The organism is Salinicoccus sp. ID82-1, from assembly GCF_021991715.1.
Lineage (GTDB): Bacteria > Bacillota > Bacilli > Staphylococcales > Salinicoccaceae > Salinicoccus > Salinicoccus cyprini.
The window spans coordinates 921612-1025355 of sequence record NZ_JAGFLY010000001.1; the positions used below are offsets into that span (position 1 = coordinate 921612).

Annotated in this window: 102 protein-coding genes, 34 tRNA genes, 1 rRNA gene and 2 riboswitches (1 of these 139 running past the window's edge); of the genes, 32 read left to right on the forward strand and 105 right to left on the reverse strand. The window is 47.8% G+C overall.

Features of this window, described 5'->3' with window-relative positions:
* On the reverse strand, window positions 1-1199 hold the 5' portion of the coding sequence (gene acsA / locus J4760_RS04775; protein ID WP_237604954.1) for an acetate--CoA ligase. 514 nt of this gene lie to the left of the window's left edge; only the first 1199 of its 1713 coding nucleotides appear in the window; the start codon lies at window positions 1197-1199; its stop codon lies beyond the left edge, outside the window.
* Window positions 1200-1301: 102 nt separating this feature from the next.
* Here acsA and J4760_RS04780 point away from each other — a divergent pair, with 102 nt between their 5' ends.
* From J4760_RS04780 to J4760_RS04790, 3 genes are read left to right on the forward strand one after another with little or no spacing between them, the layout of a single operon-like run.
* Window positions 1302-1934, forward strand: coding sequence for a GNAT family N-acetyltransferase (locus J4760_RS04780; RefSeq protein WP_237604955.1), 633 nt, complete (start codon window positions 1302-1304; stop codon window positions 1932-1934).
* Between the two features lie 10 nt (window positions 1935-1944).
* Window positions 1945-2586 carry a CBS and ACT domain-containing protein gene (locus J4760_RS04785; RefSeq protein WP_237604956.1) on the forward strand — a complete coding sequence of 214 codons (642 nt, stop codon included), beginning with the start codon at window positions 1945-1947 and terminating at the stop codon, window positions 2584-2586.
* Window positions 2583-3734 (forward strand): acetoin utilization protein AcuC, encoded by a 1152-nt coding sequence (locus tag J4760_RS04790; protein WP_237604957.1) that lies wholly within the window; start codon window positions 2583-2585, stop codon window positions 3732-3734. The genes J4760_RS04785 and J4760_RS04790 overlap by 4 nt, the downstream gene beginning before the upstream one ends.
* Window positions 3735-3794: 60 nt before the next feature.
* On the opposite strand, the gene ccpA is transcribed toward J4760_RS04790, so the two are convergent.
* From ccpA to J4760_RS04835, 9 genes are all read right to left on the reverse strand, one after another.
* Window positions 3795-4784: a catabolite control protein A gene (gene ccpA / locus J4760_RS04795; protein WP_237604958.1), complete on the reverse strand. Its 990-nt coding sequence runs from the start codon at window positions 4782-4784 to the stop codon at window positions 3795-3797.
* A gap of 183 nt (window positions 4785-4967) precedes the next feature.
* Window positions 4968-5450: a YtxH domain-containing protein gene (locus J4760_RS04800; RefSeq protein ID WP_145286960.1), complete on the reverse strand. Its 483-nt coding sequence runs from the start codon at window positions 5448-5450 to the stop codon at window positions 4968-4970.
* An 11-nt stretch (window positions 5451-5461) separates the two neighbouring features.
* The gene (locus J4760_RS04805) at window positions 5462-6028 is read right to left on the reverse strand and encodes a DUF948 domain-containing protein (protein WP_237604959.1); all 567 of its coding nucleotides are present in this window, start codon (window positions 6026-6028) and stop codon (window positions 5462-5464) included.
* A gap of 83 nt (window positions 6029-6111) precedes the next feature.
* A complete protein-coding gene (murC, locus tag J4760_RS04810) occupies window positions 6112-7413 on the reverse strand; it encodes a UDP-N-acetylmuramate--L-alanine ligase (protein WP_237604960.1) in 1302 nt (433 codons plus the stop codon).
* A gap of 27 nt (window positions 7414-7440) precedes the next feature.
* Window positions 7441-9156 carry a DNA translocase FtsK gene (locus J4760_RS04815; protein ID WP_145286967.1) on the reverse strand — a complete coding sequence of 572 codons (1716 nt, stop codon included), beginning with the start codon at window positions 9154-9156 and terminating at the stop codon, window positions 7441-7443.
* A gap of 10 nt (window positions 9157-9166) precedes the next feature.
* On the reverse strand, window positions 9167-9757 hold the full coding sequence (gene ytpR, locus J4760_RS04820; protein ID WP_145286969.1) for a YtpR family tRNA-binding protein: 591 nt from the start codon (window positions 9755-9757) through the stop codon (window positions 9167-9169).
* Window positions 9754-10566, reverse strand: a complete 813-nt coding sequence (locus J4760_RS04825) for a DUF1444 family protein (RefSeq protein ID WP_145286972.1) — start codon at window positions 10564-10566, stop codon at window positions 9754-9756. Before J4760_RS04825 ends, ytpR begins: the two co-directional genes overlap by 4 nt.
* A gap of 15 nt (window positions 10567-10581) precedes the next feature.
* Window positions 10582-11577 carry a PTS sugar transporter subunit IIC gene (locus J4760_RS04830; RefSeq protein ID WP_237604961.1) on the reverse strand — a complete coding sequence of 332 codons (996 nt, stop codon included), beginning with the start codon at window positions 11575-11577 and terminating at the stop codon, window positions 10582-10584.
* Window positions 11578-12657 carry a M42 family metallopeptidase gene (locus tag J4760_RS04835; protein WP_145286978.1) on the reverse strand — a complete coding sequence of 360 codons (1080 nt, stop codon included), beginning with the start codon at window positions 12655-12657 and terminating at the stop codon, window positions 11578-11580.
* Window positions 12658-12727: 70 nt separating this feature from the next.
* Between J4760_RS04835 and J4760_RS04840 the strand changes: the two genes are divergently transcribed.
* Window positions 12728-13027 (forward strand): hypothetical protein, encoded by a 300-nt coding sequence (locus J4760_RS04840; RefSeq protein WP_237604962.1) that lies wholly within the window; start codon window positions 12728-12730, stop codon window positions 13025-13027.
* Between the two features lie 101 nt (window positions 13028-13128).
* Here J4760_RS04840 and trmB read toward each other — a convergent pair whose 3' ends face one another.
* The 7 genes from trmB to J4760_RS04875 all read right to left on the reverse strand — a co-directional run bounded on the left by trmB (window position 13129) and on the right by J4760_RS04875 (window position 20401).
* Window positions 13129-13761: a tRNA (guanosine(46)-N7)-methyltransferase TrmB gene (trmB, locus tag J4760_RS04845; RefSeq protein WP_237604963.1), complete on the reverse strand. Its 633-nt coding sequence runs from the start codon at window positions 13759-13761 to the stop codon at window positions 13129-13131.
* Window positions 13762-13803: 42 nt separating this feature from the next.
* Window positions 13804-14595: a phosphotransferase family protein gene (locus J4760_RS04850; RefSeq protein WP_145286987.1), complete on the reverse strand. Its 792-nt coding sequence runs from the start codon at window positions 14593-14595 to the stop codon at window positions 13804-13806.
* 223 nt (window positions 14596-14818) lie between these two features.
* The gene (gene dat / locus J4760_RS04855) at window positions 14819-15667 is read right to left on the reverse strand and encodes a D-amino-acid transaminase (RefSeq protein WP_237604964.1); all 849 of its coding nucleotides are present in this window, start codon (window positions 15665-15667) and stop codon (window positions 14819-14821) included.
* Window positions 15648-17078, reverse strand: coding sequence for a dipeptidase PepV (gene pepV / locus J4760_RS04860; protein ID WP_237604965.1), 1431 nt, complete (start codon window positions 17076-17078; stop codon window positions 15648-15650). Before pepV ends, dat begins: the two co-directional genes overlap by 20 nt.
* A gap of 111 nt (window positions 17079-17189) precedes the next feature.
* Window positions 17190-18008 (reverse strand): hypothetical protein, encoded by an 819-nt coding sequence (locus tag J4760_RS04865; RefSeq protein WP_237604966.1) that lies wholly within the window; start codon window positions 18006-18008, stop codon window positions 17190-17192.
* Window positions 18009-18073: 65 nt separating this feature from the next.
* Window positions 18074-18766, reverse strand: coding sequence for a pseudouridine synthase (locus J4760_RS04870; RefSeq protein ID WP_237604967.1), 693 nt, complete (start codon window positions 18764-18766; stop codon window positions 18074-18076).
* Window positions 18767-20401, reverse strand: coding sequence for a putative polysaccharide biosynthesis protein (locus tag J4760_RS04875; RefSeq protein WP_237604968.1), 1635 nt, complete (start codon window positions 20399-20401; stop codon window positions 18767-18769).
* A gap of 79 nt (window positions 20402-20480) precedes the next feature.
* Between J4760_RS04875 and J4760_RS04880 the strand changes: the two genes are divergently transcribed.
* The gene (locus J4760_RS04880) at window positions 20481-21731 is read left to right on the forward strand and encodes a BaiN/RdsA family NAD(P)/FAD-dependent oxidoreductase (RefSeq protein ID WP_237604969.1); all 1251 of its coding nucleotides are present in this window, start codon (window positions 20481-20483) and stop codon (window positions 21729-21731) included.
* A 31-nt stretch (window positions 21732-21762) separates the two neighbouring features.
* Here J4760_RS04880 and leuS read toward each other — a convergent pair whose 3' ends face one another.
* The 4 genes from leuS to J4760_RS04900 all read right to left on the reverse strand — a co-directional run bounded on the left by leuS (window position 21763) and on the right by J4760_RS04900 (window position 27194).
* Complete coding sequence (leuS, locus tag J4760_RS04885; protein WP_145287008.1) at window positions 21763-24174, reverse strand: leucine--tRNA ligase; 2412 nt, start codon at window positions 24172-24174, stop codon at window positions 21763-21765.
* 257 nt (window positions 24175-24431) lie between these two features.
* Complete coding sequence (locus J4760_RS04890; protein WP_237604970.1) at window positions 24432-24917, reverse strand: methylated-DNA--[protein]-cysteine S-methyltransferase; 486 nt, start codon at window positions 24915-24917, stop codon at window positions 24432-24434.
* Between the two features lie 5 nt (window positions 24918-24922).
* Window positions 24923-26467 (reverse strand): hypothetical protein, encoded by a 1545-nt coding sequence (locus J4760_RS04895; RefSeq protein WP_237604971.1) that lies wholly within the window; start codon window positions 26465-26467, stop codon window positions 24923-24925.
* Window positions 26448-27194: an ABC transporter ATP-binding protein gene (locus tag J4760_RS04900; RefSeq protein ID WP_145287015.1), complete on the reverse strand. Its 747-nt coding sequence runs from the start codon at window positions 27192-27194 to the stop codon at window positions 26448-26450. Before J4760_RS04900 ends, J4760_RS04895 begins: the two co-directional genes overlap by 20 nt.
* Before the next feature lie 165 nt (window positions 27195-27359).
* Here J4760_RS04900 and mnmL point away from each other — a divergent pair, with 165 nt between their 5' ends.
* Together mnmL and mnmM are read left to right on the forward strand one after the other, a co-directional pair.
* Window positions 27360-28313, forward strand: coding sequence for a tRNA modification radical SAM protein MnmL/YtqA (gene mnmL, locus J4760_RS04905; RefSeq protein ID WP_237604972.1), 954 nt, complete (start codon window positions 27360-27362; stop codon window positions 28311-28313).
* A complete protein-coding gene (gene mnmM / locus J4760_RS04910; protein WP_237604973.1) occupies window positions 28306-28863 on the forward strand; it encodes a tRNA 5-(aminomethyl)-2-thiouridylate-methyltransferase MnmM in 558 nt (185 codons plus the stop codon). Before mnmL ends, mnmM begins: the two co-directional genes overlap by 8 nt.
* 22 nt (window positions 28864-28885) lie before the next feature.
* On the opposite strand, the gene J4760_RS04915 is transcribed toward mnmM, so the two are convergent.
* Window positions 28886-29689, reverse strand: a complete 804-nt coding sequence (locus J4760_RS04915; protein ID WP_237604974.1) for an alpha/beta fold hydrolase — start codon at window positions 29687-29689, stop codon at window positions 28886-28888.
* An 81-nt stretch (window positions 29690-29770) separates the two neighbouring features.
* Between J4760_RS04915 and J4760_RS04920 the strand changes: the two genes are divergently transcribed.
* Complete coding sequence (locus tag J4760_RS04920; protein ID WP_237604975.1) at window positions 29771-30271, forward strand: gamma carbonic anhydrase; 501 nt, start codon at window positions 29771-29773, stop codon at window positions 30269-30271.
* Between the two features lie 82 nt (window positions 30272-30353).
* Window positions 30354-31340, forward strand: coding sequence for a proline dehydrogenase family protein (locus J4760_RS04925; RefSeq protein WP_237604976.1), 987 nt, complete (start codon window positions 30354-30356; stop codon window positions 31338-31340).
* A 30-nt stretch (window positions 31341-31370) separates the two neighbouring features.
* Here J4760_RS04925 and J4760_RS04930 read toward each other — a convergent pair whose 3' ends face one another.
* On the reverse strand, window positions 31371-32795 hold the full coding sequence (locus J4760_RS04930) for an FAD/NAD(P)-binding protein (RefSeq protein WP_237604977.1): 1425 nt from the start codon (window positions 32793-32795) through the stop codon (window positions 31371-31373).
* Window positions 32796-32890: 95 nt separating this feature from the next.
* On the opposite strand from J4760_RS04930, the gene J4760_RS04935 reads away from it, so the two are divergent.
* Complete coding sequence (locus J4760_RS04935; protein WP_237604978.1) at window positions 32891-33256, forward strand: fluoride efflux transporter FluC; 366 nt, start codon at window positions 32891-32893, stop codon at window positions 33254-33256.
* Window positions 33253-33618, forward strand: a complete 366-nt coding sequence (locus tag J4760_RS04940; RefSeq protein WP_237604979.1) for a fluoride efflux transporter FluC — start codon at window positions 33253-33255, stop codon at window positions 33616-33618. Before J4760_RS04935 ends, J4760_RS04940 begins: the two co-directional genes overlap by 4 nt.
* A 48-nt stretch (window positions 33619-33666) precedes the next feature.
* Here J4760_RS04940 and J4760_RS04945 read toward each other — a convergent pair whose 3' ends face one another.
* Together J4760_RS04945 and J4760_RS04950 are read right to left on the reverse strand one after the other, a co-directional pair.
* On the reverse strand, window positions 33667-35046 hold the full coding sequence (locus J4760_RS04945) for an NAD-dependent succinate-semialdehyde dehydrogenase (protein WP_237604980.1): 1380 nt from the start codon (window positions 35044-35046) through the stop codon (window positions 33667-33669).
* Between the two features lie 79 nt (window positions 35047-35125).
* The gene (locus tag J4760_RS04950; protein WP_237604981.1) at window positions 35126-36034 is read right to left on the reverse strand and encodes a nuclease-related domain-containing protein; all 909 of its coding nucleotides are present in this window, start codon (window positions 36032-36034) and stop codon (window positions 35126-35128) included.
* Window positions 36035-36350: 316 nt separating this feature from the next.
* Here J4760_RS04950 and J4760_RS04955 point away from each other — a divergent pair, with 316 nt between their 5' ends.
* On the forward strand, window positions 36351-36545 hold the full coding sequence (locus J4760_RS04955; RefSeq protein ID WP_145287047.1) for a hypothetical protein: 195 nt from the start codon (window positions 36351-36353) through the stop codon (window positions 36543-36545).
* A 44-nt stretch (window positions 36546-36589) separates the two neighbouring features.
* Here the strand turns inward: J4760_RS04955 and metK are convergent, their stop codons facing one another.
* Entirely contained in the window at window positions 36590-37783 is a 1194-nt protein-coding gene (metK, locus tag J4760_RS04960) for a methionine adenosyltransferase (protein ID WP_237604982.1), read from the reverse strand.
* A 90-nt stretch (window positions 37784-37873) separates the two neighbouring features.
* Window positions 37874-37979, reverse strand: a riboswitch (SAM riboswitch).
* 150 nt (window positions 37980-38129) lie between these two features.
* Between metK and pckA the strand changes: the two genes are divergently transcribed.
* Window positions 38130-39710, forward strand: a complete 1581-nt coding sequence (gene pckA / locus J4760_RS04965; protein WP_186365472.1) for a phosphoenolpyruvate carboxykinase (ATP) — start codon at window positions 38130-38132, stop codon at window positions 39708-39710.
* A 47-nt stretch (window positions 39711-39757) separates the two neighbouring features.
* On the opposite strand, the gene J4760_RS04970 is transcribed toward pckA, so the two are convergent.
* Window positions 39758-40216: an NUDIX domain-containing protein gene (locus tag J4760_RS04970; RefSeq protein WP_145287056.1), complete on the reverse strand. Its 459-nt coding sequence runs from the start codon at window positions 40214-40216 to the stop codon at window positions 39758-39760.
* Between the two features lie 75 nt (window positions 40217-40291).
* On the opposite strand from J4760_RS04970, the gene yidD reads away from it, so the two are divergent.
* Window positions 40292-40531, forward strand: a complete 240-nt coding sequence (gene yidD, locus J4760_RS04975) for a membrane protein insertion efficiency factor YidD (RefSeq protein ID WP_145287059.1) — start codon at window positions 40292-40294, stop codon at window positions 40529-40531.
* An 8-nt stretch (window positions 40532-40539) separates the two neighbouring features.
* On the opposite strand, the gene menE is transcribed toward yidD, so the two are convergent.
* Genes menE through J4760_RS05000 form a run of 5 tightly spaced genes read right to left on the reverse strand, consistent with a single transcriptional unit; the run spans window position 40540 to window position 46622 of the window.
* A complete protein-coding gene (gene menE / locus J4760_RS04980; RefSeq protein WP_237604983.1) occupies window positions 40540-41937 on the reverse strand; it encodes an o-succinylbenzoate--CoA ligase in 1398 nt (465 codons plus the stop codon).
* A 50-nt stretch (window positions 41938-41987) separates the two neighbouring features.
* On the reverse strand, window positions 41988-42806 hold the full coding sequence (gene menB / locus J4760_RS04985) for a 1,4-dihydroxy-2-naphthoyl-CoA synthase (RefSeq protein ID WP_145287065.1): 819 nt from the start codon (window positions 42804-42806) through the stop codon (window positions 41988-41990).
* A 3-nt stretch (window positions 42807-42809) separates the two neighbouring features.
* The gene (gene menH, locus J4760_RS04990) at window positions 42810-43595 is read right to left on the reverse strand and encodes a 2-succinyl-6-hydroxy-2,4-cyclohexadiene-1-carboxylate synthase (protein WP_237604984.1); all 786 of its coding nucleotides are present in this window, start codon (window positions 43593-43595) and stop codon (window positions 42810-42812) included.
* Window positions 43585-45261, reverse strand: a complete 1677-nt coding sequence (menD, locus tag J4760_RS04995) for a 2-succinyl-5-enolpyruvyl-6-hydroxy-3-cyclohexene-1-carboxylic-acid synthase (protein WP_237604985.1) — start codon at window positions 45259-45261, stop codon at window positions 43585-43587. Before menD ends, menH begins: the two co-directional genes overlap by 11 nt.
* Window positions 45258-46622 (reverse strand): isochorismate synthase, encoded by a 1365-nt coding sequence (locus J4760_RS05000; RefSeq protein ID WP_237604986.1) that lies wholly within the window; start codon window positions 46620-46622, stop codon window positions 45258-45260. Before J4760_RS05000 ends, menD begins: the two co-directional genes overlap by 4 nt.
* A 118-nt stretch (window positions 46623-46740) precedes the next feature.
* Here J4760_RS05000 and J4760_RS05005 point away from each other — a divergent pair, with 118 nt between their 5' ends.
* Entirely contained in the window at window positions 46741-47658 is a 918-nt protein-coding gene (locus J4760_RS05005; protein WP_237604987.1) for a 1,4-dihydroxy-2-naphthoate polyprenyltransferase, read from the forward strand.
* A gap of 30 nt (window positions 47659-47688) precedes the next feature.
* On the opposite strand, the gene J4760_RS05010 is transcribed toward J4760_RS05005, so the two are convergent.
* The gene (locus J4760_RS05010) at window positions 47689-48198 is read right to left on the reverse strand and encodes a hypothetical protein (protein ID WP_237604988.1); all 510 of its coding nucleotides are present in this window, start codon (window positions 48196-48198) and stop codon (window positions 47689-47691) included.
* Between the two features lie 153 nt (window positions 48199-48351).
* On the opposite strand from J4760_RS05010, the gene J4760_RS05015 reads away from it, so the two are divergent.
* From J4760_RS05015 to J4760_RS05025, 3 genes are all read left to right on the forward strand, one after another.
* On the forward strand, window positions 48352-49041 hold the full coding sequence (locus tag J4760_RS05015) for a DUF5067 domain-containing protein (RefSeq protein WP_237604989.1): 690 nt from the start codon (window positions 48352-48354) through the stop codon (window positions 49039-49041).
* Window positions 49042-49119: 78 nt separating this feature from the next.
* Window positions 49120-49899, forward strand: a complete 780-nt coding sequence (locus tag J4760_RS05020; RefSeq protein WP_145287086.1) for a class I SAM-dependent methyltransferase — start codon at window positions 49120-49122, stop codon at window positions 49897-49899.
* Between the two features lie 81 nt (window positions 49900-49980).
* Complete coding sequence (locus J4760_RS05025) at window positions 49981-50307, forward strand: four-helix bundle copper-binding protein (RefSeq protein WP_145287089.1); 327 nt, start codon at window positions 49981-49983, stop codon at window positions 50305-50307.
* 146 nt (window positions 50308-50453) lie between these two features.
* Here J4760_RS05025 and J4760_RS05030 read toward each other — a convergent pair whose 3' ends face one another.
* The 9 genes from J4760_RS05030 to J4760_RS05070 all read right to left on the reverse strand — a co-directional run bounded on the left by J4760_RS05030 (window position 50454) and on the right by J4760_RS05070 (window position 51878).
* A complete protein-coding gene (locus J4760_RS05030; protein ID WP_237604990.1) occupies window positions 50454-50909 on the reverse strand; it encodes a Panacea domain-containing protein in 456 nt (151 codons plus the stop codon).
* A gap of 241 nt (window positions 50910-51150) precedes the next feature.
* Window positions 51151-51238 (reverse strand) — tRNA-Ser (locus tag J4760_RS05035).
* A gap of 40 nt (window positions 51239-51278) precedes the next feature.
* Window positions 51279-51350: transfer RNA gene (locus J4760_RS05040), tRNA-Glu, on the reverse strand.
* A gap of 1 nt (window position 51351) precedes the next feature.
* Window positions 51352-51426, reverse strand: a tRNA-Asn gene (locus tag J4760_RS05045).
* A 10-nt stretch (window positions 51427-51436) separates the two neighbouring features.
* Window positions 51437-51510 (reverse strand) — tRNA-Gly (locus J4760_RS05050).
* 8 nt (window positions 51511-51518) lie between these two features.
* Window positions 51519-51594 (reverse strand) — tRNA-His (locus J4760_RS05055).
* 20 nt (window positions 51595-51614) lie between these two features.
* A tRNA-Phe gene (locus tag J4760_RS05060) sits at window positions 51615-51687 on the reverse strand.
* A gap of 28 nt (window positions 51688-51715) precedes the next feature.
* Window positions 51716-51791 (reverse strand) — tRNA-Asp (locus J4760_RS05065).
* 13 nt (window positions 51792-51804) lie between these two features.
* Window positions 51805-51878: transfer RNA gene (locus tag J4760_RS05070), tRNA-Met, on the reverse strand.
* 179 nt (window positions 51879-52057) lie between these two features.
* Here J4760_RS05070 and J4760_RS05075 point away from each other — a divergent pair.
* Window positions 52058-53599 (forward strand): FAD-dependent oxidoreductase, encoded by a 1542-nt coding sequence (locus J4760_RS05075; protein ID WP_237604991.1) that lies wholly within the window; start codon window positions 52058-52060, stop codon window positions 53597-53599.
* A 151-nt stretch (window positions 53600-53750) separates the two neighbouring features.
* Here J4760_RS05075 and J4760_RS05080 read toward each other — a convergent pair whose 3' ends face one another.
* Window positions 53751-54065 (reverse strand): winged helix-turn-helix transcriptional regulator, encoded by a 315-nt coding sequence (locus tag J4760_RS05080; RefSeq protein ID WP_145287098.1) that lies wholly within the window; start codon window positions 54063-54065, stop codon window positions 53751-53753.
* Between the two features lie 126 nt (window positions 54066-54191).
* Between J4760_RS05080 and J4760_RS05085 the strand changes: the two genes are divergently transcribed.
* The 3 genes from J4760_RS05085 to J4760_RS05095 all read left to right on the forward strand — a co-directional run bounded on the left by J4760_RS05085 (window position 54192) and on the right by J4760_RS05095 (window position 56206).
* Complete coding sequence (locus tag J4760_RS05085) at window positions 54192-55043, forward strand: VOC family protein (protein WP_145287101.1); 852 nt, start codon at window positions 54192-54194, stop codon at window positions 55041-55043.
* A 108-nt stretch (window positions 55044-55151) separates the two neighbouring features.
* Window positions 55152-55634, forward strand: coding sequence for a hypothetical protein (locus J4760_RS05090; protein WP_145287104.1), 483 nt, complete (start codon window positions 55152-55154; stop codon window positions 55632-55634).
* A gap of 305 nt (window positions 55635-55939) precedes the next feature.
* A complete protein-coding gene (locus J4760_RS05095) occupies window positions 55940-56206 on the forward strand; it encodes a hypothetical protein (protein WP_186365473.1) in 267 nt (88 codons plus the stop codon).
* An 80-nt stretch (window positions 56207-56286) separates the two neighbouring features.
* Here the strand turns inward: J4760_RS05095 and J4760_RS05100 are convergent.
* The 3 genes from J4760_RS05100 to J4760_RS05110 form a co-directional block, all read right to left on the reverse strand.
* Window positions 56287-56373, reverse strand: a tRNA-Ser gene (locus J4760_RS05100).
* Between the two features lies 1 nt (window position 56374).
* Window positions 56375-56449, reverse strand: a tRNA-Asn gene (locus J4760_RS05105).
* Window positions 56450-56535: 86 nt separating this feature from the next.
* Window positions 56536-57132, reverse strand: coding sequence for a competence protein ComK (locus J4760_RS05110; RefSeq protein WP_145287109.1), 597 nt, complete (start codon window positions 57130-57132; stop codon window positions 56536-56538).
* Window positions 57133-57339: 207 nt separating this feature from the next.
* Between J4760_RS05110 and J4760_RS05115 the strand changes: the two genes are divergently transcribed.
* The gene (locus J4760_RS05115; RefSeq protein ID WP_237604992.1) at window positions 57340-57555 is read left to right on the forward strand and encodes an IDEAL domain-containing protein; all 216 of its coding nucleotides are present in this window, start codon (window positions 57340-57342) and stop codon (window positions 57553-57555) included.
* 65 nt (window positions 57556-57620) lie between these two features.
* Here J4760_RS05115 and lplA read toward each other — a convergent pair whose 3' ends face one another.
* From lplA to hemE, 4 genes are all read right to left on the reverse strand, one after another.
* Complete coding sequence (gene lplA, locus J4760_RS05120) at window positions 57621-58610, reverse strand: lipoate--protein ligase (RefSeq protein WP_237604993.1); 990 nt, start codon at window positions 58608-58610, stop codon at window positions 57621-57623.
* Between the two features lie 66 nt (window positions 58611-58676).
* The gene (hemY, locus tag J4760_RS05125; protein ID WP_237605047.1) at window positions 58677-60047 is read right to left on the reverse strand and encodes a protoporphyrinogen oxidase; all 1371 of its coding nucleotides are present in this window, start codon (window positions 60045-60047) and stop codon (window positions 58677-58679) included.
* Window positions 60048-60062: 15 nt separating this feature from the next.
* On the reverse strand, window positions 60063-60980 hold the full coding sequence (hemH, locus tag J4760_RS05130) for a ferrochelatase (protein ID WP_145287120.1): 918 nt from the start codon (window positions 60978-60980) through the stop codon (window positions 60063-60065).
* Window positions 60981-60985: 5 nt separating this feature from the next.
* Complete coding sequence (gene hemE, locus J4760_RS05135) at window positions 60986-62011, reverse strand: uroporphyrinogen decarboxylase (RefSeq protein ID WP_237604994.1); 1026 nt, start codon at window positions 62009-62011, stop codon at window positions 60986-60988.
* Between the two features lie 165 nt (window positions 62012-62176).
* Between hemE and J4760_RS05140 the strand changes: the two genes are divergently transcribed.
* A complete protein-coding gene (locus J4760_RS05140) occupies window positions 62177-62701 on the forward strand; it encodes a hypothetical protein (protein WP_145287126.1) in 525 nt (174 codons plus the stop codon).
* Window positions 62702-62713: 12 nt separating this feature from the next.
* Here the strand turns inward: J4760_RS05140 and J4760_RS05145 are convergent, their stop codons facing one another.
* Window positions 62714-63916, reverse strand: a complete 1203-nt coding sequence (locus J4760_RS05145) for an ABC transporter permease (protein WP_237604995.1) — start codon at window positions 63914-63916, stop codon at window positions 62714-62716.
* Window positions 63909-64649, reverse strand: coding sequence for an ABC transporter ATP-binding protein (locus tag J4760_RS05150; RefSeq protein ID WP_237604996.1), 741 nt, complete (start codon window positions 64647-64649; stop codon window positions 63909-63911). Before J4760_RS05150 ends, J4760_RS05145 begins: the two co-directional genes overlap by 8 nt.
* A gap of 85 nt (window positions 64650-64734) precedes the next feature.
* On the opposite strand from J4760_RS05150, the gene J4760_RS05155 reads away from it, so the two are divergent.
* The 3 genes from J4760_RS05155 to J4760_RS05165 all read left to right on the forward strand — a co-directional run bounded on the left by J4760_RS05155 (window position 64735) and on the right by J4760_RS05165 (window position 66741).
* The gene (locus J4760_RS05155; protein WP_237604997.1) at window positions 64735-65163 is read left to right on the forward strand and encodes an HIT family protein; all 429 of its coding nucleotides are present in this window, start codon (window positions 64735-64737) and stop codon (window positions 65161-65163) included.
* Window positions 65164-65211: 48 nt separating this feature from the next.
* Window positions 65212-65568, forward strand: coding sequence for a YtxH domain-containing protein (locus J4760_RS05160; RefSeq protein WP_237604998.1), 357 nt, complete (start codon window positions 65212-65214; stop codon window positions 65566-65568).
* Between the two features lie 93 nt (window positions 65569-65661).
* The gene (locus J4760_RS05165) at window positions 65662-66741 is read left to right on the forward strand and encodes a foldase protein PrsA (protein WP_237604999.1); all 1080 of its coding nucleotides are present in this window, start codon (window positions 65662-65664) and stop codon (window positions 66739-66741) included.
* Between the two features lie 40 nt (window positions 66742-66781).
* Here the strand turns inward: J4760_RS05165 and yhaM are convergent, their stop codons facing one another.
* The 9 genes from yhaM to J4760_RS05210 all read right to left on the reverse strand — a co-directional run bounded on the left by yhaM (window position 66782) and on the right by J4760_RS05210 (window position 77315).
* Complete coding sequence (gene yhaM / locus J4760_RS05170; protein WP_145287143.1) at window positions 66782-67723, reverse strand: 3'-5' exoribonuclease YhaM; 942 nt, start codon at window positions 67721-67723, stop codon at window positions 66782-66784.
* Between the two features lie 10 nt (window positions 67724-67733).
* Window positions 67734-70661 (reverse strand): ATP-binding protein, encoded by a 2928-nt coding sequence (locus tag J4760_RS05175; RefSeq protein WP_237605000.1) that lies wholly within the window; start codon window positions 70659-70661, stop codon window positions 67734-67736.
* Window positions 70662-70668: 7 nt separating this feature from the next.
* Entirely contained in the window at window positions 70669-71853 is a 1185-nt protein-coding gene (locus J4760_RS05180) for a metallophosphoesterase family protein (RefSeq protein ID WP_237605001.1), read from the reverse strand.
* 90 nt (window positions 71854-71943) lie between these two features.
* Window positions 71944-72300, reverse strand: coding sequence for a YlbF/YmcA family competence regulator (locus J4760_RS05185; protein ID WP_145287152.1), 357 nt, complete (start codon window positions 72298-72300; stop codon window positions 71944-71946).
* A gap of 54 nt (window positions 72301-72354) precedes the next feature.
* Entirely contained in the window at window positions 72355-73485 is a 1131-nt protein-coding gene (locus tag J4760_RS05190) for a DUF445 domain-containing protein (RefSeq protein WP_237605002.1), read from the reverse strand.
* A 75-nt stretch (window positions 73486-73560) separates the two neighbouring features.
* Entirely contained in the window at window positions 73561-74016 is a 456-nt protein-coding gene (xdrA, locus tag J4760_RS05195; protein ID WP_145287158.1) for an XRE family transcriptional regulator XdrA, read from the reverse strand.
* Window positions 74017-74176: 160 nt separating this feature from the next.
* Complete coding sequence (locus J4760_RS05200; protein ID WP_145287161.1) at window positions 74177-75466, reverse strand: dicarboxylate/amino acid:cation symporter; 1290 nt, start codon at window positions 75464-75466, stop codon at window positions 74177-74179.
* 105 nt (window positions 75467-75571) lie between these two features.
* Complete coding sequence (locus J4760_RS05205) at window positions 75572-76204, reverse strand: response regulator (protein ID WP_145287164.1); 633 nt, start codon at window positions 76202-76204, stop codon at window positions 75572-75574.
* 4 nt (window positions 76205-76208) lie between these two features.
* A complete protein-coding gene (locus J4760_RS05210) occupies window positions 76209-77315 on the reverse strand; it encodes a GAF domain-containing sensor histidine kinase (protein WP_145287166.1) in 1107 nt (368 codons plus the stop codon).
* Between the two features lie 145 nt (window positions 77316-77460).
* Here J4760_RS05210 and J4760_RS05215 point away from each other — a divergent pair, with 145 nt between their 5' ends.
* Genes J4760_RS05215 through J4760_RS05225 form a run of 3 tightly spaced genes read left to right on the forward strand, consistent with a single transcriptional unit; the run spans window position 77461 to window position 79185 of the window.
* Entirely contained in the window at window positions 77461-77847 is a 387-nt protein-coding gene (locus J4760_RS05215; RefSeq protein ID WP_255695298.1) for a disulfide oxidoreductase, read from the forward strand.
* A gap of 15 nt (window positions 77848-77862) precedes the next feature.
* A complete protein-coding gene (locus J4760_RS05220) occupies window positions 77863-78357 on the forward strand; it encodes a thioredoxin family protein (RefSeq protein ID WP_145287169.1) in 495 nt (164 codons plus the stop codon).
* Window positions 78358-79185 carry an RluA family pseudouridine synthase gene (locus tag J4760_RS05225; RefSeq protein ID WP_145287172.1) on the forward strand — a complete coding sequence of 276 codons (828 nt, stop codon included), beginning with the start codon at window positions 78358-78360 and terminating at the stop codon, window positions 79183-79185.
* A 22-nt stretch (window positions 79186-79207) separates the two neighbouring features.
* Here J4760_RS05225 and J4760_RS05230 read toward each other — a convergent pair whose 3' ends face one another.
* From J4760_RS05230 to J4760_RS05305, 16 genes are all read right to left on the reverse strand, one after another.
* Window positions 79208-79804 (reverse strand): anthranilate synthase component II, encoded by a 597-nt coding sequence (locus J4760_RS05230; protein WP_145287175.1) that lies wholly within the window; start codon window positions 79802-79804, stop codon window positions 79208-79210.
* A gap of 10 nt (window positions 79805-79814) precedes the next feature.
* Window positions 79815-81317: an anthranilate synthase component I gene (gene trpE, locus J4760_RS05235; RefSeq protein WP_237605004.1), complete on the reverse strand. Its 1503-nt coding sequence runs from the start codon at window positions 81315-81317 to the stop codon at window positions 79815-79817.
* A 115-nt stretch (window positions 81318-81432) separates the two neighbouring features.
* Window positions 81433-83553, reverse strand: coding sequence for an RNA degradosome polyphosphate kinase (locus J4760_RS05240; protein ID WP_145287181.1), 2121 nt, complete (start codon window positions 83551-83553; stop codon window positions 81433-81435).
* Between the two features lie 35 nt (window positions 83554-83588).
* Window positions 83589-85115, reverse strand: a complete 1527-nt coding sequence (gene ppx, locus J4760_RS05245) for an exopolyphosphatase (RefSeq protein ID WP_237605005.1) — start codon at window positions 85113-85115, stop codon at window positions 83589-83591.
* 10 nt (window positions 85116-85125) lie between these two features.
* Window positions 85126-86514 (reverse strand): class II fumarate hydratase, encoded by a 1389-nt coding sequence (gene fumC / locus J4760_RS05250; RefSeq protein WP_237605006.1) that lies wholly within the window; start codon window positions 86512-86514, stop codon window positions 85126-85128.
* Window positions 86515-86592: 78 nt separating this feature from the next.
* On the reverse strand, window positions 86593-86781 hold the full coding sequence (locus J4760_RS05255) for an SAS053 family DNA gyrase inhibitor (protein WP_237605007.1): 189 nt from the start codon (window positions 86779-86781) through the stop codon (window positions 86593-86595).
* 10 nt (window positions 86782-86791) lie between these two features.
* The gene (locus tag J4760_RS05260; protein WP_237605008.1) at window positions 86792-87385 is read right to left on the reverse strand and encodes a sugar phosphate isomerase family; all 594 of its coding nucleotides are present in this window, start codon (window positions 87383-87385) and stop codon (window positions 86792-86794) included.
* A 300-nt stretch (window positions 87386-87685) separates the two neighbouring features.
* Window positions 87686-88423, reverse strand: coding sequence for an oxygen-insensitive NADPH nitroreductase (gene nfsA / locus J4760_RS05265; RefSeq protein ID WP_237605009.1), 738 nt, complete (start codon window positions 88421-88423; stop codon window positions 87686-87688).
* 10 nt (window positions 88424-88433) lie between these two features.
* Window positions 88434-88904, reverse strand: coding sequence for a tRNA (uridine(34)/cytosine(34)/5-carboxymethylaminomethyluridine(34)-2'-O)-methyltransferase TrmL (trmL, locus tag J4760_RS05270; protein ID WP_145287198.1), 471 nt, complete (start codon window positions 88902-88904; stop codon window positions 88434-88436).
* 9 nt (window positions 88905-88913) lie between these two features.
* Window positions 88914-90044, reverse strand: a complete 1131-nt coding sequence (gene queG, locus J4760_RS05275) for a tRNA epoxyqueuosine(34) reductase QueG (protein ID WP_145287201.1) — start codon at window positions 90042-90044, stop codon at window positions 88914-88916.
* A 123-nt stretch (window positions 90045-90167) separates the two neighbouring features.
* On the reverse strand, window positions 90168-91460 hold the full coding sequence (locus tag J4760_RS05280; protein WP_237605010.1) for a D-serine ammonia-lyase: 1293 nt from the start codon (window positions 91458-91460) through the stop codon (window positions 90168-90170).
* A 19-nt stretch (window positions 91461-91479) separates the two neighbouring features.
* Window positions 91480-92130, reverse strand: a complete 651-nt coding sequence (locus J4760_RS05285) for an HD domain-containing protein (protein ID WP_237605011.1) — start codon at window positions 92128-92130, stop codon at window positions 91480-91482.
* 103 nt (window positions 92131-92233) lie between these two features.
* Window positions 92234-93439 carry a putative glycoside hydrolase gene (locus J4760_RS05290; protein ID WP_237605012.1) on the reverse strand — a complete coding sequence of 402 codons (1206 nt, stop codon included), beginning with the start codon at window positions 93437-93439 and terminating at the stop codon, window positions 92234-92236.
* Complete coding sequence (locus J4760_RS05295) at window positions 93436-94308, reverse strand: polysaccharide deacetylase family protein (RefSeq protein WP_237605013.1); 873 nt, start codon at window positions 94306-94308, stop codon at window positions 93436-93438. The genes J4760_RS05290 and J4760_RS05295 overlap by 4 nt, the downstream gene beginning before the upstream one ends.
* A gap of 20 nt (window positions 94309-94328) precedes the next feature.
* Window positions 94329-94967, reverse strand: a complete 639-nt coding sequence (locus J4760_RS05300) for a YkyA family protein (protein ID WP_237605014.1) — start codon at window positions 94965-94967, stop codon at window positions 94329-94331.
* Window positions 94968-95138: 171 nt separating this feature from the next.
* Window positions 95139-95669: a YceI family protein gene (locus J4760_RS05305; protein ID WP_237605015.1), complete on the reverse strand. Its 531-nt coding sequence runs from the start codon at window positions 95667-95669 to the stop codon at window positions 95139-95141.
* 177 nt (window positions 95670-95846) lie between these two features.
* A riboswitch (SAM riboswitch) is annotated at window positions 95847-95944 on the forward strand.
* 81 nt (window positions 95945-96025) lie between these two features.
* On the opposite strand from J4760_RS05305, the gene J4760_RS05310 reads away from it, so the two are divergent.
* Window positions 96026-97132 carry a 5-methyltetrahydropteroyltriglutamate--homocysteine S-methyltransferase gene (locus J4760_RS05310; RefSeq protein ID WP_145287216.1) on the forward strand — a complete coding sequence of 369 codons (1107 nt, stop codon included), beginning with the start codon at window positions 96026-96028 and terminating at the stop codon, window positions 97130-97132.
* Between the two features lie 32 nt (window positions 97133-97164).
* Here the strand turns inward: J4760_RS05310 and J4760_RS05315 are convergent, their stop codons facing one another.
* Window positions 97165-98877 carry a S9 family peptidase gene (locus J4760_RS05315; protein ID WP_237605016.1) on the reverse strand — a complete coding sequence of 571 codons (1713 nt, stop codon included), beginning with the start codon at window positions 98875-98877 and terminating at the stop codon, window positions 97165-97167.
* Between the two features lie 112 nt (window positions 98878-98989).
* Between J4760_RS05315 and J4760_RS05320 the strand changes: the two genes are divergently transcribed.
* Window positions 98990-99139: a sporulation protein Cse60 gene (locus J4760_RS05320; protein WP_237605017.1), complete on the forward strand. Its 150-nt coding sequence runs from the start codon at window positions 98990-98992 to the stop codon at window positions 99137-99139.
* A gap of 43 nt (window positions 99140-99182) precedes the next feature.
* Here the strand turns inward: J4760_RS05320 and J4760_RS05325 are convergent, their stop codons facing one another.
* From J4760_RS05325 to rrf, 27 genes are all read right to left on the reverse strand, one after another.
* Window positions 99183-99842, reverse strand: coding sequence for a DUF6320 domain-containing protein (locus tag J4760_RS05325; protein WP_145287221.1), 660 nt, complete (start codon window positions 99840-99842; stop codon window positions 99183-99185).
* Complete coding sequence (locus tag J4760_RS05330; RefSeq protein ID WP_237605018.1) at window positions 99829-100971, reverse strand: alcohol acetyltransferase; 1143 nt, start codon at window positions 100969-100971, stop codon at window positions 99829-99831. The genes J4760_RS05325 and J4760_RS05330 overlap by 14 nt, the downstream gene beginning before the upstream one ends.
* Window positions 100972-101376: 405 nt before the next feature.
* Window positions 101377-101461: transfer RNA gene (locus tag J4760_RS05335), tRNA-Leu, on the reverse strand.
* A gap of 18 nt (window positions 101462-101479) precedes the next feature.
* Window positions 101480-101554 (reverse strand) — tRNA-Arg (locus J4760_RS05340).
* Window positions 101555-101565: 11 nt separating this feature from the next.
* Window positions 101566-101639: transfer RNA gene (locus tag J4760_RS05345), tRNA-Cys, on the reverse strand.
* A 6-nt stretch (window positions 101640-101645) separates the two neighbouring features.
* A tRNA-Gln gene (locus J4760_RS05350) sits at window positions 101646-101717 on the reverse strand.
* 4 nt (window positions 101718-101721) lie between these two features.
* Window positions 101722-101797 (reverse strand) — tRNA-His (locus tag J4760_RS05355).
* A gap of 5 nt (window positions 101798-101802) precedes the next feature.
* Window positions 101803-101876: transfer RNA gene (locus tag J4760_RS05360), tRNA-Trp, on the reverse strand.
* A 5-nt stretch (window positions 101877-101881) separates the two neighbouring features.
* Window positions 101882-101962 (reverse strand) — tRNA-Tyr (locus tag J4760_RS05365).
* Between the two features lie 17 nt (window positions 101963-101979).
* A tRNA-Thr gene (locus J4760_RS05370) sits at window positions 101980-102055 on the reverse strand.
* An 8-nt stretch (window positions 102056-102063) separates the two neighbouring features.
* Window positions 102064-102139: transfer RNA gene (locus J4760_RS05375), tRNA-Phe, on the reverse strand.
* Window positions 102140-102153: 14 nt separating this feature from the next.
* Window positions 102154-102229, reverse strand: a tRNA-Asp gene (locus J4760_RS05380).
* 22 nt (window positions 102230-102251) lie between these two features.
* Window positions 102252-102325 (reverse strand) — tRNA-Met (locus tag J4760_RS05385).
* Window positions 102326-102337: 12 nt separating this feature from the next.
* A tRNA-Ser gene (locus J4760_RS05390) sits at window positions 102338-102430 on the reverse strand.
* Window positions 102431-102451: 21 nt separating this feature from the next.
* Window positions 102452-102528: transfer RNA gene (locus J4760_RS05395), tRNA-Ile, on the reverse strand.
* Between the two features lie 5 nt (window positions 102529-102533).
* Window positions 102534-102607 (reverse strand) — tRNA-Met (locus tag J4760_RS05400).
* Window positions 102608-102629: 22 nt separating this feature from the next.
* A tRNA-Ala gene (locus J4760_RS05405) sits at window positions 102630-102705 on the reverse strand.
* A gap of 24 nt (window positions 102706-102729) precedes the next feature.
* Window positions 102730-102811: transfer RNA gene (locus J4760_RS05410), tRNA-Leu, on the reverse strand.
* A 14-nt stretch (window positions 102812-102825) separates the two neighbouring features.
* Window positions 102826-102899, reverse strand: a tRNA-Pro gene (locus J4760_RS05415).
* A 12-nt stretch (window positions 102900-102911) separates the two neighbouring features.
* A tRNA-Arg gene (locus J4760_RS05420) sits at window positions 102912-102985 on the reverse strand.
* Window positions 102986-103004: 19 nt separating this feature from the next.
* A tRNA-Leu gene (locus J4760_RS05425) sits at window positions 103005-103093 on the reverse strand.
* A 7-nt stretch (window positions 103094-103100) separates the two neighbouring features.
* Window positions 103101-103175 (reverse strand) — tRNA-Gly (locus J4760_RS05430).
* A 3-nt stretch (window positions 103176-103178) separates the two neighbouring features.
* Window positions 103179-103263 (reverse strand) — tRNA-Leu (locus J4760_RS05435).
* A gap of 5 nt (window positions 103264-103268) precedes the next feature.
* Window positions 103269-103341 (reverse strand) — tRNA-Lys (locus tag J4760_RS05440).
* A gap of 20 nt (window positions 103342-103361) precedes the next feature.
* Window positions 103362-103437, reverse strand: a tRNA-Thr gene (locus J4760_RS05445).
* Window positions 103438-103444: 7 nt separating this feature from the next.
* Window positions 103445-103520 (reverse strand) — tRNA-Val (locus tag J4760_RS05450).
* 25 nt (window positions 103521-103545) lie between these two features.
* A 5S ribosomal RNA gene (gene rrf, locus J4760_RS05455) occupies window positions 103546-103660 on the reverse strand.
* Between the last annotated feature and the right edge of the window lie 84 nt (window positions 103661-103744).

Genomic DNA, 103744 nt, shown 5'->3' on the forward strand with positions numbered 1-103744 from the left:
CGGTTTGCCGGAAGTTCATTGCCTTCATCGTCGATGATGGCCGCTTCCACACCCGGCAGGGGTTTGCCCATGGAACCGCCCTTGATGTCCATGGAAGGCAGGTTGACGATCATATGTGCACCCGTTTCCGTCATCCACCACGTATCATGTATTCTCAGGTTGAACACCTTCATGCCCCATTTGACGACTTCCGGGTTCAGCGGTTCACCGACAGAAAGGACATGGCGTAGGGAGGACAGATCAAATTCATTTACAATCTCATCCCCTGCTCCCATGAGCATGCGGAAGGCAGTCGGTGCACTGTACCAGATCGTGACGTCAAGATCCTGGATGGCACCATACCATGCTTCAGGAGAGAAACGGCCGCCGACAACAACATTGGTTGCGCCATTGAGCCAAGGAGCAAAGATGCCATATGATGTGCCCGTCACCCAGCCCGGATCGGCTGTACACCAGTAGACATCATCCTCCTTCAGATCGAGAACATATTTCCCTGAGATGTAATGCTGTACCATGGCATGCTGGACATGCAGAACGCCTTTCGGCTGGCCAGTCGATCCACTCGTATAGTGCAGTATGAGACCATCCTCCTTATCCAGCCATTCAACCTCGAATTCATCGGAAGCGCTCTCATAACTTTTGTTGAAATCGATAAGATCCGCTTCGACACCGTCTCCGACAACAACAACCTTTTCAAGACTTGGCAGGTCGTCCACAGGAATTCTCGGCAGCAGTTCCGGTGTCGTGATGATGACTTTCGCATCACTGTTCTCGAGACGGTCCCTGACAGCCTTCTCCATGAACGCTTCGAAAAGCGGCCCGACAATTGCACCAATTTTCAACGCACCGAGCAGTGAGAAATAAAGTTCGGGACTTCTTGCCATGAATATGAATACGCGGTCCCCTTTGACAACTCCGGCTTCATCTTTCAGAACGTTGGCTGCTTTATTCGATGCCTTCTTCAGTTCTTCGAATGTATAAGACCTTTTCTGATCGCCATTCTTATAATGTAGGGCAATCTTGTCTCCCTTTCCATTTTCAGCATGCCTGTCTATGCATTCATACGCCATGTTGTATTTTCCCGTTTCATACCAGGAAAACTGCTTCTCGACTTCGCTCCAGTCATGGTGCTTCACCGCCTCATCATAATCCTTCAGATTAGGATTCTGATCCGTTGCTTCATAGAGTTCTACCTTCATAATCATAACTCCCCTTTTGTGTTTTCTCTTTTACATCTATTATTATATAATAGAATAGAGCAATTTTTCAAAATAATTGAAATAAATTCGGGAGGTCTTTTTTTGCATCATACAAAGACTTATTACAAAGAGGAGTACGAGACGGATAATCATACTTTTATCGTCGAAGGTCCTTTGACAGCCGACGCGCTTTCCGCCTTTACATTCGATGAAGGTCTGGATGCTTTTCGTCCGCCAAAAGAGCAGTTCGAAGCAATCATGGAAATTGCCGATCTAAAGGAAGGGCGGATACTCATTGTGCGTTCGGAATCCCATATCATCGGATACGTAACTTTCCTGCACCCCGATCCCATGGAACGCTGGTCCGACGGCAACCTGCCCTACATCATGGAGCTCGGTGCTGTCGAGATCAGTCTGGACTACCGCAGTTTCGGTCTTGGCAAGCGGCTGCTCAGGCTGGCAGTGCAGGATGACTATATGGAGAACTACATCATCATAACGACCGAATACTACTGGCATTGGGATCTGAAGAACAGTGGACTCGATGTGTATGAGTACAAGGAGCTGATGATCAGACTGATGGCGAGTGCAGGCTTTGAAGTCTTTCAGACGAACGACCCCGAAATCACCGGGCACCCTGCAAACACACTGATGGCACGCGTCGGCAAGAATATCGAAGAAGAACAGATGATGACTTTTGATAAGCTCAGATTCAAAAACCGCTTTTTTATCTAGGAGGAGTAGCATGCTAGTTGAAAGAATAATGACCTCACCGGCTAAGACACTTACCGAAGAACATACGATCGAAGACGCGCTGAACTTGATGAGCGCAAATGCCTTCCGCCATATACCAATCGTGGACAAGGACGCACGGCTGGTCGGAATCATTTCAGACAGGGATATCAAACTGACTCTGCCCTCTGTACTTTCCGATGAAGACCCGGACTTTACACTGAACGTGCCCATCTCAAGAATTATGCGCAAGCGCGTCACCTACTGCCATCCGATGGATTTCGTAGAAGAGATTGCACTGGATTTCTACCACTATTCCATCGGAGCGATACCTGTCCTCAGGGATGACAGGGTGATCGGCATCGTCACCCAGAAGGATATGCTGAACACCTATATTGAACTCACCGGCATGACCGAACCGGGCTCCATCATAGAAATCGATATCGAAGACCGGACAGGTGTCATCTATGATATCGGCAAAGTATTCAAGGAGCTGAATATCAGAATAATAAGCATTTCCGTCTACAGGAACAAGGGGAAGAAAGGATACAAGACCATCCTGCTCAGGGTTCAGGCCATGAATCCACGAAAAGCCATCGACCTACTCAAAGATAGAGGGTTCACAGTACTTGAACCCTCCCAGATGGGTCAATGACAGATCCCGTCTACATCTATGATGAAGCTCTGCTCAAGTACCGGTTCAATTCCACTCATCCTTTCAATCAGATGCGTCTGAAGATGACCACCGATCTATTGATGGCGTCGGGTCATCTGAAACAATCTGATATTGTCAAACCAAGAGAAGCGACGGATGAGGAGCTCGAACTCGTCCATAAGAAGGATTATATTGAAGCGGTAAAACTTGCAGGGAAAGGTGAACTTCCGGAGGACAAGCTTGAGAACTATGGTCTTGATACCGAGGATACACCGAGCTTCAAGGACATGCATGATAAGAGCCGGATGCTTGTCGGTGCCACACTTACCGCTGTAGAAGCGGTGATGGAAGGAAGGTGCGATAAGGCGCTCAATCTTTCCGGCGGTCTGCACCACGGCTTCAGTGGACGCGCCGGCGGCTTCTGCATCTACAATGATACGGCAGTCGCCATAGAATATCTTAGAACAAAGTATAATAAGCGCGTGCTCTATATTGATACGGATGCCCACCACGGGGATGGTGTACAGTGGATTTTCTATCATACGAACGAAGTGATGACCTACTCCATCCATGAAACGGGCCGCTATCTATTCCCAGGCACCGGCAGTCTGACAGAGCGCGGAACCGAGGAAGGCTTCGGCTATGCCGTCAATCTGCCGATTGATGCATTTACAGAAGATGATTCTTTCCTATCGATTTTCAAGGAGACGCTGGAAGCGGCAATTATAAAATTCAAGCCGGACGTCATCTTCAGCCAGAATGGCGTCGATGCCCATTTTCGCGACCCGATGACCCACCTCTCGCTGACTTCACGCACTTTCGAGGAGATTCCACGCTTCGTCAATGAGATGGCAGACAAGTATACCGATGGGAAGTGGATTGCTGTTGGCGGTGGCGGCTATAATATCTGGCAGGTCGTTCCCCGCATGTGGGCCCAGGTCTGGTTAGCTATGAACAGTCAGAAAGCGCCTCGAGGCAGGTTGCCCGAATCGTATATGGCGCAGTATCAGAAGAAATGTCCTGTCGACTTCCCCATTAATTGGGAAGATGCACTTGATGACTACATGGATATACCAAGACGCGACGAAATAAACGAAAAGAACCGCAGCATGATGTCGCGTGCCATGCTCCATCTCGAGCAGCAGTAGCAGAAATTTAGAAAAGCACCCTGATCATGATCAGGGTGCTTTTCCATGTGGAGAAATGTGCTATTTTGTCGTGCCACGATATTCGATTCTGTAAGGAAGGATGACATTGGCCTCTTCCACAGTCTCTTCGTTCATATACTTTGTCAGCAGCCTCATGCCGACTGCACCGATATCATATAGCGGCAGTGCGATGCTTGAGAGCTGCGGGCGTACCATGTTGACAAGGCGTGTGTTGCTGCAGCTCAATACTTGAAGCTGATCAGGAATTGAAATATCATGATCCATCGCCTTATGCAGGACACCAATGGCAGCATCGTCACTCATCGTAATGACAACATCCGCTTCGAGTTCCCGTATGGTTTCGTAGAGTTCTGCTCCGGACTGGTAGTCCGCTCCGGTGGAGAGGATGTATTTTTCATCGAATGATCTGTCGTGCTCACTATAGGCAGCCTTGAGGCCATCTACTATATGGCGTTCCAACTGCTCGGAATACGACCCTTTGACGAATGCAATCTGCTCGGCACCATCATCCAGAAACTTCGAAGCCGCCTCTTTGATCGCCTCATTATAGTCGATATTGACTGAAGGCATATTTTCATCCTTTTCACTTGTGCCGCATATGACGACAGGCAGATGGGACTTTTTGATGTCATTGAGTGTTTCCTCATTCAAGGCACCACCGAGGAATACGATGCCGTCGACCTGCTTGCTGATCAGACCGAGGAAAGCGTCCCTTTCCTTATCGGGGTCGTTATCTGTATTCGTAATGATGATCTGATAGTTGTACATCTCGGCAATATCATCAAGACCTCTTGCCAATGAAGAGTAATACAGGTTGGAGATATCCGGGATGATGACACCGACAGTCGTCGTCTTCTTGCTTGCCAGACCACGTGCTACGGCATTTGGACGATAGTCCAGCCTTTCTATTACATCTTTAACCTTTTTTCTCGTTTCGGGCTTGACGTTGGGATTCCCGTTAAGCACTCTTGAGACGGTTGCCATGGAAACTTTGGCCTCTCTGGCAACATCATATATAGTAACCGTCATATTGCACCTCCGCACGCTTCTGAAAACGCTTTTTGTAATATAATAACATGAACCGTGGAGTTTCGTCATGAAAAAATATTTCCAAGCATAAAATTATTTCTAATCTGATAGCTCTGATGGCACATATCGATCAAAAAAATAACCACATGACTGAACATGTGGTTATTTTCTGTTGACGAACAACTATGACTTTTTGTCTGCTTCGGAACTTTCAGCAAACCTGGACATGTCTACAGTGTTCGGATTTTCAGTACTCGGTTCATTTACTTCTTCATGAATCGCATCCTTCTGTGCTTTGACTGCGGATTCATCAAGTGATTTCACTCTCTTCTGCTCTTCCTTTTCGCCCTTCTTGGCATTCATTTCATCTTTCTTGTCTTCTGCTTTGCTGCGAAGTTCATCCGTTTTTTCCTGAACTTTCTCCTTGAGACCTTTATCTTCTCCTCCACTATCATTGCCTGAGCTTTTGGAGAATTTCTGGGTCTGATCTGAAATATCGTCTCTTAGCGCATCTCCGGATTTCGGGGCAAGCAGCAGACCGCCAACCGTACCTACAAGTAGGCCGATGATCAGACCGATGGAGAAATCTCTGCCAGTCGTCTGATTGATCTGCTGTTCGTATTCCTCAACGCCGTGAAGATGGCGGTCACGATTATAGGTTTCCATATAAAGACCTCCTATTTGTTTCTTTCGTCGTCAAGTCCAGCGTTCACACGGTTTTCATCCAGATTGTCATTTGTTGTTACAGACTGGTTTACAGCAACCGGAAGGTTCTCCGGATCGCTTTCAGCTGTTGTGGAGTACTTTGTATTGAATGCGCTATTGCGTTTCTGGCGCATCTGCCATTTATCTGCAACTTCCATTGCGACATTCGACCATTGGACAACCTGTGAAATCTTGTCTTCATTCTGTGAAATGTTGTGGGTAATTGAATTCGTCACCCTGTCCACTGAAGCATTCAGGTTGTTCATCGACTTCCCAATACCTTGTACAGCATCCACTACAGAATTCAGTTTCGCAGATTTGCCCTGTACATCTTCTGCCAGACGATTTGTCTTGTGCAGCAGGTCGGTAGACTCTCTCGTAATACCCTGGATCTGTCCTTCTACTCCGTCAAGTGTCTTTGCAACATGATCCAGATTCTTCTTGACCGAGAACAGTACGACTGCAATCGCAATACAAAGAATCAGGAAAGCAAGTGCTGCAACACCTGCGGCAATGTATAAAATAATTTGCCAATCCATCATAACGCCTCCATCTATGTCTTTTTGTTATTCACTCTTTAAATTAACCCAAATGCATCTACAATAAACATGTTTCATGCTTATCAGGATAATAACTCTGTAAATCTCTTTTCATATTTCTGGATATCACCGGCACCCATGAATATGATGACCGCGCCTTCATGCATGTTGAGTCTCGCAATGTCATCACTTTCATCGAGCAGCTCCGCCTCCGGTATGAGATCGACCAGGTCGCGGCTGGACAGTTCTCCTTCGTTCTCCCGGGCAGACCCGAATATATCAACGATATAGGCCTTGTCGGAAGCGGACAGAGCATCCGCGAATTCATTCAGAAACTTTTTCGTTCTTGAAAAAGTGTGCGGCTGGAATACAGTGACGATCTCACGCCCACTGTACTTCTTCCTCGCTGTTTCGAGCGTCGCCCGTATTTCCTTCGGGTGGTGCGCGTAGTCATCCACGATGACCATGCCATTCTTGAATGTCTCGCTGAAGCGCCTTTTGACGCCACCAAACGTCATGAAAGCCCGCTTGATGTTCTCCATGTCAAGCTTCTCAAGATAGCCGACTGTAATGACAGCAAGAGAATTGAGCACATGATGGTCCCCATACATCGGAATCGTGAAAGTATCCAGGAATTCACTTCCGACATGCACATCAAATCGTGTGCCGTTGGAGACCGTTTCAATATTTGAGGCCCGGACGTCAAAATCACCATTGATGCCATAGAAGTATACAGGCACTTTATAGTCAAGTGTCCGTGTGTGTGCATCCCCACCATAGGCGATGACACCCTTTTTCACCTGGTCCGCCATTTCCGAAAAGGCGCTGACGACATCATCCAGGTCCTTGAAGTAGTCCGGATGGTCGAAATCGATATTGGTGATGATGGCATAATCCGGGTGGTAGCTCAGAAAGTGACGCTTGTATTCACATGATTCGAAAGTGAAATATTCGCTGTTTTCGAGGCCGAATCCGGTGCCATCACCGATAAGAAACGTCGTATCGACGTCCCCGTTCATTACATGGCTGAGCAGGCCGGTAGTGGAAGTCTTGCCATGCGCCCCGGTTACGGCAATCGATGTGAACTGGTTCATGAATTGCGAGAGAAATTCATGATAGCGGATGACCGGATACCCTTTCTCCAATGCTGTTCTGATTTCAACATGATTGTCATCGAAGGCGTTTCCTGCAATATAGGTGAAGCCTTCCACGACATTGGCAAGGTCGAAAGGCAGAATCCTGATGCCTTTGTCTCTGAGCTGGTGCTCAGTGAAAACTTCCTTTTCTATGTCGGCTCCCTGCACTTCATGACCGAGGTCATGGAGCACCTGGGCCAGGGCGCTCATACCTGCGCCTTTAATTCCTATAAAATGATATTTTTCCATGCGGTCACCATACTTTCATTAATTCGTTCATCGGGTCATACCTTTCAAATAGGAAAGGACATTCTCCTTTATTTTCTGGTCCAATATACCGGCATTCACTCTGAGCGGCTTGTTGGATGTTGGAATCTGGATCAGCATATCATTGCCCCGGACCAGTTCATTGCTGCCATCCACCACCCGGGATTTCTCATCCTTGAACGAAATACGGGTGTGCATCATCTGCAGCAGCTCGAATCGTATACCGACATCTTTCCTGGAATGGTTCATGATCAGATGCATGCCGAGCGGCTTGCCTTTCTTTAGAAGCTGTACAATGCTGCGGATCGCCTCCGGATTGTTATGCTCGAACAATTCCGACAGATCATCAATGACAATCACTACTACACTCTTTTTGGCATCATTTCTGACACGCTTGTTATAGCTGTCCAGATTGCGTACATGCGCTCTTCTGAACTGGTTGTGCCTGTCATTCAGCTCTTCCAGGGCGTCCGTAAGTACATGCTTCTCTGTCAGTGATACCGGCTCCCTGAATGCATAAGGAAGCGAACCATATGCTCTGTGGCTCTCTTTGTCGGAAGCCACCATGATTTCAAGTTCCCTCGGGCCATGGTTCATCATCAGGGAAACAAGGATGTTGTCGATGACCGATGTGGAATCAACTGCTTCTCCGCCATAGATCAGTATATGTCCGGCCTTCTGCAATGGGAAGCTGAATATCTGGTCATCCACCGTCTTGCCTACGACAAATTTGTAGTCATTCTTTCTTGTGCTGAGTGAACTGGATGCAAATAATGTGCTGAATGGAATCGGGTGGATGACAGGCAGTACAAATTCGACACCTATATTGCTTGTACCCACAATCGGCGCGACGATTTTAACGTCATCGAACGGGAGCACTTCCACGAGATGCTCCTTCAGCTTGCCGATGACATTCAGCCTGAAGTTTCTTTCCAGAGAAAGCTCGTAGCGGCCGATGATGCCATTCGTCTTATAGGCGATGACTTTTGTCGGGACACCAATCGCATCAAACGCAGCAACCACCTCATCGGCGAATGATTCACCGGAAGTTTCATAGGCGCTGTTTTGACCTTCACCTAATATATGTAGGGGTGGCAACGTACTTTTAGGGCCACTCCGTTTAACTGTATTCTGGCTCGATCTATGCTTATTCTTATCATAGGGTGTCATGATGACATTGAAAGGAGAAGCGGACTGCTGCGCTTCACGGATGTCTTCGTCCTGATCCGAAACATCCGGCTGCGTCTCTTCGGCAGGTGACGGCTCGAGATGCGTCGGATGGATCTGCATCTTTTTCCCGTTGTGCTCGAGACGCTTCTGTTGTCTTTTTTCACGGTTCTGACGTTCACGTTTCAGCTCCTCGACGATTGGTGAGACGTACCCGGATTTTTCACTGTCAGCAGACGCGTCCTGCTGATCATTTTTTTTCGAACCTGGATTCCCTTTCGAGCCGTGTATCGCCGAAGGCACTTCGCGGGCCTTTATAATGGTGTTCTTTTTCGGACGCCTTCTCTGGTAGCGGCTGTCATCGAGCAGTGATTTCTGCTGCTCTCTTCTTATCGGATCATCATGGCTTTTTTGTTCCGAAGTCCGATCCTCCTGCTGACTGAGTGCAGCATCCTGCGCCGAATCATCCATATCCAAAGGAAATCTGAACCTTTCCTTGTCGGAATGGTTCTCATCCATGCTGCGACCAAACTGTCTTCTCCTTCTTGATCTGTTCATCCAATCACCCTTATTTCACTTCGAATGGTTGTGCGACTTCATAGCTGTCATCGAGGACATATATGCCTTTGATGCCGTCATCCGGAAGATTGAGCTCCTTTTTGGAACAGATCATTCCTTTTGAATCGACACCCCTTAATGTAGAAGGTCTGATATACAAGCCATCAGGCATGATGGCCCCTACTTTTGCCACGACTACGTGCTGGCCGGAATCGACATTGGGTGCACCACAGACGATCTGCAGTTCCTCATCGCCAACATCCACCTTGCATACATTCAGCTTATCTGCATCCGGATGCTTTGATTTTTCGAGCACTTTGCCGACTACAAACTTCGGTGACATGTCCGGGTCGATTGGATTGATGCCCTTCGTTTCCAGCAGATTGTTGATTTCTCCCACGATCGTTTCATCCGGCTCGATATTGACAGCATCCGGCAGGGAAAAGGAACGTGAAGCATCGAATATGTTCAATCCGATGATCTCATCACCGTCTTTGATGACAGTCAGACCTTCATGATGCTCATAGGACGGGGTTTCTGTTTTTCTTAAAGTGACAAGCAGCACATCTCCGACATGCTTATGATTATAAGTCAGTTTCATTCTTCTCTACCTCTTTTATGATTCTTTTGTTTACCGAGTATGAATACCGGCTCCAGTTTCTTTTCACGATACGAGAATGTCAGGGAGGTGATCGGTGTCAGTCCCTCTGCGAAATACTGCATCATCATCTGTGCCATGATATCATATCCGACACTGTTTCTCACATTGGCGATGATCAGCACATCCTGATGCGGCAGTCCTACGAGCATTTCACCGTCGAACTTGTCATGCATGCCGCGAAGCATCTCTTCATTCAGAATGCGTGTGGCATCGTAGCCGTCATTATGGTTGATGAAGTAGAAGTCGTTCTCCTGGATGGTTTCGCCTTTATGTGAGATCGGCAGCTGTTTCATGTTTCTTTCCGCGAGCTTGCGCAGTGCTTCCTTGTCGAGGCCGAGCGTTCTGAGCAGCTTTTCATCAATCAGTCTGTAGCTGTTTTGAAAATCCACTGCATAGTATATATTCGTCTCATTCGTATGCGCATCAACGATGAATGCATCACCGTTCTTATTTTCCTTATGGAAACTTGTCGAGCGGATGACCGGATAGATCGCCGCCTCATCGAGACTGATCTCCTCCTCTTTCATGCGCTCCAGTGTTTCATTTATATAATACACGATTTCTTCAATGAAATTCTCATCATTCTTTGCCTTGTCGACTGCCTTCGACAAGGCAATATCGAGACCTTTCCCGTTATCTTTTCTTTCCACCCTGAGCATTTCCTCTTTGCGGTCGAAAGAAGTCAGGAAATCATTGCGTCTTTCTTCAAGTTTCTCGACAATCCTGTTCTTCAGCTGGAAAATATTCATCAGATTTCCTCCGTTCTATTCTTTAGCACCCAGTTTGAGCCTCTGATCGCCTTCTTTGATCAGCCCTGCGCGTTTCAGCAAAGTATAGAATACCAGAGTTACTACAGCAGGTAAAACAATTTGGAACACGATGATGAGTACCCATACCCTCGGTGATGGCCCCATGGTCTCGATGGTCATGATCTGTCCGACCAGACCGCTCGTGCCCATGCCGGCACCTGCTGCGTTGTTCTCCATCGGGAAGAACACCGTCATGACAGGCGCGATGATGGCACTGGCCAGAACGGGCGGCAGCAGGATGAATGGATTGAGCAGTACGTTCGGCACCTGGAGCATCGAAGTGCCAAGGCCGATGGACAGCACGCCGGAAAAGCCATTGTCCCTATACCCTGTTACAGCCAGGCCCACCATGTGGCAGCAGCAGCCGATGACGGCAGCACCGGCAGCGAGTCCGCTGATATCGAGCATGAGGGCAAGCGCTGCACTGGACAGTGGTGCAGTCAGTGTAATTCCGAAGATGACCGCAACAAGCATTCCCATGATGAATGGACGCTGATCTGTGGCAAACACGATGACTTCGCCCATGCTTGTCATGAAGTCGCCGATGACCGGACCGACAAAACGCGCGATAAGATAACCGAAAATGATGGTGAAAAGCGGTGTGATGATGATATCAATTTTGGTCCTGCCTGCATAGAGCCTGGCGATCTCTAGCGATATGATGCTCGCGATATAGCTCCCGGCAGCACCCCCCATATCATAGGCAGCGTAGCTTACGACAACGACGGAGAATATGACGAGGGGCGAAGCCTTCAGACCGTAGGCAATTGCGGCACCGATTGCAGCACCGGTCATGGCCATGGCGACTGCACCGATCTCCTTCAGACTTTCAAGATACGGCACATAGGTTCCGATCGTATCGATGATCAGACCGATGATGAGCGAAGAAAACAGGCCGAGTGCCATGAAACTCATGCCATCAATGAACCATCTTCTAAGAAATCCTCTCATCTACTGTCCTCTCAGCTCTGCAACTCTATCATGGTCGATGCCTCTGACGAGTTCCGTCAGCATCGTTTTGGCGTGCATGTAGTCCTCTGCATTGATGATCGAGTGGGATGTGTGGATATAGCGGGCAACGATACCGACAACGGCACTGACGACGCCTTCATTCGATACGTGGATGCTGCCGGCATCCGTACCGCCTGGTGACTGGTAGTACTGGAACTTGATATCATGTGCATCAGCAGTTTCAAGCATATAGTCGCGCATCGGCTTCGACAGGATCATTGTCCGGTCCATGATGCGGACGAGCGTGCCTTCGCCGATCTTTCCGATATCATCCTTGTTGCCGAGCATGTCGTTTGCCGGCGAACAGTCCACAGCAAATGCAATATCCGGCTTGATCATGTTGGCGCTCACTTTGGCGCCTCTCAGGCCGACTTCCTCCTGCACATTGGCACCGACATACAGGTCGCAGTCAAGCTCCACGTCAGCCAGAGCCTCAAGCGTCTCAATTGCGATCAGACAGCCGTAGCGGTTATCCCATGCTTTGGCGAGCAGTTTATTTTCCTGTTCAAGCACTTCGAAATTGACGTCAGGCACGATGGAATCACCAGGGCGGATGCCCATCGACTCAAGGTCTTCCCTGCTGTCGGCACCGACATCAAGCAGCATATCGTCGAGCTGGACCGGCTTGTTGCCCTCCCCTTTTCTGAAGTGGACAGGGACGCTGCCGATGACACCTGTAATTTCTTTGTCTTCGGACGTCCGCACTTTGAACTTGTGGCTCAGCAATACATCGTTCGACCATCCGCCCAGTGGAGTGAATTTGATCATTCCATTGTCCGCCAGCTGTGTCACCATGAATCCGACTTCATCCATATGACCCGCAATCATGACCTTCGGCGCGTTTTCAACTTTCGACTTTTTGAGCGCGAAGATGCCACCCAGACCGTCCTGCATGATTTCATCAGCAAACGGCTCCATCTCTTTTTTCATATAGCTGCGCACCTTGTCTTCAAAACCAGGCGCACCATGCAGTTCTGTCAGTGTCTTCATTCTTTCGAGTGTGTTGGTTGCAATTTTCATCTATATTCCCCTTTTGTAATCATATGACTTGAAAAATATGCTAAAATTATTGCGATAGGAGGTCCTGCTCATGATACAGAAAATCATCGGAATCATACTTCTTTTTGCCATCATTCTGGTTCCGCCGTATGTCTGGTTCAGACGGAACAGGCATATTCGGCCCGAGTCGATCATTGATGCGCTGCACAGCCGGTATGAAGGCATTTCATTCATCTCGATAGACCATCGTACAGCCAGAAGCAAATTTCTCGGTATAGACCGGGACGTCTACAGAGGACGCCTACATATGAACAGCAGACGCGGCAAGGCACGCTATCAGTTCACTGCCGACGCCTATACAGGAGAGATCATGGAAACTACTGAACTGTAGTTTCCGTGATCTCTTTTATATAGACGGATTGGATGCTCTGGTACGCAACACTATTTTATCATTCTTTCCTGAGGAAATACACGACATAAAAAAAAACACCTTTAGAAAGATGCTCTGATTCTGTAGATTTTATTCCCTTTTGCGGAAAACTTCTCTTCGTACTCCGTCCGGATATTATCTTCCGGTTCATCAGCATGCAGATCGAGTTTGACCTCATCGAAATCCATACCGAAGCTGTTCATGCTTACAAGACTGAATTCGAAGAGACCCCTGTTGTCCGTCTTGAACTGCAGCAGCCCCCCGTCTTCCAGGATGGCACTGTATTTCTCAAGAAATGACCGGGAGGTCAGACGGCGTTTCTCATGGCGGCTCTTCGGCCATGGATCCGAGAAATTCAGATAGATGCGGGATACCGGATCATTCCTGAAGTACGCATCTATCGCATTCGCATCGAGCAGCACGAGCCTGACGTTCAGAAGCTCTGCCTCAAGCACCTTCTCGACGACCCGGATCATCACATTCTTATCCAGTTCTATGCCAACAAAGTTGACGTCAGGATGCCTTTTTGCCAGTTCGGTTATGAATGTGCCCATGCCGGTACCCACTTCTACATGAAGTGGTCTTGTCTCGGGAAAGAATGCCCCTACTCTTCCGGAATAGGAGGAATCGATGTCCACGATGCTATTGTTCTGCTGTAAAAAATCCATTGCCCAAGGCTTATTGCGCATTCTCATTATCTTTCTCCACCTGCTTGCTATCACTTGAAAATTTAAAAATTAAATAAAACGGTCTCTCTGGATCACCTTATTAAGGAAAATGATCCAGTCATTCATATCCTTGAAACGCTTATGATCTTCGTACCACTGGATCATGGTGATGGCCTGGACAAGCGTGTACCACTTCATCCGCTTCATCAGATCCCGATCCAGAGGCTTACCATAGACACCGAGCCAGCTTTCCCAGTCATCCAGATCCACATACGTATAGAGAATCATGCCGAGATCGATTGCAGGGTCTGCAATCATGGCACCTTCCCAGTCCACAAGATAAAGCTCATCCTGATCGGATAGAAGCCAATTGTTATGGTTGACGTCTCCATGGCACACTGTACAGAACGCCTCGTCTATGACGGGCATTTCATTTTCCAGATATTGGATTGCTGCACGTACAGTGTGGTGGGCATTGACTTTCGGGGAAAGTGACGTCTGTATCTTATTAAGCAGCAGATCAGGCAGCATGGGTTTCATGCCAAGCTTTTTCAGCATGGTGAGGAGCGGCCTTGATGTATGGATCTTCTTCATCAAAGCGGCCACCCTCTCCGAGCACATCTCTTCACGAGTCAGCTCCCGGCCATTTTTCCAATGCTGTGCTGTCACTACTTCTCCGGTCTCTATTCTTTTGGTCCAGACCAGTTTCGGTACAATACCTTCAGCGGACAGCGCTGCAAGGAAAGGGCTGGCATTACGTTTCAGGAACAGCTTCCTGCCATCTTGCTCTGCCTTGTAGGCTTCGCCAGATGCTCCACCCACAGGGTCAAGTGTCCAGCCGAGCTGATAGAAATGCTCCAAGTTCCACACCTCTTTTCGTCATCAAAGAAAAAAGCGCTAAATATTAAAAAATAAGATAGCGCCGGTTTCTGTTCGTAGTTATAAATTTTATAGGGTTTCATTGTTTATTTCAAGGACTATTATCCATCGATTTTATGACAACAGGGCGTTACGTGTCCACAAATCCATACACTGTAAGCATTGAAGCACCATAAATTAATTAGAGTAATTTTTCAGGTTAACATTATTTAACCAGGTTTAATTTATGGATCTTCTCATCGAACCCTTCCTGAATGGCATGTGTGACCTCGCCTTTTGATCCGTTGGCGACCGTTTTTTTGTCCACTTCGGTGACAGGTGTCACTTCCTGCGTAGTGCTCGTGATGAAGATTTCATCCGCATCCATCAGTTCATCGACAGTGAATGCTTTCTCTTCATAAGGGATGTTCCGGGCCTCGGCGACCTTCAGCACTTCAAGCCTTGTAATGCCGTTCAGTATCATATTGTCAACAGGGTGTGTCCTGAGTACACCATCTTTGACGATGAATACGTTTGTTGAAGAACCTTCGGTGACGACACCATCCCGATGCAGGATCGTTTCATGGGCACCAGCGCGTACAGCACGCTCCTTCTCCATGACGTTCGCCAGCAGGTTCAGACTTTTCACGTGGCATTTCAGCCATCTGTAGTCGTCTGCAGTAATGGTACTGATGCCATCTTCCATCTGGGCAGTGGGACGTGATATTTCATTCATGTATGCAAGGACAACCGGCGACTTATCCAATGGATAGGCATGGTTCCTCTTGCCGATACCTCTGGATACTTGTATATAGATGGAACCATTATCAATATTATTTTTTTCATTCAGCTGGGTGACGATCTCCACCATTCTGGAACGGTCAAGATTATCGATCCCGATTTCCGATGCACTTCTGACCAGGCGGTCCATGTGTTCTTCCAATGTAAAGAACTCGTTGTTGTACACTCTTACCACTTCATAGACACCATCACCAAAATAGAAAGCCCGATCGTTATAGTCTACTGTGACTTCATCATCATTTTTGAATTCTCCATTATAATAGCTGATTTTCATCCATTTCACCCTTTATACATATTCTATGAAGTGCCTCCAGATAAATTTCCGTCGCCTTCAGCAGTTCTTCAACCTTCATGCGTTCATTCTTCTGGTGCATCGTATCTGCAGTTTCCTTGAACATGGCTCCAAACGCCACCCCCTTCTCCAGGGTGCGTGCATAAGTGCCGCCGCCGATGGTGAATGGCTCGGTCTGATCATCCACATGGTTGCGGTAGGCATCGGTCAGTATTTTGACCAGAGGATCTTCCTTGTCTACATAGTGGGGCGGCTGATAGTCCAGATCTTCGATGGTGAAGCCCTTTTTCGATACATCATTCTTCAGAGCATCCATCCTGGCATCAAAATCCATCCCTTCCGGATATCTGAGGTTGATGCCGAAGATGCCGCCGTCGACTTCTGTATAGTTGATCATACCGACATTCACTGATGTCTTACCCATTTCAGTGTGTGAGTGGTCCATATCGAGCTGTGAGCCATCCGTCTTCCCCACCAGCCTGGCCATTGCAAATTCAGCAAACGCCCTGGCATTGTTATCCAGTTCAAGACGATCAAGGAACTGGAGCAGGATCAGTCCGGCGTTCACTCCGGCTTCCGGTGTGGAACCATGGGCGCTCCTGCCCTGGATGCTCAGCTTGAGGAAGCCATTATCCACTTCGTATGCCCCCACAGCCTCCGTCTCTCTCAGAAAATCTTCGTAGGACTGGATGACTTCACTCATGTTCTGCTGGACCTTCAATTTTGCTACGGCATCCTCCGGCACCATATTATATCGTTCACCGGAAATCAGCGCCTTCAGCTCGATTCTCGGCTCGTCTTCATCCAGTGATGTCTGCTTCTGAACAAAATTGAATGTTGAAATACCTTTCTCCCCGTGTATCAGCGGGAAGGCGGCATCCGGAGCAAAGCCTGCATCCGGCATCTCTTCGGTCTTGAAATAGGCGGCGGTGCACTGCCAGTCCGATTCTTCGTCTGTACCGATGATCAGACGTGTACGGTATTTGAATGGCACTCCCTGATCTTTCAGGATCTTCATGGCATAATAGGCGGCAATGGTCGGCCCCTTGTCATCCTGGACCCCTCTTGCCACTATTTCATCCCCTATGATTTCCGGTGTAAAAGGATCTGTATTCCATCCTTTCCCAGGCGGGACTACATCGACATGCCCTAATATGCCGAATATCCTCTCTCCTTCTCCGGCTTCGATATGCCCTGCGATGTTCTTGACATCCAGCGTGGAAAAACCATCACGGCGACCGATTTCAAGCATATAATCGAGTGCACATTTAGGCCCGGTACCCACCGGTGCATCCTTCGAAGGCTCTCCTTTGACACTTTCTATCTCAAGAAGCCCAAACAGATCTTCCATCAGATTCTCCTTGTAGGATTCAACCAGAGCTTTATAATCCATCAGCATGTTCCCCCATCTTATGTAGCCTAATCTTTTTTACAATAATAAAGAAAAAGAAATGCAAAAACAAGGGAACAGGGCAATAAATGCACCTGTCCCCTTGAAAACCGACTATTTGCTGTTGTTGGATTTGCTGTTATTCGACTTGCTGCTGTTCTTCTTGCCGTTTGACTTGCTGTCTTTATTGCTGTCATCATCAGTGACGACGTGGATATTATGGTTTTCGTTCTTCTCGCCCTGGTCATCCACTACATCGACGTCTGTAGCATTATCCTTGTTCAGACCGCCGAAGGATACATCATCCTGCAGATTCTCCTGGGAATGAAGACCACCTTCCGAAACCCACTCGTTATTCATCTGCTCGACGGTGAGCTGACCTTCCGCATCCATTCTGTCAGGCTTTGTAAAATGCTCTTCGCCGTCATCATCTACGCTACTCTCCCCTTGAGTAGGAGAAATCTTGTCATTCTGGTTGTTTTCTTCATTTTCATCATTCGGCTCCTGGTCGGCCTCTTCCTTATTCATTCTGGATTTGACCTTATCCTGGGCATCGCGTGCATAGCCTTTAGGATCTTCCTTCGCCTTGTTGAACTCGGATTTGGCTTTCTCCTGGTATTCGCCCGCCTGTTTGGTGAATTTCTCCTGATAGGCTGAAGCCTGCTCCGTCACTTTACCCTGGACGTTCTGGGCATAGCCTTTAGGATCTTCCTTGACCTTGCCATATTCATTCTTGGCCATCTCCTGATACTCGCCAGCCTGCTTGGAAAGTTTCTCCTGCACATTCTGGGCATAGCCTTTAGGGTCTTCTTTTACTTTATTGTATTCATTTTTAACTACATCGCGGTTCTCTTTCTTGGATAATTGCTTTGCTGCCACTGCAAGTCCAAGCATTGCTGCAACTTTCAGTAATCCTCCAGTTTTCCTAGCCATTTCCAACACCTCTTATAAAGTTTTATTTTGAATATCTGATTGGTATTTACCCCTTCCCTTTGGGGCTAAACCTTTTTCAACAACTTGAGCTCATTTTCATGCAATCTTCTGCAGCTGCCTGCCGGCGGTGTTTCATCAAGCACCAGTTCACCGATCCGGGTCCGGTGGAGGTCAGTCACTTCGTTCCCGAGATACTGGAACATTCTTTTCACCTGATGGAACTTGCCTTCGGTGATGGTCAGCTCGACCTCCCTTTCGGCAATCCTTCTGGCCGCTGCGGGCGCAGTGGTGAAATCCTTCAATGGAATGCCTTTTTCAAGCGTTTCAATGTCGGATGATGAAACATCCTTCTTCAGTTTTGCCACATAGGTCTTGCCGATCTTATGCTTTGGACTCAGCAGCTCATGGGCAAATCTGCCATCATTGGTAATCAGCAGCAGGCCGGTCGTATCCTTATCCAGCCTGCCTACCGGGAACAGTTCATCCTTCTGCGGGTGATCGATCAGATCCATCACTGTTCGTGCCTGTCCTTTCTCAGTGGAAGAAATGACGCCTTTCGGCTTGTTGAGCATCAAGTATATATGGTTTTCAAGTATTATGCGTACACCATCGACCATGACAACACTGTCGTGGGCTGTTTCCGACTTCGGGTCGGTCGCAACCACACCGTCGACCTCGACCCGCTTCTTTTTGATCATTGCCTTGACCTTACTGCGGCTGCCTGTCCCTGCATTCGACAGATATTTATCAAGCCTCATCTAGAGCACCTTCAATCTCTTTCTTATCTTATCCGCCCGACTGCCTAGAATCTCATCCGCCAGTCCACTTTTGAAAGAAAGGAGCATGTATACAAAGCCACCAGCTGGCACGGCAACTGCCATGATGATGATGGAGTTGATCTTCTGCTCGACTTCCATGTTGAAAATGAATGCATAGTAGATGAGTTCCACAACAAGCAGCATCGCCAGACTGTAGACGACGATCTGGATGAGAGGCTTCACGAGCGGCCTGAAGTGGAATCTGCCATATCGTTTGATGATCAGGAAGTTGATCAGTGCACCGATGCTGAGAGCAATGCCTGTACCCATTACGGCACCGACTGTACCGAACTGGATGATCAGCGGGATGTTGATGGCCGCCTTGATGGCCAGCATGGCTAGAACCACATAGAGTGTCAGATTCTGCTTGTCTATCCCCTGGACAACCGAGCAGGTGATCGTGAACAGTGAAATCGCAATGCTGACAGGCGCATAGAACAGCAGGATCTTTATGCCCATCGCATTGAATTCATAGAATGATGTATAAAGCGGCGCCGACAGGATCATCATGCCGAGTGCAGCGGGAATGACGAAGAAGAGCAGCATGAGCACCATCATTCTGATCTGCTGATGGACCCCTTCCATATTGCCTTTCTGATAGTTCTTCGTAATGAATGGCAGGACCGTGATTGCAAAGGCGGAAGCAAAGGCAGTCGGAATCATGACGAGCTTGTGGGTCGTCAGATTGAGCATGCCGAACCATGCATCATGGTACTCCTCCGGTACGCCGCCTAGGGCGAGACCGTTGTTATGTGTCAGCTGGTCGATGAACAGCGTCAGCGGGATGCTGATGCTGACGATGATGAATGGAATACCGTAGCGGATGATTTCAGAATACATTTCACGATAGGAGAAGTCATACTCGGTATTATCCGATGCAATCATTTCATCAATGTGATTCTTCCTTTTTCTCCAGAAATACAGGAGTGTCGCCATGGAACCAAGGACGCCGACGAAAGCGGCAAAGACTGCAATTTCATTTGCTGTCTGTACCGTACCGCCCCACACGTTCAGAACAAGAAAGGCACCTCCGAGCAGGAAGATGATTCTGATCGCCTGCTCGATGACGGCGGAGACACTTGTCGGTCCAAATGATTCAAATCCCTGGAAAATGCCCCGCCATGTCGCCATGAACGGTACGACGATGACTGCGACACTGACGACCCTGATGATGCGCGTGATATCATCAGTCGACCATCTGTGTGCCCCGTCCCCGGCTGCAAGCATCTGCAGCTCCGCGATGAATGGCGCTGCAATGAAAAGCGCAAGAAACGCAATTAAACCTGATGCCATCATGACAATCAGGCTCGACCGGTACAGTTTCTGACTGGTTGCATAGGCACCCAGTGCATTATACTTTGAAATATATTTGGATACGGCCCCCGGCACACCGGCGGCTGCTATGGAGAGCATGATGGTATACGGTGTATACGCATAGCCGTACAGGGCAAGATTTTCTTCCCCGCCCATAATACTGTAAAATGGAATGAGATACAGCATTCCCAGAAGCTTGGTGATGAATGTAGCAATGGTGAGAAGGAATGTACCCCGTACCAGTTTATTCGAATCAGACATTTTATAACCCTCTTACATTAAGAATAATATCCATTATAATCGAAAGCATATCAGTTTTAAACAAAAAGGAGAACATCCCATGTATCATACGATAGTAGTCGGTGGTGGTGTAAGCGGCCTCATGGCCGCGCATGCCGCCTCAGAAAATGGCAATCGCGTACTGCTCATAGAGAAGAACAGGTCACTCGGAAAGAAACTCCTCATCTCGGGTGGCGGCCGCTGCAACGTGACCAACCGTCTGCCTTATGAGGAGATCATCAGCCATATACCGGGAAACGGGAAATTCCTGTATGGCCCGTTCAGTACTTTCGACAATGAGAGCATCATCCATTTCGTCGAATCCCGGGGCGTCAGACTGAAGGAGGAGGATCATGGCAGGATGTTTCCGGTCACGGACAAGGCACAGGATATACTGGACGTCTTCCTTGCAACACTTGAAGAACACAATGTGGAAGTACGGACCGAGACCATCGTCAAGGAAATTCTGACGGATGAAGAACAGGTGACAGGCGTCAGACTGCAGGACGGATCAATTCTTGAAGCAGAAAACGTCATCATCACTACCGGTGGCAGGAGTGTCCCACAGACCGGATCGACGGGGGATGGCCACCGTTTTGCCGCTTCTTTGGGCCATACGATCACAGAGCTTTTCGCGACGGAAGTGCCCATCACTTCGCCGGAAGCCTTCATCCGAGAAGGCAGACTGAAAGGACTCAGTCTCTCGGACGTGGCCCTTTCCGTTCTGAAGAAGAATAGAAAGCCGAGGGTGACGCACAGGATGGATATGATTTTCACCCATTTCGGTGTCAGTGGTCCGGCAGCACTGCGCTGCAGCCAGTTCGTCTATAAGGAGCAGAAGAGCCAGAAGAAGAAAGTCATACTCATGTCACTGGATTTCTTCCCCGGCAAAAGTGCAGGTCAGCTGCGTGATATGATCGAGGAAACAATCGCCGGCAACCGTGACCGCTCTCTGAAGAATACACTGAAGACGCTGCTCCAGGAACGCCTTGTCCTGTTCCTGCTCGACTTCCTTGAAATCGATGGCTCGGTGAACGGTCATCACGTCTCCAAAGAAAATATGGAACAGATCATCCAGTTTCTGAAAAGCTTCGAATTCCGTGTCGATGGCACCCAGTCCATCGAGAAGGCCTTTGTTACCGGCGGTGGGGTATCACTCAAGGAGATCACACCACAGACGATGGAGAGCCGGGTGACAAAAGGACTGTATTTCGCAGGAGAAGTACTGGATATTCACGGATATACAGGCGGCTATAATATTACGAGTGCACTGGTCACCGGCTATGTAGCCGGCCATAGCACGACCAAATAGAAAGACCTCCCGGATTCCGGGAGGTCTTCTGCTAGTTTGCAACGATATTTACAAGTTTGCCCGGTACAACGATGACCTTCCTCACCGTCTTTTCACGGATGGCCTCCTGTACACGGTCCGACTCGATTGCGATGCGTTCGAGATCTTCCTTGCCGGCTTCAGCCGGGACGTTCATCTTTTCCTTGACCTTGCCATTGACCTGGATGACGATTTCCACTTCATCTTCAACGAGCTTCGACTCATCGAATGCCGGCCATGCTGCATAGCTGATGGTTTCACTGTACCCGAGTTTTTCCCAGAGTTCTTCAGCAACGTGGGGGGCGACAGGCGACAGCAGTTTGACGAAACCTTCAATATACCCGCGGTTCATCTGTTCCTGCTTGTAGCCTTCATTGATGAACACCATGAGCTGCGAAATGGCAGTATTGAAATTCAGGGACTCGAAGTCTTCAGTCACTTTCCTGACCGTCGCGTGGTATACCTTATCGAGCGCAGGTGTCGCACTTTCGACGACACTGTCCTTCAGCTGTCCATTCTCATCGACAAGCAGTCTCCAGACGCGGTCGAGGAAGCGGCGTGCACCGTCAAGACCGTTGTCACTCCACGCAATCGATGCGTCGAGCGGCCCCATGAACATCTCGTACAGTCGGAGCGTATCCGCACCGTGTGAGATGACGATATCATCCGGGTTGATGACATTGCCCTTGGACTTGCTCATCTTTTCGTTGCCTTCACCAAGGATCATGCCCTGGTTGAACAGTTTCTGGAACGGCTCCTTCGTTTCCACCACACCGACATCATACAGCACCTTGTGCCAGAACCTCGCGTAGAGCAGGTGCAGTACAGCATGTTCTGCACCGCCGATATAGAGATCGACAGGCATCCAGTGCTGAAGCTTTTCCTTCGAAGCAAGTGCTTCGGTATTATGCGGATCGATGAACCTCAAATAGTACCAGCAGCTGCCTGCCCATTGCGGCATTGTATTCGTTTCCCTGCGGCCTTTGACGCCATCTTCCCTCACGACTGTGAGCCATTCCTCATTATTGGCGAGTGGAGATTCACCCGTGCCTGAAGGCTTGATTTCGTCCATTTCAGGCAGCATGAGCGGCAGTTCCGCTTCATCCAGCACACTCATCGTACCATCTTCCCAGTAGACGACAGGAATCGGTTCGCCCCAGTAGCGCTGGCGTGCAAACAGCCAGTCGCGAAGCTTGTACGTGGTCTTCTGTTCTCCGGCACCCTTTTCGCTCAGGATTTCAATGGCTTTTGTAATGGCCGCTTCCTTGTCGAGACCATCGAGTTCGCCGGAATTGATGTGGATACCGTCTCCAGTGTATGCTTCCTCATCAATGTCGCCGCCTTCCACGACCGCCTTGATCGGCAGGTCGTATTCCTTGGCGAATTCGTAGTCGCGCGCATCATGCGCCGGTACAGCCATGATGGCGCCGGTGCCGTATGAAGCAAGAACATAGTCCGCAATCCATATCGGCATTTTTTCGCCGGAAAGTGGATTGATGGCATAGGCGCCTGTGAATGCGCCAGACTTCTCCTTCGACAGGTCTGTACGTTCCAGCTCACTCTTCCTCGCAGCCTTCTCCTGATAGGCTTCGATCTGTGATCTGTACTCATCCGTTGTAATGTCATCGATCAGTGCATGTTCAGGTGACAATACGGCATACGTTGCACCGTGGATTGTATCCGGACGCGTTGTAAAGGCAGTGAATGATTCACCTGTGCCTTCGATCTGGAAAGTGATGTTCGCCCCTTCAGATCTGCCGATCCAGTTTCTCTGCATATCCTTCAGTGATTCCGGCCAGTCCAGATCCTCAAGATCTTCAAGCAGACGATCGGCATATGCCGTGATCTTGAGCATCCACTGCTTCATCGGCTTTCTGACGACAGGGTGTCCCCCGCGTTCCGACACACCATCGATGACCTCTTCATTGGCAAGCACCGTTCCCAGTGCTTCGCACCAGTTCACAGGCACTTCATCGACATAGGCCAGCCCCTTGTTGTAGAGCTGGATAAAGATCCACTGGGTCCATTTGTAGTACTCAGGATCCGTCGTATTGATTTCACGGTCCCAGTCGTAGCTGAAGCCGAGCTCCTTGATCTGGCGGCGGAAGTTGTCGATATTCTTTTCATTGAATTCACGGATATCATTGCCGGTATCGATGGCGTACTGCTCAGCCGGCAGTCCAAACGCATCCCAGCCGATCGGGTGCAGTACATTGTATCCCTGCATCCTTTTCATTCTTGAAATGATGTCTGTTGCGGTATAGCCTTCCGGGTGCCCGACATGAAGCCCGGCGCCTGATGGATAAGGGAACATGTCGAGTGCGTAGAATTTTTTCTTGTCATACTCTTCCTCTGTCCTGAATATCTTTTCCTGTTCCCAGTGTGTCTGCCATTTCTTTTCAATATCCTGATGATTGAACGCCATAAGAATCCTCCTTGAATATAAATAATCCCATGCCTGTATAAGCATGGGACGATCATATATCTATACGACCGCGGTACCACCCGCATTCACCGTTAAGTGCAACTTCATTTGATAAGATTAGTTTTGATCTGGACAAGTTCATATACATCCACTACTGGTTCGCAGCATCCACCAGCTCTCTTGAAATGCATCCGTATACTACTGACTCCAACACTTATAAATATAGATTATATTCATACAATTGGCAAGGTGTATCTTCAAGTGGCAGATATATCGATGCCTTCAACGTGAAGCAGACCGCGCTTTTTATCAAGACCGCCCGTGTATCCGCCAAGTGAGCCATCCGACGCAATGACCCGATGGCACGGTACGATGATCGATATCGGATTCTTTCCATTGGCATTCGCCACCGCCCTCGAATGATTCGGTCCCCCGCAGTCCGCAGCCAGCATCTTATAGCTGATTGTCTCACCATAGGGTATCTCGATGAGACGCTGCCATACTTTCTGCTGGAACGGCGTCCCGGCGGTAAACTCAAGCGGTACATCGAAATGGGTGCGCGACCCGCTGAAATACTCCTGAAGTTCCCTGACACACTGCCTGATGACCGGGGAGGATCCATCGAGATCAACCTCATTCGGCACTTCCGTCTCCAGCACGTGGTCCAGTTCGACAATACGGTCCCTGGCGGCACGGATCTTCAGCCAGCCGATCGGTGTATTCATATAATAGAGTTCTGTCATTGCCATCAGTCCTTATAAGTGATTTTGAAACCTGAGTCGTATTTCTTCGCTACGCTGCCGAGTATGAACCAGGATATGATAGCGCATATGCCGAGTATAGCCATGGCAATCAGCCCCTGCCGGATGCCCACTGCCATTCCTTCCAGAATTAATGGAAGCATCGAGATCATCATGAAGACGAAGAACATGATCATCGTGATGATGATGCCGCTTTTTGTATCGAGCCGTTTCGATGGATTTTTCCGGCTCACCACGGGACTTGAACTGCCGATCAGCATGCCGACCGGCACCGCGGCAAGACAGACCAGCACGATGCCTGGAAGCATGAACAGCAAGGTTTCCACTCCAGCTGTCGAGAAAAACCATGTGATGGTGAAAATGACCATGAGGATTGGTACAGTCGCCACGAGGTTGAAAAGATATTTGGCCAGTGCGAGCTTGGTGCCTTGTACCGGCAGCAGCTGCACCATCTGGAAGTGCTCCGCATCCCGCGCGGTATGGTGGGCACTGATGTATAATGCGGTGATCAGTGCACCTCCGGCAGCTGCCGAGAGCAGCTGGCTGCCTCCCATGACGAGCGACCGCGTCTCTGCTTCTGCCGGTGAGGAGAAGTAGACAAGCACGAGCGGCAGCACATATAGGGGCAGCAGGACAGCAAGTTCCCTGTAGTTCCGGTACGACAGCTTCAGATCCTTGGACACCAGCACGATGACAGGATGGCTGATGCTGCTTCTGCCGGTCTTCCTCTTCCCGGCCGAATGTCCTTCTGCGACCCCTACTCTGTCTATTGCGCGTACTACGATGAATCTGGTCGATATGATGATGGCGATTGCGGCCAGGATCATGATGATCGGGCCGAGTATGCCCGGGACAGCACTGTAATCATATAGAACGCCGCTGTATAATACCGGCAGTTGGGGGAACATCGCCAATATGCCCGTAAACGAGTCGGCAATCGCAAACATGATGACGTAGATCAGCAGAAATGACATGCCACCGAGAAAAGCGAGTATTTCGCTGACTTTTTTGACCGGCAGGATGTTTGCCGTCAGAAATACAAGTCCGAACGAAATGGAAGTGAAAACCAGCCCCAGCACAATGAAGTAGACAATGCTGTTTGGTACCAGCAGCCATTGATCATATCTTACAGCGAGCGCTGCACCTAATAATATTGACAGTGGCAGCATGATGGAGGTTGAATAAAGCAGATTGTGCTTGATGAACTTCGCATGGAACAGTTCCGCTGCGGATATCGGATACGACATGTAGTGCGTTATACTTCCGCTCAGAATCATGTCCTTGATGATGAAATGTATCGACACCAGGATGAGTATGACCCCACTGGCAACCGACAGTATCAGAAGATACAGGTCCATATAGTTCTCATCGAGCGAAGCGGTAATCGAGAACAGCAGTGTTGTCACGAGTGGCAGAGGAATCAGCAGCAACAGGAGACCGATCAGTATATAGAGGATTCTTTTCGATTCACCCAGCACTTTCCAATAGTTGAAGAGTGCACGCCGTTCCGTATCAAGTATCAGACGGATCATTTCGGTCCACCTCTGTCAATTCCAGAAAGATATCTTCGAGCCGTGCCGAGGCATTCCCATTCGCTTCTCTAAGCTCCGATAAAGTGCCCTGGGCCAACTTTCTTCCATTATAGATGATGAGTATATCCGTTGCGATCTCTTCGGCAAGCGAAAGATTGTGGGTCGTCAAGAAAACCGTACGGCCCGACTTGATGTAGTCACGCAGATGATCTTTGAGATTCCTGTTGCTCTTCGGGTCAAGCCCCACTGTCGGCTCATCGAGAAAGAGGATGTCCGGTTTATGGACGAGTGCTCCGATCAATGCCACCTTCTGCTTCATGCCGTGGGAATATTCCTCTATCAGCGTATCGAGCCGTCCTTCAAGATCGAACAGTGCCAGAAGCTTCTGCTGCTCCTCCAGAAAGACGGTCTCATCAATCTTGTAGACACTCGCTATGAAATTGAGATATTCCCTGCCGGTGAGCTTGCCCATCAGGTCCGGCGTATCGGGAATGAAGCTGAGCCTTGCCTTCAAGTGCGTCTTGCCCGGCCCCATCACTTCCCCGAACATCTCCACTGACCCGCTCGATGCCTTTTGCAGCCCGGTCAGCATGCGGATTGTTGTGGATTTGCCCGAACCGTTCGGACCGATGAACGCAAACAGCTCCCCGCTGCCGACTGTAAAATCAAGATCCCGCACTGCGTAGCTGCTGCCATACTTCTTGTTCAACTTTTCAACTTTGAGCATAATTTCTCCTTAGCATTGTACTTTTTGACATCACTTTTCTTCTTCCATACTACAACAAGTCCCGCTCTTTATAAACTGCCCTTTCCGAAGTGATCTTTCCAGATCATGTACTTCCGGACCAGGCAGATATGGTACAATGCCAAATAGGAATAAGAGGTGAAAATAATGACTGGCTTCGAATACAGTTTCGATGATAAGCGGTATCATACACTGAACTATCATCTTAAAAATACATTCAATGAAAAAATCTTCAAAGTGGCACTGGATGCAGGATTTGACTGTCCGAACCGGGACGGCACCGTCGCCTATGGCGGCTGCACATTCTGTTCCGTTGCAGGCAGCGGGGACTTTGCCGGCAGCCGCGTCGATCCGATTCCCGTCCAGTTCGAGAAGATCAGAGGACGCATGCAGCAGCAGAAATGGAAGAACGGCAAATACATCGCCTACTTCCAGTCGTTCACCAATACGCATGCGCCTGTCAGTGTATTGCGTGAAAAATTCGAGGCAGCACTGGAAATAGAGGGCGTCGTCGGACTTTCCATCGGTACCAGACCCGACTGCCTGCCGGATGACGTCGTGGAATACCTTGCGGAATTGAACGAGCGCACGTATCTCTGGGTCGAGCTCGGCCTCCAGACCATCCATGACAGGACAAGCCGGCTGATCAACCGCGCCCATGATATGCAGTGCTACCATGAAGGCGTGGCAAAACTCAGGAAGCATGATATCAATGTATGCAGCCATATCATCAATGGCCTGCCTGAAGAGGACTATGCAATGATGATGGAGACAGCACAGGCTGTTGCCGACATGGATGTACAGGGCATCAAGATCCATCTGCTCCATCTGCTGAAAGGCACGCCGATGGTCAAGCAGTACGAAAAAGGCAGATTATCATTCCTGGGCCAGGATGAATATATAAAGCTCGTATGCGATCAGCTTGAAATACTGCCGGAAGAAATGATCATCCACCGCATCACCGGTGACGGACCGATCGACCAGCTTATCGGACCCATGTGGAGCACGGACAAATGGAACGTACTGAACAGCATCGATGACGAACTGAAAAGAAGAGGCTCCTATCAGGGAACCCGCTACAAGGAGAAGACCAATGCTTAAACGAATACTGCCACAGGCCAAAATTCTGGCTGAAGAAATCATCCAGCAGGGAGATACTGTAGTTGATGCTACATGCGGCAATGGACATGATACGAAGTTTCTTGCTGCATGTACGGGGGAAAGCGGTAGAGTCTACAGTTTCGACGTCCAGGAACAGGCACTCGCCAATGCCCGCGCACTCGTCGGGACGATGGATCATGTCGAATTCATACTGGACTCCCACGCAAATGCCGACAGCTATATAGATACCTCTGTAAAAGCAGCCATGTTCAATCTTGGGTACTTGCCTAGAGGCGACCAATCAATCACCACCAGCCATGAGTCGACGATGCCTGCCATCGAGAAGATCTTCAACCTGCTCGTTGATGGCGGAAGAATAATCATTGTTGTCTACCACGGTCATCCTGCTGGAAAAACAGAAAAAGATGTACTGCTCGAGTCTCTATCCAAGTGGTCCCAAAAAGAAGCGCAGATACTGAAGTACCAGTTCATCAACCAGAAGAATGACGCCCCTTTCATCATATGCATTGAAAAGAACAGGAACGCCTGAAAATTCAGGCGTTCCTGTTCTTTTATCCAATAAGACCGATCCTGAACAGCTGGGCATTCAGGAAACGCTCGAGATGATAGTACGGTACATCCGTATCATCGCGCTGGAACACACTGTGCTGGATATTATCGAGCATATGCAATGACAGTTCCCTTGTACGCATCTGCTTGATGTATTTTGCGGAAAGAAACGGCTCGATGATCTCATTTCCCCGGCTCAGCATGGCGAGCACAGGCACATCAGGAAAATCTTCCATGAATTCCGTCGTCGCCTTCATCTGGTTGATGACTGTCCGGTACCAATGGTAGCTCACTTTTCTGACAAGCAGCTCATCATTGTCATACTGATCCAGAAATCCCGGATCTTCAGTGAACTGGCTGAAATGAATGCCCGGGTCGAACCGCGTCGTATCGCTCGTTGTTCTTATGCTTGTACGTATTGTATTTTTCCTGTTGATGAATGACTGCTTGAATGAAAGCATCGGGTTGAGCAGTATGATGCCATCCGCCCCTACCAGATTCTGACGCAGCGCCTCTATCACAATCAGACCTCCTAGACCTTGTCCCAGCAGGAAGGTCGGCAGCCTATAGGCACGTGCCACCTCGTGCCATTCCCGTACACGGTCCGTGTACTGGCTGAAGTCGGAAATGTGCCCTTTATTCATACGTGTCGTCTGGCCATGACCCGGAAGGTCACCGCTGACGACGTGATATCCTGAATTTCTCAGCTGTGAGATCAGCTGCGTATAGTACTCATGGTGCTCGAGCATATCATGGACTACCACTATGACACCCTTTGCCTGCCTATCCGTTTCCCATTTCCACATTGCCATGCTCCTAACGTACTTTAATTCTTTCTGATATGATAGACTTATTATATCAATCTGTTTGAAGAAAGGACATGAGAAATGATCATCGACTATAAGGGATACAGTCCAAAAATAAATGAAAGCGCTTTTATAGCTCCCAATGCAACCGTCATCGGCGATGTTGAGCTTGGTGCGCGTGCATCTGTATGGTTCGGCACCGTGTTGAGAGGCGATATCGCCCCCATCCGCATCGGCAGCCACACGAATATCCAGGACCTCTCCATCCTCCATGAGACGCCGGACATGCCGCTCATCATAGAAGATCATGTGACCGTCGGCCACAAGGTGACACTGCATAGCTGCACCATCAGACAGGGCGCACTGATCGGTATGGATTCCACCATACTCGACGGTGCGGTCATCGGAGAGAATGCCTTCATCGGTGCCGGCAGCCTGGTGACACCGGGCACAGAGATTCCTGCCAATACACTGGCCTTCGGCAGACCTGCCAGAGTCGTCAGGGAATTGACGGAAGCAGATCTTGCGGATATGAAAAGAATAAACGAAACGTATGTCGACCATATTCCTCATTACAAATAACCGGATTTATATACATTTAAGTTGTCAAAAAATTGTGATCAGGAGTAGAATATAAATTGTACGAAGATTCAGGAGGTAGATTATGCCATTACTAAGAGATGTTTTCATCGCACTATCACAGAATGATGCACTGAATGAAGCAAGCAAGAAGGTTGGCCTGAAGTTTGGAGCCAGCAAGGTCGTCGCCGGAATCACGGTGGAGGACACCATCGAAAGAATCAAGGATATCAATGCCCAGGGCATGAGCGTCAGTTTTGATAACCTTGGTGAGTTTGTCACTGAGCGGTCGGATGCCCTGAAGGAAAAGGATCTTATTCTGGAGATGATTCAGGCAATTGGAGATAATGGGGTCGATGCTTCGGCCTCCATCAAACTGACACAGATCGGACTCCATATAGATTATGACTTCTGCCTTCTAAATATCAGGGAAATTGTCGAGGCGGCAAAGGCACAGGATATGTTCGTCAATATAGATATGGAAAACCATGATTCCTACGATGACACCATCCGCATCGTCGATACATTGATCGAGGAGTTCGACAATGTGGGGACAGTGCTCCAGTCCTATCTGTTCACTGCCAAGGATGATGTCTATAAATATAAAGACAATAGAATCCGTTTCGTCAAAGGGGCATACAAGGAATCCCCACAGGTGGCACTGCAGGAGAAGGCCGATATAGACAAGGCACTCGAACTGCTTATCAGACTTCACCTGACCAATGGCAGCGGGTTTACATCCATAGCGACGCATGACCACAACATCATTGAGAACATCATCGAGTTCATCAAGGAGAATGACATTCCGAACGACCAGTTCGAGTTCCAGATGCTTTTCGGTTTCCGTAAGGATCTGCAGCGGGAACTGGTGGATAGAGGCTACAATGTATGTGTCTACATACCTTTCGGAAGCGACTGGTACGCCTACTTCATGAGAAGACTTGCAGAACGTCCCCAGAACATCAACCTTGTCGTAAAGTCGATTACGAAAGATCCGATGTTCAAGACAGGCGCGGCCGCTGCAGGAATGATAGTCGCGGGACTCGCACTAGCGAAAGTGTTCAAAAAGTAGAGAGGAGCGCAACCTGGGTTGCGCTCCTCTCTATTTTCTTTCCATATGGAAGCTTTCTATGATCTTTTTTGCATTACTGGTGAGCAGATGAACAGAATTGGATAGATAGTTTGAACCGAAAGTCAAGGCACCCAGCACATACATATTATCGACTGTCCCGGTTTTTGGACTGATGACCCTATCCTTCTGATCGACCATTATGCCTCCAAATTCATCAGGAGTGGCAAGGAAATGGTCCAGAATTCTACTGATGATGCCATCTTTGCTCTTTTGTACTTCTCCAGATGGTCCTGTAGCATTGACAAGTACATCCATGGTGAATTTCCTGCCGTCCGCCAGCTCAACACCAAATGCTTCCGATGCAGAAATGTCGCTTACACCTTCTATGATATGAAGCTTTCCCGAGTTCGCCCATTCTATTATCTTTTCTGCTACCGGCCCTGGCATCGGAGAATGGTTCTCCTCGATGAAATGGTGATATCTAGCCAGAAACTCACGCTTATCCGACCGCGGGAGAAACTGGTACACATCACTGAATATCGGATTCGCTTTCGATATTGCATACTGCAGCTGGCCGACCGCTCCGGAATGTTCAAGGTCGTATTCGAGGTCCTGTATCGCGTTCCCTGTCCGCCGATAGAATAGTCTCCAATCGATGCCCTGGTAGGCCAGCTCTTTCATGAACAGTGCTTTGACTTCTGAAAAGCTGATTTCTTCATTATGAATCTTTTCATGCAGCCGATCATAAGTGAAAAACTGCAACTCCACTTCTCTATATGGCCCCCTCACCGACGGCATTTCCCCACTTCTGGAAAATGCATATACTTCCTTTGCATCGGTCTCAAGCATCAGATAGCGGATGCAGTCGATTGCAGAAAGTCCGGAACCGATGATGCCTACTAACATTTCTCCAGATTTCGGCAATTTCTCTTCGACCGGATATGGGTCATGGATGTAGTTTGGAGTCCCCTTCAAGTCATAGGGGTCATCATATCCGAGCTGGCCCACTGTCAGGAAAACATGTGTATATGTTTTCTTTTCATCTTCCACATGAAGGGTGAAATGTTTTGTTGTTGAGTCATACTGAAGATCATTGATCATCGAATAGTTCAAGGTGATATGTTCATGCGTTGTACACAGCACACCCAGCCTGTCTCTCAAATATCTGCCAAACAGAGCCCTGCTCACATACGTATCTGCAGAATAGCCATTTGTCACAAGCCAGTTCTTGAAACTTGGTGAACTGTCGTCAAAGACCATGGCTTCAGTTGGTATATTAAGGAGCAGGTGCATGCTATCTTCCTGATATGCATGGCCATTACCCATCATCTGCTCCCTATCATATATATCGATATTCAATTCCTCATCATAGGCTGTGCTGTCTACAAGGTGGTTCAAGATGGAGATGCCTGCAAACCCTCCGCCTATAATTGCTATTTTGCGCTGATAATCCATTTTGATATTCTCTCCAATTGTAAGTATATGATAACATTATAGGGATATTTAAAGAATTTTGCATGCTACCAGATTATATTGACGGAGGGTGAAGTTTGAAAAAATACATATGCATATCGCTCGGTGCCATGATCGGTGCCAGTCTCCGCTTTGCCATTTCCGTGGCAGCAGCTTCCATGATGCTTCCCTTTTTCATCGGCACATTGGCCGTGAATATGTTCGGTGCTTTTGCTGCAGGGGCTGTACTATCCAAATTTAAGGGACCGACCGGCTACTTTCAGGATTTCCTGATAACCGGTCTGCTTGGCAGCTTCACCACCTTTTCACTGCTGACCTATGAACAGTACGTATTGCTTTCGACTGGTGACTACCTGATATTTACAGTCTATGGCGCCATCAACATGTTCGGTGGCCTATCCATGATACTGCTCGGATGGAAGGCAGGTGGAGCGAAGCGATGATCAATATTCTTCTCATCTCACTTGGTGCAGCTGCCGGTGCATCCTTGAGGGGTTTTATTTCCTCTCTTCGGATTTTTGAACGCTTCAGCCTGCCCTATGCCGCATTTACTGTGAACACTACAGGAGCCCTTTGCATGGGAATTTCCATGCCTCTGATCATTCAGGGCACTTCCCTATATTTCATGATCATATTCGGCTTTCTCGGCGGTTTCACGACCTACTCCGCTTTCACCGTCGAACAGCTGAAACTGTTTGAGCAGAGGGAATACAGGAAACTGATCAAGTACACTTTCATGATGTTTTTCTTCTGCCTGGTCTCGCTTTCGCTCGGACTGCTGATCGGTGTATCCATCGCTGCATGAATAGAGGCCGCAACAAAGCGTTGCGGCCTCTACTTGTTCTATATGTTTCTATATTTTCATTGAAGTGATTTTTGTTTCCAGATAAGGTTCGATACCTTCCGGTCCGCCTTCACGGCCGATGCCGCTTTCCTTCAGTCCACCAAATGGAATGTGCGCTGCACTTGGTTTGCCGTTGTTCCAGCCGAGTACACCGAAGTTCAGGCCTTCCTGCAGTCTGATGCCATCACGATAGCTTTCAGTGAAAAAGTAGGCTGCGAGACCATATTCGGTATCATTCGCCTTCTCTATCGCTTCATCAAGATCCGTGAATGTCTGGATGGGTGCGACGGGACCGAATGTCTCTTCATTCATGATGATCATGTCATCCGTTGCTCCTGTAATGACAGTCGGTTCGATGAAGTATCCGGCGTCCTTATTGCCTTCGCCGCCTGCAATGATCTGGCCGCCTTTATCCTTCGCATCATTGATGTGTTCAATGACCTTGTCATAGCCATCCTCATTGATCATCGGTCCAATTTTGACATCTTCATCCATGCCGTTGCCGACTTTGAGGGACTTCACCTGCTCCGCAAACTTTTCACTGAACGCTTCTGCAATATCTTCATGTACGTAGAATCTGTTGGCACATACGCACGTCTGACCGGAATTTCTGAACTTGGCTGCAATGGCATGTTCCACTGCCACATCAAGATCTGCATCCTTATGGACGACAAGTGGTGCGTGTCCACCAAGCTCCATCGTAATATTCTTTACTGTAGAAGCCGCACCCTCCATCAGCGTCTTGCCGACGGCAGTCGAGCCGGTGAATGTCAGTTTCATGACCTTTTCAGATTTTGCGAATACTTCCCCTGCTTCCTTGCCGGATGCTGTAACGTACTGGATGACACCTTCTTCAAATCCTGCTTCAAGTGCAAGATCGAGGAATCTCATTGCTGACAGCGGCGTTTCACTTGCCGGCTTTACCAGGAATGTACAGCCGGCTGCCACTGCAGGTGCCGCCTTCCTTGCCATCATGGCCACCGGGAAGTTCCACGGTGTAATGGCAGCAACAACACCGATCGGCTGCTTCGTCACAACGAGCCGCACATCATCTTCGTGCTGGGGAATTGTACGTCCGTACACTCTTTTGCCTTCTTCGGCATAGTAGTCGATATAACTGCACGCATACTCCACTTCTCCTGCGGCTTCCTTGATCGGCTTACCATTTTCCTTCGTAATCAGTTCGGCAATCTCATCCTTGTTCTCCCGGATGAGCGCTGCCCATCTGACCATCAGTGCACTGCGGTCATATGCGTTCTTCTTTTTATACTGCTTGAACATTTCATGTGCCTTGTCGATCTTCTTCTCGATATCCTCTTTGCTATCCTTTCTGATCCGATCAACCTCTTCACCGGTTGCAGGATTCAGTACCACGATTTCTTCAGACATCATGACGCCTCCTTTGAATGGATAAAAAGCCCTATAAAAAAATTATAGGGCTTTTCTTTCATTAAAACAAAGAATTGGCTTATGGATTCAATTGGAAGATTGCTTCTGCAATCTCGTCGAGATCCTTGACCGTATACTGGAAACGGCCATGGAAAACATACTTCATGAAGAAGTTTTCAAGCTCCTCTTCACCGACGAGCACTTTGATAGATGGATCAGTGGAATAGTTCGAGATCGAATAGTTGCCATTATCCTGCGGATTGAAATAGATGATCGGAACAACGTCATACTGCAGCTTGAAAATGTTCTTCAGCTTTTCTGCAGAAATTTTGGTTTCTTCGATTGTATCATTATAATAGTTGACCGAGACGTTCTTTTCATCGTCTTTCTCGAAGATCAGGGTCTGTTCCTTGGACTTGTCCAGGTCGAGCAGATCAAAGAAGGACTCGACGTATGGTAGCGCCTCGAAATTGCTTTCGCTCACACCGTGAAGAATATGCCCTTTCCAGTACTTGGAATCGATCAGATAGAGGCCTGTACGTGTGAGTACCAGGTGGTCGATCTTTCTTGTATTCGTATAGTTTCTGGATGGCAGATAGACGTTCGACAGAATGTACATGTCCGTCTCCCTGATCTTTTCATTACGAACGAGGCGGTCCTTCAGCTGGATCAGGGACAGATCCGTAAGATATTCCCCCTTGTCCACTGTAAACTGGCGAAGGCTTGAAAGCTTGTTGTTGAGCAGTGTTGTTTCATCATGATATTTTTCATTCAGCGTGGATACTTCCTTTTTATGCTCCAGCCGCTGCGTTTCATTATCCGATTCATACTTTTCAACCAGATTTTCCTTTTCTTTTGCATAGTCCTTCTGAAGCGCATCGACTTTATTTCTATGCTTTAAATAATAGACCAGGAAAGCAATGGCAATAATGAGCAGCAGTGCAGCCAGTGCAATAAAAATCGGGTCTGTAAAGATTTCCGTATTCATGCCTTGTTTCAAATCCTTCCATATTAGAATAGCTGTTTTGCTTGAAGCTTTGTTCATTATATCAAAATAATATACATTTACGGTCAAAAACAAATAATTTGATGGAAATGTCCCCAAGCTTTTTCATTATTTTTTGTAAGCGCTATTTGGTACCACTTCCATTATTGTGATTTTTTTTGGTCTTAATTAAAATTTATAGGTTTCAGCATGTTTTATTATTTTTCGTATGGGTAATAAGTTATTAACTTGCTAGATAGATAGAGAGATAGCGAGTGTCATCAATTAACCTATAGTTAAAAAACTAGGAGGAATAATCATGGAACTCAAAAAGTATCTAATGGCAGGCGGCTTTGCTTCAGTGCTCGTACTCGGTGCATGTGGCGGAGGCGGTAGTGAAGAATCCACTGAAGAAGCAACTACAGAAGAAGGCACTATGGAAGAAGAGACAATGGAAGAGGAAACTACTGAAGAAATGACAATGGAAGAAGAGACATCTGAAGAGTCAGAGTAATTCTTATCCAATATAAAGTCCCGGACAAATGTCCGGGACTTTTTTTAGTTTACTTTGAGACTTGAGAGCGCCTCTTTCAATCGGGCTGCCTTATCCAGTCTTTCCCAGGGGAAATCATGGTCTTCTCTGCCGAAGTGGCCGTAGCTTGCAGTATTCTTATAGATTGGACGGCGCAGATCAAGCATCTCTATGATGCCGTCCGGAGATAGATTGAATGTTCTACGGATGACATTGACAATATCCGATTCCTTATAGTCTGAAGTACCGAAAGTATCCACGGATATGGACACAGGTTCACTGACTCCGATTGCATATGCAAGCTGTATTTCGCATGTGGAAGCAATTTCGGCTGCCACTATGTTTTTGGCAATATAACGTGCGGCATATGCTGCAGAACGGTCGACCTTGGTCGGGTCCTTGCCGCTGAAAGCACCACCGCCATGGCGGGCATAACCACCGTAGGTATCTACAATTATTTTCCTGCCGGTCAATCCTGCATCTCCTTGAGGTCCACCGATGACAAAACGCCCTGTCGGGTTGATGATATAGCGTGTATTTTCATCAAGAAGTTCTGCCGGCACCACTTCCTGGATGACGTGGGTGATCAGGTCCTCCTGGAGCGTCTTCGTTTCGACTTCTTCATGGTGCTGTGATGAAATGACGATGGTATCCACTCTTTTGACTGCATTATTTTCGTCATACTCAACAGTGACCTGCGTCTTCCCGTCCGGTCTCAAGTAGTCGATGATTCCATCTTTTCTGACCTGTGTCAGACGTCTTGATAATTTATGGGCCAATGAGATCGGCAGTGGCATCAGTTCCTCCGTTTCGTCGCAGGCGAAACCGAACATGAGCCCCTGGTCGCCGGCACCAGTTGAAACGGCTTCCGTCTCCCTTGTTTCGACAGCATTATTCACGCCTTGCGCAATATCCGAAGACTGTTCATCTATACCCGTCAATACGGACATCGTCTTGTAATCATAGCCGTATTTGGCACGGGTATATCCGATCTCCTTGACAGTCTCCCTCACTATTTTGGGGATATCGACGTAAGTATTTGTACTTATCTCTCCAACGATCATTGCCATACCAGTGTTGACAACTGTCTCACAGGCAACTCTTGCGTGCTGGTCCCCTTTTAGTATTTCATCCAGAATGGCGTCTGAAATCTGATCTGCAATCTTATCCGGATGTCCTTCCGTTACGGATTCGGAAGTGAAAAGTCTGCGTTCTGCCATTGAATATTTCTCCTTTATGATTATTAGCTATCTCCTGCTACCAAAAAATAAAGCCTTTTCTCAATAATACGAGAAAAGGCTTCGCTCTTCCCCTTATCGATCAGAATAACTTCTGCATCCTTTAGCACCTTTCTTTATAGAAAAGAGGTTGCTGGGCTTCGTCGGGTATGTTCCCTCCACCGGCTCTTGATAAGAGATAACTTCCCTATAATATACTATATGATTGCATTCAAATCAAGGCGATATTATTTTGTAAATATTATGTTACGACATTTATCAATGTGTTATACTAATTCGTGAAAGTATCATTTACTTTGCTAAATACATAAAAATGGGGGCAAAAATTATGACAAACCACTCAGAACTCATACAGAATCTGGTATCCAAAGAATCATCGCATTTCCAACTTTCTGTGTCTCAACTCGTCGAAAAATCCTTGAAAAGAAAAGAAGGCAAACTGACGGAAACAGGTGCTTTGCGTGCCGAGACAGGCAAGTACACCGGTCGCAGCCCCAAAGACCGTTTCATTGTCAAAGATGCAGTATCCGAGAACAAAGTGGACTGGGGAGAAGTCAATCAGCCGATTTCACAGGAAGTTTTCGATAACCTGTTCGAGAAGGTCATCGATCACCTTGGATCAAAGGAAGAAATCTTTGTTTTCAATGGCTATGCGGGTGCGGATGAGAAGACGCGTCTCAATCTCAGTGTAGTGAATGAGTTCAGCTGGCACAATATGTTTGCACGTACGATGTTCATCCGACCTGAAACGAAGGAAGAGGCGCTTGATATCGAATCACAGTTCACTATCGTATCTGCGCCGACTTTCAAAGCGGACCCATCGACTGACGGGACGGGATCGGAAGCTTTCATCATCGTTTCACTCGAGAAAGGCATCATACTGATCGGTGGTACCGAATATGCTGGTGAAATGAAGAAATCCATCTTCTCCATCATGAACTATCTCCTCCCCGAACAGGGTGTCATGAGCATGCACTGCTCCGCCAATGTTGGAGAAAACAAGGACGTCGCCCTTTTCTTCGGACTTTCCGGCACAGGCAAGACGACGCTTTCCGCCGATTCCCAAAGGGAACTCATAGGTGATGACGAGCACGGCTGGAATGAAGACGGGGTCTTCAATATCGAAGGCGGATGCTATGCAAAAACGATCAACCTTTCCCCCGAAAAGGAACCCGAAATCTTCAAAGCCATCAAATTCGGTTCTGTACTTGAAAATGTCGTCATGGATGAAGCAGGCGTACCGGACTATGATGATGGGTCGCTGACTGAGAATACACGTGCAGCCTACCCGATCGACCATATAGACAACGCACGCATACCATCCGTAGCCGGACACCCGACAACAATCATCTTCCTGACTGCAGATGCATTCGGTGTGCTCCCGCCGATTTCGAAGCTGACCAAAGAACAGGCGATGTACCACTTCCTGAGCGGATTCACATCGAAGCTTGCCGGTACGGAACGCGGAATCACGTCACCACAGCCTGTATTTTCAACATGCTTCGGCTCCCCTTTCCTACCACTGCATGCAACGACCTATGCAAACATGCTCGGCGATCTGATTGATGAGCATGGCGTGGATGTATATCTGGTCAACACCGGCTGGAGCGGTGGAGAATATGGTGTCGGCAAACGCATGGACCTTAAATATACACGTTCCATGGTAAGAAGAGCCATCAGTGGAGAACTCGCCCTCAATGCATTTGAAGAGGATTCCGTGTTCGGACTGAGCATTCCGGCTTTCGTTACCGGTGTCCCAAAGGAAATTCTGAACCCTCGCAATACATGGGTTTCCGAAGAAGCATATGACGAAAAAGCCCATAAATTGAAAGAATCATTCATAGAAAACTTCAAGAAGTTCGGAGCTGAATCCGAAGGCATTGCTGAAACAGGCGGCTTCAAACTCTAGATGAATAAAAATAATGCGCCGGATATCCTATTTGATATCCGGCGCATTTATTTGAAAAATTCGTCATTCCTGCTCATCTGATACAAGTAGTCGATGCAGGCATCATCCAGCAGGAAGCTTCTCCTGTCTTCCGGAATCTCCTCGATTGTCCTGTAGATGACCGGTCCGTGTGTTTCGCTGTATTCGCATATGAAGAATATATCCTTCACTTCAGCAAAGAATACAGCCTTAACAAATGGTTTTGCGTCATGCACAGTATACGCACCGATGTATTTGACTGCATCAAGGCTCGCGCCCGTCTCTTCGAACACTTCCCTGTGCAGCGCTTCCTCGGGACTTTCTCCTGCTTCGATCTTGCCGCCCGGGAACTCTATTCCGCGGGTTCTATGATCGGTCAGCAGATATTTTCCATCCATTCTGCAGATGCAGAGTATGTGACCAGGTGGTGCATCAGAGCCGAGTTCCAACGTGACCTTCCTGCCTTTATGGTCTTTGAATCGAAGCATGCTATCATCTCCAAATTTGCTTAAATCCAGTGTACCCTATATCATAATAGTATTAAATGCTGGAGCGGTGATTATATGAAAACAATCCTTCTATGGCTGATGCGCTTCTATCAGAAAGCGATCTCCCCCATGTTTCCACCGAGCTGCCGGTTCAATCCGACATGCTCCAACTACGGTATAGAAGCTGTACAGGAACATGGTGCCTTCAAGGGCGGCTATCTGGCAGCCAGGCGCATTCTTAAATGCCACCCATTCCATCCCGGCGGGTACGATCCTGTGCCTCTCAATCCGGACAATTATGAAAAGAAGCAGTGATCACCGAATCACTGTTTCTTTTTTGCATCGTAGACTTTCTGATTCTGTGCTCTTGAAACTTTACCGGTCGAGGTCATCACGATGCGCGGCATCCGGTGGATCTCTTTCGGCAGTTTATATCGTGCAAGAAGCCCGTTCAGATGACCCATGATGTCATCGTCTTCTATTGCCATTCCTGTCCTCTCTTCTATCAGCAGGATGGGCACTTCGCCCCACTTGGCGTCCTTCCTTTTAACAACCGCCGCATTCGAAATTGCCGGAATCATATTGACCGCATCCTCAATCTCTTTCGGATACACATTCTCGCCACCACTGATGATCAGATCCCTGCGCCGGTCCAGTATGTAAAGGTAGCCGTCCGCATCGATATATCCCATATCGCCTGTTCTGAAGTAGCCGTCCGACACCTCAATCTCTGCATTCAGATAGCCTTGTGTGATCGGTGCACCGCGTACAAGCAGTTCACCGTCATTGCTGTCATCGATCCTTATCTCGATGTTGTCGAGCGGCCGCCCGACCGTACCTTCCAAAATCTTCGGATCATCATGGGCAATGGAGACGATCTGCGAGCACGTTTCAGTCATGCCGAATGAATTGTATACCGGCAGCCCTGCATCAAGGGCAGCCCTCAGAACTTCCCTGGTCACTCCGGCACCTCCAAGCAGTACACCTTGCAGCTCATGAGCCGGCATCGGCCGGCCGAGCAGCCGATCGAGCATGACCGGCACCATGCTGGTGTGTGTCACCTTGTATTTTTCAACTGCATCCCACACTGAATCTTCGTGAAATTTCTCCACCAGTACCATCGTACATCCACGGATCACTGATCTCAAAAGTACCGAAAAGCCGGATATATGATAAATCGGATTGACGTTCATCCAGACGCTGCCCTCTGAATACCCGAAACGGTCTTCGCATCCGAGAGCGGAAGCATGATGATTGCCGAACGTCTGGGGAACGGCTTTCGCCCTGCCGGTCGTACCTGATGTAAACATGATCGATAGTATACTGTCACCTGAGACGACTGCGGGCTGACAAGGGACCGGGTCCCTATCCCATAGAGCTTCCACTCCGTAGACAGCATATCCTTCCAATTCAAGCGGTTCTGTCGCCACTACAGTGTCCACTCCGATATCATCGAGCTGCCGGGCGATTTCATGTTCCGTCAGCCGCGTATTGATCAGCACGATCTCGATGCCCGCCATTATGGCAGCATGGATGACATGCACTGCATCCATAGTATTTCCGATGAAAAGACCGACACGCTCCCTGTTCAAAGATGCCATATGCTCTTTGAGCTTCAAAGATTCATTATATAGTTGTGAAAAAGTCACCGTTTCACCATCAAAAATGATGGCCGGCTTATCCGGCACACGCTGTGCCTGGATCTGCAGCCAATTATACATAGTCTACTCCACCTTTAAAAAAGCCCATCTTCCGATGGGCTGATTAATGCTTATGGGAATCTCGGGAACTGGCCGAAATCAGGCTTTCTTTTTTCCTTGAATGCTTCTCTGCCCTCTTTAGCTTCGTCTGTCGTGTAATAGAGCAGTGTTGCATCTCCTGCCATCTGCTGAAGTCCTGCAAGGCCATCCGTATCAGCATTCATGCCCGCCTTCAGCATCCGCAGTGCAGTTGGAGAATGTGCCATCATCTCCTCGCACCATTTGACTGTTTCGTCTTCAAGCTCTTCGAGTGGAACAACAGTGTTGACGAGACCCATATCGAGCGCTTCTTCTGCATTGTACTGTCTGCACAAGTACCAGATTTCACGCGCCTTCTTATGTCCGACGATGCGTGCCAGGTAGCCCGCACCATAGCCGGCATCGAAAGAACCGACTTTAGGACCGGTCTGGCCGAAGCGTGCATTGTCTGCTGCAATTGTCAGGTCGCACACGACATGCAGAACATGTCCACCACCGATGGCATAGCCGGACACCATTGCCACAACGGGTTTAGGAATGACACGGATCAGCCTCTGCAGATCAAGTACGTTCAAACGCGGGATATTGTCCTCTCCGACGTAGCCGCCATGGCCACGCACTTTCTGGTCTCCACCGGAACAGAAGGCCATATCGCCTTCGCCCGCCAGAACGATGACAGCAACATTCTGATCATCTCTTGCTCTCATGAATGCATCAATCATTTCAGTGACGGTCTGCGGTGTGAATGCATTGCGCACTTCCGGACGATTGATCGTCACCTTTGCTATTCCATTATAGAACTCATATTTAATTTCTTTGTATTCTTTAAGCGTCTGCCATTCTCTTGACATACTTCATCCTCCTATTAAGAAATCTATCATTATTGTACCAAACTTTTCCGGAGATTCCATATGGACGTTATGTCCCGCTCCTTCGATAATCTCAAATCGTGCATCCGGCAACCGGTCTGCCATTGTCGCATTGATCGCTCTGAATTTCTCATCTCTTTCCCCGACTACAAGCAGAACAGGCATATTGATGTCGGGAAGCCTATCCCAGTACGCAGGCTGCACACCGGTGCCATACTTGAGCAGACTGTCCGCCACTTCCTTCGGTATCTGGGCAAGCCGGTTGGCCCGCTGTTCGGCGTGGAGTGTGTCAGACAGCTGCTTCTGGCTGTTAAAAAGCGGCAGTGTCTCCCACTCGTCAATAAAAGAACCATAGTCCCCATTGATGCGGTCCGCCCTTCTCCTGTCGGTCAACAGTCGGCTTTCCCGGTCCGATGAAGACGCGATTCCCGGCGAACTGCTCTCGAGTATGGCACGCTCCACCGATTCGGGATGATTGACAATAAAGGACAATGCCACCCTGCCGCCCATCGAATATCCCATGATATTCACTTTCGGGATGGAAAGCGCGTCCAGAATGGCCTGTATGCCGTCCCCAATCGTGTCCATCGTATAGTCGATGCCCACGCTCCGGGTACCTCCGAATCCAGGCAGATCGATTTTGAGCACATTGAAGTATGGTCCAGCGGCAACGGAAACATGCGCCATGCTCTCCATATCCGAAATAAAACCATGAAGGAGCAGAATGGTCCGCTCCTTGCCGTTGTCACTGTAATGATAATTAAATCTCAACGGATTTCACCACATCTTCAATCTGTCTGCTCAGCTTCTGATGAGAGTCGACGTTGACAGCCCTGTCCGTTTTTATTTCGATGATATTCCGGCCACCCTGATTCATCAGCTCATCCGTCACATCCTGGACCATTTCCGTACTTGTATAATTGAAACCGTATAGATCGGCGGCATGCTTGAAATCCAGATCGAGCGGTGTACCGAAGAGCCGTTCAAAGTAGTCCTTGTTCTCGCTCTGGGGCAGGAAACTGAATATGCCACCGCCATTATTGTTGAAGACGATGATGTTGATATCGATACCTTCCAGTTTGGACATGATCAGTCCGTTCATATCATGATAGAGCGCAATATCCCCGATGATCAGGGTAATCGGTGTTTTTACCGCCATGCCGAGCGCGGTGGAGACAACACCATCAATTCCATTAGCGCCTCTGTTTGCATAGATTTTCTGGGTATTATCAAGATCATACCGTTCACCATCCCTGATCGGCATGCTGTTGGACAGAAATAGTGAGCGATCCGGGTCGGTGTGCCTGATGATCTCATACATGAAGCGTCCTTCATCCTCATAGTCCGTAACATATGCTTCGACACGGTTGCTGATGCGGCGGTCGAGCTCAGTCAGCCAGGACTTCGGTCCGCCTCCGGCATTTGTGAATCCAGTATTACCGACGAGCGTACCGATTGGTCCGACATAGGCAGCCTGCGGCGTGGCCGGGAAGGTTTTCAACTGCTGATACTCACTGAAAAGGTATTGCGGAATGCCCGTCTTCGACAGGAACTGATTGGTCACTTTCGAAGTGAGCGGTTCCCCGATTCTTATGATGAAGTCGACCTCGGCTTCGAAACGCTTCAGCTGCTCTTGATTCAGATTGCTGAAAATCAGATCATGGTGCGTAATCACATTCGGAAGTGTACGTCTTATATGCTGGCGCGGATCGGCAATCACAGTAAGATTCTCCCTATCGAGAACTGAAGACACACTTTCCAGATCATCTGCTGTCTCCCCGATGATGACCAGGCCATGACCTTCAAAATGAAGACCCGACGAAAGTGCCACACTGTACTCGGGCATAGCACGCGGCGTCCTGTGGAAAAGATCAGTGCGGGTCATATCCGGCATGAGCGGCTCTCTTATCGGAACATTGATATGAACCGGCCCACGGTCCACACCTTGGAAATACTGAGCACACTGGAGAATTTTCGTCTCGAGCATATCCGAATGGGATGGGTGGGCATCTGCGATCGGCAGCTCCGTATAGTATCTTATATAATTACGATACATGTTCCGCTGGTTGATCGCCTGCGGCGCTCCAACGTCTCTCAGCTCATGAGGACGGTCCGCAGTCAATGCGATGAGCGGCACGTGACTGAGATCGGCTTCTGCAATTGCCGGCATGTAGTTTGCTGCTGCAGTACCGGAAGTACAGATCAGACCGACCGGTGAACGCCCTTCTTTGGAAAGTCCCAGCGCAAAGAAAGCTGCACTCCGCTCATCCGGGTGGATATACGTCCGGATATCCGGGTGCAGTTCCGCCGCCAGAGCAATCGGTGTTGAACGAGAACCCGGACTGATGACGACCTCCCGCATGCCATAGGACTGCAGAAGGTCTATTAGTGTAAACACCTGGTATGTCAATGTTTCCTGATGATTGGTAGACATCATCTTGTTTCAACCCCCAGTACATTCAGCATCGGTGTAAATTTGACGCGCGTCTCCTCAAACTCCTTCTCGCTCGAGGACCCTTTCACGATCCCGCATCCTGCAAACAAGGTTGCACTATTTGCGTGAAGCAGCATGGATCTTATGGCAACGACAAACTCACTTTCATTATCCTCGTGAATAATACCGATGGGTGCTGCGTAGAGCCCTCTTGTTCCATGTTCTTCCTGCATGATGTATTCCCTTGCACGGTCCTTCGGCATGCCCCCGACGGCCGGTGTCGGATGAATGGCATCAAGCAGTTCGAAGACGCTGGTCTCGTCGGTCAGTTCCGCACTGATTGGAGTATGGAGGTGGTATATATACTTGTTCTCCAGTACATCCGGTTCAGCTGTGAATTCCACCCGGTCGGTATATGGCTTGAGGTCCTCCACGATGGATTCCCTTACAAGCTCATGCTCATAGCGGTTTTTCTCATCCTTCAGGAGGAAGGCCTTCTGTCCCTCATCCTTCGCCGCTTCACCAGTACGTTCTGAAGAACCTGCAATCGCATTGGTCGTCAACGTATTGCTTCGGATATCGAACAGCTTCTCAGGTGATTTGGAGATGAACAGCGATTTCCCCTTTTCATAGTAGATGGTATAGGTGCCGGCCTCGTCATTCAGCCTTTTCAGCAGGAAAAGAGGATCCACCTGTGATTTGAATGTCAGCAGACGCTGTCTGGCAAGCACCACTTTCCTGAAATCCCTGTCGTCCAGTATATCGACAGCCTGATCGACGAGGGCTTTCCATTCCTCGGGAAAGATATCCTTTTCCATATTGATCTGCGGTGCTTCGAAGGTGCTTTTCGTGACCGCTGAAATGTTTTCAAGCTCTCTTGATATTTCTGTAAGAACAGAAGCAATATCGACAGTTTCAAGTCGAACTGAATAGAAAAGCTCTTTATTGGCAAGATCGAACTGCCACTTCGGAAGATGGAAATCCACCATCGCGAAGTCATTCCACTCATCGGAAGTATCTTTGCTGTCAAAGCGTGTACCTCCAAAGAGGCTGAGTGAAGATTGCATATCCGCTTCAAGCGGAACCTGCTGGATCTTGCCATATAATGAAGATTTCTGGACGGAGAGCGCCTTCGCAGAGTATTTGTCTCTCCTGATGCTTTCCAGATACTCTATACCGATTGTATTGTATCGGTCATCTTTCGAACGGAACCAGTACCTTGCACCCTGAGATTCATGAAAATATGAAAAAATCTTCTGTTCATCCAGATCATATCCATGAGTAGGCAGCTGCAGACTGAGATATGTGCTTTCGGAATCCAGCCTGACATCATCCAGAATATTTTGATATGCTTCCAAGTTCATTAATACACACTTCTTTCTGCATAATTAATGCTATTTTATCATTTATTCATTTAGCTGTGTATGATATATGACCAAATGTGCTAAAATTGTTTCATCATAAGTAAAAAGGAAGATGGACATGCAAGGAACAGATACACATACCGGTATCAGAAAGTATATCAGCCTGACCAGACCCCATACATTGACGGCAGGCTTCATACCGGTACTGGTCGGAACGGCCAGTGTACTTTTATTTTCATCAATCAGATGGGATATGTTTTTCGCGATGCTTATTGCAACGCTGCTCATCCAGTCTGCAACCAATATGTTCAATGAATATTTCGACTATAAAAAGGGGCTCGACAGTGCCGAGTCGGTCGGCATTGCGGGCGCAATCGTCAGAAACGGGATGTCACCGAAGGCTGTAATGAGCATTGCTGTCGCCTTCTACATTCTGGCAGGACTGATCGGCATATATATCACCTTGGGCAGCTCTTTCTGGGTACTCGTTGTCGGCGCAATATCGATGGCAGTCGGCTATCTTTATACAGGCGGCCCCTATCCGATCTCATGGACACCTTTTGGAGAAATCTTTGCAGGATTCTTCATGGGGACGGTCATCATAATGATCACATTCTTCATCCATACAGGCACCCTCCACTACTTCCCCCTCATGATTTCCATCCCCGTCGCCATCACCATCGGTCTGCTGAACATGGCGAATAATATCAGGGATAGGAAAAAGGATAAGGAGAGCGGAAGGAAAACATTCGTCATACTTGTCGGAAAGCCGATCGCAGTCCTGACGACAGCAGCACTGCTGGCATTCGCATATGGCTTCATCGTATGGATTGCCCTATTCAAACCATACGGATCCATATTTCTGCTCCTCGTACTCCTGTCGTTACCTGTTTTCATAAAAACGGTAAAATTGATGTGGAAAGGCAGTACACCTCAGGAATTGATACCAGCGATGGCATCCATGGGCAAACTCAATACCATTTTCGGATTACTGCTGACAATCGGGCTTCTGCTGAATGGACTTACAGGCATATAAAGACCTTGGCGACATGTCGCCAAGGTCTTTTTATATCATTTTATCCTGCATTACATTTGTATGGAAATCGCGGAAGCACTGGAAATGGTTCGGATTAAGATTGCGGAAAGTACGGCTGCGCAGCGCTCCTCTTTCATTCAGAACCTTCAGGAATAGGATGCCTGTTCCGAATTTGGACATGCTTGAAGATTCAAAATCAAAATCCAACTCCTTGACGTCTTTCAGATGGAACTGCGTGATCTCCCAATCCGCATTATCACTGAATCCCTTTATAATGGATGTATGTACTCCGATGATCTCGTCATCAAGCAGAAAATAGAGTCCTGTGCGTGTAAGATTGATCTTGCAGCAGCCGATGCAATGTACTTTTTTGTATCGGTAGCTTTCGAGATCTATGGATTGCTCCAAATGATGTTTGGCGGCGCTCAGGAACTTCAGTTCCTTACCTTCAAGCGCGTAATCGATTGTCAGTATTTCTTCGATGCTCTTCGGCAATTCCATGGCATCCAAGTATTCATTTACTTCATGATAGGCTATCATATGCATTCTCCGTACTATATCGATATTATTTAGTAACTCCATTATACTACAAAAAAGAAAAAAATCGATTATTTCATGAACCGTAATAATATTGATTATTCATGAAATTATACTATAATAATTATGTATCTACATTTTTAGGGGGAAATCCGTATGAGTTTAAGAAAATACCTGCTTGCAGGCGGGCTTTCATCAGCTCTGCTTTTAGGAGCATGCAGTGGGGATAGTGGTTCGGAAGAAACATCCAGCGAAGAAGAAACAGCAACTGAGGAAGAATCGACTGAAGAGGTTTCTACAGAAGAAGAAACGACTGAGGAGGAATCTGCCGACGGCTCGACTGAATCCGGTGCAGTTGCATTTTCGGGAGAATACGGGGAATACGAGATGACTGAATTCGGTCAGCACACCATTGAACCCGAACCTGCTGAAGAAGAAACAGAGGAAGGTGCCGAAGAACCAGGGCCGACCGAGCTTGTAACTATTGAATTCGAGTTTACAAACAACTCTGATGTTGCAACTTCTCCACAGGAAGCCTTTGGCCTTGACCTTGCAGTGAGACAAATCACTGAGGGAGGAGAAACAACACTGGAGAACTTGACAATGGATCTACCTGAAGACTTTGAAAAGAGCGATGAAGCTGCTGCTTCATCAGAGAGAATAGATTCCGGCGAAACAGTAACTGCTCTTGTTGCTTATGGCCCAGTGGATACCGAACTCGAAACTGTACTGCAGAGTCGTGAAAACCCAATGGCGGAGGAAGAAGTGGAACCACTTGATTACACGATTGAAATGAGTGAATCTGAAACTACAGAAGAAGAAACTACAGAAGACTCCGAAGAGTAATCTGATGGATTCTGATGTAAGACCATTAATATGACCCTGGCTGCCATTGCCAGGGTCATATTAATTAAGGAGCAGTCCATGATAATAACCACAGGCGGAAGAAGCGATAGTCCTACAATTGAATATGCCGGGGAAATTGCCGCTTCATATGGTCACCCGTATATCGCGCGCAGGAAAAAGTCGATCAGCGCTCTGAAAGATGAATACCAGCAGGATATCACTGTCGTCAGCAGGAAAGGAATCTCTGTCATCCCCCTCGACAAGGAAACCGCGATGACATTTCATCCAAACATGGCCATGGTCCGCGCACGAAGACTCATGAACAGTGAAGAAGATCCCTTTATTTCAGCATTGGGACTCAAGACCGGCATGAAGCTGCTTGACTGTACAATGGGACTTGCCTCAGACAGCATAATCGCAAGCCTTGTTGCAGGCAGCAGCGGCCAGGTCACTGCAGTGGAGGCTGACCCCCTGCTCCATATGATTGTCTCAGAAGGCCTCAGGACTTACGATGCAGGCAACCATGAAATGAATGAAGCGATGCGCAGAATCACCACCCTGCACAAAAATCATTTTTCCTATCTGGAGACACTTCCGGATAATGCCTACGACGTCGTCTACTTTGACCCAATGTTCGACGAAAGCATTGAAGCATCGGATGGTATCCAAAACATCCATCGGCAGGCGCATCATGGCGAACTGACACTGGATATCATCCATGAAGCAGTACGCGTCGCCCGACATCGTGTCGTAATGAAGGACCACTGGAAAAGCAGCCGGTTCAGCCAGTTGGGTTTCACCCAGCTGAAAAGAAAGACCAGCCTGTTCCACTACGGCTATTTGGATGTGTCCTCCTGATCCGCGCAAGGATGTTTAATTTTTATGATAGTGGGAATTTGAAATATGTATGCGTTAAAATCTATATAGGAGTGATTACTCTTGGCACACGAACAGCACCAGCAACTACTCAGCACTTTGCATGAATGCATGGCAGCCTGCAACCACTGCTTCGACGCCTGCCTGAAGGAAGATGACGTTAAGATGATGGCGGAATGCATCCGTCTCGACAGAGAATGTGCAGACATATGCAATTATCTCGAACAGGCAATCGCAAGAAACTCCCCATTCGTCAAAGAACTGGCTCACGTATGTGCGACCATCTGTGAAGCATGCGGTAAAGAATGTGAGAAGCATGACCACGACCACTGCCAGAAATGTGCGGAAGCATGCTTCAAATGTGCAGAGGCTTGCAGAAACGTAGCATAATATACTGATACAGACACAGGTGGGGATTGCAGACAATGCCCGCCTGTCTATTCTACATATACTTATGAATGCATTTCACTCATGATAATAAAACGTTCACGTGCCATGCACATGAACGTTTTATTAATATATCACCTTAGGAACCATCAAAAATTATATCTATCCTGCTTTTCAGCAAAGTAGCTGTAGATGCTCTCGAGAGGAATCACATTCTGCCGAGTATCATAGAGTCTCGCTTCACGCCAGGGCTTCTCATGCCGAACAATGTATCCGAGATCTTCTTCGCTGAAATCCCCATACAAGGAAAGCACCTCTTCAAGGATATCCTCTACATCTTCATTGAATTCATAGTTATCAAAAGCATCAGACAATGCCGACTCATCATAGTCATTGAACCTTTCATAAACTTCGGGAATGGCAGGGCCGAATTCCCATGCTTCGAAACTTTCATCGAACAGTTTATAGTCCAGCTCCTCTTCACTATCATTCAATATGGCCACCGTCCAGGCCTGGGAATAGTAGAGCAGCGTCTGCAGCTTGTTGTACGTCATTGTCTCTTTGGATAGAAACCAGTTGATAACATTAGCCAGTTTATCACTCATATGAAATTCCTCCTGTTTTATCACTCAAAATCTGTATTAGAAATTTTGATAGTTGCCCCTCTCATCGTCTGCGTGTTCGATTTTATCACAAGGACCATCGATTAGTTAAAAGTACCAGATATGATGCACTTTCGACAACTGAAAACTGTAGCGACCGTCAAAAATGAAAAATTTGCAGCATGACAAAACCCCGTCAAATCATCATTTGACGGGGTCTCTCATATTCAAGCTATTCAAGTAACGGACAGTGAGGGATTCGAACCCTCGATACGGGGTTGCCGTATACACGCGTTCCAGGCGTGCGCCTTAAGCCGCTCGGCCAACTGTCCTTGATTGAAAACAGAAGTGAGCTGGCTCACTTCTGAAGTATGACCCGTACGGGATTCGAACCCGTGTTACCGCCGTGAAAGGGCGGTGTCTTAACCACTTGACCAACGGGCCATGGCTCCACAGGTAGGATTCGAACCTACGACCGATCGGTTAACAGCCGATAGCTCTACCACTGAGCTACTGTGGAACAATATGATTGGAGCGGGTGATCGGAATCGAACCGACGACATCAGCTTGGAAGGCTGAGGTTATACCATTTAACTACACCCGCATTTAATATGGGGCGGCTGATGGGGTTCGAACCCACGCATGCCGGAACCACAATCCGGTGTGTTAACCACTTCACCACAACCGCCATAATAAATGGATGAATAATGGTTCAGGACGGAATCGAACCGCCGACACTGTGAGCTTCAATCACATGCTCTACCGACTGAGCTACTGAACCTTGATTATAGATATGTAATAATTAAAAATGGCGGTCCCGACGGGAATCGAACCCGCGATCTCCTGCGTGACAGGCAGGCATGTTAACCGCTACACCACGGGACCTTATGTAAAAAAATTGCGGGAGGTGGATTTGAACCACCGACCTCCGGGTTATGAGCCCGACGAGCTTCCAGACTGCTCTATCCCGCGCTAATGTTATTACGTCTGTTTCAACGCCTGATATATATATTATACTTTTAAGCATACATTTTCAAGCGCTTTTGTTAATTTTGTTACGTAAAATTTACACTTTCATTAATTCGACTGTTTTTAAGTATACTTCTTCCATTTGGGGTAAAGGAGACAAACGACTCAAGGAGGATTACTTAATGAGCGAATTCAAGCATGATAATATTTCCATATGGTCCGATACTGTAGAATTGCCTTCCTACCCAAAACTTGAAAACGATATTGAAACCGAGGTCCTTGTCGTCGGTGCCGGCATTACCGGGTTGATGAATGCCTACCAGCTCGCCATGAAAGGCTATAAAGTCACTGTGATTGATACGGATTACATTCTTGGCGGCACAACTGCCAATACGACAGCACGCATCATGGCCCAGCAGGGGATGCTCTACAGCCAGCTCATCAGACAGAAGGATAAGGAGACGGCACGTCTGTACTATGATTCCCAGATGGCGGCCATTGATGAAATGGAGGCCATCGGCAGGAAGCACAATATAGACGGCGATTTCAGAAGAGTCGATGGTGTCATGTATGTCGAGGAAGATGCGTCCGTCAGGGAACTTGAAAAGGAAGCTGAGGCTTATAAGGAACTGGGCATAGATGGGACTCTACTGAAAAAGGAACTGGATCTCCCTTTTGAAACGGCAGCTGAACTCATCATGCGCAACCAGGCGGAGTTCCATCCCCTCAAGTATCTGAAGGGCATTCTTGAAGTACTCGCAGAAAAAGACGTCAGCATATATGAACATACTCGTGGGAAATCTCTCGATGGCGATACTCTGGCAACGAATGATGGGAACAGCATACATTTCAGGCATCTGATCATCGCTACACACTTTCCATTCCTCGACTACCAGGGTCTCTATTTCAACAGCTTCAAGATCAACCGCTCCTATGGTCTGGTTGTCACCACCTCCACGCCGCCACCTGAAAATGTGTCTCTTGGTGGTCAGGATGGACCGAGCCTGACGACAAGGCATATAATGGGCGCAGACAATGAACTGCCTACCCTGCTTTTCGGTGGCATGGGGCATATGTCCTACATGGAAAAGGACATGGTCGACCAGCTTGAAAAACTGAGACTCTATGCCGATCAGAAGACGACCAACCATGAGCGCCTCTATGCATACAGGGCCCAGGATCTTATGACAGTCGACTCGATGCCATATATCGGCTATTTTGATACGGATCGTGATAATGTATTTGTTGCAGCGGGATTCAATAAATACGGTATGACGAACGGTGTCCTCTCCTCCATGATCATTTGTGATCTGATTGAAGGGAAGGACAACCGCTATCATGAAATGCTGAGCCCCCATAGGAGCAAGGGGCTACTCCATCAGCTTAAAGACCAGGGAACGACACCGCTTGAGAGCATGGGTGTCGAGGCGAAGAATATGCTGAAGAGCTACCCGAGTATGGATGAGGTCGATCTGTCAGCCGGCGAAGGTGCAGTCGTCAGGGATGGTATGATGAAGAAAGGCCTTTATAAGGATGAGGACAGCAATGAATACTATGTCGTCGACAACCGCTGTACACACATGGGCTGCAGCCTCAGCTGGAACCAGTCCGATAGAACTTGGGACTGCCCATGCCACGGCTCACGCTTCAACTTCAAAGGAAACGTAATAGAAGGTCCAGCGACTACCGACCTTGATGTCGAAGTAAAAAGGACTAATGACTAGTTTTCCCGACCAATGGTAATATATAATGTGGAGAAACCCTCTACCGTTATCCAAGGCAAATAGATAGGGGGTGGAATCTTCCAAAGATTCCACCCCCTATCACTTTATTTATTTATAAGCAAAGGAAACCTGTCCTGCGACAGTCTGCCAACTAGTCGATCTGGACCCATTCCTCTGCCCATTTTTCAATGTCTCTTAATACCGGCTCGAGAGAACGTCCCCTCTCCGTAAGAGAATACTCTATAACTACAGGCGTCTCAGGATAGACATCCCTTTTTATAAGACCTTCCTGCTCCATATCTTTAAGTCTGTCGGAAAGTACTTTGCCGCTTATTCCAATTGCAGCCTGTATTTCACCGAAACGCTGAGGTGCTTCGAGCATCTGATAGATGACCAGGGCCGTCCATCTCTGACTCAGCATTGTTACAGCTTTTTCAAACTTTGGACAAAGAATTGATTGTTTCATAATATCACATCCTTACGTGCACATTATATCATATACACTACTATACATAAAGATACTTTTTTACTTTACATATAGTTATTACTATTATATAGTTTGTTACACTAAGTTATTACCAAGGAGGAACACATGAATTTCCATACACCACCCTTAACATACGTTTCCCACGTAAAAATAAATGTGTCGGATATGCAGGCTGCACTCAACTTCTATACCGGCCTGCTCGGCTTTTCCATACTCGAGCAGAACGGCAATGAAGTGCATCTGACAGCAGATGGGAAAACCAGCTTCCTGTCGCTCACTGTGCCGGAGCATCCCATTGAAAAGAAGAAGACGACAGGTCTGTATCATTTTGCCATTCTCCTTCAGAACAGGTCGGAGCTTGCTGCATTGCTTGTCCACCTTCTGCAGAATGATCTGGAAGTCGGAGCAGCTGATCATAATGTAAGCGAAGCCATCTACGTCGATGATCCCGATGGCAACGGCATAGAATTCTATTGTGACCGTTCTCCCGACCAATGGACTTGGGCGCGAAACCATGTTGTCATGACAACGGATCCACTCAACTTTGAAGATATGGCAACAACCATGGCGCCAGGACAGAAATGGGAAAAGATGCCCGAATCAGCGATCATGGGACATCTGCACCTCCATGTTTCCAGTCTTGCACCCGCAACAAACTTCTATACAGAATGTCTCGGACTATCAGTCGTCAGCCACATACATGGCAAGGCCGTTTTCATGTCTACAGGGAAATATCATCACCATATCGCCATCAACGTATGGAACGGCACCGATGCTCCACAGCCTGAGCCAGGAAGTGTCGGCCTGGATACTTTCACTTTGTCCTACCCGGACCAGGACGCACTCGATGCGGCTGTCGAACGCCTCAGAAAAATGAAGTATGAAGTCTCTACAGCAGACCAGATGGTCACCTCGATCGATCCTTCAGGCAACCGGGTGATCATGGCTGTCAGCTGAATGGATATATGACAAACGGCAACCCTGCAAACTCATATTGCAGGGTTTTTAGTTTGATTTTTTATTTGCAGGGAATAACTACCTAACTATAAATGGAGGTCATTACCTATGTATAAAAATCAATATAAACCATTTAAAACTGTAAAAGATGCCAAAGTCTACCTTGAAAACTACATCGACTTGAAAAACTATACTGTCATCTCCAGAACTGACCTGTCGGAACTTAAAGACAACTTCTCAGGCATCAACATCATTGATCAGAATTCCGATAACCCCGATCGTGATATAGACCAGCTTGATTTTGACGAAGGCAGCAGAAACGATCTCATGAACCACTACGAAAATGGAGAAATTATCGTTTTTGAAGGTCTTAACATTGAAGATACGGACTCGCCTGAAATGGATGCTGTAGGAGAAAAGTATATCAACGTCGTCCCTAGAGACGAGTATGACACTGAAGTGATTGATGTGAACAGTGGTGTCAGGACAATGGTGGAAGTGGAAGATAATAACCCGGATATGATAACAGAAGACGAAGAGGAGTATTTCAAGAAGCATGATGATGAAGAGGAACAGTTCATCAACAGATAGTAAATCTAATCCATAGATTATCACAATGCGATGGCGGTGCTTCTTGGCACCGTCATTTCTGTATTTGCAGCATCATAACATTCTTAATTTCAAACTTGCCCGAATTTAAGTATACTCGGCAACTCGGACATGCTATAATGGATCGAATGCATCTGATGCATCAAAACAGATGTGAAGATTATAGAAAGAACACATCTGATTCTAGTTTCTGCAGTTGTTTCTAGGCAGCAATCTAATTATAAGGTTCGATATGACCCTTTGCCTTTGCAATCCCGCTACACCCCATATATAGGGAGATGGAATATTTGAAAGAAAAGATGAGTAAGCATATAGATAATACTGAAAAGAGCTACTTTGTGGAAGAATATGATTCCATCGAAGAACTCCTCAGTGAAAGAGGCATCTGCATGGAGGAATTCCTTCGCATGATTGATGATCCGGACCATAAGGTCATCTCCGGAGTGCCTGTCGTTGCATACGAAAACCTTGAAAATCCGGTTTTCAAAGTCGGTTATCTGGAAGATGGCATGACACCACTGGATATACTCGAAAAACTTAAAAGTTGTTCCTGATATATGAGCGCTTATAGCGCTCTTTTTTTGTAGCCAAAAAACAAAAAACCCTGCAACCACGGGGGTTACAGGGAATGTAGCGGAGATGGAGGGATTTGAACCCTCGCGCCGCAGAACGACCTACACCCTTAGCAGGGGCGCCTCTTCAGCCACTTGAGTACATCTCCATGGCTCCACAGGTAGGATTCGAACCTACGACCGATCGGTTAACAGCCGATAGCTCTACCACTGAGCTACTGTGGAACAATGTTATTTTTCAATCGAACATTTACAATTATAACAATTCCACACGTTTTTTCAACCGTTATTTAACATGTTTTAATTTAAATTTACACCCTGTCCCTGATTTGCAGGCCATTGATGTAGTTTATGTAGGAATGATAGATGGATTCATTGATCTGAGCCGCTTCTCCCCGGCCGAGTGTGGGATATTGGAAATGCATATTCATCTCTTTCTTCTGGTATTTCTCCTTCTGCTGGTTGAATTTATAATGAAGCTTCAAGGCATTCAGATACTGGTTGTTGAATGAAGCATATGATATATCGATGATGCGTTCCTCATTGTTTGAAAACTGTACACGTGTCATCCCTTCATCATTCGAATAGGATTGGATATGCTTGATATTGAACCAGTTGTTCTCACTCACCCTGTCGGAATGTGTGCAGAAGTATATATATGATCCGAACAGATCGACGATGATCGGCACTTTGCTTGAGATTCCGGTCAGTGTCCTGCTCAAGTCCTTCCTTGCTGAGTAGTTCTGTGAATGGTTTCTGCAGTTGCGCTCGATAAGCTTGTTCGGTGCCAGCCTGCACTCGATACCTTCTCCGTAAGTTTCTCCCACTCTGCTTTCTATGTAGCCTCCATTGCTGACTGGTACAATGTACATCGTTTCTTCATGTATCTGATAATGTAGTCTGTTCATTAGGCTCCCCTTTTTCAAATATTCCAACATCTTCATGATATCACATAAGTTTATAAATGTTAACTATATATAATATTTATGTTAAATATTTACGCAATATAGTAAAATTACAACAATAAATAATCTAAATATTCTAAACTTAGTTTGACCAAACCTATTTCGTGTTATATAATTTGTAACAACCAAATGATGAAGGGGGATTTAGGGATGAACAAACAAGTATACCCAGTTAACCAGTTGCGAGTCTTCATCAATACCATCAACGACCTGTCCGCTGAACTATTACTTCAGGAAGCTATGGATGACTACAATCGTAATCGATATACCGAAAAGATTGAAGAGGCACTCATGGAAAAGGATGAAGAGAAGTTCATGACCTATACATCACTGCTGAAGGAATTGACGAATGAAGATGCCGCATGACAGACATGAGAAAAGCTGACTTTCAACTTGTACATTGTACATATTGTTGAAAGTCAGCTTATTTTTTATGCGATGAGATTCAGAAACTCTTCTCGTGTAATTCTCCCAAGATAGAAGCTGATGTCAACATCGACAAGAGCCTGATCGATTGCCTGTCTTTCATGCTCTACGCCGATAAGCTTCTCTTCAATGACATCCACTTCCCCTACCCCGAAGAAATCACCGAATATTTTAGCGTGCTCTATTCTGCCTTTCCTGACGTCCAGTCTGACATCGAGCAGTCCGGCATCGAACTTGTGGGAAGCATTGAAGTTGTACTTCGGATTGCGTCCATAGTTCCATTCCCATGTCTGATACTTCTCCTCGGACAGCTTCCTGATCTTCTCCCAGTCTTCTTCCGTCAGCACATACTCTTCGATATTCTCCCTGCCATCGAATATATATTCCAGAATCTTTTCCTTGAACACTTCGATGTCGAGCTTTTCTTCCATATAATCATTGATATTGCCGACACGTGATCGGACCGATTTTATGCCTTTTGATTCAATCTTCTTCGGATTCACTTTCAAGGCGTTCTGTACTTCTGATATGTCACTGTCGAGCATGAGTGTACCATGCGAGAACATTCTGCCCTTCAGGCTGAACATTGCATTCCCGGAAACTTTTTTGCCATCAATTTCGAGGTCATTCCTGCCGGATAGCTCAGCATTCACGCCCATATCCTGCAGCACATCAACAATCGGCTGTGTGAACTTGCGGAAATTATGGAAACTATCCCCATCATCTTCAGTAATGAAGCTGAAATTCAGGTTGCCTTCATCGTGGTAGACAGCTCCGCCTCCGGATACTCGGCGGACGACTTTGATGTCATTCTCCCGGATATACGATTCATTGATCTCTTCGATGGTGTTCTGGTTCTTGCCGATGATGATGGATGGCTGATTGACATAGAACAGGAAATACGAATCATCCGTCGGAATTTCACGTAGCACGTATTCTTCCATGGCCAGGTTGATCATCGGATCTGTAATATTGTTGTTTGATATGAACTTCATAAATCTGCCTCCTTAAAAAATGCCCTGATATTATACATGATAACATCCAGGGCATTTCTTGCCATCTTATTGAACCAGTGAGTCCACTGCTTCTTTTGCCTGTCTGATGCAGTCCGGCAGACCGACACCGCTATGGGAGGCGCCTGTCAGCACCACTCCAGGATAATGCTCGGCCATATAGTCATGAATGCCGCCGATCATCTCCTTATGCCCCACCTTGTACTGCGGCATGGAGTTTTTAAGCCGGGTCACAATGGTGAATTCCGGTTCTCCACTGATTGTCATGATACTATCGAGGTCCTTCCGTGCCAGACGGACAATTTCCTCATCCGTCTTCTCATCGACGATATAATCACCGGGACGACCGACATATGCCCTCAGGAGCGCCTTGCCTTCCGGTGCTGCATGCGCCCACTTCTTGTTCGTCCATGTACATGCAGTGATGGAAGTATCCATCTTTCTGCTGACAACAAAACCGGTGCCGTCGATATCATTCTCCACCTGATGAGCTTCGAATGCCATGACGACAGTCGCAACACTTGTCGCTTTCATATGCTTGAAGTATTCAAGCGGCAGGTCTTCGAACCATCTCTTATACTGGAAGTGCGGCGTAGTGACAATGATATTGTCATAGGATCTTTCTTCCCCGTTGACATGCATTGTGTAGCCCGAGCCACTTTTGGTGATGGATTCGACATCATGTTCAAAGAACGCGGATACGCCGTTTTCTTCTATGAAGGCAAGCAGGCTGTCAATAAAGGACTGCAGGCCATGCTTGAACTGCAGGAACTGCCCCTGCTTTCGTCCACCAGATTTCGGTGCGTTCTTTTTCTGATTGTACATGCCTCTGATGAGGCTGCCATGCGTCTCCTCAAGTTCCTTGAAGTTCGGGAATGTGGACATCAGGCTCAGTTCGTCGATATTGGTGCCATATATGCCGGACAGGAGCGGTTCAATGACATTCTCGAGCATTTCGTCGCCTACTCTGCTTCTGAAAAACTTGCCGACGGATATATCCGTATACACCGGCAGCGGCTTCTTGATGAAATCAAGACCTGTTCTGAGCTTGGCACCGGCTGAAACGAGGTCTGTCGTCAGAAACGGCACCAGCTCGGTCGGCATGCCGAGCACTGCACCTTTTGGCATCGGTGACAGCCTGTTGTTTACATAGATATATGAAGTGCCTGTCTGATTGCGTACGAGATCATCACCAAGTCCGATCTCCTCCGCCAGCTCAGTCATGATCTGCTTTCTGGCCAGATACGATTCAGGACCAAGTTCAATGGTATAGCCGTCCTGGCGGTACGTTCTGATCTTGCCGCCTGCCCGATCGCTTTTTTCAAAAAGATCAACTTCGACATCATCATGCTTCGACAGATAATGCGCAGCTGCCAATCCTGTAATGCCGGCACCTATCACTGCTACTTTTCTCACTATAATCAGCCTTCTTTACTACAGTCTATTGATTTCGTTGATCATCGCCTGGATGAAACGCTCGTCAGTGTTCGGCATCTTCGGTCTATGGTAGCCGGCACCGACTTCATCACACACATCCCTGCATTCCACATCATTATCGAAAAGGACTTCCAGGTGTTCGCATACGAACCCTACAGGAAGGTAGATGAAGTGCTTGTATCCATGTTCTTCATGCAGTGCCTTTGTCAGATCCTGTACGTCGGGTCCAAGCCATGGATCCGGTGTATTGCCTTCCGACTGCCAGCCGATATGGACATTTTCAAGATCGGCATTGTTCTTGATGAGTTCAGCTGTTTCTGCGAGCTGGTCCGGATATGGATCATTCTGTTCTTTGATCTTCTCCGGAAGGCTGTGTGCACTGACGACAATAGCCGTGTCAGCCAGTTCGGACTCAGGCACTTCCTCAAGAGAGGACTTGACCGCTTCCGTCCAGAAGTCGATGAACGGCTGCTGCTCATAGTAGGACTCGACGGATTTGATCGAGATGCCGTACTTCTCAGCTTCTTCCCTGGCCCGTTTATTGTAGGATCCGACGGAGAAGTTGGAGTAGTGTGGTGCGAGTACGACGGATACCGCTTCCGTAATGCCATGGTCATGCATCGCTTCCACAGCCTCTTCAATGAATGGATCGATGTGCTTGAGACCGATGAAAAGTTCGTACTCCACTTCGTTCTGTGAGGCGTTCAGCTGGTTGACCAGTGCTTCCGCCTGTCTTTTGGTCGTATCAGCCAGAGGAGAAATGCCGCCGATGGCTTCGTAACGGTCCTTCAGGTCCTGAAGCGCCTCTTCGGACGGCTTTCTTCCGCGACGGATATGCGTGTAGTAGGGTTCGATATCTTCTTCTTTATATGGTGTACCATATGCCATGACAAGCAGGCCTTTTTTCTGTTTCATTCCAATCACTGTCCTTTACTGTATTCGTGTACAAATGAAGTCAATTTCCTAAGTGTTTCCGGGTCCACTTCCGGGAATACGCCATGTCCCAGATTGAATATATGACCGTTGTTCTTTCCCTGATCGAGAATGGTCTTCGTCTGCTTCTCGATTACATCCCAGTCTGCAAGCAGGAGTGCCGGATCCAGGTTGCCCTGCAGCGCCTTCTTCACGCCGGCCGCTCTGGCCTGGTCGATTGACGTTCTCCAGTCCAGACCGATGACATCCGTCCCGAGATCATCCCACTCTGAAAGGAGATGGGATGCGCCGATGCCGAAGATGATGACAGGTGCACCCATCTCCTTGACACTGCTGATGATCTTCTTCATTGCAGGTGACAGATAGTATGCATAATCCTCGCTGTTCAGTGCGCCGCCCCATGAATCGAAGATCTGGATCATGCTTGCACCGGATTCCACCTGTGCTCTGAGATATCGGATGTTCATGTCGGCAAGCTTGTCCATCAGCTTGAACCATGTTTCCGGCTGGTTGTACATCATCTGCTTCGTCCTATGATAATTTTTTGAAGGTCCACCTTCAATCATGTAGCTTGCTACTGTAAAAGGTGCACCACAGAACCCGATGAGGGGCACATTCAGCTTTTCCTTGGTCAGAATTTCGATGGTCTTGTAGATATAGTCGAGATCCTTGTAGGGGTCGAGTTCCCCGAGCTTCTCCACATCCTTGATGTCGCGGATCGGATTCTGTATGACCGGGCCGATTCCAGGTTTGATGTCGACATCTATACCGATGGGTGCCAGAGGAGAAACGATATCTTTATATAGCACAGCTGCGTCCACATTATAGTTTTCAACGGGAGTCGCAGTAAGATACGCGGTCAGTTCCGGCTGGCGGGTGATCTCCAGCAGGGAATATTTTTCCTTGACCTTGTTGTACTCCGGCTGGCTGCGCCCGACCTGTCTCATGAACCAGACAGGCGTATAATCCGTCTTTTCTCCTTTAGCCGCTTTAATTATCGTATCATTGAACAAAGTTTTTTCCTCCAATTTTTATATATCCATCAATATTCTAACACATTGATGATAATTATTATAAATTGCTGTATGAATGTCAAAAAATCGATTTATTTTTTGAAGGTTTACCCGCATCTGTATTCAGGGTATAGTCAAGATAAGACTATATATGAGGTGAACATAATGAAACTACACCTGACAACAGGAACAATTACCTACATGCAGAGCCTTGCAAGGAAGCATTCCGGAGTCTCTATCGCAGCAATGGGTCAGGATGCAGTGCTGTACTATGAAAGCGACAGCAATGACAGCATCTTCAGCTCGAGGCAATCCTATGACCTCATCAATTCTTCCGGACCACTCGAAGATTCGCCCACCTCAATCCACTACATCCCGATACCCGGGGAGAACAAGGACCCGATGTACAGCCACCTTGCCGAAGTGAACGATATACTGTCCGATACCAATGGCGTACTGGCATACCGCATCGGTGAAGCGCTTGCCGGAGATGGTTTCATCGTCTTCATACAGTGGGCAAAGACGTCGACCTATAATGACTTCAAACAGACGAACAGCTACAGGAACTACCTTACAGCAGAAGCGCTCAGCAAATACAGGACCGCAGAGGCGCTGTTCCACAAATCCATATCTGCAAGGCTCTATCTGCCTCTTAAAGATAATGAGGCGGACCCTGAAGACGAATTTTAAGCGACTGATATATCAGTCGCTTAATTCTTTTTCTTTTCTATACACGGTTCTGCTCAGACTTCGATTGATGAAGTAGCCCCACAATGGAAACAGGACGACAAGAAAGAAATTTTCGTAGTGGATACCAAGGAATATGAGGCTGAAAAGGACACTGATCACAAGAACAAGCTTGTGGGAATAGTCGACATAGCTCTTCTGGATGAATCCCCGGTCGACCGGCCAGACTTTCGGCCAGAGCAGATAGGCCTGTGCCGTATAGATCTGGGACATCTGGAGTACGATGATGTAGATGCCGAACAGCACGATGATGATGGAGAAATACAGATTTCCGATCCACACCATGACAATGCCGAACAGCAGAATCAGACGCAGTATGATCATCGGCAGGTCGTGGCTCCTCGCAAATGTTCTGTAGAACAGATATTCATACATCTTTTCCTTGCTGAAGGCCCGCCCTTTGGGCTGCCACAGGAAGGGATCCAGATATCTTCTTCTTTTGAACTGCTTATCGATATGGCTGACATTGGTGAACAGGGCAACATTACGATAGTAGCTGTTGAGCTGGGATGCCTCATAGTCTATCATGGCATTCCAGTCGAGGCGGGGATGGCTGGTACGTCTGGCATATACAAGTGCCACCCAGTAAACCGCAACTGCCGGCAGCAGCCAGAACGGACTCTGCACGATCAGCATCAGGGAGATGAAGCTTAGGCCGATGAGGCCTGCCATCATCCAAGGAGTCGACAGCCTGGAGTTTACGACTGCCTTCTTGATATGGAAGTTCATTACATAGAAGATGATGGCACCGGCAATGAAAGTGATGATTTCAACCAGACCATGCCCCACTGTCAGGAGAAGCACGGCAATGGTGCCGCCAATGAGCGGCTTGATGATACCGAGGGTCAGAGAGTATCTGTCGGCAGCCGAAAGATACTTGCCGAACTTCGCCTCATAGGGCAGCAGGAAAACACCATCCGCCTCTTTCAGCAATGTCCGGTACGCCGGAATGAGCAGTATGCTGACCAGGAATGCGGCAATCACATCAAGCCACAGCGTCGGTTCGAGGGTCTCGAGCAGACTGAGCAGGGAATAGAGGAAGAATCCGGCTGTAATCGTCAGGAAGATGAGGAAATGGCTGTTGAAAATGAACTTCCCATAATAGCTCCTTCTCGCTATGTCCTCATTCAATCTGCTTCTGAATAGTTGATCAGACATTCTGAATGCCGCCCCCTGTGATTCTCAAGTATACTTCATCCAGAGTGGCGCCCGGCATATTGAACTCCGACCTGAGTGCATCGAGGCTTCCAAAAGCAATGAGACGCCCATCATCTATGATTGCAAAACGGTCGCAGTATCTTTCAGCTGTCGCAAGGATGTGTGTACTCATCAGTATCGAGCGGCCCTTATGCTTTTCTTCAACCATCAGATTGATGAGGGACTCGATACCGAGTGGATCCAGACCAAGGAACGGCTCATCTATGATATAAAGATCTGGATGCGATAGAAATGCGCAGATCAGCATCACTTTCTGCTTCATCCCCTTTGAGAAATGTGTAGGAAACATGTCCACTTTCGTCTCCAGCCTGAATATTTCAAGCAGGCGCTCTGAGCGTTCCAGCGCAGTGGCTTCGTCGATGCCATAGGCCATTGCCGTCATCTGGATATGCTCTCTAAGCGTCAGCTCCTCATAGAGCACCGGAGATTCGGGTATATAGGCGAGTTGTCTGCGGTAGGCTTCGATATCCGCTTCAGCAGTCATGCCCCCTACCCTGATTTCACCTGAATGGGGTCTGAGAAGCCCCAGTATGTGCTTGATGGTGGTACTCTTTCCGGCGCCGTTCAGCCCGATGAGCCCGACAATCTCTCCTGCCTCTATATTGAAGGAGATATCCCGTATTACCGGCGTCTTCGAATAGCCGCCAGTCAGTTGATTGATTTGAAGTACCATATTCGACTTCCTTTTATTTGTTATATATTATTTGTATACTTATACTAAACAAATATATCACAACAGATCAATGGAGGTACAATGAATGAGCAAAACTATTTTTGAACAGATTGCAGCTGGTGAGATTCCTGCCAATATTGTCTATGAAGATGATGTCTGCATTGCATTCACAGACGCTTTCCCCCTATCGAAAGGACATACGCTCGTCGTGCCGAGAAAACCGGTGGAAAACATCTATGACCTTGACGAAGAAACAGGCGCCCACCTGATGAAGGTCATTACGAAGATGGCCAATGCGCTCAGAAGTGCATTCTCACCGGAAGGTCTGAACGTCATACAGAACAACGGCGCCTATGCATCACAGTCGGTATTCCACATCCACTTCCATCTGATTCCGCGCTATAAGGATGAATATGATGGTTTCGGCTACCACTGGGAACAGGATCCGAATAAGCGGACAGACGAAGAAAAATCAGAAATACAAAACATCATACGCACCCATTTGAATGCTTAACCCTTCAAAAGTCAGGGTATGTGTAGGAAAAAAGGACGTGACACGACTATGAAATTCAAAAATATTGCAGTCGGCTTTCTTGTAGGTGCAACCGGCGGAGCCTTGATTGCAGTACTTAACGCACCAAAGTCCGGAAGCGAGCTTCAATCTTCATTGAAATCAAATTCCGGGAACCTCAAGACACAGCTCGACCAGCTTAAAATAGAAGCAAATGAAGTGAAGTCTTCCTTCCTGAAGACGAAACATGAGTCGCAGGAAGTGTTCAGCACACTGGGTGATGAAATCAAGGCGATGATCAGCAACTACCAGGCTGACATCAACCCGAATATAGAACATATCAAAGGCGATGTCAGCAATCTCCAGAACCGGGCTGAGGAAGTTCAAAATGCGTTCACAAAAAAATAGCAATCATGGAACGGCGGCTGTACAATCATTTGTACGCCGCTGCTTTATTATGCTATATTAATTTCCATAGCCATATTTAAAGGAGATTTGCAGATGAAGAAGAAATTAGCGCCGATCGTCGTAGGCCTCGGTCTTGTAGGACTGGCCGGCTGCGGAAATGACAGCAGCAGCGACAGTGCAGCCGAGAACGAAACCGAATTCGGAAACGTACTCGCTACCAGCGATGCTGGCGATGTCACTACCGACGATATACTTAATGAACTTGGAACAGACAATATTGCGAACCGTACATTCCAATTGACGTTGGATACCATACTGCAGGACAAGTATTCTGATGCAGTCGACCGCGAGGAGATCGAAGCCCAGATCAATGAGGAGATCGAAGCAATGGGTGGAGAGGATCAGTTTGCCGCAGTGCTTCAGCAACAGCAGCCCGGCATGACTGTCGAAACGTACAAGGAGCAGCGCATCAACAATGCATACCACGATGCGTTCTTCGCTGAGAAGTTCGAAGTGACGGACGAGGAGGAAGCAATGGAATCCGTACGTGAAGCATCCCACATCCTGATTCAGACTTCCGATGAAGAAGGCGGACTCAGTGATGCAGAAGCAAAAGAAAAAGCGGAATCCCTGCTTCAGGAAATAGAGGATGGCAGAGATTTCGGAGAGGTTGCAACTGAAGAATCCGACGATACAGGCAGTGCCCAGAATAATGGTGAACTCGGCTATGTCCAGCGTGGCCAGATGGTTGAACCATTCGAAGAGGCTCTTTTCAACCTGGAAAAAGGCGAAGTGTCCGATGTCGTAGAATCTGAATTTGGATATCATATCATCAAAAGACATCAGGAAGAAAATATAGACGAAGAACTCGATGCGATCAAACGTCAGATCGTTTCCACAAGAATCCAGGAGAATCAGGAACAGGTGCTCGGATTCTATAATGATTTGCTTGAAGAATATAATGCAGAGTTTGAAAACGAAGAAATCCGTACGTATATTGAAGAAACATACTTGAACACCGATAGTGAAGCCTCCACAGAAGAAGGTTCTACTGAGGGATCAACTGAGGAAGCGTCTTCTGAAGAGGAATCTGCTGAAGAATCCACAGAAGAAGAGACGACTGAGGAAGCTTCTGCTGAAGAATCCACAGAAGAAACTTCATCTGAAGAGTAGAAAAATGACCTGGGACATATGTCCCAGGTCATTTTTAGTTCTAATCGAGTGTTTCCGGACGGTAGAAGAAACGGTTCTCAAGCGGGAATACCCGCTCTGTGAACTGGCCCTTGTCCGCCTTCTCCACATGTTTATCCATCATCATCATGCGTGCATCGATATTATCGATGAAGTGCAGGATCTCCGCTTCCTTCAGCATCGGTGGCTTCGGGGATCCATATTCAAGCTTGCCGTGGTGGCTCAGAATCATGTGCTTGAGCAGCATGACTTCCTCGCCGTCGATCTTCAGATCTTCGGCCACTCTGGAAATCTCCTCACTGGCAATGACGATATGCCCGATAAGATTCCCTTCCACCGTATATGTCGTTCCCACCGGTCCCGACAGTTCCTTGACCTTGCCGATATCATGAAGAATAATACTGCTGTAGAGCAGGCTTCGGTTCAGGGATGGATAGATGTCACACAATGCTTCTGCTGTCCTCAGCATGTAGTGCACATGATAAGCAAGACCGGAGACGAAATCATGATGGTTCGTCATGGCTGCCGGAAAGCTCAGAAATTCCTTCTTATACTTGTTCAGAATCTGTCTTACAATGCGCTGCAGGCTGCCATTTTCTATCTTTATTACATAATCCATGACGCTTTCATATAAGGTATCTTCATCAATCGGCGCCTTTTCCACGAAATCCTTGGGATTCAGATCATCCGCTTCAGTCGCTGTTCTGAACGCAGCGATTTTCATCTGCTTCTTATTACGGTAGTCGATGACATCCCCTTTGACCTTGATGAGCGTCTCGGGTTTCAGAACTTCCATATCTTCACGTGAGACCGACCATAATTTTGCTTCGATCTCACCTGTACGATCCTGCAGGAAAAGTGTCATATAGGGTTTTCCCTGGGATGTGACGCCCTGCTGGCTCCTTTTTATCAGGTAGAATGATTCCACCGAGTCTCCTGGTTTCAGTTTGGATATATTATTCAAGTGCAGCACCTCATTTTACTCTTTCTTTAAGTTTGACTGTCTGGGAGGAAGAAATTGCACTGTCCAGATTACATGTAAAGTACAGTACCTGGTCGTTCACTTCACTGCGCAGATAGTCCATGATGATCTTTTTGCGCTCCTTGTCAAAATGAACGAAGGCATCGTCGATGATGAGCGGCAGCTGGTAGTACCCTTTCAACGCCTTGATCAGGCTCAACCTCAGGCTGATGTAGAGCATCTCCTTGGTCGACTGGGACAGTTCGAGTGGATGGAAGAGCTGTCCATTGACATGCCTAACCTTGATGCCATCCTCATCATAGATGACGTTGATGTAGCGTCCGCGCGTCACTTTCTCGAAGATGCTCCGCGCTTCCTCGATGACGACAGGCAGCCTTTCATCCTTGATTGCCTTGATATGTGTTTCTATCAGGATGCGGATATAGTTCAGTGACATGTATTCCTGTGAAAGATTCTGGATGAAGGCTTTCTTCATCTCGAACTGGTGGTTGACTTCACTCAGTTTGCCGTCGCTTTCCAGATTGCTGATTTCGGAATTCAGCTCCGCGAGGACCTTCTGTTCGTTCTGGACCTTCTGGTTGAACTCCTCGATCTGTTCTGAAATGGCATCTTCCTCTTCCTTCAGATCAGCAAGAAGGAATTTCGAGAGTTCATTTCTCGCATCATAATCGAAATGTTCTTCCTCGAGCTTTTCACTCAGTTCTCTGAATCTTTCAATATTGCTGTGGTACTCCTTGTACTTCCTTGCAAAATAGTAATACTCTTCTTCGTCTTCTGCATCGACATAATCGAAGAGCTGGATGATCTCCTCGCTGCCTGCATTGTTCCTCTCGGAAAGTACTTTGATTTCATTTTCAAGCAGGCTGATCTGGTCTTTCAGTCTATTATAGTGGTTTTCATCCTTATACATTTTTGAAACCATGTTTTTGACATCGTAGAAAACAGTACTGTCATCGTAATGGATATCGAACTTTACAAGCTCATCCTTGACTGACCTTTTGAATTCCTTCAGTTCGCGGTTGATATTATCCATCTCCACATTATGTCTGCTGATCTGGTTCCTCTTCTGCTTGATTTCCCTGATGGTATGGATCGCATCGACAATGTACTTGTTCTCGATATCCGGATTCACTTTCAGATCCTGCTTGATTGCGGCAAGATCCGTATTCAGTGAATCATGAGTGGTTTCCTTCAGTGCCAGTGTTTCCTTCATCTCTTCCAGTCTGACGTTCGCGGAGATTCTTTTTGTCTTCTGAGTCTTCAGATCCATCTTCAGGTCTCTTGCATCATTGAGATCGAAATCGACATTATTGTTTCTCTTTATTGTTTCTATGATCTCTTTGAGCTCCTTGACTTCATCTTCATAGTCGTTTCTCAGCGAATCATCTTCCTTCTGGTTCGTCAGCATCAGAAGCAGCAATGTAATGACACCGATGGCCAGGAAGATGCCACCCATCAGCCAGTTCGAATTGAAGAGATAGAATATGCCGGTAATGAGTGCGATGACACTGATGCCGATGATGAGTCCGGACTGCCCGCGCTTGATGCGGTTGCGCTCCCTCTTCTCTCGTTCGTAGTCCTTCTCGATCAGGCTGAACATCTTCTCCTTCTCTTTCAGCTCGAACTCCCTGTCGACTACTTCTTTCTTGATGCGGATGCGGTCATCGCTGATCTGCTCTTCTTCTAGGCGTTCTATGTCATGGTTCAACTGCTTGATATCCGACTTCAGATGATCAATTTCACGCACAAGGAACTGCTCTTCAAGAGCGACTTCATCAATTTTTGACAGTACTGTCTGGACGGACTCCTTGACGATGTTCGAATCGTCCACTTCATGGTGCTCATGATTCCAGCCGATATCACGCCTGAGCTGGACAATCTCCTCCTCGAGCGTTTCGATTGCCAGGTTGAGCCGCGCGTATTCAAGATGCTTCTGCTTGATGTCCGGCTCCTTCTTCTGGATGCTTTCCAAATAGGATAATTGGGACTTATCCGGCAATGTAATGCCAGCAAGCTCAGCCTTGAGCACTTTGAGCTTCTCTGATCGGAGCGCGATATCCTGTTTCGTCTGCTGGACTTGATGCTTCAATGCTTCATAGCGCTCCAGCCCCTGCTCGGGGAAGATGACAGGGTCTATATTCAGCTTGTCTTCAAGTGATTTCCACTCTTTGATGTCCTTATGATACATTACTTCCTTCATCTTCTGCTTGCGTATCGTATCGAGCTGATACAATGCATTCTTTTTGGCATTGAGACTTTCCTCGGTCTTGATTTTTTCGTTGACCAGATGCTTATACTGCTCCTCGGTCTGTTCCAATGCCTTGATTCTGCCGGTGATGTCGGACATCTCTTCCATTTCCCTGTTCAGTTCGGGATTGATGCCATTCTTCTTGTATATTGATTTCATTTCCGTATCGATGGCACTGAGCATCTCATCATATTCATGAGAGCCGAGGGCACCGGCACGGAGCAGATATTCCTGCAGCTTATCTTCGGTCATGTTCTTATGGATGTCCTGAAGACCGAGCACATCAAATGAAAATATCGACCGGTACGTCTTCTTGTCGATGAAGTTCAGCTTCTTGATCAGCCAGTCTTCACCTCTCACTGTACCATCATCGAAGTAGACTTTCACATCCCCCTGGATCTTGCCTTTGATACGCTCGATCTCGATGGGACCAGCCTCATCCGGAAATTCGACGGTAATTTTGCCGCCATAGAGGTTGTGCATACGCGGTTCTCTTCTCGGCTCCTGCTCCTTCCTTGTCGGAAACCCGAACAGGATCGAATGGATGAATGACTGCATTGTCGATTTACCGGCTTCATTTTCTCCAAAAAATTGGATGAAATGCTGATTGGTGTTTATTTCCGTCTCCGTAATCTTTCCATAGCCATATATATTAAGCGCAATAATTTTCATATATCCACTACTTCCTCATCAGCATTTTAAGGCGTTCTTCGCCTTCTTTCAGCAGTTCTTCCTGTGCAATGTCCTGGACGGGTCCAAGATACCTGTTGAGTCGCGGGTCCATGTAGAGCGCATTCACCGCTTCCTTGAACAGTTCCCTGTTGGAAGAATAGCTTGCTTTTATATCATTGAGCAGGGCGATGTTGTCCTGGTTCATATATTTAAGATGCAGTGCATCAATCCAGATGAACTGCCTGATATCTCTTTCATCCTCCTTCAGGAGTTCGATGACTTCAGTGAAGTCGGCGTCTGCAATCGTATCCTCGCCATCATAGATCAGATCGAGCTGGATGATGTGCCGCCCCTTCTCCCTCAGGCGATGCTTGAACTCGACAATGGTCTGGTATATATCCTGCTTGTTCAAGGAATCGATCTCCAGCTGGTATTCTGCAAAGATGATCTCCTGTACCGCAACAAAGCGCGTGTTCAGATAGACGTCATCCCCTTCAACGAGGAGAAAACCCTTTTCCCCATGCTCATTTTTATGGCGGCCCTGTATGTTGCCCGAGTAATGGATGGGCGGCAGATCGCTGAGCTGATCCCGCTGATGGATATGACCGAGCGCCCAGTAGTGGTAAAGTTTGTCATTCAGCACTTCGAGATTGAATTCCGTATACCTCTCCTGGCTGTAACGGCTTTTGGCATACGTTCCATGAAGTATGCCGATATGTATACCTTGATTCATCGAGTTGATAGGATAGTCATCCAGCTTATTCTCATAGGAGTCATCGAGATAATAGCTGAAACCATGCAGGGATACTTTCTCCCCTTTGGCGCTGACCATTTCATATGTCTCCACATTTTCCTTGAAGACCGTAACATTGTCCGGCCAGGACGTCTTGAAGCCGTCTGTCAGCGGATCGTGGTTGCCGTGGATGACATACGCGAATATGCCTGCTTCCTTCAACCGTTCGAACTGGCGTTTCATGAATATTTCGGATTTCAGCGTTCTGTTCGCCTGATCGAATACATCGCCGGCGATAATGATGAAATCGACTTTTTCTTCAATCGCAGTATCCATCATTCTTGCAACACTGTTATATGTACTCTCCATCAGTACTTCAAATAGGCCGGAAGGCATTTTGGAACGTGACTTGAAAGGACTATCTAGATGCAGATCTGCGCTGTGTATGAATTTGACCATATATATTCCACCTGACTTTTCATAGGCATTATAAATTGATTATACCAAAAAAAATAAAAGAAAGAGGCCTATAGCAGACCTCTTCATCAATTAATTCTGGTTATTCAGACCATAGAGTTCCTCTATAGGTTTCATGATTACACGATTCAGATCCTGGATGAGTTCACTCATTTTCTGTTCCGCTTCCATCAATGCTTTGATATTTTCGTCTTTTTCAATATCTTCTGCTGATTTCTGAGCCTGCTGTACATCCTCTTCAAGGATTTCCTCACCCTGCATCTGCTTCTGCTGCAGATCCATCTGAATCTGTCTGAACTCATCGAAGAGCTGTTTGGATTCCGGGTTGGAGTTCACCTTGCCGTACAGGTCCTTCATATTCTGAAACTCATCTGATTTGCGCAGTGCATCTTCCAATGCATTGGCCTGATCGTATACATTAACTGCCATTGATTAAAAACTCCCTTTAATAAAGATATCTATACTGTAACACAAAACAGCAGCTTATAAAAACACAACGATAAGACCCTGGATGATTCCGATAAGCCCGCCAAGAAAGAAGCCGAGCATTGTAATCATCCGGAATTCCTTGCTTGAAATCTCCATTACAAGATCTTCTATATGGCTGAGTTCGAAACTGTCGATCTGCTTTTTGATGACTTCTGCAAGCTGGAGTTTTTCGACAATCCTGCCGGTATTCTTCTGCATGTATTCGATGATGTTATCACGCAGCTGGTATTTGCCGCGTGCTTTGAAGGATTCGAACATATCACGGTTGAACTCTGAAATCGGATAGTCCAGTATGCCTTCCATATCAATCTGTTTTCTGAGTACATCATAGACACTATGGACAAGTTTTTCCCGGTCGCTGTCTGAAATCAGTTCATCCACCCGGCTGTTTTTGATCTTCTCATATTCATCATTGATGATGCGCACCTGTATTTCGCTCATCTTCGGGTGATGGATCAGCTTGTTCAGTTCGTTCCTTATATTGGCGACAATCGTTTCCTTTGACATGAGATATTTCAGTGAGCGGGCCAGTCTGCCTCGATTTTCAATGAACTCGTCAGTCATGGTATAGAAGTCGCGATACCCTTTCTCCGAATTGATATACGCTTCCACCTTCGAAGTGATCTGGGGCTGCAGATCACGGACCTTGCCATCGAGCGTCGTCATGGCATCCTCAGGCACCAGAGTGCCTATTTTCCGGCCATAGAGGTTTACGCCTTCTTCATCGACCTTCTCCCTGAGCTTGTCGTTGAAGCTCTTGACTACCTTGTCCGCCAGCCCATCGTTGAGGCGGTTCATGAAGTACCTCAGTGTCAGTTTCTCGGATTCGATCGTTTCTATCTGCCGATCGATGAACAGCATGATGAAATTCTGTGTTTCACGACTTCCGAGCTTCTCTACGAAGGCATCCGGTGTCAGCAGATGCTTCGTAATGATTTCCCCCATTTTGACAGATGCCTCCTCCCGCCTGCGCGGGATGACCCCCGGTGTCAGGGGAAGACGTCTGCCAAAGAGGTATTTTGCTTCATAGGGTCTGAACAGCATGCGGATTGCAAGCATATTGGTCAAGCCGCCGATCAGTGCACCCAGTATGGTCATTAGTATGATCTGAAAGCCATCATTCAACAAAAAGCCCTCCTTCTCCTGCCATTATCGTACACGAAACCAAAAGAAAAAGCACCTTCCGGTGCTTTCCAGTAATCAGACCGGCTGCAGGTCCGTCTGTCTCATGAAATATGTTCTGATTTCTCTTTCAATATATGAAGCATGTACCGGCTGGTTCATGGAGTTGAGAACTCTATATATCCTATTGCTTTTATTATATTGCAGACGGAAACCGTTCTTTCTGTCCAGATCTTCCCAATATACCGCTTCACCTTCATAGTTCGGGTAGACACAGTGACCTCTTGAAATCACCTGTGCCAGTTCCAGAGGATCTCCTCCAAACGAATTGGTCAGGACTTCACTATCCCTGAAGAGTGCGCAAAGCGAGATGCATGTTGTCCAGTTGGGAAGGATACGTTCTTTTTCGATCTGTACGAGCGTCTTTTTGGAGAGCCCGATTGTCTGACTCATGGAATCCTGCGTATAGCCGGCTTCCGTTCTGACAATCTTGAACTTGGACTGGAGCATCTCCGTAAAAGTCTGTTTATCCATTCTTTTCTTCCTTTCACTCATATCGGATATTGTAAAATTTCCATTCGATAATAATACACTTTTAATATAATAATATATTTCACGAAAAATTAAAAGAGCATATATTGAAATTCACTAAGTGTTCAATATATGCTCCTATCAGATTGTGTAATCCCGAGTTTTATGTCCGGCTATTTCCGGCTTCTTCGCGTCTTGTCTGCTGCTCGTTGATCACCAGTGCAATTGCTGCATCACCCGTGACATTGACCATCGTACGTGTCATATCAAGCAGCCTGTCGATACCGATGATGATACCGATTGCTGCCGGGTCGAGGCCGACTGCCGTCAGAACCATCGCCAGCATGACAAGGCCGACACCAGGGACCCCGGCAGTACCGATGCTTGCGATCGTTGCAATGATGACAACCGTGATCATCTGCATGATCGTCAGATCCACTCCTGAGAGCTGGGCGATGAAGACCGTAGCGACACCCTGCATGATGGCTGTACCATCCATGTTGATCGTCGAGCCGAGCGGCTGTACAAAGCTTGATATGCTTTTACGGACCTTCAGATTCTCCTGCGCGGTCTCAAGTGAGATCGGCAGCACAGCACTTGAGGATGAAGTACTGAACGCCACACCCATTGCCGGCGCAAAGTTTCTGATGAACCAGATGAAACTTTTTTTCGCAAGAAACTGGACTGCTGATCCGTAGACGATCGCAAAATGGATGAAGAGTGCCAGCAGTACGCATAGGAAGTACATGCCGAGCTGCTGGATTGCACCGAATCCTGCCTGGACGAACGCTGTGGCAACCAGTCCGAATGCACCGATGGCAGCAAAGTATTTCATGATGGCCAGAACAATCCACATGACGACCTCATTCGCCTGCTCGAACAGCGTCACGAGACCTGTCGTCTTATCCTTGATGGCGATCATTGCGATACCGATGAAAATGGCGAACGTGATGATCTGCAGCATGTTCTGTGTACTCATCGCTTCAAGGACATTGGTCGGCACCAGATTGATCAGTGTCTGGTCAAATCCCTGCTGGATGGCTTCACCTGTGGCACCGCCTTCAAGCTCAGTCTCCCGGTATTCCGATACTTCGTCGGAATCAAGCAGTGGGGACTGTCCTTCCCCCGGGTTCAGAATGTTGGCGACAGTCATGGCAATGGTGATGGCCAATGCTGTAGTCACCAGGTAGAAGGCCAGTGTCTTGATGCCGATGCCCCCAAGCATCTTCGGATCCCCGACGTTGACCACGCCGAGTACGATTGAAATGAATACAACAGGCACAACCATCATGAATATCATGTTCAGGAACAGCTGACCCACCACATTGAATATGTACCGGTCGATCCACTGCACCCATGCCTGGTCGGCCATCAGGTTGAATACCGATCCGACAATGATGCCGAGAATCAGGGCGGTGATGATCTGTATTGTCAGTTTATTTCCTACTTTCATATTACCCCTCCAAATCTTGAAACTCTTCTTTCAATTATACTGTCTGGGACCACGGCTTGCAATCTGAAAGTGTAAACGGTTCCTTATCCTTTATGATGCGGGTAATCAGAGTTCAACGATATTATATTTGATGGCGTAGATGACTGCCTGCGTCCGATCTGAAACTTCAAGTTTATTCAGTATATGGCTGACGTGCGTCTTCACAGTCTTTTCACTGACATAGAGTGCCTCGCCGATCTCCTTGTTGGATTTTCCTTTGACGATTTCACGCAGTACCTCGACTTCGCGGGCGGATAATGCATTCTTCTCATGAGGCATATCCCCTTCCCGATCGATGACTTCAAGAATATTTGGATGGATCACCTTTTCGCCCTCGATCACCTTGATGATCGAATCGATCAGTTCCTCGGCTTCCATCTCCTTGATGATGTACCCATCAGCGTGGGCGGCAAACACAGGACGGATATATTCTTCGCTTGTATAGCTGGACAGGACGAGCACCTTGATGTCCGGATAGTGGCTCTTGATGGCACGTGTCGCTTCGATGCCATCCATTTCAGGCATGACCAGGTCCAGCAGTACCAGATCCGTCCTTTCATGATTCCCTTTCAGATAGTCCAGTACTTCCTGGCCTGTACTGAAGTCATCCAGAACATTGATGTCCTCTGTGGTGGACAAAAGGAACTTCATCCCTTCCCTGACGATATGGTGGTCATCCACCAGGATGATATTATACATGTACTCACTCCTTTGAAGGGACGCTGATGATGGTCCGCGTCCCTTTGCCTGTTTCTGATGTAATTTCAAATGTGCCGCCAAGCTTATGGATGCGCTCCTTCATGTTGGACAGGCCATAGCTGAATTTCTGCTGCTCGAGTGCGTCAAATCCCCGTCCGCCATCTTCAATGGTGACCTGGAGCACTTTCGGACCGGCGTTCATTCTGATGACTGCCACATTGGCGCCTGAATGCTTTCTGATGTTGTTGAGGCTTTCCTGGATGACCCTGTAGAGTCCCACCTCCACCTGGTCGGATACGTCGTAGAAGCCATCGACCTGGATATCGATTTCAAGATCCAGCAGTTCTGCATATTTCTCGACAGCATCGATGATGCCATTTTCAAGACCGATCGGCTTAAGCTGCCAGATCAGTGCCTTCATCTCCTTCATCGCATGCTTTGAAGTATGCTCGATCGAATTGAATGCGTCTTTAAGCTTATTTTCATCCTTCATGCTTTTGGCTGCATGGGAAGTGATACCGATCGAAAAGAGCATCTGATTGACAGAATCATGAAGATCCCGTGCCAGCCGCTGTCTTTCCCTGATGATCATGTTCTCCTGCTCCTGTGCAGTCAGTTCGATCCGTTTCAGTGTTGATCCGATCTGGAATGCCACGGATTCGAGCAGATCAAGTTCATCCTGGCTGAACTCCTGCCTGTGCGGGCTCGCAACATTCAGAAGACCGAAGGATTCATCACCAGAAATGAGCGGCACTGTCGCATGGTGGGTGATGCCGTTATTCTCCTCCGGATAGTCGATCCGTGCCTTTTCAAGACGTGAGCAGACGAATATATTGGTCGCAGTCCGGAGCTCCTTATTGTTGTACTTGTTTACACACCAGCATCTGCCTTCGCACAGATGCTGATGCCCTGCCTTCTGCAATGAGGGGGGCAGCCGGTAGTGGGCACTCAGTTCGTGCTGTCCTTCTTCGTTGATGAAGAACAGCCATCCTGTATCGAATTCGGAATGGTCGACCAGCATCTTCAATGCACCATGAATCATGGTGCTGCGATCGGTTTCCTCATTGAGGAACTCAGCGATATCCTTGAGCAGCTGGAGCTTGCTTTTCATCGTAACACCTCTCCTCGGCCAAATGTTAATAACTTTGTAAATATATCGTTCCCACGTGTCCAATGATATCACTTATAATGATATAGTATGAACCTGAAATAAAACAGCAAACAGGAGGAATAGTGTGACCAATAACAAACTCTTCATGCAGCTGATCTTCTTCACTGCGCTGATCGCCACGCTCGGCTCTTTCTACTTCAGTGAAATCAGACAGTATGTCCCTTGCGAGTTCTGCTGGTACCAGCGCATTCTCATGTACCCGCTCGTCATCATCTCGATCATCTCGATCATCAGGAATGATATGGGTGCAAAATACTATATCCGCATAATGAGCGGGATCGGTCTGCTCCTTGCAGTCTACCACTATGGACTGCAGAAGCTCAGCTTCCTCGGGGATAATCTGGCCGCATGCACAGGTGTATCGTGCACCGTCCAGTACATCAACTGGTTCGGCTTCATCACAATACCTTTCCTCTCATTCATTGCTTTTACCCTCATCTTTATATTATCATTTATGATAAAAAGAAAATAAAAAGGAGTTCATAACATGGGAAATAAAATATTCTACGGCATCATCGCTCTTGTCATCGTCGCTTTCGCCGCTGTCTTCATCTTCATGAACAGCGCTTCTGAGAATCCGGAAGACGGCTACTACCCGTACACAGATCTCGAATCGGAAAACTTGAGCGGTGCCACAATCGACAAGCTTGAGGACGAAAACTACCACTACAACAAAACACTCGATGAAACAAGGGAGATCATAGATGCGGGCGATGGCGAATTCGTCTACTTCTGGAGTCCGACATGTTCCCACTGTGCCGCCGCCACGCCATTCCTGATCGATGCATTCAATCAGACCGGCGAAGAAGTCACCCAGCTCAATATTCTGGAATACGAACAGGCATGGAACGACTACGCAATCGAAGCGACGCCGACACTTGTCTATTATGAAAATGGCGAAGAGGTGGACCGTTTCGCGGGCAACCCGGGCAATGCGGATGAATATGTACAGTTCATCAATGCCATGACAGGAGCGGAATAGATGAAATTCAATATGCATCAGAAATTCGATGGCATGACACTGGAAGAGGTACTGAAGACGCTGCACGTGCCAAAAAAAGAACTGCACTTCCTGCGCATGTCGAAGGATATTATCATCAACGGCGAAAATGCACCATTGAACGCGACGATCTCAGCCGATGACCTGGTCATCCTTCCTGATACGGGCGCGCGCAGCCAGTATAAGCCGAGCTACCGCAACTGTGATGTCATGTATGAAGACCGGTATCTCGCGGTACTGTTCAAGCCGAGGGGGGTCAAAACCCACCCGAACCAGATGAATGAAACGAATACGCTGATGAACCATGCAATCTATACACTGGAAGCGGAATATCTCGAACCCATCCATCGGCTCGACCAGGAGACGAAAGGTGTGCTGCTCGTCGCGAAAAACCCGCTTGTCAAAAAGATGCTCGACCATATGCTGAGCGAACGCGACATCAAGCGCACCTACATTGCCAGAATAGATACGAAGAAACGCTTTGAGCCCCAGACGATCAGTGCACCCATCGCCAAGGATCCGAAGGAGCGCAACAAGTATCATGTGACATCAAAAGGCAAGGAAGCGGTCACCCACATCATCGGTTCGAAAGTAGGTGCCGACTACTGCGAACTGGAAATAGAGCTCGAGACCGGACGGACGCACCAGATCCGCGTACACCTCGCACATGCCGGTTTTCCTGTTATCGGAGATCCGCTCTATGGCGATTCCACACTCAGAGACCTTCAGCTCTTCAGCTATAAAATAGAATTCATCCATCCGATACTGCAGAAAACAGTCACTGTACAGCTGGATAAGGATGCCTTATAGAATGGAAAAACACCTTTGAAACTTATTGTTTCAAAGGTGTTTTCTTGTCTCTGCAGAATTTCTGCACGACATTTCTGATCAGTCGTCTGCCTTCTGCAGAACCGATGGACTCGGGGTGGAACTGGACGCCTTCAATCGGCAGCGTGCGGTGTCTGATGCCGGCAATTTCACCAAGCTCCGATTTTGCTGTGACTATGAAGCAGTCGGGCAAGGTCTCCTTGTCGACGATGAGGGAATGGTAGTTCATCACTTCCGAGGCCTGGGACATGCCTTCATAGATACCTGTACCTTCGTGGTACAACAGAGACGTCTTGCCGTGCATCAGCCTGCTCGTGCGCCCGACCATCCCGCCGAATACGTGGGCGATGGTCTGATGGCCGAGGCATACACCGAATATCGGAATTGTTTCCTTGTAATGTTCTATGACCTCCATGGTCATTCCCGTATCTTCCGGACGCTTTGCTCCGGGAGAAAGGAATATGAGGTCCGGAGCCAGCCTATCGATCTCCTCAAAGGCCACTTCATCGTTTCTTCTGACAACGATCTCCTCCCCCATTTCTCCAAGCGCCTGCACAATGTTGAAGGTGAAAGAATCGTAATGGTCGATCATGTATATCATATCAGCCCTCCTATACCTTCATTGTATTTCTGTTGCCGAAAATGCTTTCTGTCAGACGGACGGTGTGCTCCAGAGCGCTTGCCTTGCTGATCGTCTCCTGGTATTCCGCTTCAGGATCGGAATCGGCAACCACTCCGGCACCTGCCTGGATATACAGGTCCTGGCCGACCAGTGTCATGGTCCGTATTGTAATGCAGGAATCGATATTGCCATCGAATCCGAGGTATAGGATGCTTCCGCCATAGAGATTTCTTGCTGTCGGTTCGAGTTCACGCAGTATCTGCATGGCACGCACTTTAGGGGCGCCGGAGAGCGTTCCAGCGGGAAACGAGGAGATGAATGCATCGATCGGCGATATGCCGGCTTTGAGCCTGCCTTGGACTTTGCTGATGATGTGCATGACTCTCGAGAATCTGCCGATCACCATATATTCGCTCACATCTACAGAACCATACTCAGCCACCCTGCCGATGTCATTTCTGGCCAGATCGACGAGCATGCGGTGCTCTGCACGCTCCTTTTCATCATTGAGCAGTTCCTCGGCAAGCATTTCATCCTCAGCTTCCGTAACCCCTCTTCTTCTTGTACCGGCAATCGGATGGATTTCCAGATTGCCATCCTGCACTTCAAGCTGGCGCTCCGGGGAGCTGCCGATGACTTCGACACCATCAAACTTCAAGTAGTACATGTACGGGGATGGGTTCACTTTTCTCAGCACACGGTAGAGCTCAAAACCGCTTCTCTCCGTCTTTTTATGGAAACGCTGCGAAAGCACGGCCTGGAGGATATCTCCGGCTTCTATATAGTCTCTTATTTTGCCGACGTCCTGTAGAAACTTCTGTTTCTCATAGTTGCTGTCGAGCTCGAATCCTTCCGTTTTCGGCAGAACCGTCGGCAGCAGCAGATCGGATAGTCTGCTGCCCTGCATCAGACTTGTTCTGATATGCTCGATTGCAGCAATGGCATCATAGTAGATCTCTTCAGTATCCTGCTCGGCATCAACCCTCGCAAAATGGATGATGTTCAGTTCTTTTGAATGATGATCGTATACAAGGAGCGAGCGGCAGAACAGCAGGTGATAGTTCGACAGCCGCTCCTTTTCAAACGGCGCATCCGGTACAGGCTCATAATCGCTGATGGCATCATAGCTGATATAGCCGACACCGCCACCTTTGAATGGAATATCCATATCCGGAATTTTCACCTGCAGCCGCTCGACCGTCGTTTCAAATGCCCTTTTGAAGGAAGGTGCTGTAGACTGGTGCCCTCTTTCCAGATCACGGATGATGAACTTGTGTTCCGATTCCTGTATTTCCATCATTGGATCGAGACCGATAAAGGAGAAGTTGGACCACGCCGAATCAGGCTCCTGACTTTCCAGCATATATACTGCTTCATCTTTCAACGAATGAAACATCTGTACCGGCGTCAGCAGATCAGTGCTGAAAGATTCAATCACCGGCACAGTACGGTAGTTACGGGCGTTCTTAAGGAATTCCTCATACGTGGTCATGTCTTCACCTCTTCTTCTATTTATATCTAGTCAGTTTATATAAATTTCAGAATAAAGTCAATGTACTATGCCATGCAAAAAAGGCCAGGGATGTCCTCCCTGGCCTTCAGCCACTCTAATTTTTGCGTCTGAATCGATTTCTGACTTTCAGCAGCAGCTGGTTTTCCTTCTGCACCAGCTGTTCCCTGCCATGTCTCTCAGCGCGCCTCATCAGTTCGACCTGGGCACTGATCGGTTCGTGCTCATTTTCAACATATTCGTAGGAACCGTCCTGCTTCTGGATACGGGCTTTGATGTTATCCTTCAGGTACAGACGGCTGATGGATCTGATCTCTTCGACAATCAATGGATCTTTGATCGGGAAGAGGATTTCGACGCGCTTGATCATGTTGCGCGTCATCATATCAGCCGAAGAAAGGAACATCTTCTCTTCCCCATTGTGGTTGAAGTAGTAGATTCTGGAGTGCTCCAGGAACCTGCCGACGATACTGATGACTCTGATGTTGTCGCTGACATCCTCTATTCCTGGCTTCAGACAGCAGATGCCGCGTATGACAAGATCCACTTTTACGCCTTCCTGGGAAGCCTGGAGCAGCTTGTTGATGATTTTCTTGTCCGTCAGGGAATTCATCTTGGCAAAAATATATCCTTTGCCGTTCTCCTTGTGGAACTCGATCTCCTTATCGATGTATTCCGCAAAGAGATCCCTTATTTCAAATGGTGCCACGTGCAGGGCCTTGTAATCCGGCTTCAGGGAATATCCGCTGAGATAGTTGAAGAAATTGATGGCATCGTTGCCGATATCCTCATCCGTCGTGATGATGCCCATATCCGTATACAGCTTTGCAGTGGAATCATTATAGTTTCCGGTACCAAGATGGACGTAGCGGACCAGCTTGCCCTTTACACGCTTGACGACGAGCGTGATCTTGCTGTGCGTCTTCAAATAGTTCATGCCGTAGATGACATGACAGCCGGCATCCTCAAGTTCCTTCGCCCACTGTACATTATTCTCCTCATCGAACCTTGCCTTCAGTTCAACAAGGACAGTCACCTGTTTGCCGTTCTCTGCAGCATTCTTCAGCGCTTCGATGATCGGCGAATCGCTTGATACACGGTAGAGGGTCTGCTTGATGGCCAGTACATTCGGATCTTCGGCCGCCTCGCGCATGAAGTCGACGATGGGATGGAAGCTCTCGAACGGGTGATGGAAGAATATATCCTTCTCAAGCGCCAGCTCATATATGTTCTTGCCTGACAGCAGTGCCGGCTCCTGAGGCGTAAATGGCGGGTATGCCAGATGCGGGAATCTGTCCTTCAGGTCGGAAGTCAATCCGAACAGGAACGTCAGATCGAGCGGTGCATCAAATTTATATACATCCTGTTCCGACAGTCCCAGTTCACTGCGCAGGAATGAACCGTTGGTGCTGTCATTTTTACTGATGTCTATTTCAAGCCGGACTGCAGCTCCCTTTGTACGCTCTTTCAAGAACCTTTCAATTTCAATCAGAAGATCCGCCGCACCTTCCTCATGTATCGTCAAGTCTGCATTTCTTGTAATTCTGAATGGGAAGGTACGATCAATCTCATAACCGCCGAACAGCTTGCTGATATGCTTCTCTATAATATCCTCTGCCAATACGAAATAGGTCTTCCTGCCGTCAGTCAGTTCAAAATAGCGGCGGATGACGGTAGGCAGCTGCACGATGGCAGTCTGTTCGCCCAGCTTATTGGATAGATTGACGAATATGTTGATTTTCTTATTCATCAGTTTTGGAAACGGCCGATAGGCGTCGATACCGAGAGGAGTAAGAGACGGATAGATTTCCGTATCGAAAATGGATTCGATTTCATTCTGAAGGTCTTCCGACAAGTCGTCGGGGCGCTTCAGGTAGATATCATATTCTTCCAGTTCGCGCATCAGACGATGATAATATTCGTATTGTATCGTGCTGTTCTGCCGGTTCAGTCTGCTGATGCCTTCAAGCTGTTCTTGTGGTGTCAGCTGTGTTTTTGTATCCGGCTCATGATAGTTCATTTTGATCTGGTCCTTGATACCCGCTACCCGGACCATGAAAAATTCATCCAGATTCGAGCTGGTGATTGCCAGAAACTTCAGTTTCTCAAGAAGCGGATTATTGACATCTGCCGCTTCTTCAATGACCCTGTAGTTGAATCTGAGCCAGCTCAATTCCCGATTGTTGTAATACTCCTTATCATTCAATCGATATGTCATCACTATTCTCCTACTCCCTTGATTAAAGATAGTTATCAGGCTTCCACGAACCTGATCTCCAGACCCGTGTCCATGATTTTTTCAATGTGCTTCTTCTGTCTTATCGCCTGATACTCTTCAGCAATCGGATCGCCTTTATACCTGACTGTCAGACGCATCTTGTCGTCAGCCTTTTCCAAAAAGAGATCCTGGACAATATTGGTATTTGAGATATTCAGTGCATTGGCAAACTTCAGTATGCTGCCAAGCGTCTGCAGGCTGTCCAGATCGTCTGCATCGAACCACCCTGTCTCTTCAGCGAAGAACTGTAGCAGTGTCTTGTTCTTGAAACTTGCAAGAAGTGCCAGTCGCACCCGGTCGAGGTGGACAATGCCATTGATATTACTGTTTGAGATCAGATAATAAGTATGCTGACTTGTAGCGTCCCTGTCAATGAAGGATCCCAAATAGAAGATATGCGCCGCATTCTTCATCAAGTATTTTTCATGCTTGCCAAGGGAGATGAAATCGAATTTTTCAAGCTCGTGGGAAATACGTTCTGCGATCTGCTGACGCTTCTCGCCCTCTTCTCTCTGGATGTGGAAGTCATTCGACAGTTCGATAAGAGAGTCTCTGAAAATATGGTACTTGTTGAAGGCCGCCGGGTAGTCCTTCGAGATGATGGACATGGCGAGCCCCTCTCTGAGTCCTTTGCGGCTGAATTTGAACTCATTGGCCTTGACGACGTCATAAAGGGACTTGAAGACAATTGAACTCGGCAGGATGATATCGCTGCGGTCCTTGCTCAGGCCGTCGATGTTATCCAGGTCGTCTGAATTCGTACCCTCGAGCAGGTCATAGACATCCTGAAGGTCATTGCGATCCATGGAATAGCCGTGAACCCCTGCTATCGGGTAGTTGATCGACGACTGGTGGATGCGTGCAATGTTCCGCGCACTGCCTCCAATTGCCAGTATAGGTACTTTGCGTTTTGAAAGCCATTTGACCGATTTGAGCTGTTCCTTGACATACTTCTCCGTCTTCTCAAGTGCTTCTTCATCGTTGTGCTCCTTGCCCTGGAAGAACATCGTATTCAATGTAACCACACCAAAAGGCAGACTGACGGAATGGATCAGCTCTTTATTTTCAAAAAATGTCAGTTCGGTACTGCCCCCACCGATATCGATGGTGACAGCATCCATATTGCTGATTGTATGAACGACGGCGTGGTAGCCGTAGCGGGCCTCTTCCTTGCCTGTGATCACTTTTATTTCCATGCCGACTTCAGATTTTGCCCTTTTCAGAATATCATCCACATTGACCGACTGGCGGATGGCCGCTGTCGCTACGGGATAGATTTCTTCAACATCATACTTTTCACTGATCAGCTGGAAACTGTTCAGAATGGAAAGGAGATTATTGATGCCTTCTTCGGCCATGACGTTGTCCTTATCAAGAAACCGTGCAAGTCTTGCAGGGGTTTTGATGTTCTGCAGTTCCTTCAGTCCCGTCCCACTGGTATATTCGAACAGCACAAGGCGCACTGTATTGGAACCGATATCGATGAGTCCGATCCTTTTCATAAGCAAGCTCCTACTCTCTGGATTGAATCATGTCTGCCGGGTTGATCCACTCATCGAACTGCTCTTCAGTAAGATGGCCGGATTCCACTGCAGATTCTTTCAGTGTAATGCCCTTCTCATGGGCGTTCTTTGCGATTTTTGCGGCGTTTTCATAGCCGATATGCGGATTGAGCGCTGTAACCAGCATCAATGAATTTTTAAGGAAACGCTCTATGTTCTCTCCCACAGGCTCTATTCCCACAGCACACTTGTCGTTAAACGTCTTCATGCCATCCGATAGCAGATAGATCGACTGCAGCGTGTTATACAGAATGACCGGTTTGAATACATTCAGCTCAAAATTGCCCTGGGAAGCGGCAAAGCCGACTGCTGCATCATTTCCGAACACCTGGGTTGCCACCATGGTCAGCATTTCGGACTGGGTCGGATTGACTTTGCCCGGCATGATGGAGGAACCAGGCTCATTTGCAGGTATTTCAATTTCTGCGATGCCGGCTCTTGGTCCGGAGGCGAGCCATCTGACATCATTGGCAATTTTCATGAGATCCGCTGCCAGTGCTTTCAGCGCACCGTGGAGGTATACCACTTCGTCATGGGAAGTGAGCGCATGAAACTTGTTCGGAGAGGATATGAACTCGTAGCCTGTCTGATTCGAGATTTCCTTTGCAACCCTGTCGCCGAACTCCGGATGGGCATTGATGCCTGTACCGACAGCAGTGCCGCCGATTGCAAGATTTTTGAGCTGTTGTTTTGATTCACCAATCAGTGTTTCACATTTTTCGAGCATGTATCTCCAGCCGCTGATCTCCTGGCCAAGCGTCAGTGGTGTCGCATCCTGAAGATGGGTACGCCCGATCTTGATGATATCCTTGAACGCTTCCTCCTTCTCTTCAAAAGTTGATCTCAATAGATCAAGTGCCGGGATGAGCTGTTCTTCTACAGCCTGATGGAGCGCAACATGCATGGCTGTCGGATAAGTATCATTGGAGCTTTGCGACTTATTGACGTCGTCATTCGGGTGGACCTTCTCTTCACTGCCCTTGGCCCCTAGATATTCGTTGGCTACATAGCTGACGACCTCATTGACGTTCATATTGCTCTGGGTGCCGCTTCCTGTCTGCCACACAACGAGTGGGAAATGTTCATCCAGTTCACGTGCAATGATCCGGTCGCATGCATGGACAATGGCATCCTTCTTCTGCTCAGACAATCTGCCGAGTGCATGGTTCGAGACTGCCGCCGCCTTCTTCAGATGTGCAAAGGCAACGATGACTTCAAGAGGCATCTTCTCCTTGCCGACAGGGAAGTTCTGTCTGCTTCTTTCCGTCTGTGCCGCCCAGTATTTATCACTTGGAACTTCAATTTCACCGATCGTATCCTTCTCTATTCTATATGACAATCAAAAAACCTCCTGATAATTAGTATACAAGAAATATTTTATACTAATTTTCAGAAGGATTCATCTGTTTCATGTCATTTAGTTGTCATCAGGACCCAACCCGTGGGACTCATCGTCGGAAGAATCGATCGGATAGTCTTCATTCTGTGAGATCTGTTCCATCTCTTTGCCGAGTGCTTTCACATCTTCCATGTCCTGGGTCATTTCGTTCTCATCAGGCTCAATATCTTTTCTGTAGTCGATATCCTTGTCATTATCCTTTTTCATACTTTTCCTCCTAGGCGAATTCGGAAGTGTAGTATTCCACAATATCCTGATCAAGCTGTGCTGCCGCTTCCTTATCCATCACGACTGTCACCATACGGTGCTGCTTCACCTTGCCGAAATCATCATCGTGGTTCTCGACTGCGTCATACAGACTTCTGATCGCCTCGGCCTTGTCACTCCCGGTGGCGACAAGCATCAGTTCCCGAGAATCAAACAGCTGGTCGTTGTCGCCGGATTCCGTGTATCCGAGATTCTTATTGGCACCGATCGAAAGGACTGTCAAGTTCGCCTGGTCCTTGTCATCCAGCACCTTCTTCATCGTATCGGCAGAACCATCCAGTTTAAGCTGGTCATCCGGTATATCCAGTTTCTCGAATACTTCCCTGTCACCGTCGCGATTGATGCCGACAATGTAGATCTGTGAGAAATCTGCCGGATGCTGCTTGGATTCACCTACAAACTTCCTATAGGTCCAGTCCAGCTCCTCATTCAGTTCAAGGCCGATTACACTTGTCGGGTTGTTATGCACCTGTTTTCTGATGATATCGGCCATATAGATGCTGACCAGTTCTTTATCCTGGAAAATTTTAAAATTCATTGCCATGTTGATTCCCCCTCGATTTCTCAATGTCTTTCTTGTTTTACCCTCATCATAAGGATTTCTAACAAAACTTTTATGCCTTTTCAGCTTTTTTCTTTACTGGTTATCGTTTATAATGATGTTATGTACGGAAAATTAGGAGGCGCAAATCATGAAAGCATTTCTAATACTGATGGTCAGCATATCCTTCATTGCTTCTATTCTGGCATCGAGCCGTGAATCAGAGTGGGGCTACAGGGATAACGGCGAAGAGAAAATATAGCAGCAATCCAAATAAGCCATGCATCTGCATGGCTTATTTTTTTATTGGCCGAGAAAACCCTGGTCCTTCAGTACACCGTCAACATCGAGACGCTGCTTCTGTCCGAGCATGCCGATGACCTGATCGCTCCAGGTATCACTGCGCGCCCCATCCGTGCGCTCGCTGTAGTAGTCGCTGATGCGTGTGTCGTAGTCGTCGATGACATCTTTCAGCTCGCCGACCGGCTGGTACGTATTTTCATGGTACACCGCTTCAAAAGGCAGTCTTTCCTTCTTGCTGCCTGAATGATCCGGATGGCCTGCGACCATTCCGAACAGCGGCACGACACCTTTTGGCAGTTCGAGGATTTCTATGACACGGGCCATATCATTTCTCAAAGACCCGATATAGCAGATGCCGAGCCCCATGCTCTCTGCTGCCACTGCCAGATTCTGTGCAGCAAGGGCCGCGTCGACCGTGCCGACAATCAGCTGCTCGGTCTTGTCGAAGGCGATCGGCTCGCCTTTATCTTTGGATAGCTCGACATGGCGGTTGTAGTCGATCAGGAAGACGAAAAGGTGGCCATTGTGCTCCACATAAGGCTGGGTACTGATTTCCCTGAGTGCCGCTTTCTTATCCTTATCCGTGATACCCATGATGCTGTACGCCTGTACATAGCTGGATGTACTTGCAGACTGGGCGGCAGTGACAAGCGTCCAGATTGTTTCCTCATCCAACGCCTCGTCCTTGAATTTCCTGATGGAGCGGTGATTATTCAATAGTTCAATAACTGAGTTCATACTCTGCCTCCTAGTGTAGTTGTGGGAACGCCTGCTGCTTCAGCGCTTCATATACGAGAATCGCAGCGGTATTCGCCAGGTTGAGGGATCTGACCTTATCGGTCATCGGTACTCTGAGTGCTGTATCTGCATATTTCTCCTTCATCCAGTCCGGGAGCCCGGAAGTCTCCCTTCCGAATACGAAGTAGTGGTTTTCATCATGATTACTGTAGTCGAGATCCGTGTAGTACTTTGTGGCGAATTTGGTAAGGAGATAATAGTTGCCCTCCGTCGCCTCGAAGAATGCTTCCACGGAGTCGTGATGGACGACATTGATGTTCGGCCAGTAGTCGAGCCCTGCCCGTTTGAGCATCTTGTCGTCGGTGGAAAATCCGAGCGGATGGATCAGATGCAGTGTCGTATCCGTTGCTGCACATGTCCTGCCGATATTTCCTGTATTATTCGGTATTTCCGGTTGATATAAAACAATATGATTTGGCATTGAAACCTCCTAGACCACTTCCTGGATGCCTTTGAGCATCTCATCTCTGACTGCTTCGTCTGTTTCCATTCTAAATCTTTCATTTATATAATCAAGTGCCCTGTCTCCTTCTATCTGGCCGACAGCCCAGTAGGCAGTCCCTTTGATCACCGGCCTCGGGTCATTCTCTGCCACACGCTTCAGCAGATCGACAGCACTTGTCTCCTTGAAATGCGCCAGTGCAATGATGGCATTGCGCTGGATGGGCTTTTTCCCTCTCCATACACCAGCCAGATGTCCGTATGTCTCCTTGAATTCCCTATTCGATATTTCAAGCAGTCCGGCAAGCTCCGGCTTCAGAATTTCAGGTTCCAGCACGATATCATCGTGATGATCGGTGTTGATGCCTTTATTTCTTGGACACACCTGCTGGCATGTATCACAGCCATACAGGCGATTGCCGATCTTGCCACGGTATTCATCCGGCAGAAATCCTTTCGTCTGGGTGAGGAATGAAATGCACTTCTGTGAATTCAGCTGTCCATTGCCGACCAGTGCACCCGTCGGGCAGCGGTCGACACACAGATTGCAGTCGCCGCATGAGTCGATCAGTTCCTCATCCGGTGGAAATGGATAGCTCGTAAGCATCTCGCCGAGGTATGAGTATGTGCCAAGTTCCGGATTGATGACAAAACCATTCTTTCCAATATAGCCGAGACCACTGCGTCTCGCGACTTCCCTATCACTCATGACGCCCGTATCCACCATGGACTTCGTTTCGATGTCAGGATCAAGAGATTTGATATACGCTTCGAGCTTTTCAAGCCGTCTGTTGAGCAGCGTATGGTAGTCGACGCCCCACGAAGCACGGGCAAAGAGTCCGCGCCGCTCGCCTTTTCTGCTCTTCGGCGCATCGGGCAGCCGGTTCGGATAGCCGACGGCAATCGAGATGATGCTCTCTGCAGAACTGAGCGACAGTTTCGGATCCGTCCGCTCATCAATCGTTCCTTTCTCAAAGCCTGAGGCATACCCTTTCGCATGATAGTCGATCAGCTTCTCCCTGAGCTCATGGAACGGCTCTGCATGGGTGAATCCGATCTCATCGATGCCTATGGAATGTGCATAGTCGATGACCTTCTGCTTGAATTCGTGTCTATTCATATTTTCACCTGCCTTTCCTTATGAATTCTTTATTTGAAGCTGGTCATATGCGAAATTGCAATCATTATATTATACATTCACTTTTCCTGTCTGACAAACAGAAAGACCATCCATTCAGACAGTCTACCTGCCCGCCTCATAGTCCGACTGCCATTCTGCATCCGGCACCATGCTGCCGCCTGTACTCCACACGATATGCGTCGCATTACTCAGATGAGGGTCTTCCGGATGCTGATGGATTATGGCGGGGCCCGGGAAACCGGTTGCTGCTGAAGGTTCCATCTTCATATTCTCAAGGTCATGCGCTGCAGCCAAAAGAGCGTGCATTTCTGCATCTTCCACTGTAAAGAATGAGTGGATGTGCTTCTCAAGCATTCTGCCGACAAACTTTGATGGTCTGCCGACAGCAAGGCCATCAGCAGTCGTACGATTATCGAGGCCAATATCACCCACCGCAATATCATCATGCAATCCAGTCAAAATACCGAGCAGCATGCACGGTGACTGGACCGGTTCTGCAAAGACCGGATGGACAGCATCCCCGAAAACCTGCTTCAGACCGAAACTGATGCCACCAGGCGCACTTCCGACGCCGCATGGCAGATAGACATACAGGGGATGCTCGGCATCGACCTTGACACCCTCGGTGTCAAGCTGATCCTTGAGTCGCAATGCGGATACAGCATAGCCAAGAAATAAAGGTACTGAATCCTCGTCGTCAATAAAGTAGCTGTGGTCATCCTGAAGTGCCACTTCACGTCCCGCTTCTACAGCCTTGCTGTAATCATCTTCATGTTCGACGACCATGACACCGCGCTCACGCAGCATGTCCTTCTTCCACTGCTTCGCATCACTCGACATATGGATGATTACTTTGAAGCCGAGTTCAGCACTGATGATGCCGATGCTGAGGCCGAGGTTCCCTGTCGACCCACAAACAATCGTATGCTCTGAAAAGAACTGATGAAACTTCTCGGACCGGAACTGCGCATAATCATCATCCGGGACAATCATATTATGCTCAACGGCAAGATCTTCTGCATGTTTGAGTACTTCATAGATGCCGCCTCTTGCTTTGACGGAGCCGGACACCGGAAGGCGATCATCCGCTTTGACATACACTGCGCCACTAATGCTGGCATTATACTTTTCATTCAAGTGCTGTTTCATTTCACCCACTTCGATCAATGGGGACTCTATTACACCGTTATGAGGCTGTGTTTCAGGAAAAGCCGCTTCTATGAATGGAGCAAAACGTGCGAGACGCGCCTCTGCTTCCATGATATCCGACATCTTTAAAGTCCAGCCCGCATCATCCGGATCAAACCTCGCATAATGTTCATTTTTCCAAAAGACAGTATGATATCCCGCCATAGTTTCAGTAATCGGATAGCTATCAAATAATGGGTTCTTCATAGCACACTCTCCATCCCGTTTATATTTTGCCGTCCCACTCCGCATAGAACTGTTCCAGGTAGTTTTCCATGAACTGATGCCGTGCCTCTGCAACCGCCTTTGCAGTATCCGTATGCATAAGGAACTTCAGTTTCAGCAGTTTTTCGTAGAAATGGCTGATCATCGTATTGTCTTCCTGGCTATACTGCTCGAATGTCATATTTTCACGTACCTGTGTGTCCGGATGGTGCATATCATGCCCTTTATTTCCGCCATATACGAAAGTCCGCGCAATGCCGACTGCGCCAAGTGCATCCAGACGGTCCGCATCCTGCACGATTGCATCCTCAAGCGATTCCACCTTGACCGCATTGGTTCCCCCTTTGAAGGATACAGCCTGCATGGCATGGACGATGCGCCGTATGGTATCCGCCTCCACATCCCGCTCATCCAGAAACCTTTCTATCTCATCAATCTGCTGATCCACATTGCCGGTCAGCTTATAGTCGATCATGTCATGAAAGAGCGCCGCCACTTCGATGATGAAGCGGTCTCCCCCCTCTTCGTCCTGCAGCGAGAGGGCGTTGTTATACACACGCATGATATGCCAGTAGTCATGCCCTGTTGCATCCTGTGCATGAAAATCATGCACCCATTTTTTCGCGTCCTCAATAATATGGCTGTGGTCCATCTGCTCTGCTCCTTTTACGGTTGTTATTGCCTTGTTAAAATCATTATCAAATAAAATGAAGACCATGTCGAGGGACATGATCTCCATTATGTGTTTGTTACTATTATTGCGCTCCATCATCGGCATAATCCACGCCTCGCGTATATCTGTTCGAGGCATCCCACAGCAGGAACTCCTGTACGCCATTATCGTAAAGGGCCTGCACCTGTGCTTCGATTTCTTCGACACCATACTGCTTATAGTTTCCAGCGCCCAGATATGAAGCAGTGAAGTCCTGGAGCCAAGGCCGGGATACAGGAGCATCTTCAAGCTGTCCAAGTACTTCATTTTCTACCCTCATGTATTCCGAAATGGTTTCATACGGTTCAAGGTCGGGTTTCGGAATTTCGAAATAGCCGTTTCCCCAATGGCTCGGATAGATCATGGATGAGATGACATCGACATTGCTCGCTATCTTGGAGAAGTTCTGGCCGATGCCGGGCGCTTCCGGCAAGGTGGCTGCATAGCCGAAGATGTCGACGGACACATCCACATCGTATGGCTCGAGCGCTTGTCGCGCATATGCTACAAAATCAGTCACAGCAGCAACGCGCTTGTCGACTGCATTCATATCCGCATTCTCATATTCGCCCATCGTGTACTCGAGTGTATCTGCGCGGTGTTCAAACCCTTCGGGGAAGCGGACATAGTCGAACTGGATTTCCTTGAATCCCAGTTTTGCAGCCTGCTTCGCCACCTCCACGTTATAGTCCCATACTTCTTTTGAGAAAGGATTGACGAAGCTTTCTCCACGACCATTCTTCCACACATTGCCGTTCTGATCCGTGAAGGAGAGCTCGGGTCTTGCTTCGGCCAGCTGTGAATCCTTGAAGACGACGACACGAGCAATTGGATATATTTCTTCCTGCTCCATATGTGTCATCAGCTTTTCGGGATCCACATAATCATAGGAAAGCGACTGGATCGTCTCGTTGTCGGAATCAAGATCCATCATCATGTAGCCTTCGTCCTCTTTGACATCGATGACCATCGCATTCAGCGCTGTATTTGAAATGAGACCGGTCAGATCATCCATTCTTGCGCCACCCGCGGAATATCCAGATACATAGATGCCCTTGACCCCCGACTCCGGATAGGCGATATCGACGCCGCTGTCATACTTGAACTGCTCTGGAAATTCCTCCGGTACACTCAGCAGAGGACCTTCATGCAGATCCAGCACCGAAGTTTCCGCCGCACTTGCTTCCGATGCAATAAATAGTGTTGAAAATAGAAGTGCTATTGCTGAACCAATCATACGTCCGCTCATTCGGCTGCCGCCTCTCTTTCCGGAGATGAAATTTTGTCCGGATCTACGATGGTATACCCTTTGCCTCTCAGACCTTCGACAATATCGGCAGAGGCATCCCGTGTCCAGGCACGATCATGCATGAGCAGATTGGCACCGGCGTTGAGATATTCCGAGTTGACCATGATGTCCGCCAGAGCATCCGCTTCCTGATAGGCTGCCTCCCAATCGTAACCGTACGTCCAGTTCATCAGTACCATCCCCTGTTCACTGGCAATCCGGCTTGATGTTTCGGTATTCTGTCCGAAAGGGGCACGGAAAAAGCGGGGCCGCTCACCTGTAATCTCTTCAACCAGATCATTTGTCTCCACTATCTCCGCGCGCTGTGCTTCTGGTGAAAGATCCGGCAGGCTGGCATGCGTCTGTGTATGGTTGCCGATTTCAAAACCCATTTCATGGATCGTGTTGAGAGCATCCCTGCCCGCTTCCGATTCAAGATACATTCCATTGACAAAGAATATGGCCGGCGCGTCATGCTGTGCAAGTATTTCAGCAATCCGGACAGCATGACCATCCGGTGCGTCATCATATGTCAGCAGGGCGACCTGCGGCTCTGCACTGCTGCCTTCGATCGGCTGTATTGCATATGTATTTTCGTTGACACTATACTCATATGCTGCTTGTTCAACCGGTTTTGGCAATTCCACTGTTTCAGCTTCTTCCGTCACTTCTTCCACAGTTGATTCTTCAGTTGATTCCGGCTGCTCTTCGTTTGCCGCCTGGTGTGAGGATGCGTCGGCGTTCGATTCATCTTCAGGACTATCGTTCTGACAGCCGGCAAATAGTATACTGCCGCAGCACATCAATAGAAGTACTCTTTTCTTCATCATGTCCATCTCCTTTGGTAACATCATTCATCGGCTGCTGCGTCGAGCTGTGAGGAAAGGTCACCCTGCATATTCTGCAAGGCAGCAATCTCCGTATCCAGTTCGACAAGCAGTGACTGCGTCTTTTCGCGACTGTCATTGATGGACTCTATCCCTGTCTTGAAATTTTCATATGTAGTGTCATCCTGCCCCAGGGATTCGAAATAATCCCTCTGCTGTTCAAGGTCTTCTCCATACTTCGCTGCAAACGCATCAATGGATTCGTTCAAGGATTGGATGGTATTTTCAACCTCATCGACGGTTTCTTCAGAAACGCTCTGTACATCAATTTCTGCAAACTTTTCCTTCTGCTCGGTAAGTTCACTGCTGATGCCATCGAGATTCTCCAATGCCTGCTTTCTTTCATCGATATTAGTAAAGACAGCAGCAGACCCGTCAGAAAAAGAACTCAAATCTTCATCTTCCGATATACCCGTTTGAAATGCATTCTGGAGCTGGCTCTCCAGTTCCATCACCTGCTGCAGTTCCGAAACAGCAGATGCCTGTTTTTCTTCCGATCCATCAAGTGCCTGCTGGATGCTTTCGATATCATTGCTGCATGCTGACAGCAGCATGATCGACACAGCTGCACCTGATAGAAGTTTTCTTTTCTTCATTCCCATGTGCCATCTCCTTTATTGAGGGACTTCTCGCGAGTATAACAGTTCTGAATTTTATTGTAAATTGAGGAAATGACTTCTGACAATTGCTTTTGTCCCCAGTTTATACATCAAAAAAACCACGGAGAGTGAAAAATCACTTCCCGTGGCCAGTTGAACCGGATACTGCCTATTCTATTTGCTCTGCTCGGAGAACTGAAGTTCGAGCATCGCCTTGACGTCCTTGCTGACAAGTACACCGCCAGTTTCAAGCTGCTGGTTCCATGTCAGGCCGAAGTCTTCACGATTGATTGTAAACTCAGTTTCAAAGCCATGCACTTCCTGCCCCCAAGGATTTGTGCCCTTGCCATTGTACTGCAGGTCGATGCTCATCTCCTTGGTGATGCCATTGATTGTTGCATTGCCCTCGACGGTCACTGTATCCCCATTTTTCGTAACATTGCTTGATTTGAAGATGATTTTGGGATTCTTCTCAACGTTGAAGAAATCTTCTGATTTCAAGTGCGCATCACGATCTGCATTTTTTGTGCTGATGCTCTCTACGTCTATTTCTGCATACACTTCAGCATTCTCGAATGTTTCCAGCTTGTCTGTGTCCACTTCAAATATAAATGATTCGAAGTACCCTTTCACTTTTGAAACCATCATATGTTTAACTTGAAAGCCGACTTCGGAGTGCGCTGGATCTGATACGAATTTTGTCATTGTAATCCCTCCAGAAAATATTATCTCTAATTAAAGACAATTCAATATTACAATACACACTTACTTTTAGCAAGTTATTTATACTTTATTTATAAAAATGGTTATAGTCAATCTTACTGCTTCACTTGACAGAAAATTCTTTATCCTTTAGAGTACTCACTAATATAATAATTACAACTCTTATCCAGAGAGGTGGAGGGACTGGCCCGATGAAACCTCAGCAACGTACATGAAGTGTCGTGCTAAATCCAGAGAGCCATGCTCGCAGATGAGATAAACGGGTGTTCATCCCCAATTTATCTTAACCGGATAAGTTGGGGATTTATTATATTAAAATTTGAAAATGAGGGATTAAAATGACAAAAACTACAGTGCAGGCACCATTCAAAGCGGATCATGTGGGCAGTCTTCTGCGGCCTGACAGCATCCACCAGGCGAGAAAGGACTACGCCCAGGATAAGATATCTTATGCAGAACTGAGGGAGATTGAAACAGAAGAGATCAAGCGTGTTGTCGACAAGCAGATCGAGGTGGGACTCAAAGCAGTTACAGATGGAGAGTTCAGACGCCGCTTCTGGCACACTGATTTCCTGGAGCACCTGGATGGTGTGGAAGGCTACATACCGGACCACGGCTACCAGTTCGACGGCATTGAAACGGAAAGATACAACATCCGAGTAACCGGCAAAGTATCTTTCAACCCTGACCATCCCCACGTGGCCGACTTCAAGGAATTCAAGGAGATCGTCGGTGATCGTGCAGTAGCCAAACAGACCATTCCGAGCCCGAACCAGCTGTTCAATGCGGGTGTTAGAAACCTCGATATCTATCCTGACGTCGAGGAATATGCGGATGATGTCATCAAAGCCTATCAGGATGCCATACAGGCCTTCTACGATGCCGGCTGCCGATATCTCCAGCTGGATGATGTGTATATCGCCGGCCTCAGTGCCCCTGAAGTTCCGTTCAATGACAGCGGCTACGACAGGGAGACGCTGATCGACCTCGCATTGAGAGTCGCCAATGGTGCACTTGAGAAGAAGCCGGATGACCTTGTAGTGACGACTCACTTGTGCCGTGGAAACTACAGATCCAAGTGGGCATTTGAAGGCAGCTATGCCAAAATTGCTCCTGTGCTGTTCGCCAAAGAGCAGGTGGACGGTTTCTTCCTCGAGTATGATGATGACCGTTCCGGAGATTTTGAACCATTGGCGCATATCCCTGAGAATGGCCCCCAGGTTGTTCTCGGCCTGTTCACTTCCAAGCATGGTGAACTGGAAAATGCTGATGTTATCAAGGAACGTGTCGAGGAAGCCAGACAATACGTATCAAAAGACCAGATCTGCCTGAGCCCTCAATGTGGATTTGCCTCCACACACCATGGTAATGAGCTCACAGAGGAAGCACAGTGGGCAAAATTGAAGTATATCGTTTCTCTTTCCGACGAGCTGTTGAGTGAATAAAAATAGGAAGCACCTTTCGGTGCTTCCTATTTTTACGCTTTTGTGTGGTACGCAGCAAGAAATTCAGTAATCTTTCGGTTCATATCCTGAAGGTTTTCCCGATGCATGAAAGTATGACCTTCATTGCCATAGGCTGTAAAAGTTACATCCTGCCCGCTTTCTGTCATGGCGTCCGCCATCTGCACGGATTCAGTATATGGCACACGTGAATCATGATGACTATGGAATATCATCAGAGGGGCAGTGATTGCCCTGCTTCTGGAAAGCGGAGAGATATCATCCAGAAACGCACCATGCGCCTCTATGGAACCATACTCGGCTGCTCTCAGGCTGCGTCTCCATGGGGGCGTATGCCGAAAGAATGTCCTTAAATGCGATATGCCGACAATATCCACTGCAGCAGTCCACAGATCCGGATGATGCGTGACCAGCAGCAGTGTCATCAGACCACCGTAGCTTCTGCCCATTACACTGATATTCCAATCATCTGCATACCCTGCTTCAATCAGATGCTGTCTCAATTCCACGATATCCTGCATCGCAGCAAGCCGCTTCTCCTTATCATCCGCTTCAAGATAGGCGCGTCCGTATCCCATACTGCCGCGTATATTCGGTACAGCCACAGAGAGACCCGCCCTGTTCAGGCGATGGTAGAGTGCATTGAATTCCGGTCTGGCCTGTGATTCCGGTCCGCCGTGGATATGGATGACAGCCCCTCCAGCCGAGCTTGCTTCGTAGATGAAATATGGAATCTCCAATCCATCGAACGACGGATAGCCTGCCATGCGCCACGCTACTTTTTCAGCTTTCCCATTATCGGCAATCACTTCAGAATTCTTCCGGGTGAGGTGATAACGGTGGATCAGGTGGGGCTGATCCACGGAGGAATAGATCAAAAAGACATTATCACCCTCCCCAACAGCCATTGAATGGACTACACCTTCCTTTTCAAAAGGCAGTTCGGCCACTTCCCATGTTGCGAGATCCAAGGTGTACAGCGAAGAGCAGCCATTTTCATTGCATGACAGCAACGCTCTGCGATTGTCTTCAAACAATTTGAAATGCTCGATATCCCAATGGAAGCTGGTCCGTTTCTCATATGTACCATTCTCGAGATCGACTTCGTATATATTTTTAAAACCGTCGGCCAGGTCACTGAGGCATAGGCATGTATTCCGGACAAACTTGAAATTTGCATACCTCGCCTGTGGAAATTGGAGTGTCTTCACTTTCCCCGTCTCCGCGTCAAAAATTATCAACGTCTGATCGACATTATTCACATCCGTCGACATCAGGAACCGTCCACGTGACAGTTCATGGATGAAATGGACGGGAGCGTCGAAAGTGCGAATAATATCAACAGCACCCGCTTCATCGATTGTGCATAATTCGAAAGCCGAGGATTCATGATGGTTGCGGATGACTGTATACGTATGCTTCTCTTTATCGTACATGCCAAAATAATGAAAATAATCCGGCTGATCGGTCAACATCGTCAGGTCTTTGCCATCGAATGCATGATACTGGTTTCTTTCATTGCCATGATAGTCGATTGCAACTGTAATATGCCCCCCCTCAATCCAGAAGTTCTTTACATTCTGATCAGATCCGGTGAGCCTTTGCTTCTGTCCGCCATCAATATTCATTTTCCATAACTGCTGCGTGCCACTCTCACTGCTGATGAAATAAAGGCTTTGTTCTTCGCTATGATATTTGAGATTCATATATTTGATGTAGTCCTTCAATTCGTATCTCCCCCTTAGCCACTACTTTACCATTTCCGACGCATTATTACGTGACTTTTCAGTCAATTTAAGGAGATAATATGATTAAACGATAATGAGGGGATGAAGCTTAATGAAGGTGAAGACCATAAGTGCCATGACGGAGAAAGGCCTTGATAAGAAAGTGAACGAATTTCTATATGAGAACCATCAGATAGAAATCATCGATATCAAGTTCTCATATGGCAGCACACTTGCTGTGCTGATCATCTATAAGCAATAATAAAAGAGCCCTCCACTTCGATTGAAGTAGAGGGCTCTCGCCTTTATATATGAAGTCTTCTGCTCAACTGGGTCCATAGGGTCTGATGGGCAAACACACCAAAAAACACAATCAGCATGAAGGCATACAGACTGGCGACTGCACTCGGCCAGATAACTGTAGCATGACCCGAGAAATACAGTGCGGCCGGCAGAAAGCTCAGTGCAATCATCAGGATGGAACTGATATACCCCTTCCACTTAAGACGCTTCGTCAGGATTGAGAGTGTCACCATCACGAGACCGGCAACGATGAGGAAAGGGACTGCATAGTTGATCGACCACCTGAGGAAGCCCGACTGTGAATCGATAAGCAGGAGCAGCAGCGTCAGACTCGCAACCTGGCCGACAATCTTGCTGCCAAGATGGGATTTCGACAGAATCGTATGATTCAATGAAATCACTGCATAGGCAACAGAACCCATGACATAGAATACCCATAGAAAATGCGGCATGATGATCAGATTGATGAATATGCATGCCAGTATGATGGAAAGACCTGCAAATACCGCAATTCTCGGTGCCTTTCTTTTGCCCAATGACTGCCTGTCATAAGCCGGATATGTTCTATTCTCCATCTTGGAATCGATGGATGCCAACTGCTGGCTGCATAGCGGACATATATTATGCTTCGTATTGATAGTGCACTGTTCACAATGGTTCATTGCTGTTCCCCCACTCATTGGAATTGATCTCTATTTCAAGGCCGGTCAACCGTTTCAATTCTATGAAAAAATCCCTTACAATATCCGTTTCCGCTATCGACAGTGTAAACGTAATTGTCATGCGGCCATTAATCGTTCCGGCCGCACAGCTGATTGGACTTCTGCTTGTTGGATACAGGGCAATATCCATGCGTTCAACGTACGCTTCCATGGACTTCGGTAATTTTACGTTCCCCATGTTCGATAGCGTCATCGACTTTGTCCGCTCACCGATGTGATTGAATCCATACCTCATTGCAGGATATTTGAGAAATATTGGTATGATGCGTGTCATCATCCCTCTCTGCAGCTGGAAATGGTGGTTGATCCCCTTCTGCAGGCTTTCCTTGGCAGTACGGGATACGAGCTTCATTGCAACTTCATCAAGTATCTCTTCGAAATTTGTGTCATCTTCCACTTTAACACCTATATTGGCTACCGCAAAGAAGTTTCTCATCGTCCTTGATGGGAACTGACGTCTCAGATTGACAGGCAGCGCGACTGCTATCGGTTCATGCCCCGTATGCTGGTTGCTGATGACCTTGATCAGAAGCGCTGTCAGAAACGCAGTGAGTGTCGTGCCGTGACCTTTTGCGTGACGGTTCAGAGCATTTCCATCCATTATACCATGGATGACACTGATACCTGCAGTATCAAGTGCTGTACCTGTAATCTGATAGGCAGGATCTTCTTTCATTCTGATCGACTTTCTATCATTCTTATAAGCATACTTTTCGAAGCTGTCTTCGATTTCTTCTGTACCTGGTAGATCCTGTGGCAGAAGTATCATATTATCATGATGAATATTTTTCCTTTTGAGAAGCAGATACTGGTAGACAAGCGTCTTCAGAAATTCCATCGCACCACTGCCATCCGTAAGGGAGTGGAAAACTTCAAAAGATATTCTGTTGTTATAGTATATGACACGGATCAAGTATCCGCTACTGGTTTTTGGATTAATGGGGGCACAGGGGTAGGTCTCCTCTTCCTGCACCATGAGCTTCTGATCATTCTTCTCAAGATAATCCCAGAACAGTCCTTTCCTCAGTGAAACAGTCAATGTTGGAAAACGGCGGACAATCTGATCCAATGCTTGCTGAAGCACCTCTCGATCTATTCTTTCCGTCAAAATCATAGAGACTCTGAAAACAAAGGAATTTTCCGCGTTTGATAACGCATGAAAAATCTTTCCTGTATTATCAATCTTATACCACTGATCTGACATGCAGCATTCCTTCCTCTCTATGGCCTTCATGCCAGTATGACATATTTGGAAGTGTAATGCTTGTATCAGGTGATCACTCAGAAGCGTCTATCGCCTTTGAAGTATTTCCTTGACCAGTAATGCAACGTTCTTCGGTTTTTCTTTAGTATTCGTATTATCTCCTCCTTCTTGTTTCAAGTCGCAAAAAAAGACAGTCAGGATGAAATGTTTCATCCTGACCGCCATCGGCAATTTTAGATATACCATTTATATTTAATAGAAGACTTCTAATACCACCGGTCGGGTTTGAACCGACACTCCCGCAAAGGGAACTGGATTTTGAGTCCAGCGCGTCTGCCAATTCCGCCACGGTGGCCCAGTATTAACAAATTTATGGAGCGGAAGATAGGATTTGAACCTATGTCTTGCTTCAGGTAGAAGCCTGTTCTGAACACTAAACTACTTCCGCAATCTAACTAATGGAGGCGCCAACCGGATTTGAACCGGTGATAGAGGATTTGCAGTCCTCGGCCTTACCACTTGGCTATGGCGCCTTGAAGCTGGGCTAGCAGGATTCGAACCTGCGCATGACGGTACCAAAAACCGTTGCCTTACCGCTTGGCGATAGCCCAATAATGGGGCGGCTGATGGGGATCGAACCCACGCATGCCGGAACCACAATCCGGTGTGTTAACCACTTCACCACAACCGCCATCTTGGCAGGGGTAGTAGGAATTGAACCCACATCAAAGGTTTTGGAGACCTCTATTCTACCATTGAACTATACCCCTATGAGTGGAGGGGGGCAGATTCGAACTGCCGAACCCGAAGGAGCGGATTTACAGTCCGCCGCGTTTAGCCACTTCGCTACCCCTCCATGATACACTGAAAAAATGGTGCCGGCCAGAGGAATCGAACCCCCAACCTACTGATTACAAGTCAGTTGCTCTGCCAATTGAGCTAGACCGGCAACACAAATGGTGGTTCAGGACGGAATCGAACCGCCGACACTGTGAGCTTCAATCACATGCTCTACCGACTGAGCTACTGAACCACTACTTATTAGAATGGCGGTCCCGACGGGAATCGAACCCGCGATCTCCTGCGTGACAGGCAGGCATGTTAACCGCTACACCACGGGACCACATATAAATAAAAAAAGAAAATTGCGGGAGGTGGATTTGAACCACCGACCTCCGGGTTATGAGCCCGACGAGCTTCCAGACTGCTCTATCCCGCGATAATAATAAAATGGCGGAGGAAGAGGGATTCGAACCCCCGCGAGCCGTTAAGCCCCTGTCGGTTTTCAAGACCGGTCCCTTCAGCCAGACTTGGGTATTCCTCCGTAAGATATACAATTAAAGCATGGTGGACCTTGCAGGACTCGAACCTGCGACCCAACGGTTATGAGCCGTTTGCTCTGACCAACTGAGCTAAAGGTCCAATAATGGCGGTGGAGGGGATCGAACCCCCGACCTCACGGGTATGAACCGTACGCTCTAGCCAGCTGAGCTACGCCGCCATGAAAATTATATTGAGTAAAATGGTGGAGACTAGCGGGATCGAACCGCTGACCTCCTGCGTGCAAAGCAGGCGCTCTCCCAGCTGAGCTAAGCCCCCATTTTATGATAAAAGAAATTCCGATGCGGGTGAAGGGAGTCGAACCCCCACGCCCGAAGGCGCTAGATCCTAAATCTAGTGCGTCTGCCAGTTCCGCCACACCCGCATATTTCTTAAGAGTCGGGAAGACAGGATTCGAACCTGCGACCCCTTGGTCCCAAACCAAGTGCTCTACCAAGCTGAGCTACTTCCCGTGATTATTAAAGCGCGCCCGAGAGGAGTCGAACCCCTAACCTCTTGATCCGTAGTCAAACGCTCTATCCAATTGAGCTACGGGCGCATCATATAAGGTTTTAAACTGGTGCCGAGGACCGGAATCGAACCGGTACGGTAATTACTTACCGCAGGATTTTAAGTCCTGTGCGTCTGCCAGTTCCGCCACCCCGGCGTAATAATGGAGCGGAAGACGGGATTCGAACCCGCGACCCCCACCTTGGCAAGGTGATGTTCTACCACTGAACTACTTCCGCGAATGGTGCGGGTGAAGGGAGTCGAACCCCCACGCCCGAAGGCGCTAGATCCTAAATCTAGTGCGTCTGCCAGTTCCGCCACACCCGCATATGTGAGCCATAGAGGATTCGAACCTCTGACCCTCTGATTAAAAGTCAGATGCTCTACCAACTGAGCTAATGGCTCATATACATATAATGATTAAATGGTGCCGGCCAGAGGAATCGAACCCCCAACCTACTGATTACAAGTCAGTTGCTCTGCCAATTGAGCTAGACCGGCGAATGAATGGTGGAGAATGACGGGTTCGAACCGCCGACCCTCTGCTTGTAAGGCAGATGCTCTCCCAGCTGAGCTAATTCTCCAAAGATTAATATTAAAATGTATACTGCCCGGCGGCGTCCTACTCTCACGGGACGTCAGTCCAACTACCATCGGCGCTGGAGAGCTTAACTGCTGTGTTCGGCATGGGAACAGGTGGGGCCTCTCCGCCATTGCCACCGGACAATATGAAACTGAAAGTACATCGGTAGCGCCGCCAATGCGGCGTACTGACCTGCTAAATGCTGAAGCATCAAGCAGCTCATGC

Coding starts and splice junctions, on each gene's coding strand:
- J4760_RS05150 (WP_237604996.1), bottom strand. CDS start 64,649: ATGGTACTTCAAATCAATCAACTGACTGGCGGCTATTCGAAGACGCCG.
- J4760_RS04870 (WP_237604967.1), bottom strand. CDS start 18,766: ATGAGGCTTGATAAATATCTGTCGAATGCAGGGACAGGCAGCCGCAGT.
- J4760_RS05210 (WP_145287166.1), bottom strand. CDS start 77,315: ATGAAAAGCAAGCTCCAGCTGCTCAAGGATATCGCTGAGTTCCTCAAT.
- J4760_RS04835 (WP_145286978.1), bottom strand. CDS start 12,657: ATGAAAATTGCAACCAACACACTCGAAAGAATGAAGACACTGACAGAA.
- J4760_RS05155 (WP_237604997.1), top strand. CDS start 64,735: ATGAGCAAAACTATTTTTGAACAGATTGCAGCTGGTGAGATTCCTGCC.
- nfsA (WP_237605009.1), bottom strand. CDS start 88,423: ATGAACTCAGTTATTGAACTATTGAATAATCACCGCTCCATCAGGAAA.
- J4760_RS04830 (WP_237604961.1), bottom strand. CDS start 11,577: ATGAGAGGATTTCTTAGAAGATGGTTCATTGATGGCATGAGTTTCATG.
- murC (WP_237604960.1), bottom strand. CDS start 7,413: ATGGAAAAATATCATTTTATAGGAATTAAAGGCGCAGGTATGAGCGCC.
- J4760_RS05185 (WP_145287152.1), bottom strand. CDS start 72,300: ATGGCAGTTAATGTATACGATCAGGCCAATGCATTGGAAGATGCACTG.
- J4760_RS05180 (WP_237605001.1), bottom strand. CDS start 71,853: ATGGTCAAATTCATACACAGCGCAGATCTGCATCTAGATAGTCCTTTC.
- J4760_RS05320 (WP_237605017.1), top strand. CDS start 98,990: ATGAAGGTGAAGACCATAAGTGCCATGACGGAGAAAGGCCTTGATAAG.
- J4760_RS04815 (WP_145286967.1), bottom strand. CDS start 9,156: ATGAACAGATCAAGAAGGAGAAGACAGTTTGGTCGCAGCATGGATGAG.
- ppx (WP_237605005.1), bottom strand. CDS start 85,115: ATGAAAAGGATCGGACTCATCGATATCGGTTCCAATACAGTGCGCCTT.
- menB (WP_145287065.1), bottom strand. CDS start 42,806: ATGTCAAGAGAATGGCAGACGCTTAAAGAATACAAAGAAATTAAATAT.
- J4760_RS05145 (WP_237604995.1), bottom strand. CDS start 63,916: ATGTCTGATCAACTATTCAGAAGCAGATTGAATGAGGACATAGCGAGA.
- J4760_RS05085 (WP_145287101.1), top strand. CDS start 54,192: ATGAATTTCCATACACCACCCTTAACATACGTTTCCCACGTAAAAATA.
- pckA (WP_186365472.1), top strand. CDS start 38,130: ATGACAAACCACTCAGAACTCATACAGAATCTGGTATCCAAAGAATCA.
- J4760_RS05080 (WP_145287098.1), bottom strand. CDS start 54,065: ATGAAACAATCAATTCTTTGTCCAAAGTTTGAAAAAGCTGTAACAATG.
- J4760_RS05000 (WP_237604986.1), bottom strand. CDS start 46,622: ATGAACTTGGAAGCATATCAAAATATTCTGGATGATGTCAGGCTGGAT.
- J4760_RS04785 (WP_237604956.1), top strand. CDS start 1,945: ATGCTAGTTGAAAGAATAATGACCTCACCGGCTAAGACACTTACCGAA.
- yidD (WP_145287059.1), top strand. CDS start 40,292: ATGAAAACAATCCTTCTATGGCTGATGCGCTTCTATCAGAAAGCGATC.
- J4760_RS04805 (WP_237604959.1), bottom strand. CDS start 6,028: ATGGATTGGCAAATTATTTTATACATTGCCGCAGGTGTTGCAGCACTT.
- ytpR (WP_145286969.1), bottom strand. CDS start 9,757: ATGAAACTGACTTATAATCATAAGCATGTCGGAGATGTGCTGCTTGTC.
- J4760_RS04875 (WP_237604968.1), bottom strand. CDS start 20,401: ATGTCTGATTCGAATAAACTGGTACGGGGTACATTCCTTCTCACCATT.
- J4760_RS04945 (WP_237604980.1), bottom strand. CDS start 35,046: ATGTCTGAAGAAATCGTGGTACTGAATCCTGCAACCGGTGAAGAGGTT.
- J4760_RS05030 (WP_237604990.1), bottom strand. CDS start 50,909: ATGAGTGATAAACTGGCTAATGTTATCAACTGGTTTCTATCCAAAGAG.
- lplA (WP_237604993.1), bottom strand. CDS start 58,610: ATGAAGTTCATATCAAACAACAATATTACAGATCCGATGATCAACCTG.
- J4760_RS05285 (WP_237605011.1), bottom strand. CDS start 92,130: ATGGACCACAGCCATATTATTGAGGACGCGAAAAAATGGGTGCATGAT.
- J4760_RS05140 (WP_145287126.1), top strand. CDS start 62,177: ATGAAACTACACCTGACAACAGGAACAATTACCTACATGCAGAGCCTT.
- J4760_RS04970 (WP_145287056.1), bottom strand. CDS start 40,216: ATGCTTCGATTCAAAGACCATAAAGGCAGGAAGGTCACGTTGGAACTC.
- J4760_RS04955 (WP_145287047.1), top strand. CDS start 36,351: ATGGAACTCAAAAAGTATCTAATGGCAGGCGGCTTTGCTTCAGTGCTC.
- pepV (WP_237604965.1), bottom strand. CDS start 17,078: ATGGATTATAAAGCTCTGGTTGAATCCTACAAGGAGAATCTGATGGAA.
- queG (WP_145287201.1), bottom strand. CDS start 90,044: ATGAATAGACACGAATTCAAGCAGAAGGTCATCGACTATGCACATTCC.
- J4760_RS05175 (WP_237605000.1), bottom strand. CDS start 70,661: ATGAAAATTATTGCGCTTAATATATATGGCTATGGAAAGATTACGGAG.
- J4760_RS05260 (WP_237605008.1), bottom strand. CDS start 87,385: ATGGCAATGAATTTTAAAATTTTCCAGGATAAAGAACTGGTCAGCATC.
- J4760_RS04930 (WP_237604977.1), bottom strand. CDS start 32,795: ATGGATTATCAGCGCAAAATAGCAATTATAGGCGGAGGGTTTGCAGGC.
- mnmM (WP_237604973.1), top strand. CDS start 28,306: ATGCTTAAACGAATACTGCCACAGGCCAAAATTCTGGCTGAAGAAATC.
- J4760_RS05015 (WP_237604989.1), top strand. CDS start 48,352: ATGAGTTTAAGAAAATACCTGCTTGCAGGCGGGCTTTCATCAGCTCTG.
- J4760_RS05215 (WP_255695298.1), top strand. CDS start 77,461: ATGCAGCTGATCTTCTTCACTGCGCTGATCGCCACGCTCGGCTCTTTC.
- J4760_RS04950 (WP_237604981.1), bottom strand. CDS start 36,034: ATGAATACGGAAATCTTTACAGACCCGATTTTTATTGCACTGGCTGCA.
- hemH (WP_145287120.1), bottom strand. CDS start 60,980: ATGAAACAGAAAAAAGGCCTGCTTGTCATGGCATATGGTACACCATAT.
- J4760_RS05225 (WP_145287172.1), top strand. CDS start 78,358: ATGAAATTCAATATGCATCAGAAATTCGATGGCATGACACTGGAAGAG.
- trpE (WP_237605004.1), bottom strand. CDS start 81,317: ATGACCACGTATGAGGAATTCCTTAAGAACGCCCGTAACTACCGTACT.
- J4760_RS04880 (WP_237604969.1), top strand. CDS start 20,481: ATGTATCATACGATAGTAGTCGGTGGTGGTGTAAGCGGCCTCATGGCC.
- J4760_RS05010 (WP_237604988.1), bottom strand. CDS start 48,198: ATGATAGCCTATCATGAAGTAAATGAATACTTGGATGCCATGGAATTG.
- J4760_RS04865 (WP_237604966.1), bottom strand. CDS start 18,008: ATGGCTAGGAAAACTGGAGGATTACTGAAAGTTGCAGCAATGCTTGGA.
- leuS (WP_145287008.1), bottom strand. CDS start 24,174: ATGGCGTTCAATCATCAGGATATTGAAAAGAAATGGCAGACACACTGG.
- J4760_RS05020 (WP_145287086.1), top strand. CDS start 49,120: ATGATAATAACCACAGGCGGAAGAAGCGATAGTCCTACAATTGAATAT.
- menE (WP_237604983.1), bottom strand. CDS start 41,937: ATGTATAATTGGCTGCAGATCCAGGCACAGCGTGTGCCGGATAAGCCG.
- J4760_RS04940 (WP_237604979.1), top strand. CDS start 33,253: ATGATCAATATTCTTCTCATCTCACTTGGTGCAGCTGCCGGTGCATCC.
- J4760_RS05205 (WP_145287164.1), bottom strand. CDS start 76,204: ATGTATAATATCATCCTGGTGGATGACCACCATATCGTCAGGGAAGGG.
- J4760_RS05200 (WP_145287161.1), bottom strand. CDS start 75,466: ATGAAAGTAGGAAATAAACTGACAATACAGATCATCACCGCCCTGATT.
- dat (WP_237604964.1), bottom strand. CDS start 15,667: ATGAAAATCAGCTATTATAATGGAGAATTCAAAAATGATGATGAAGTC.
- J4760_RS05295 (WP_237605013.1), bottom strand. CDS start 94,308: ATGATGAAGAAAAGAGTACTTCTATTGATGTGCTGCGGCAGTATACTA.
- J4760_RS04840 (WP_237604962.1), top strand. CDS start 12,728: ATGATACAGAAAATCATCGGAATCATACTTCTTTTTGCCATCATTCTG.
- J4760_RS04915 (WP_237604974.1), bottom strand. CDS start 29,689: ATGTGGAAATGGGAAACGGATAGGCAGGCAAAGGGTGTCATAGTGGTA.
- J4760_RS04790 (WP_237604957.1), top strand. CDS start 2,583: ATGACAGATCCCGTCTACATCTATGATGAAGCTCTGCTCAAGTACCGG.
- J4760_RS05075 (WP_237604991.1), top strand. CDS start 52,058: ATGAGCGAATTCAAGCATGATAATATTTCCATATGGTCCGATACTGTA.
- J4760_RS04900 (WP_145287015.1), bottom strand. CDS start 27,194: ATGCTCAAAGTTGAAAAGTTGAACAAGAAGTATGGCAGCAGCTACGCA.
- mnmL (WP_237604972.1), top strand. CDS start 27,360: ATGACTGGCTTCGAATACAGTTTCGATGATAAGCGGTATCATACACTG.
- J4760_RS05160 (WP_237604998.1), top strand. CDS start 65,212: ATGAAATTCAAAAATATTGCAGTCGGCTTTCTTGTAGGTGCAACCGGC.
- xdrA (WP_145287158.1), bottom strand. CDS start 74,016: ATGGATAAACAGACTTTTACGGAGATGCTCCAGTCCAAGTTCAAGATT.
- J4760_RS05165 (WP_237604999.1), top strand. CDS start 65,662: ATGAAGAAGAAATTAGCGCCGATCGTCGTAGGCCTCGGTCTTGTAGGA.
- J4760_RS04800 (WP_145286960.1), bottom strand. CDS start 5,450: ATGGAAACCTATAATCGTGACCGCCATCTTCACGGCGTTGAGGAATAC.
- J4760_RS05005 (WP_237604987.1), top strand. CDS start 46,741: ATGCAAGGAACAGATACACATACCGGTATCAGAAAGTATATCAGCCTG.
- J4760_RS05280 (WP_237605010.1), bottom strand. CDS start 91,460: ATGAAGAACCCATTATTTGATAGCTATCCGATTACTGAAACTATGGCG.
- trmL (WP_145287198.1), bottom strand. CDS start 88,904: ATGCCAAATCATATTGTTTTATATCAACCGGAAATACCGAATAATACA.
- J4760_RS05090 (WP_145287104.1), top strand. CDS start 55,152: ATGTATAAAAATCAATATAAACCATTTAAAACTGTAAAAGATGCCAAA.
- J4760_RS05255 (WP_237605007.1), bottom strand. CDS start 86,781: ATGAAAAAGGATAATGACAAGGATATCGACTACAGAAAAGATATTGAG.
- menD (WP_237604985.1), bottom strand. CDS start 45,261: ATGATGTCTACCAATCATCAGGAAACATTGACATACCAGGTGTTTACA.
- J4760_RS05300 (WP_237605014.1), bottom strand. CDS start 94,967: ATGGGAATGAAGAAAAGAAAACTTCTATCAGGTGCAGCTGTGTCGATC.
- trmB (WP_237604963.1), bottom strand. CDS start 13,761: ATGAGAATGCGCAATAAGCCTTGGGCAATGGATTTTTTACAGCAGAAC.
- J4760_RS05220 (WP_145287169.1), top strand. CDS start 77,863: ATGGGAAATAAAATATTCTACGGCATCATCGCTCTTGTCATCGTCGCT.
- ccpA (WP_237604958.1), bottom strand. CDS start 4,784: ATGACGGTTACTATATATGATGTTGCCAGAGAGGCCAAAGTTTCCATG.
- metK (WP_237604982.1), bottom strand. CDS start 37,783: ATGGCAGAACGCAGACTTTTCACTTCCGAATCCGTAACGGAAGGACAT.
- J4760_RS05325 (WP_145287221.1), bottom strand. CDS start 99,842: ATGAACCATTGTGAACAGTGCACTATCAATACGAAGCATAATATATGT.
- J4760_RS05110 (WP_145287109.1), bottom strand. CDS start 57,132: ATGAACAGACTACATTATCAGATACATGAAGAAACGATGTACATTGTA.
- J4760_RS04825 (WP_145286972.1), bottom strand. CDS start 10,566: ATGAATATTTTCCAGCTGAAGAACAGGATTGTCGAGAAACTTGAAGAA.
- J4760_RS05115 (WP_237604992.1), top strand. CDS start 57,340: ATGAACAAACAAGTATACCCAGTTAACCAGTTGCGAGTCTTCATCAAT.
- J4760_RS04895 (WP_237604971.1), bottom strand. CDS start 26,467: ATGATCCGTCTGATACTTGATACGGAACGGCGTGCACTCTTCAACTAT.
- J4760_RS04920 (WP_237604975.1), top strand. CDS start 29,771: ATGATCATCGACTATAAGGGATACAGTCCAAAAATAAATGAAAGCGCT.
- J4760_RS05230 (WP_145287175.1), bottom strand. CDS start 79,804: ATGATATACATGATCGACCATTACGATTCTTTCACCTTCAACATTGTG.
- J4760_RS05290 (WP_237605012.1), bottom strand. CDS start 93,439: ATGAGCGGACGTATGATTGGTTCAGCAATAGCACTTCTATTTTCAACA.
- J4760_RS04890 (WP_237604970.1), bottom strand. CDS start 24,917: ATGACAGAACTCTATTATATGAATACACCGATCGGCTGGCTGAAGATC.
- J4760_RS05305 (WP_237605015.1), bottom strand. CDS start 95,669: ATGACAAAATTCGTATCAGATCCAGCGCACTCCGAAGTCGGCTTTCAA.
- J4760_RS05240 (WP_145287181.1), bottom strand. CDS start 83,553: ATGACATATCGATTGAATGATAAGGAGTATTACAACAATCGGGAATTG.
- J4760_RS05310 (WP_145287216.1), top strand. CDS start 96,026: ATGACAAAAACTACAGTGCAGGCACCATTCAAAGCGGATCATGTGGGC.
- J4760_RS04925 (WP_237604976.1), top strand. CDS start 30,354: ATGCCATTACTAAGAGATGTTTTCATCGCACTATCACAGAATGATGCA.